Genomic DNA, 89023 nt, shown 5'->3' with positions numbered 1-89023 from the left:
AGGTGTACCCGGAACGATTCGGTCCCTGAGCCTGTCGAAGGGCACTCCGGTTGCGCCACCTCCGTGACCGGGAGAGGTTCACCCGCGACGCTCCGGTCCCTGAGCCTGTCGAAGGGTTCCTCATGGGCACTTCGACAAGCTCAGTGACCGGGACAGGTGTACCCGGAACGATTCGGTCCCTGAGCCTGTCGAAGGGCACTCCGGTTGCGCCACCTCCGTGACCGGGAGAGGTTCACCCGCGACGCTCCGGTCCCTGAGCCTGTCGAAGGGGAGTTCGGGCCGCATCACCTCGGTGACCGGGAGACGTGGGCCCGGAAGCGCTCCGGTCCCAGAGCCCGACGACGTGCCGAACGGCATCCTCGTGGGCACTTCGACAAGCTCAGTGACCGGGACAGGTGTACCCGGAACGATTCGGTCCCTGAGCCTGTCGAAGGGCACTCCGGTTGCGCCACCTCCGTGACCGGGAGAGGAGCACCCGCGACGCTCCGGTCCCTGAGCCTGTCGAAGGGCACTCAGGCCTGCAGTACAGCTAGTCCTTGATGAGCAGGATCGGGTCGCCGTCGAAGGAGTCGTACGGGTTCGGGTCGGTGAAGCCGCCGTCGTACATGAGGCCGGCCGGAGCCTTGCCACCGGCGGGAGCCGCCGCGACGTAGCACTGCGTGATCGGCGCGCCAGCATCGAACTCCTCGGTGAACGACTCGGATCCGCACTCGTCCCACCCGATGAGCGTGGCCTCCTGGACCTTCTCGCCATCGGCGTCGACGGGCGAGAAGGAGGTCGCGTCGCTGTTGAACGCCACCGGGTCGCCCGACACCTTGGTCATCTCGAGCCGGATGAGCGTGATGTCGTAGCCGTCGAGTTCCCCGCCGTCGAACTGCGTCTTGAGGAACGCGACCTGGTCGGCCGTCGCGGGGGTGACCTCGGTCAGCTTCGCGCTGATGAGCGCGGTGACGCCGTCGGTGCCCTGCGACTCGTAGACGATCGGCTCATCGATCCCGACCTGCGCTCCAGGCTCGGTGACCTCACCGTCCGCCGATCCGGTCGAGGTCGGCTTCGACGTCGCAGACGACGAAGCCTTCTCCGTCGGCTTCGCGTCGGGGGCCGACGGCGTGGAGCATCCGGCCAGCACGAGCATGGCTGCGACGGGGAGGGTGATCAGGGCGGTGACGCGGGAGAGCTGCATCGGGATTCCTTTCGGCGGCGGACTCCAGCAGTCTGTCCCGCGCGCCGTTGCCGCGCGATGGGGACAACTCCCCACCGGGGCGGCCGGGCTCCTGCCGTCGGGTCCCGGCAGGATCCCCCGCGGCCTCTCAGGAATCTCTCTGCTGGCGTTCATCCGAGCGGCGGACGATGAGACGACGCGCCAGGTTGTCGCGTCCGAGGGGAACCCATGACTGCGACGATCACCGTCCCGACCGCGCCCTCGCGCCGTCGGTGGGACGCCCTCCACACCCTCCTCGGCGGCCGCGCCGCACCCTGGGTCGTCGGCCTGTTCGCCACCCTCGTCTCGCTCATCGGCATCGGCACGCCGTCGTACTGGGGTGACGAGGCGGCGAGCGTCCTCGCCGCCGAACGCCCCCTCCCCGTCATGTTCGGGATGATCGGCCACATCGACGCCGTCCACGGCCTGTACTACGCGTTCCTGCACGTCTGGACCGGTGCCTTCGGCACCGCCGAGGCCGTCACGCGGTTCCCGAGCGCGATCGGCGTCGGCTTGGCCGCGGCCGGCACGGTCGTGCTCGCGCGGTCCATCTTCACCCCGGCGATCGGCATCACGGCGGGCCTCGTGTTCGCCGTCATCCCCCAGGTCACCAGGATGGGCGCCGAGACGCGCTCCTATGCGCTGGGCATGGCCGCGGTCGTGTGGCTGACGGTCTGGTTCGTGTCGCTCGTTCGCCGCCGGTCCACATCGCGCCGCAGCTGGGCGCTCTTCGCCATCGCGAGCGCCGCCTCGATGTACCTGTTCCTGTACCTCGCGATGCTCCTCCTCGTGCACGCCACGTGGATGGTGCTCCAACGCCCCGGGCGGAGGGTGATGCGAGCGTGGGGCTGGTCCCTGGTCGGCGCACTGGTCCTCGGCGCTCCGATCGTGATCGCGGGCATCGCGCAGCGCGAGCAGATCGCGTTCCTCGGCAGGCGGGACTACGCGACGCCGGAATCGGTGCTCGTCGGCCAGTGGTTCCAGACGCCGGTGTTCGCCGTGCTCGCGTGGCTACTCATCGTGCTCGCTCCCATCGGGGTCCTCGTGGTGCGCCGATCGTCCCGGCAGCGTCGCGCCCTGGCGATGATCGCCGTCTGGGCGCTCGCACCGACCGCGCTGCTCATCATCGGCAACACCCTCGTGACGCCGATGTACAACCTGCGCTACGTCACCTTCTGCGTCCCGGCCGTCGCGATCATGATGGCGCTCGGACTCCGGACGATCGTCGACCTCCTGCCGAAGCGGGTGGACCGCGCGGTGGCGACCGCGGTCGGTGTCGCGCTCGTGCTGGCGCTCGCGATCCCGGTCCTCGCGGAACAGCGCGGCCCGTTCGCGAAGGACGACGGCAGCGACCTCCGGCAGACCGCGGAGATCGTCCAGGCCCATGCCTCGCCGGGCGACGCGGTCGTCTTCGACCAGTCGGTGAAGCCCTCGCGCAAGTCGCGGCTCGCGATCGACCTCTACCCGCAGGCCTTCGCCGGCCTCGACGACGTGGCGCTCGAGACGAGCTACCGCGACCGCCCCGAGCTCTGGGATCTCGCCGCGCCGCTGTCCGAGATCCACGACCGGCTCATCGGCCACGACACCGTCTGGGTCGTCGAGGGCTCGAGCACCTCTCCGAACGTGGCGGACCTCGAGGCGCTCGGCTACCACGTCGAGCAGCGGATCCCCGTCCACCGCAGCATCGTCTTCGAGCTGGTCAGGTCGTGACGCGATGGTGATCCGATCCATTCCCGATGCGCGCGCGCTGCTCCGGCGACCGATCGTCCGCGAGGTCGCCGCCTTCGGCCTCGTCGGCGGCGCCGGCTTCCTCGTCGACGTCGGGGTCTTCAACCTGCTCGCGTACACCGTGTTCCTCCACACCGGCACCTCCGGGCTGCTGGTGGCGAAGGGCATCTCCACGACGCTCGCCATCGTGGCCAACTGGGTGGGCAACCGGCTCCTCACCTTCCGCGCGCATCGGCGCTCGGACGTCGCCCGCGAAGCGCTCGAATTCGGTCTGGTGAGTCTCGCGGGCGGTGCGATCGCCCTGGCCTGCCTCTGGGTCTCCCACGACGCGATGCACTTGACGACGCCGCTGGCGGACAACGTGTCGGCGAACATCGTCGGGCTGGCCCTCGGTTCCGCGTTCCGCTTCGTGCTCTACCGCTTCTGGGTGTACGGGCCGCGGGCGGAGCGGACGGGACCGATCCCGGTGCGCATCGACCCGTGAGGCCGTAGAGTCAGCGACTCGCGTTGTGCTGCGAGACGGCGTCGCTGACCCAGGAGAACTCGTCGACGAACCGCGAGAGCAGCCGGGCGAGTTCCGCTCGATCGCGCTCGCTCCACTTGCCGACGAGGGTGTTGTAGACCTGCTGCGCCGCCTGCCGGTGTCGTTCGAGGGCGGTCCGTCCCTCGTCCGTCGCGCTCACGAGCACCGCGCGGCGATCACTCGGATCCGTCGCCCGGACGACGAGACCGCCCTCCTCGAGGCGACGCACCTCGGCCGTCGCGGTCGACTTGTCGACGTCCATCCAGCCCGCGACCGTGGACATGCGGATCGGCCCGGCGGTGATGACGTATTCGAGGAGCCACGCGTCCGTGGCGGTGAGGGCGGCACCCTCGGCGTCGTGCAGTGAACGCCGGTTGTCGGCCCTGGTGGACCACCGGAGCACCGTCGCGAGGGACGCCTGGATGACGGCTCCCGCCTCGGCGGGGTCGACGTCATCGCTCATAGCTGAATTCTTTCTGAATACGTGCGTTCGGGTGTTGGTTCGACCATACCAACTATATAGTGGGACGGCACCAACTAAACATCACCCGTCCCCCACCTCGAGCGCTGCGGAGAACACAGCCCATGGAAATCCCCGGATACGTCTGGCTGCTGACGATCGTCGGCATTCTGGCCCTCCTCGCCTTCGACTTCATCTTCCACGTGCGCAAGGCCCACGAGCCGACGCTGCCGGAAGCCGCGAAGTGGTCGGCCCTCTACGTCGGTATCGCCATCGTCTTCGGCCTCGGCGTCCTCTTCTTCGGCGGTGGCACACTCGGATCCGAGTACTTCGCCGGCTACATCACGGAGAAGGCCCTGTCGGTCGACAACCTCTTCGTCTTCCTCATCATCATGTCGAGCTTCCGCGTGCCGCGGGCCGACCAGCAGAAGGTGCTCCTCTTCGGCATCGTCTTCGCCCTCATCGCCCGCACCGGCTTCATCTTCCTCGGTGCCGCCGCGGTGAACGCCTGGTCCTGGCTGTTCTACATCTTCGGCGCGTTCCTCATCTTCACGGCGATCAAGCTCCTCCGCCCGGAGGAGGAGAGCGACGACGCGAACAACTTCGTCATCCGTCTCGCCAAGCGTCTCTTCAAGACGACCGACCGCTACGACGGCGACAAGCTCGTCACCATCGAGAACGGCAAGAAGGTCCTCACGCCGATGCTGCTCGTCATGGTCGCCATCGGCGGCACCGACCTGCTCTTCGCGCTCGACTCGATCCCCGCGATCTTCGGCCTCACGCAGAACCCGTACATCGTCTTCACCGCGACGGCGTTCTCGCTGCTCGGCCTCCGTCAGCTCTACTTCCTCATCGACGGCCTGCTCGACCGCCTCATCTTCCTGAGCTACGGCCTGGCGGCGATCCTCGGATTCATCGGTGTGAAGCTCGTCCTGCACGCGCTCCACGAGAACACCCTGCCGTTCCTCAACGGTGGCGAGCACATCCCGGTGTTCGAGATCAGCACTGGCCTGTCGCTCATCGTCATCATCGGCATCCTGACCGTCACGGTCCTCGCCTCGCTCCTCAGCCCGGCCGGTCGTGCACACACGATCATCAGCGACGCCCGCACCCAGGCGAAGAAGATCGTCGACCACGCCGACTCCCCGGAGGACATCCCGGACGGTCACCACGTGGACGAGGTCGAACTCGAGACGAGCTACACCCGCATGGTCGAGCGCCAGAAGTCGTTCGCGAACCTGAAGCCCAAGCACCAGGCGAAGGCGGCCGACGACGAGGAGCTCCAGCGGCTGCTCGCCCGGGCCCACGAGCTGCAGGCGAAGAGCTCCGACTCCCGCGGCCTGCTCTGAACGGGCCGGGAATCCGGGCGCTCGCCCGGCTGAACCGATAACGTGGACGTGCGCTCCCAGCTTCGGCCGGGGGCGCACGTCCCACACCTCACCACCAGCAACACGATGAAGCATCTAGGAGACGGAACCATGGGTCTGAGTCTGGAAAAGGGCCAGTCGCTCTCACTGACGAAGCAGGACGGCGGTTCGCTCACGCGGATCCGCCTCGGTCTCGGCTGGGACGGCGTCGCACCGGTGAAGCGCGGCTTCTTCGGCCGCTCGTCCGCACCCGACATCGACCTGGACGCCTCAGCGATCTTCTTCGACGCCACCGGCAAGGTGCTCGACACCATCTGGTTCCAGCAGCTCGCGAGCAAGGACGGCTCGGCCAGCCACACCGGCGACAACCTCACGGGTGCCGGCGACGGCGACGACGAGACGATCCTCGTCGACCTCTCGAGGGTCGCCCCGTCCGTCCAGCAGATCGTGTTCGTGATCAGCAGCTACAGCCGCCAGACCTTCGACACCGTGCAGAACGCCTTCAGCCGGATCATCGACGACTCGACCCCCGGCTCGCCCGAGGTCGCCCGCTACCAGCTCACCGACTCCGGTCCGCACACCGCGATGATCATGTCGAAGGTCTCGCGCGAGGGCGACGGCTGGACCTTCAAGGCGATCGGCGAGCGCGCCAACGGGCGTTCCGTCATGGACCTCCTCGGCCCGGCCGCCCAGGCCCTCTGAGCACCACCCGCAGCAGTCCCCCGCGCGCCAGCGCAGTTCCGAAGGAGAAGCGATCACCATGGCAGGACTCACCCTCGAAAAGGGCAACAACCTCTCGCTCACCAAGACCAGCCCCGGCCTGACGGTCGCGACGGTCGGTCTCGGGTGGGACCCGCGCACCACGAGCGGTGAGGCCTTCGACCTCGACGCCTCCGCGCTGCTCGTCGGCGCGAACGGCAAGGTGCGCTCCTCCGCCGACTTCATCTTCTACAACCAGCCCGCCTCGGCGGACGGCTCCGTCAAGCACCTCGGCGACAACCGCACCGGCGACGGCGAGGGCGACGACGAGCAGATCTCGGTCGACCTGAACGCGGTCGGGGCAGACGTCGAGCGCGTGATCATCGCCGTGTCGATCGACAAGGCCGACGAGCGTCGCCAGAACTTCGGCCAGGTTCGCGGAGCGTACTGCCGCATCGTCGACCAGGACGGCACCGAGATCGTCCGCTTCGACCTCAGCGAGGACGCCGCCCCCGAGACCGCCATGCTGTTCTCGGAGCTCTACCGCAACGGATCCGAGTGGAAGTTCAAGGCCGTCGGCCAGGGCTACACCACCGGTCTCGCCGGCATCGCCGGCGACTTCGGCGTCCCGCTCGGCTGAGCACCGACGCCTCCACCACGAGCAAGCCACACACGAGAGCAAGGTCGACCGCATGAGCACGCCACTCACTCCGCCAGACGCCAACGAACAGGCAGCAGCCTCCCTCGTGCTGCACGCTCCGGATGCACCGGACGTCGTGCAGGCCGAAGAGGCACCGGGCATGGTTCCGGTCCCGGCCGAGCGCCAGACGGAGATCCAGCAGCAGGCGCGCTCCTTCGTGACGGAGGTCGCGACGCTCGACCCGCGCTCGCCCGAATTCACGCAGAAGATCGAGGGTATCTCCCAGATCGGCGGCAAGGAGATGGTGCAGTCGAGCGGGTACTCCTCCCGCATGCTCGACCGCTCGTCGACCTCGGTCGCCGGTGCGAAGCGTTCGGGTGACAGCGCGCAGATCAAGGTCGCGACCACGCTCGGCGACCTCCGCAGCACGGTCGAGGACCTCACGCCGAACCAGGCGGACCTCGGCGTCGGGCGCAAGATCCTCGGGTTCATCCCGGGCGGCAACAAGCTCGCCAAGTACTTCCAGAAGTACGAGTCCGCGCAGACCCAGCTCGACAAGATCATCAAGTCGCTCATGGCCGGCCAGGACGAGCTCCTCAAGGACAACGCCGCCCTCGCCGGCGAGAAGGTCCAGCTCTGGGAGACGATGCAGGCGCTCAGTGAGTACGCCGTCTTCGCGAAGGCGCTCGACGCCGCCTGCGTCGCCAAGATCGACGAAGCCCGCTCCTCCGGACGCATCGAGGAGGCGCAGAAGCTCGAGGCCGACGTCCTCTTCCCCGTCCGCCAGCGCCACCAGGACATCCTCACGCAGCTCGCCGTCTCGGTGCAGGGCTACCTCGCGATGGACCTCATCCGCAAGAACAACCTCGAGCTCATCAAGGGCGTCGACCGCGCTCGCACCACGACGATCGCCGCCCTGCGGACCGCCGTCGTCGTCGCGCAGGCCCTCGCGAACCAGAAGATGGTCCTCGACCAGATCGACGCGATCAACACCACGACGAACAACATGATCCTGCAGACGAGCGAGATGCTGAAGGATCAGACGACGCGCATCCACCAGCAGGCCTCCACCGCGGGTGTCAGCGTCGAGACCCTGCAGCGCGCGTTCGACAACGTCTTCCAGACCATGGACGCGATCGACACCTTCCGTGCCGAAGCCGCCAAGAACATGGAGGGCACCGTCAACGCGCTCGAGTCGGGACTCGAGAAGGCGAAGCCGTACCTCGAGCGCAGCCGTCAGGCCGAGCAGCGCGAACTGCGGTAGCGTCACGCTCGGGTGACCGGGCGCACGGGTCGCTGAGGACGAAGGGGGACGAGGGATGGCATTCGGACGACTGCTGAACGCACTGCGGACCGGCGGGGCCGAGCCGCTCGGCGTCGTCGACGCCACGCCGGCGCCCGTCGGTGAGACCGAGGACGAGCAGACGGCCCGGCACCTCGACGAACTCCGTGACTCGGTGCGCTCCGTGGGGCGCGACCTCCCCACGCTGCTCACCTCGCAGCTCCGACAGATCGACGACCAGTTGCGCCTCGTCGTCGCGACCATCGCCGACCAGGGTGCGTCGACCGAGCAGCGCGTGCTCCTCGCCGCGATGGTGACGGACTACCTCCCGAGCCCGCTGCGCTCCTTCCTCGCGCTGCCGGCCGCGGACCGCACCGACGACTCCCGCAGCACGATCGTCTTCGCCCGTCAGCTGGAGCTCATCGAGGAGACCATCCGCGACCTCCTCAACCAGATCCGCATCGGCGCGATCGCCGAACTCTCGACGCACGGTCGCTTCCTCTCCGACAAGTTCCAGGAGCCCGACGCCGGTCTCGTGCTGGGGGCGCACTGATGGCGTCGCTGATCGCGGGCGCGAACGCCGCGCTCACCGCCGAGAACCCTGGTCTCGACGCCGTGCTCATCGGGTTCGGCTGGGACGTCATCGCGAGCCGCGGGCCGCAGAGCGAACCCGTGCCGCTGGCGATCATGTGCGGCGACGACGGCAAGGCGCTGTCCGACGACCACCTCGTGTTCTTCAACCAGGTCGAGAGCCAGGACGGCGCGGTCACCTTCTCGTCCGAGGCCGACGACGAGGAGATCGACGTCGAGCTGTCGCGCGTGCCGGACGCCGTGTCGAAGATCGCCTTCCTGCTCTACATCGACCCCGACGTCCGCGGCCCCGGCGACTTCTCGCCTGTGCGCTCGGCGTTCGTCCGCGTCGCCACGCCCGACGGTCGGGAGCTCGTGCGCTTCGACGTGCCGATCGCCGAGGTCCGCAGCAGCCAGGCGCTGCTCCTGGCCGAGCTGTACCGGCACCGCTCGGACTGGAAGTTCCGCGCCCTCGGGCAGGGGTACGCCGGCGGGCTCGCCGGCGTGGCGCGCGACTTCAGAATCGACCTCTGAGCCGTGCCGCTCAACACCTCCCCGGTGCGACGGGACATCGACTACCTCCGTCGTCGGGTGAAGCCGAGGCCTGCGCCGGTTGCGCAGGTCGAGCCCGTCGCGAGCACCCCTGCGGTACCTGCTCCGGCAGCGCCCGCCGCGTCGGCAGCACCGTCGACGGGACTCACGCTCGGCGGGCCGTCGACGCCCGCCGCCGCACCCCCTGCCCCGGCGGCATCGGCAGCGCCGTCGGCAGCGCCTGCACCGTCGGCACCGTCGACGGGACTCTCGCTCGGCGGATCCTCGTCGCCCGCTCCCGCTACGCCGTCGGGACGCCCCGCCACCACACCCGCCGCAGCTCCCACGACCCCGCAGCCCTTCCCAGCCCCGACAGCCGAGGAGGTCCGCGTCCTCGACGACGAGACCCCGCTGGTCCGGCTCGACCCGCGTCAGTCCGCGATCGGCAGCCTCATCGTCGGCGGAGCGACGGCGGTCGTGTGGGAGACCGTCGAACTCGTGACGGGGGTCGCGACCGCCGACGGTATCGACGGCACACCGGTGACGACGCCCGGCAACCGGCCGCTGCTCGGCTTCGACGGCGGCGACGCGATCCTCGCGCTCCGGCACGTGCACCTCATCCGGCGGGCGTTGTTCGTCGGCACAGCCGGCCACCCACTGACGGTGCAGCTCTTCGACGGCGAGAGCTTCGCCGCGGCTGACGACACCGGCGCACCGCCGGTCGTCTCGCTGTTGCGCATCGGGTCGAGACTCGAACTCCGCCTCGAACCCCTTCCCGCCGAGATCCCCCTCGAGACGCTCCTGCAGCAGTTCGGCTTCGAGCCGACGCCGTACGTCGTCGCCCGCGAACCCCGGAGACGATGACCATGCGCCACTTCAGTTACGTCGACGACAAGCGCGCGTCGCGGCTGTTCCACAAGCTCCCGAGCCCCATCAGCATCGACTCCCCGCCGGAACACGTGGCGGCGGCACTCGGCGCCACGCTCTACAGTCCCGGCACGCGCCCGACGCTCGCGAAGGACGTCGTGAAGCAGGCGAAGCACGGCTGCCTGAGCATGGTGCTGTGCCTCGAGGACTCGGTCCCCGACGACGCGGTCGAGTTCGCCGAGACGAACGTCGCGGAGGCGATGCAGCAGCTCGCCGCCAAGAGCTCGGGGTCCAAGCGCCCCGTGCTGCCGCTGCTGTTCATCCGCGTCCGCACGCCCGAGCAGCTCGAGCGGGTCGCCGGGCTCCTCGGTCCGGGACTCGACCTCCTGAGCGGCTTCGTCATCCCCAAGTACGAGAACAGCGACGGGGTGGCGGACCGCTTCTTCGAAGCTCTCGGTCGCGTGCAGCGCGACTACGGGCAGGACGGGTCGAACGGCGCGCGTCGCCTCCGGGTCATGCCGATCCTCGAGTCGCCGCGGATGATCCACCGCGAGACCCGCGACGACACCCTCTCCGGGATCGTCGACGTCACCAAGGCCCACCGCGAGGACGTCCTGGCGGTCCGCATCGGCGCCACCGACCTCTCGAGCGCCTTCTCGCTCCGGCGCTCCCGCGACCTCACCGTGTACGACGTGAAACTCGTCTCCTCGGTCATCGCCGACGTCGTCAACGTCTTCGGTCGGCCGGGCGACGACTTCGTCATCACCGGCACGGTCTGGGAGCACTTCCACAACGCGGAGCGGCTCATGCGCCCGCAGCTGCGCATGACGCCGTTCCAGGACGCGAACGAGGCGCAGCTGCGTCAGAAGCTCCTCCTCAAGGGACTCGACGGCCTCATCCGCGAGATCGCGCTCGACCAGGCGAACGGGTTGCTCGGCAAGACGGTCATCCACCCGAGCCACGTGCCGGTCGTCCACGCGATGTCGGTCGTGAGCCACGAGGAGTACGTCGACGCCCTCTCGGTCGTCGGCGACGTGGGTGGCGGCGCCAACGCCTCCCCGTATCGGAACAAGATGAACGAGATGAAGCCGCACCAGGCGTGGGCGCGCAAGACCCTGCTCCGCGCGGAGGCCTTCGGGGTGGCAGCGGAGGAGACGACGTTCGTCGACCTCCTCGAGACGAGCATGCGGTGACCGTATGGACGGGCCGCTTCGTCAGTGACGCCGTCGGCATCGGCCTGCGCTCGGACGCGTCCCGAAGCCTGATCCCGGTGGAGGACCTCGTCGGTCTCGCACTCCGCGACAACCCCAAACGCGCGCAGTTGCTCGTGTCGACGGTCCTCGCCAAACACGTGCCGACCGTGCCCGGCCTGGCGCTCGCCGCCGGAGAACTGCTCGGACTGCTGGTGCGGAGCGCGCTCGACGGCAGCGATCCGGAGACGGCTCCGTTCGACACCGTGGCGCAGCTCCTGGCCCGTCGGGAACGGCCGGACGCTGACGGTCTCGCCGCCCTCACCGCCGTCCGCGAGCACCTCGCCCAGCTCCGCGATGCGGCCCCAGTGGCCGGGCCGGAGCTCGTCACCGTCGGCTACGCGGAGACGGCGACCGGGCTCGGCCACATCGTCGCCGACGCGCTCGGCTCGCCGTACCTCCACTCCACGAGACACGAGGCGGACGTGCCCTTCACGCCGTTCGAGGAGGAGCACTCGCACGCGAGCGACCACCGCCTGTACCCGAGCGACCCCGTGTGGGCCACGGTCGGCGGCACCACGGTGCTCGTCGACGACGAGTTGAGCACGGGACGCACCGTCCGCAACACGATCACCGCCCTGCACGCCACCACGCCGCAGGCGCACTGGGTGGTCGCGGGCCTCATCGACCTCCGTTCGGATGCGGACCGGCAGCGCTTCGACGACCTCGCCGACCGGCTCGGCACCCGGATCACCGTCGTGGCACTCGGTGTGGGTGCCGTCGACCTTCCGGAGGACGTCCTCGCCCGAGCGCGAGCGGTCATCGACGCTGCACCACCCACGTCGGCCGCTGAATCGACCACAGCCGGCGACGTCGTCGTCGTGGACGCCTCCGACCTGCCGCCCGTGCGGAGCGCGCGCTTCGGTGCGCCAGGACGCCTGGACGACGCGGTGACCGCCGCGATCGCCGACCGAGTCCTTCCGGAGCTGCCGGACGGCGAGGTCGTGGTGCTCGGCTCCGAGGAGTTCATCGCGGTACCGCTGGCCGTCGCCGCCCACCTCGACCGCGCCCGCGGAGCGACGCGCTTCTCGACCACCACGCGATCCCCCATCGCCGTGATCGACCGTGACGACTACGCCATCGCGAGCGCGGTGTCCTTCACCAGCCACGACCGCACGATCGACGGCCTCGGACCCCGCTTCGCCTACAACCTCTCCCGCGGTGGTTCACGGTTCGCGGCGGTGGTGCTGTTCCCGGAGCCGGGCGCCGACCGCGAGCTCCTGCTTCGGCCCGACGGCGTCGTCGAAGCGCTGCGGACCGTCACCGACCACGTCATCGTCGTCCTCCTCACCGAATCCGCCCCGACCCCAGCCGAATGGAACCCCGCACCGTGACCATCGACGCCGCCGCCCTCCCCGAGCCGCTCACCGGACCGGACTTCGGGTCCTACGACGCCTCCGAGGTGCGCTGGCTGCTCACCGACCTCGGCGACACCCGCCTCGAGGCCGACGCCTCCGAACGCGAGGCCGCGATCCAGAGCGGTCGCGCACACTACGCCGAGTCGCTGCCCGTCGAGTACCTGCCCTCCCCCGAGTACGAGGAGCTCTACCGGGACGCCCTCGCGCGGTCGAGCCGACGTCTCGCGGTGGCCGTCGGTGTCGTCACCGACCTCGTCCTGGCGTCCCGCGCGAACCGCCCCGTGCTGGTCTCCCTCGCCCGCGCCGGAACGCCCATCGGGATCCTCATGCGTCGCTGGGCGAAGGAGGTCCGCGGGATCGACGTGCCGCACTACACGATGAGCATCGTGCGCGGTGTCGGCGTCGACGGGACCGCGCTGCGCTACCTCGCGGCGCACCACGACCCGGAGCAGATCGCGTTCGTCGACGGCTGGACCGGCAAGGGCGCCATCGCGCGCGAACTGACGGCGGCGCTGGAACTCTTCGCCGAGACCGACGGCATCCGCTTCTCCGACGAACTGGCGGTCCTCGCGGACCCCGGCCACTGCGTGCCCGTGTACGGCACCCGCGACGACTACCTCATCCCCTCGGCGTGCTTGAACTCCACCGTCTCCGGCCTCGTGTCCCGCACGGTGTACAACCGCGAGCTGCTCTCCGACGACCAGTTCCACGGTGCCAAGTTCTACCGCGAGCTGAGCAGTCACGACGTCTCCGGCGCCTTCCTCGACGCGGTCTCGAGCCGCTTCGCCGAGGTGGTCGACGACGTCGCCGCGGGTGTGGAGGAGGCCTCGGCGGCCGATCGCGAGCCGAGCTGGATCGGCTGGGAGGCCGTCGAGCGGATCCGCGAACAGTACGACATCCCGACCGTGAACCTCGTGAAGCCGGGTGTCGGCGAGACCACCCGCGTCCTGCTCCGCCGGGTGCCGTGGAAGGTGCTCGTGTCGCCGGACGCCCTCGACGACGTCGCGCACGTGCTCCTGCTCGCCGAGCAGCGCGGTGTGCCGGTCGAGGTCGTGCCCGGGTTGCCCTACAGCTGTGTCGGGCTCATCAACCCGTTGAGCGACGCCGCGGCGGGAGACGCCCAGTGAGCGCCCTCGTCGCCTGCGACCTCGACCGCACCCTCATCTACTCGCCGAAGGCGTTCTGGCTCGAGACACCGGACCCCGAAGCGCCGTCGATCGTCGTCTCGGAGCTCTGGAACGGCGTGCCGATCTCGTTCATGACGCGCGAGTCGGAGCGACTGCTGATCGAGCTGCGCTCGCGGGCCGTGTTCATGCCGGTCACGACGCGGACGGTGGCGCAGTATCAGCGGGTGCAGCTGCCGGGCGGCGCGCCCGCGTATGCGATCACGAGCAACGGCGGCGAGATCCTCGTCGACGGCGTCCCGGACGCTGACTGGCGCGACCGGGTGCGAGCGCACCTCACCGACCACACCGCTCCGCTGGACGAGGCGCTCGCGCGCTTCGAGGAGCTGGCGTCGCCCACCTGGATCCTCAAGACGAACGTCGCGGATGCGCTGTTCTTCTACTCGATCGTCGAGCGCGACGCGATCCCGGCGGGCTGGCTCGAACAGGTCGAGCAGGAGTGCGAACGGCTCGGATGGACGGTGTCCCTGCAGGGACGCAAGCTCTACTGCGTACCCCGGACGCTCACGAAGCACGATGCGGTCAGTGAGGTCGCCCGCCGCCTCGGCGGACCACTCGTCCTCGCGGCCGGTGACTCGCTCCTCGACCAGTCGATGCTGGAGACCGCCGACCTCGCGTTCCGGCCGGCGCACGGCGAGCTCGACGACGAGGGCTTCACGATCGACACGTTGACGGTCACCGAGCGGCGCGGCATCCTCGCCGGCGAGGAACTGCTGCAGCTGATGACGGCGGCAGCCGTCCGGGGCCGCTGACCCGAGGCCCGATCACCAGGGCAGGTCGAGACTCGGTACCAGGCCGCCCGCGGCCGCGCCGGAGCCCGGGCACACGAGCACGCCGTCGGCGTCGGCGAGCCCGCGGAGCATGGCTGCCCCGTGCCACGGCGTCGGCTCCGCATGCGGCGTCGCCGAGTCCGCATCGTGCACCGAGCGGTAGGGGCGCAGCACCGTCCTTGAGCGAGCCCCGTCGACGGGCGAGGCGAGCACCGCCGGTCGCAGGGCCGGGAGCTCGAGTCCCTGGAAGCCCGCGAGCACCGGGTGCGCGAGCGTGAGGACGCTGAGCAGTGCGGCGAGCGGGTTGCCGGGCAGCCCGACGAACAGGCGGCCGTCCGGCAGCCGCGCGAGCAGCGCAGGGCCACCCGGGCGGACGTCGACGCCGTCCACGAGGAAGTCCGCTCCGGCGTCGCGGAGCAGCGCTCGGACATGATCGGCGGCGGAGTCTCCGGTACCACCCGTGGTCACGACGAGGTCCCGCTGGTGGCGGGCAGGAGCGCCGACCGCACTCGTCAGCCCGAGGGCGTCGGCCGTGGTGGACGCGTCGTCGCCGACACGGACACTGGACGTGACGACGCCACCGAGCGAGGCGATCACTCCCGGGAGGGATGGGCCGAAGCTGTCGCGCACGAACCCGGGCGCGGGCACGCCGCTCGTGACGACCTCGTCACCCGTGAGGACCAGGCGGACCCGCGGCAGCGGCATGACGGACACGCGGTCGAAGCCTGCACCGGCGGCGACCGCGAGGTGCACGGGCCCCAGGCGCGTGCCGGCGTCGAGGACGGTCGACCCTGCGGGTGACTCGGTTCCGGCGGGCCGGATGTGCCGCCCCGGGCGCGGCTCCTCGCTCGGTGCGGACGGCGCGAGGTGGAGGCGAGCTGATCCCGCGCTCTGCTCGACCACGCCGTGCTCGAGCTGGAGCACGGCCTCGGCGCCCGCCGGGATCAGTCCACCGGTCAGGACGTCGACCGCGACACCGTCGCTGAGTCCGACCGATCGTGCGTGCTCGGCGTCTCCACCGGTCAGCAAGGTCCACGGGCCGACCCCGGCCACCGCCCAGCCGTCCATCGCCGAGGAGGCGTAGTGCGGGATCGCGATGGGCGAGACGAGCGGCGCCGCGAGGACATGTCCGAGAGCCTCGGAGAGCGCCAGGGTGTCGACGACGTCGGACCGCTGCGCGGCACCCGCCGCATGCGCGATGCTGCGGGCGTCCGACCAGGAGGACCTCGTCATGCGGTCGAGTCCGAGGCGACCAACCGTTCGACGGCCGCGGTCGCGGCCTCGGCGGCGGCGACCGGATCCGCCCCGCGCGCGAGCGCCTTCCCGACGGCGATGCCGACGAGGTAGGTGGTGAGCGGGGCGGCCGGACGCCGCACGGCGTGCGCGGCCGTGCCCGCGAGTCCGAGGACGGCGTCGATGTCGACCGCGACGTCGCCGAGCTCCAGCTCGGCGGACACCCGGTCGGTCCAGTCGGCGAGGACGGCATGCAGGTCATCGGTCATCGGAGACGCTCCTCAGGGTCGGCGGTCGGTGTGGTGGACGCGGTCGGCGTCGGCGACTCGACGGCGGTGACGACCCCGAGTTCGGTCGCGTCGGCCCAGGTGTCGACGTCGGCCGAGCCGCCGTCGGGAATGGGCACCTGGCGGAGGACGAGTCCGGCGAGCAGCTGGCGGACGGAGACACCCGCGAGGTCACCGCTCGGCTGCGACGCCCGGAGTGCGGCGACCCGGCGTTCCAGGGCCTCCCGGTGGTAGACGGCGAGCAGCGGCTGCTCACGACCGGAGTCGTCCACCGCGACCCAGCCGTCGGTGTCGGTCCCGGTCGCGGCTGTGGCGGCGTCGAGCACCGCGGCGAGCGCCGATGCGGCATCCGGCATGTCGCAGGCGAGGACGGCGACCTGCGCGGGATCCTCGGCCGCGACGTCATCACGCAGGGCGTCCAAGCCTGCGGCGATGGCCGCGGCAGGGCCACCGAAGACGGGGCGCTCGCGGACGAAGCGGACTGGATCAGTCGTCTCGACCTCGGGGCCGACCACGACGACACGGCCGCCGGCCGCCCGCGCAGCATCGATCGCGAGCTGGAGGAGCGTCCGGCCGTCGCGGAATAACGACGCCTTCGCGACGCCGCCGAGACGGGAGGACCGCCCTCCCGCGAGGATGATCGCGTCGACGGACATGGCACCAGCCTAGGCCGCGATCCAGCCCCCGAGGCGGCTGCGGATCCGGTGAGGCACCTTGCCCTCGTCCGATGGGGGTGATAGCCATGAGCCATGACTCGCATCACGGCGCGCAGACGCGTCACCCGCATCACCGTGGGACAGCCCGCGCGCACCCGCGAGGACGTCCTCGCCGTCGAGGAGCCACTCGAGATCCGTGTCGGTGGTCGTTCGCTCGCCATCACGATGCGGACGCCCGGCCACGACGTCGACCTCGCCATCGGCTTCCTCGTCTCCGAGGGCGTCATCGGCCGGGGTGACGACGTCCGGACCGCGCGCTACTGCGCCGGAGCGACGGACGAGGGCGTCAACACGTACAACGTGCTGGACATCGCCCTGTCGCCCGGCGTCCCCGCCCCGGATCCGAGCTTGGAACGGAACTTCTTCACCACCAGCTCGTGCGGCCTCTGCGGCAAGGCGAGCATCGACACCGTCCGGACGAGCTCGCGCTACTCCGTCGCGGACGACGACTTCCGCCTCGACCCGGCACTCCTCGTGACCTTCCCCGACCGCCTCCGGGCACAGCAGGCGGTCTTCGAACGCACCGGCGGTCTGCACGCGGCCGGCCTGTTCGACGCCCGCACCGGCGAGATGCTCGTGCTCCGCGAGGACGTCGGCCGACACAACGCCGTCGACAAGGTCGTCGGATGGGCGGCGAAGGAGGGGTTGCTCCCGCTCCGCTCCATGGTCCTGATGGTGTCGGGGCGCGCGAGTTTCGAGCTCACGCAGAAGGCCTCGATGGCCGGCATCCCGATGCTCGCCGCCGTCTCCGCTCCGTCCTCGCTCGCCGCCGAACTGGCCACCGAACTCGGGATGACGCTCGTCGGCTTCCTCCGTGGCGACTCGATGGTCGTCTACAGCGGAGCGCACCGGCTCGCCGACCCTGCCGAAGGCTCGGCACCAGCAGCACTCCAGACCGGAGCGAACGCATGAGCGCCGAACCGCCCGTCGAGGACGTCACAGACGCCGACATCGAGGTCACCCACCCGAAGCACGTCGCCGTCGGCTTGCCCGGCATCCTGCACTCGATGGAGCCCGCCCTCCGGCAGCTCGGACCGAAGCGGACCGCGGAGCTCTTCACGTCGATCAACCAGCGCGGCGGCTTCGACTGCATGAGCTGCGCCTGGCCCGACCCGGACGACCGCAAGAAGCTCGAGTTCTGCGAGAACGGCGCGAAGGCCGTCATCTGGGAGGCGACACCGGTCGTCATCCCGAGCGGCTTCTGGGCCGAACACTCGCTCACCGATCTCGCCGACAAGTCGGAGTACTGGCTCGGCATGCAGGGTCGGCTGTCGGAGCCCGTCTACAAGCCGGCCGGTTCGGACCACTATCGGCCGGTGAGCTGGGACGAGGCGTTCGCCATCGTCGGCGAGCAGCTGCGCGGTCAGGAGTCCCCCGACGAAGCCGTCTTCTACACGAGCGGCCGCGCGTCGAACGAGGCGGCCTTCGTCTACCAGCTCTTCGTCCGCGCCTTCGGGACCAACAACCTCCCCGACTGTTCGAACATGTGCCACGAGTCCACCGGCACGGCGCTCGGCGAGGTCATCGGCGTCGGGAAGTCGACCATCCGGTACGAGGACTTCGAGCAGGCCGACCTCATCATCGTCATGGGCCAGAACCCGGGCACGAACCATCCGCGCATGCTCACGGCGCTCGAGGACGCGAAGCAGGCGGGCGCGACGATCGTCTCGGTGAACCCGCTCCCCGAGGCGGCGCTCGAGCGGTACAAGAACCCGCAGACGGTCCGCGGCATGGTCGGGCGCGGCACGGTCATCTCCGACCAGTTCCTGCAGATCCGGCTCGGCGGCGACATGGCGCTGCTGCAAGCGGTCTCGAAGCGGGTCCTGGAGGCCGAGGCGGCGGCTCCGGGGACGATCCTCGACCACGCGTTCCTCGCCGAGCACTGCCTCGGACTCGAGGAGCTCACGGCCCACCTGGCCGACCTCGACGAGGCGGCGGTGCTCGAGGCGACCGGCCTCTCGAGCGAGCAGATCGATGAACTCGCCGAGCGCTACATCGCGTCGAACGCGACGATCGTCACCTGGGCGATGGGCCTGACCCAGCACAAGGCGGCGGTCAACGGGATCAAGGAGATCATCAACCTGCTCCTCCTCCGCGGGAACATCGGCAAGCCGGGCGCCGGTGCGTCGCCGATCCGCGGGCACAGCAACGTGCAGGGCGACCGGACGATGGGTATCTGGGAGCAGATGCCCGAATCCTTCCTCGCTGCCATGGAGCGCGAGTTCGCCGTCCCGATGCCGCGGGAGCACGGGGTCGACGCGGTGAACGCGATCCGAGCGATGCAGCGGGGCGAGGTCCGCACCTGGATCTCGCTCGGCGGCAACTTCGTCGCGGCGATCTCCGACACCGCCGCCGCCGAGGCTGCGATCCGCGGAACGCAGCTGTCCGTGCAGATCTCCACGAAGCTCAACCGCTCGCACGCGGTCACGGGCGAGGCGGCGATCATCCTGCCGACCCTCGGCCGCACCGAGATCGACCTGCAGGCGAGCGGACCGCAGATGGTCAGCGTCGAGGACTCGGTGTGCGCGGTCCACGCCTCGCACGGACGCATCCCGCCGGCAGCGCCCGGTCTGCTCTCCGAGGTCGCCATCATCACGCGCCTCGCGCGAGCGACGCTCGGTGAGGACTCGGGCATCGCCTGGCAGGCGTTCGAGGACGACTACGACACGATCCGCGAACACATCGGACGGGTCGTGCCGGGCTGCGAGGGGTACAACGAGCAGATCCGCCGCGAGGACGGCTTCGTCCTGCCGAACGGACCGCGGGACTCCCGCACGTTCACGAACCCCGAGGGCCGCGCCCTGCTGACGGTCAACGAGCTCGAGCCGATCCACTGCCCGCCCGGTCGGCTGCTCCTGCAGACCCTGCGCTCGCACGACCAGTTCAACACGACGATCTACAGCCTGAACGACCGGTACCGCGGCATCAAGAAGGGCCGGAACGTCGTCTTCGTCAACCCGGACGACCTCCGCGACCTCGGCCTGGAGGACGGCCAGACGGTGGACGTCTTCAGCGAGTGGGCCGGGCAGCCGGATCGGGAGCTCCGCGGTTTCCGCGTCGTCTCCTACCCGACCGCCCGTGGATGCGCCGCGGCGTACTTCCCTGAGGCGAACGTCCTCGTCCCGCTCGACTCGACGGCAGACCGCAGCAACACCCCAGTCTCGAAGGCGATCGTCGTGCGGTTGCAGCCGGCCGCCTGACACCCGGAGCGACGTCGACCCGGGCAACGGTCCGGGTGGTTCATTCGTACGCTCGGAGGAGCTGCCAGCGTCCGCGCGCGGTGTCGAGTCGGATGTCGAAGACGAAGGACCGGCCGTCTGCAGCGGTCGCCTGGAACCGCCAGGCGGGGGTCGCCGCGGGCGGATGGGTGACGAACGAGACGTTCGGCTCGAGCGGGGTCGGGGTGTCGGTGACGAGGTACCGGGCTCCATCCCAGAACAGTCGCTCCGGCACGCCTGCCGGCGTCGTCCAGACCGCGATCTCGGTGCTCGTGATCAACATGCGTGGCCTCCCGTCGTTCGAACATACGTTTGATAGAGAGTGAGCCTAACCCGACATCCGACGACACGCCAGCCCGGATCGGCCGGGGATTCAGTCTCCCGGCGTGTCGGCGAGGAACCGTTTGATGTCCTCGCCCATCACCGCCGCCTCGGTGTGGTGCAGGTAGTGGCCGCCGTCGAGTCGGACGAGTTCACCCCGGTCGACTCCGGCGAGCTGCTCCTCGTGGAGGGGCACCCAGTCGGAGAGTTCCGGGTCGTCGCCGACGACGAACATGAGGATCGGCAGGTCGGCCGGGAACGCTTGGGATCGGGCCGCCTTGAAGTTGCCGGGCGTGTGGGCGATCTCGTCGAGCAGCGTCGGCGACATCGCATTGCGGTTCGTCAGGATCGCGAGTTGGCGCTTCGTGTCGGCGTCGTACGGGAGGCCCTCGTACGGGTCGGGCGCGATGGCGGTGAGGAGGCGGAGGATGCCGAGCGCCTGCAGCGTGTCGACGCCGTCGGTCGGCGTCGGCTCGTCGCTTCCGGGCTGGGTCGGGACGCTCGTGTCGATCCCGATGAACGCCGTCACCTCGGCGCGGAACCGCTCCAGATACTCGAGGGCGTAGATGCCGGCGATCGAGTGTCCGGCGAGGACGTAGCGGCCGATGCCGAGGTGCTGCAGGGCGGCGTGCACCTCACCGGCGATGTTGGCCGAGGTCCGGGGCACGTCCGTCTGATCACTGAGGCCGTAGCCGAACGGCTCGACGACCACCACCCGGTACTGGTCGCGGAGCTCGTCGACGAGCGGCTCGAAGTCGAGGCCGGGTGCCGCGGTGCCCTGCCCGGGCAGCAGGACGATCGTCTCGGCGCCGGAACCACTGATGACGACGTTCATGTCCTTGCCGTCGACGTCGACCAACTGCCCGTAGGGCTGCAGTTCGCTCGCTTCCGACGAACTCGCGACGGCGTTCACGATGCTCGTCGTCGCGAGGCCCGCCGCGACGAGGCCGGCGATCGTGGCGATCGAGATCAGTGGAACCTTCAGGAGCTTGCGCATCGTCACCCATCGTGAGGAGTCGGCGGCGGGCGGTCGCACCGCGCCGATTCCATACTCACGGAGCGAGCGCATCGCCACATCCGCCGCTGGGCGAAGACGTGCCCGACATAGCTACGCAGTTGTACGCAAGCGGAGCCCGGCTTCGAGTGCGACCGACNCGGCGGGCGGCGGGCTCTGCGGCTGCGTCGGCTGCTGCGACTCCGTCGGCTGCTTCGGTTCCTGCGGAGGCTGCTGGTCCTGCTGCGGAGGCGCGGGCGGAACCGGCGACGACGGGACCTGCGGCTGCGGAGGCCCCCACTGCTGCGGCGCGGGCTGTGCCGGAGCAGGCTGCCCGGGCGCGGAGCCCTGCCAGGACGGAGCGGGCCACTGCTGGCCCGGCTGCTGCGGGGCCGGCTGCCCCTGCTGCGGCTGCCCCTGGTAGCCCTGCCCGGGGTGCCCCTGCCCATACTGGCCGGGGTTCGGCTGGCCGGGGTTCGGCTGGCCGCCATACGGCTGCTGCTGCCCCTGGTACGGCTGCTGCTGCCCCTGGTGCGGCTGCTGCGGGTACGGCTGCCCCTGGTAGGGCTGCTGCGCCTGCTGCCCCTGGTACGGCTGCTGCCCCTGGTACGGCTGCTGGCCCGGGTAGCCCTGCTGCCCCGGGTAGCTCTGAACCGGGTAGCCGGGTGCGGCCTGCTGGTACACCTCCGGACGGTACGGCTGCTGCCCGTAGGACACCCGCTCGCCCTCCGGCTTCGGCGAGAACGCCCGGACGATGACGGGGATCACGGCGGAGATCGCCGCAGCGAGTGTCGTGGCCGCGGCGATGCGCCACCACCAGTCAGCCCAGGTGCCCTCGGGGAACGCCATGGGCAGCACGAGCACGAGGACCGTGGCGATGATGAGCGCGATCGTCACGATGCCGGTGGCCCTGACCACGGTGGACGTGGCGCGGGTGACGAAGTGGAGGAAGTACACCTGGATGATGATGAGCGCCAGACGCACGATGATGAGGATGCCGAGGAACAGCATGATCTGCGTGGACCAGACGAACCCGTCGGAGGTGTTCGGCGGCTGGAGCCACCCGTTCCACAGCTTCAGGAGGCCGACGGTGACGAGGAAGATGTTCACCAACGTCGACACCGCGAGGTACCACTTGTTGGGTCCGTGGCCGGCTGCGGCGTCGAGCGACACGGCCCCGACGAAGGCCGCGAGCAGCAGCAGCGTGAGCCAGACCCGCCCAGCGATGTCGGCCTGATCGCCGACGATGATGAAGTATCCGCCGATGATCGCCGCCGCGACGAGCGTTCCGATCGTCAAGGTCAGCGCGAGCACGGCCGACCGTGAGCGGCGCGGTGTGGTCTCGACCATTCGAAATCCCCAATCTGTCGTGAGTGCCAACAGTACCGGGGTGGCATCCGCATGGAAGGGAGGCCTCCCTACCTCTGGGGAGGACCCCGCTTCTCCACAACGGAGAAGCAGGGCCGCGGTCGGGCAGTCGGTCAGGGGCGGTGGTAGTCGGCTTCGGCGACGTGCTCGAGCCAGGTCGTGCTCGTTGCCGGGTCGTCCGCCTGTTCGAACATCGCGAGGTGCTCCATGTAGTCGTCGGGCGTGGCTCCGTGCCAGTGCTCCTCGCCGGGTGGGGTGTAGACCGTCTGGCCCGGCTGGACGACGAGAACGGCACCGTCGCGCGTGCCCATGAGGGCGACCCCCTCGGTGACGTGGAGGGTCTGCCCGTTGGCATGGGAGTGCCATGCGGTGCGGGCGCCGGGGAGGAACCGTACCTTCGCGACCATCATGTGCTGGCCGTCCTGCTGCGGCGCGGCCAGCAGGTCGAGGTAGACGTCGCCGGTGAACTGCTCGGCGGGGTTCTTGATCGTCGCGGGTTTCGGTTGGATCTGCATACGGACGACGCTACGGCCGTGCACGTCGGCGAGGGAGTGTCCAGCAGTACACCCTTCGGCGATCGCGACAGTACTGTGGACTCCGTCCCCGCCGAGCCCGCAGCGGTGTGACCCCGAGCCAAGGAGAAGCACATGTCGGTCGGCCTGCTCGCCGTTGTCGATGACATCCTCAGCGCAGCCCTCAAGGCGAGTGCGAAGACCGCCGGCGTCGTCATCGACGATGCGGCCGTCACCCCGCAGTACGTGCAGGGGCTCACCCCCGCTCGGGAGCTGCCGGTCGTGTGGCGGATCGCCCGCGGCAGCCTCATCAACAAGTTCGTCATCATCATCCCGATCGCCCTGCTGCTCACGGCGTTCGCCCCCTGGGTGCTGCCGTTCCTCCTCATCATCGGAGGCACCTACCTCTGCTTCGAGGGCGCGGAGAAGGTCATGGAGTGGTTCGGCATGCACCACGCCGAGGCGGAGGAGGACGTCCGCGACGAGAAGAAGCTCGTCTCCGGGGCCGTCCGCACCGACCTCATCCTCAGCACGGAGATCATGCTCATCTCCCTCGCCAGCCTCGACTCAGGGCTCGGCATCTGGATGACGCTGGGCGCCCTCCTGGTCATCGGCCTCGTCATGACGGCGGTCGTCTACGGCGCGGTCGCCCTGCTCGTGAAGATCGACGACATCGGACTCCGACTCATGAAGAACCCGTCACGCGGCGTCCGCCGCACCGGTGCACGGATCGTCGCGTCGATGCCCGCGGTCTTCCGCGTCATCAGCATCGTCGGCACGGTCGCGATGCTCTGGGTCGGCGGCCACCTCGTGATCGCGAACCTCGCCGAGACGTTCTGGCACGGCCCGTACGACCTCCTGCACGTCGTCACCCACGCGATCGAGGCCGCCGGACCGGTCGTCGTCTGGATCGCCGACACCGCGATGTCCGCCGTGTTCGGACTCGTCCTCGGTCTGATCGTCGTCGCGATCGTGACCGGGATCTCGCGCCTGCGGTCACGGAACCAGCCCGCGAAGGCTGCTCACTAGCGGCGACAGCCGCGCCGCCGAGCGTCAGCGGAGCGGGCGGGCGTAGCAGAGCGACATCGGGATGACCTCATACGGCGAGTAGATCGGGATGGGTTCGTAGCCGAGCCACTCGTAGAGCCGCACGGCCTCGGGCTGGCGGTCGCCGGTCTGCAGGATGAGTCGGGACGCCCCCTCGGCACGGGCGGTGTCCTCGACGGCGGTGATCAGGCGCTTCGAGACACCCCGGCCGCGGTGAGCCGGGAGGGTGACGACGCGCTTGAGCTCCCATTCGCCGTGCAGTCGGCGCAGGGCGGCGTGGCCGACCGGCTCGCCGTCGATGAGGGCCAGGAAGGTCGCGCTGATGTCGGCAGGATCGACGGTGAACGCGGTCAGCGCTCGCTCGGCGGCCGCCGGGTCCCAGTCCTCCCAGGCCGACGCGTACCGGGCGTCCATCTCCTCGTCCATCGCGGCGCGGAGCCGCACGGCCCGCTCGTCGTCCCAGGCGACTCGCTCGATGACGACGGGGTTCAGCTCGGGCATGCGGTTCCTTCGGGACGGGCTGCGGCGGCGCGATCGGCACGTCGACGCCGTCTGCCAGTGTCCCACGACGAACGGTCGCCCGAGCCGTCAAGGAAGGGTCCGAACCCAGCGACCGGGATCAGTTCGCGGTGTCGGCGACCTGGACCGCCACGTGGTACTTCGTGCCCTCGACGTCGCTGATCGTGACGACGGCGTCGTACTCGGAGCCGCTCGACGGATCGGTCAGCGTGCAGTCGACGGTGGTGTCGTCGATGAGCTTCACGCGCTCGTCGCCGCAGTCGAGGTCGGGACGGGTACCGACCTGCTCCTCCAGCGCGCCGGCGGCCGTGTCCTCGATGTCCGAGGCCGGCACCGTGAGGCTCGCGCTGGCGCTGAAACTGCAGCCGGCGAGCAGGAGCGAAGCGGGGAGCGCCACGAGGGCACCGATGGACAGCAGGCGGTGACGGGTCATGCCGCCAGTATGGCTGCGCGGAGGAGACCGGGCGATGGGGACTCCTGCCCAGCCTGCGCTGCTACCGTGGCGAGACCCAGGAACCCGTCAACCGCGGAGGCACCGTGCTCACCATCCCAGGCGCCGTCGTCGGCCCCGCGCTCCGACTGATCCGCGCGAACCGCGCCTTCGTGAGCGAGGCCGGCGCGCGCCGCCGGATCCGGGAGCGCACCCTCCGGCCGGCGTCCTATGGTCCACCCAGCACCCTCCGCAGCGACGTCCGGGTCGACGTCGAACGTTTGGGAGACTGGCCGGTGTACACCGTGTCCCCCACGGGACGACCGGCGATCGGCGGGGTCGTGTACGCGCACGGCGGCGGCTGGGTCGGCGAGATCGCACCGCAGCACTGGACGCTGGCCGCCACCATCGCCGCGGAGACCGGCGCGGTGGTCACGCTGCCGATCTACCCGCTCGTGCCCTACGGCACCGCGGCCGTGGCGCAGGACGGCGTCGTCGAGCTGGTCCGGCGCAGCATCGAGCGGCACGGGCCGACCGTCCTCGCGGGCGACTCGGCCGGCGGTCAGATCGCCCTGTCGGCTGTGCTCCGACTCCGGGACGAGGGCGTCGTCCTCCCGATGACCACCCTGCTGTCACCAGCACTCGACCTCACTTGGAGCAACCCGCGGATCCCGCTCGTGCAGCCGAGCGACCCCTGGCTGGCGACGCCGGGTGGGCGCGTGTTCGCGGAGCATTGGCGCGGCGACCTGGACATCACCGATCCGACCGTGAGCCCCCTCCTCGGCGACTTCGCCGGGCTCGGACCACTCACGCTCTTGAGTGGGACCCGCGATGTCCTCAACCCCGACGCCGAGTTGCTCGTCGAACGAGCCGAAGCGGCCGGCGTCACGGTCGACTACCACGAGGGCACCGGACAGTTCCACGTCTGGGCACTGCTGCCGACTCGCGCCGGACATGCCGCCACGCAGACGATCGTCCGCAGCGTCACGCGCGGGCTGCGCTGAGTCGCCCGAAACGGCTCGAGATCGCGGCGGAATCGGACATCTTCGGGCGACTCATGGCCGGATCGAGATCGAGCTACGCGGTGCGGCGCTTCCGGACCTCGCGCAGGACCATCTGCTCCGGGCACACGGTGGACAGGAAGTCGCCCACCGACAGCGCGAGGCGCTCACCGACGAGCGAGTAGAGGATGCGGTTCGCATCGCGTCGCTCCGAGACGAGGCCGGCCTGGCGCAGGACGCTCAGGTGCCGCGAGATGGTCGGACCAGTGGCGTCGAAGCGTGCGGCGATCTCGCCCGCGGCGAGCTCGCCGTCCTTGAGGTCCTGCAGGATCTGCCGCCGCGTCGGATGAGCGAGCGCGGCGAAGATGTCCGACGCTGTATCTGCCATGTTTGCAATCTAGCACAATTGCGATATACAGTTTCGCTATATTGCTAACAAGCGAAGGAGACAGTATGCGAGTGGCCATCACCGGTGGGACCGGATTCGTCGGACGACACCTGGCCGAGCGGCTGCAGCACGACGGGCACGAGATCGTCGTCGTCTCCCGACGCACCGGCGTGGAGATCGACGACGTCGAGGCATTGGCCGCCGCGTTCGCCGACTGCGACGCGGTCGCGCACTGCGCCGGGATCAACCGCGAGCTCGGTGATCAGACCTTCCAGCGCGTGCACGTCGACGGCACCCGGGCGGTCGTGGACGCGGCCCGCCGCGCCGGTGTCGGTCGCATCGTGCTGGTGAGCTTCCTCCGCGCGCGCCCCGACTGCGGCTCCGGGTACCACGAGACGAAGTGGGCGGCCGAGGAGATCGTGCGCGGCTCGGGCCTCGCGCACACCGTCCTCAAGTTCGGCATGATCTACGGCGCAGGCGACCACATGGTCGATCACGTCACCAAGGCCGTCCGCACCTTCCCGGTGTTCGCGACCGTCGGCTACCGCGAGCGCCGCGTGCGTCCGGTGCCGGTCGCGGACGCCGTCGACGTCCTCGTCGCAGCACTCGAGGGCCGGGTGTCGGAGCCGACCGTCGCGGTCATGGGCGCCGAGGAACTCGAGCTGGGTGCGGCCGTGCGCCGGATCGCGCACGTGGCCGGACGCCGCCCGCTCTACGTCCCGGTCCCCGTGTGGACGATCCGCCTGCTCGCGCGCGCGACGGAACACCTCATGAAGACGCCACTGGTGGCGAAGGCGCAGGCGCAGATGCTGGCCGAGGGCGTGAGCGAGTCCGCTCCACCCGCACCGGAACTCCCTGCGGACCTCCGTCCGTCACGCCGCTTCGACGAGTCCCGGATCCGTGCCGCGCTCCCCGCGGGCCGGTTCACCCTCGGCGACCTCCGCCTGTCGCGCTCATCCCACTGAGTCGCCCGGAATTGCTCGAAATCCGTGCGGAATCGCGCAGATTCGGGCAGCTCAGGGCATTGAGGTCGGGGCGGGCCCCGTCGACTCGCGTTCGATGAGCATGGTCGCGAGCTCGAGGTGGTGGGAGAACGGCTTCTCCCCGGCATGCAGGCGGAGCAGGGTGTCGACCGCTGCGCGTCCGATGTCGTGCATGGACGTGTGGACCGTGGTGAGGCGGGGGACGGTCAGCATGGCCGAGTAGGTGTCGTCGTAGCCGACGACGCTCACGTCCTCGGGGACGCGAAGCCCGGCCCGCAGGACGGTGCGCACGACCGCGAAGGCGTCGGCGTCGTTGGTCGCGAACACGGCGGTCGGTGAATCCGCGCTGGCCAGCATGCGCGCGACGGCGTCCCCGGCAGTACCCATCCCCTCCTCGGAGACGAGGTCCGGATCGAGCGGGATACCGGCCCCGCGAAGTGCTTCGCGGTAGCCGACGGCGCGCGCCCGCAGGCCTGGATTCGCCGGGTTCCCTCCGACGAAGGCGATCCGCCGGTGGCCGAGATCGAGCAGGTGCTCGACCGCCTGCTGCCCGCCGGCGGCGTGGCTCGAGCCGATACTCGCGACCGAGCGGTCGAGCGGATCAGGCGAGTCGACCGCGACGAGCGCGATGCCCGCGTCGAGGCACGCGTCGACGACGTCGGCGGCGATGGGGGTCGTGACGACGATCATGCCGATCGCCCCTCGCGCCGCGACGCCGTCGACGAAGCCGCGGTCGAGCGCCACCTCGTCTCCGGTCGCATCCGTGGACCCGAAGCCGGAACCGGGCGACAGCACCCGCGTCACGAGATCGATGTCCGACCGCTGTGCCGCGGCGACCATGCCGTCGAGGACACGGAGGGAGTAGACGCTGTGCAGGGTGTCGAACACGACGTGGATGCTTCGTGGAGCACCGGGGATCGACCGGGGTGTCGGGCGGTACCCGAGCTCGCGCACGGCCGTCTCGACCCGGGCACGGGTCGCCTCGGACATGCCCGATCGACCGTTGATCACCTTCGAGACGGTCGCGATCGAGACACCGGCGCGCTCTGCGATCGACGCCAGCGTCGGACCCGTCATCGGTGTTCGTGCCATGGAGTCCCCTCCCTCGTCCCACAGCGGGCGGCCGCCGGTCGCGCCCAGCCTAGCGAAACAGTTTCGAATCGACGCGTTGACGACGTCACGCAGTCTCGCTTACCGTCGGGATCACGGCGCACGATGCCGAAAGACTTTCGTCATCCCGATCTGCACTGGAGCACGTCATGACCACCATCCCGTTCACCGGCGACTGGATCGTCCGCGCACCCCGAGGCCCCTTCGCCGCTGTCCAGGGCGGCGCTGACGACTCGCGAGCCGTGACCCTCCCGCACGACGCCCTGCGCGACGCCGAGCGGTCGCCGGACGCACTCGCCAAGGGCGGGGCCGCCTACTTCCCCGCCGGCGCCTTCAGCCAGGTGAAGACCTTCGAGGTCCCTGCCGAGTGGTCCGGTCGCATCGTCCGGCTCGAGATCCAGGGCGCGTTCAGACACGCGATGGTGTACCTCAACGACGAGTTCGCCGGCAATCGTGCCGACGGCTTCGCGCGCTTCTTCGTCGAGCTCACCCCGTTCCTCCGCTTCGGCGAGACGAACACGCTGCGCATCGAGACCCGCGCAGGGCAGGACTCCCGCTGGTACGCCGGAGCCGGCCTGCACCGCCCGGTCCTCCTGCACGTCGACGAACCCACGCACATCGAGCCCGACGGTGTCCGCATCACGACGATCCGGGTCGAGGACGACCAGGCGGTGCTCGAAGTGGCGACGACCGTCGTCAACCGGGGTCTCACCAGGAGTGCACGCATCCTCGCGACGGAACTCGCCGGCCCTGACGGGAGCGTGGTCGAGGGCGAGCGCACGCCGGTCACCGTCGCGCCAGGCGATAGCGCGCTCATCCGCCAGCGCCTGTACGTGCCGGACCCGGCCCTGTGGAGCGTCGACTCACCGGCGCTGTACTCGGCGCGGACCTCGCTCGAGGTCGACGACCGACCCGCCGACGAGGCAGCCGTCGTCCACACGGTCCACGGCATCCGCACGGTCACCGTCGACCCGCGCAAGGGTCTCCGCATCAACGGTGAGCCGGTACTCCTGCGCGGGGCCTGCATCCACAGCGACAACGGTCCGCTCGGTGCAGCGTCGATCGCGCGCGCCGAGGAACGGCGTATCCAGCTCCTCAAGGACGCCGGCTTCAACGCGATCCGCGCGGCCCACAATCCGGCGTCGCCTGCCATGCTCGACGCCTGCGACCGCATCGGCATGCTCGTCATGGACGAGGCCTTCGACATGTGGGGCCGGGGCAAGACGGACCACGACCACTCCCTCGACTTCGCGCAGTGGTGGCGGGCCGATCTGGAGTCGATGGTGGCGAAGGACATGAACCATCCGAGCGTGATCATGTACTCGATCGGCAACGAGATCGTCGAGGTCGGCACCCCGCACGGCGCGATCCAGGCGCGGGAACTCGCCGAGCACGTGCGGGCATTGGATCCGACACGACTCGTGACGAACGGCGTGAACGCGACCCTGGCCGTGCTCGACGATCTGGACGACATCATGGCGTCGGACCAGGGGTTGAACGAGCTGATGGGCGAAGCGGGCGCGAACATGATGAGCCTCATCGGTTCCTCCGACGCCGTCACGACGAGGACGGAGGAGTCCAGTGCGGCGCTCGACGTCCTGGGTCTCAACTACGCGGACGGCCGCTACGCGAACGATGCCGAGCGGTTCCCGCACCGGGTGATCGTCGGCTCGGAGACGTTCCCGACACAGATCGGCGACCTCTGGCCGCTCGTCGAGGCGAACCCGAACGTGATCGGCGACTTCACCTGGACCGGCTGGGACTACCTCGGCGAGGTCGGCATCGGTGCGACCTCCTACGCTGAGGACCCCGAGGCGAACGGCGCACTCGAGCGCGAGTTCCCGTACCTCACCGCGTGGTGCGGCGACTTCGACATCACCGGCTGGCGGCGGCCGGTGTCGTACTACCGGGAGATCGTCTTCGGTCTGCGGTCCGAGCCGGCCATCGCGGTGCTCCGACCGGAACGGCACGGGCAGACGATCACGATGCAGTCCCCGTGGGCGTGGAGCGACTCGGTCGACTCGTGGACGTGGCCCGGTTTCGAAGGCGCGCCGGTGACGGTCGAGGTCGCCGCCGACGCCGACGAAGTGGCCCTGCTGCTCGACGGTGTCGAGGTGGCGCGGGGGCCGGTGGGTGGACGCCGGCCGAAGCTCGCCGAGTTCGAGACCGTCTACCAGCCGGGCACGCTCGAGGCGGCCGCGTTCCGCTCGGGCGCGGAGGTCGGCCGCACCGCGCTCGTCTCCGCCACCGGCCCGACCAGGCTCGTGGCGACCGCCGACCGGACGACACTCCGCGCCGACGACACCGATCTCGCCTTCATCGCGATCGAGCTGCGTGACGCGGCCGGCGTCCTGGTGACCGGTGCCGACCGTGAGGTCTCGGTCAGCGTCGCGGGCGCGGGTCGGCTCGCGGGCTTCGGAACCGGTACCCCGAAGACGACCGAGCGCTTCGACGCGACCACACGCACCACGTTCGACGGACGGGCGCTGGCGATCGTCCGGCCGAGCGGGGCCGGCGCCATCACCGTGACGGTGAGCGGTGCCGGCCTCGACGACGTCGTCCTGGATCTGGAGGCAGCGGCTCGCTGAGTCGCCCGGATCTGCACGGAATCAGCCTGATTTCGCGCAGATCCGGGCGGATGAGCGCGCCTAGTGCGGGTCGAGGCGGTTGAGCATCGCGACCGTCTGGTCGTACTCGCCGCGGACCTCGGCGTAGCGCAGGAACTTGACGTTCTCGACCTGGATCTCCGTGGCGTCGGGCTGCGACTCGATGAGGCCCATGACCTCGTCGGCGAAGGCGTCGAGGGGCATCGCGAAGTCGCTCTCCTCCTGGCCGGGCATGAGCGAGGTGCGAACGGCCGGCGGGACGAGCTCGACGACGCGGACGCCCGTGTCCGCCAGCTGGAGGCGGATCGACTCGCTCAGCATGTGGATGGCCGCCTTGCTCGCGTTGTAGGTCGGCGTCACCCGCAGCGGGGTGAAGGCGAGGCCGGACGAGACGGTCATGATCGTCGCGTCCGGCCGGCTGCGGAGCTGCTCGATGAACGCGCCGATGAGCCGGATGGGCCCGAGGACGTTCGTCGTGATGATCTCCTCGGCGGTCGCGACGAAGTCGGAACCGGTCCAGTCCTCCCCGCGCATGACGCCGGCCATCGTGATGAGCACGTTCAGCTCCGGGTGCTCCGCGATGACCTGCTTCGCGGCGGCTTCGATGCTCGCAGGATCGGCTGTGTCGATCCGTACGGTGTGGAGGCCGGGCTCGTCGGCGGCGATCGACTCGAGGAGTTCGGTGCGTCGCCCGCCGATGATGACGGTGTTGCCGGCTGCGTGGAGGCGTCGTGCGAGAGCGAGGCCGATGCCGCTCGTCGCGCCGGGGATGAAGACGGTGTTTCCGGTGATCTGCATGCATCGAGTCTCCGTCGGTGACGACGGCCGCACCAGGGTCCGGCGATCCATGGATCCGCGATCCCTGGATCGCCTGGCCGCGGAGGCGGATACTGGCGGGATGGATCGCCCAGCGCTCGCCGACTTCCTCCTCCGACACCGATCGACGTTGCAGCCCGCGGACGTCGGTCTGAGCAGCGGACCTCGGCGACGGACGACAGGGCTCCGACGCGAGGAGGTCGCGCAGCTCGCAGCGATGTCGACCGACTACTACGCGCGGCTCGAGCAGCAGCGGGGTCCGCAGCCGAGCACGCAGATGCTGGGTTCACTCGCGCGGGCGCTCCGGCCGAGTGCCGAGGAACGCGACTACCTGTACCGGATCGCCGGACACAACGCACCGACCCGCCTCGCAGCGACCGACTACGTCGCGCCGGCGCTCCTGCGCGTCCTCGACCGGCTCACCGACGCACCCGCGCTCATCCTGTCGGCGCTCGGCGAGACGCTCGTGCAGAACGACCCTGCCCGGGCGCTGTTCGGTGATGCGAGCCGGTACCGGGGCCTGGAGCGCAGCGCGATCTACCGCTGGTTCCTGCACCCGGAGGAACGCGAGCGATACCCCGCCGAGGACCGGGACCGGCAGAGTCGAGCGCAGGTCGCGTCGCTGCGTGCGGCCTACGGCTCGTTGGGGGCACAGTCGCCGGCGGGCGAGATCGTCGAGGCGCTCTCCGGGCACAGTGAGGAGTTCCGGCGACTGTGGGCGACGCACGAGGTCGGGCGGCGGTTCGAGGACCACAAGGTGCTCATCCACCCCGAGATCGGCCCCATCGAGCTGGACTGTCAGGCCCTGTTCACCGAGGACCAGTCGCAGGCACTCCTCGTCCTCACGGCCGCACCGCACACCGAGGCCGCAGGCAAGCTCAAACTCCTCGCTGTCCTCGGCACCCAGACCTTCGAGGGTGCGCGGTAGCGGAAGCGCCAGCCGAGCGGTTCAGGCCGTCGGTGCTGTCCGCAGCTTCCGACGGCGGACAGCCCCGCCGATCGCGACGCCGACGACCCCGACGATCACCGGGACGACCAGCCCGAGGACGACGACAGCGAGGAGTGCCAAGACGAAGCTCGGCATCAGGCCGCCGCCGATGAGGTCGACCACGAGCAGCGGGATGAACGCCAGCAGGACGAGCCAGGCGAGCCCCGGCTGACGCGACACCGCGAGGATGCCGACCGCGAGCCAGACACCCGCACCCCACAGCAGGAGGCCGAGGATGAAGCGCCAGGAGTCGTACGCCTGGTACGGCAGGAGTTGCGGACCGGGTGCGGCCAGATCCGGGTTGCCGATCACGATCAGCGAGGCGACCACGAGGCCGACGGCGGCGAGCACGAGGGCAAAGACACCGAAGACACGCACGGCTACCTCCTAGAGTCACGAATTCAATCAGGTGTGGCCCAGCCAACCACACCGAGGGGAGATGTCCCCATTCCCTGCCCGTAGCCCACCGCGTACGTTCGAGGGATGAACGACGACGGACGCACCGAGACCGACGAGCAATCACCCGCACCGGAGCAGGACAAGCTGCTGATCGAGTGGCTGGAGATCATGCACCCGCGCCTCGCACGATTCGGGGACTTCCTCACACCGCGCGAGGTCGTCACCGATTACTCGCGGGACTCGCTCGCCTCCCTCGAGCGGCTCATCCTCCACCGTTGGCCGGACCGCCACGCCTTCGCGCAGGAGCAGGACACCGATTTCAACGACGGTGCCACGCGATACATCGGCGAGACCTACCTGCGGATCGGCGGCGGCGGGTGGTTCGTGAACCACGATCCGAAGTTTTTGTACTCGGGTCGGCTCTGCATCCTGCTCGACGTCGAGATGCCCGTCCCGATCTCGCCGCTCAACCTGATCATCACGATGTTGAGCCGGCGCACCGGCAATGTCCTCACAAGGATCTGGGACGGGCAGACGAAGAACGTCACCGAGCGGCGTCTCACCGAACCGGGCTGGGAGCCGACGCGCGAGCCGTTCCCCGGCGCGATCCCGATGTCCCGCTTGAGCTCAGCCCTCACGCCTTCCGTCCGCTGACCCCCAGGGTCTCAGCCACCCACGCGGTCGAACGGCCAGGCGAGATGTGCTGGACTTGCCTGATGACCACACCGCTCGAACGCGCGCTCGTCCTGCAGGCGATGCACGTCCCCGGAAACCCGCTGATCCTGCCGAACGCCTGGGACGTCGCCTCCGCCCGCGCCATCCTGGCGTCCGGCGCCCGCGCGATCGCGACGACGAGTGCCGGGGTCGCCTGGTCGCTCGGGTACCGCGATGGGAACGAGCTGACCCGCGACGTCGCCCTCGATGCCGTGCGGCGGATCGCATCCGCGGTGCCCGTCCCGCTCACCGCGGACATCGAAGGCGGCTACGGCGAGACACCGGACGAGGTCGCCGGCACGATCGCCTCCTGCATCGACGCGGGCGCCTCCGGGGTGAACCTCGAGGACTCCCTCCGCCCGATCGAGGAACAGGAACGACGGATCGCGGCAGCACGGTCTGCCGCTGATGACGCCGGTATCCCCCTCTTCATCAACGCCCGGATCGACACGCATCGACTCGGCGACATCGGAGGCGACCGCTGGTTCGACGAGACGGTGACGCGTGCCGCTGCGTATGCACGGGCCGGCGCGAGCGGGATCTTCGTGCTCGGTGCCCTCCGAGCCGACACGATCGAGCGGCTCGCCGATGCGACGACCCTGCCGCTCAACGTCGCCTTCGGTCCGGGAACGCTGACGGTCAGCGAGCTCGCGAGAGCCGGCGCGAGTCGCATCAGCGCGGGTTCGTCGATCGCGGAGGCCGCCTACAGCCTCGCGCAGCAGTGGGCGACGGCGATGCTCGAGACGCCCGATGCGGCTCCCGCATCACCGCCCACGCTCGGCTGGGCCGCACTCAACCAGCTCATCCGGGACTGAACCCCCGGCGGGACCAGCGGGACGCCGACCACACGTCGCGGATCGCCTCGACCTGTCGGTCGATCGTGAAGCCGGAGACGTCCAGGACGACGTCGACCTCCGGCGGCGACGCGAGCAGGTCGTGCAGCAAATCGAACTCGCCGTCCGTCAGATACGCGGGGCGCGTCGCTGCACGCTCTCGCGCCTCATCCACCGGGAGCGTGAGATGGACCACGAGGCAGTCGGGGAGTTCCGCACGGTAGGCCGCGAGCGCGTCAGCCGGCACGACATCCGCGATGACCACGTCGAAGCCGGCGTCACCGAGATTGCGAGCGAGCGCCGCGGCGTTCCGGACCGCGAGCAGGTGCTGTGCTCGACCCTCCGGACCGCTCCAGAGCGTCGCGTCACCGGCCACGATCAACTGCCGAACGTCGTCGGCATCGATGAACGCCGCTCGTTCACGCTCTCCGGCGAGGCGCCTGCCGCAGGTCGACTTCCCGACCGCAGGACCGCCCGAGAGCACCAGTGGACGCATACTCATCTGCTCGATGCGATCACAGGCCAGCGAGAAGGTCAACTCGCAAGGGTGACGCTGCGATCCCCGAAGTCGGCGACAACCCGGACCTGACCACCCAACGCGGCGACGTACTTCCTGATGGTGTCGAGTTCGAACGACTCGAGCTGCCCGTGTTCGATGGCCGACACACGACGCTGCGATACGCCCATCGTCTTACTGAGCTCCGTCTGCGTCAGATCAGCTTCCTTCCGCAGCGTGACCAGTTGATAAGCGAGCACTTCTGACTCGGCGGCATGGCGAGCGGCGGCGACGCGCTCCGGATCTCGGCCCAACTTCGCGCGCGCGCTCCCCCAACTCACTGGCTTCTCACTCATCGTCATCACCCTTCTGCCATTCACGAAATCGCTGTTCATCTTAGAACCCTTGGGTTCTGTGAGCAACGCGATCGAGCATGCCGATCCGACGCCCTCCGATACCCTGAGGGCAGTGAACCGTTCTTTCGCTCTGTGACCCAGAGGCCTTTCAGCGACACCCGTTCGCTCCTCCCACGAGGGGCGGTGATTTCGTGCGCCCGGAACGGGAGCTCCCTGCGGAGTTCCCCTGCACCCCGGCCCCCACTCGAAACCACTCCGGAAAGAACACCCACGCATGACGTCCATCGACGCTTCCTCCACCCCCTCCGACGACCGCTCGGTGCTTCGCGCGAACTGCGCTGACTGCTTCGCGCTCTGCTGCACCGCCTTCGGGTTCCAACGATCAACCGACTTCCCGATCGACAAACCGGCAGGCACGCCCTGCCTCAATCTGGCAGACGACTTCTCCTGCACCATCCACGAATCCCTGCGCCCACGAGGGTTCAGCGGATGCACCGTCTTCGACTGCTTCGGCGCGGGCCAGCTCGTCTCGCAGGAGCTCTTCAGCGGGACGAGCTGGCGGGAACGCCCCGACACGAGCGCCGAGATGTTCGCCACGTTCTCCGTGGTGCGCCAGCTGCAGGAGATGCGCTGGTACCTCGTCGAAGCCGCCGAGCGGACGGCCGCGTCAGACCTGATGGCGCACATCCGCCGGCTCCGTACCGGGATCCAGCGGACGCTCGACGGTGGGACTTCCGAGATCCTCGCGTACGACGTCGAGTCCCTCCGCGCTGACATCCGAAGTGTGCTGATCGACGTCAGCGAGGAGGCGCGGGGCGGGTACCTGGCCGGCGCCGACACCGAGCCGGACGACGACCTCGACCCTTCCGCGGACCTCGCCGGCCGCGACCTGCGCGCTCGTCGACTGTGCGGAGCAGACCTGCGCGGTGCGGTCCTGATCGGCGCGAACCTCCGTGGGGCGGACCTGGCGGGCGTCGACCTGCTCGGCGCGGATCTCCGCGGTGCACGACTCGACGGAGCCGACCTCTCGGACGCCCTGTTCCTCACCCAGATGCAGCTCAACGCGGCACGAGGTGACGAGGCGACGCTCCTGCCGGCCACCCTCGACCGGCCGGGGCACTGGGCGACGGCGAGTCACACCTCCTCCCCGACAGATGGGGAGTTGTCCCCGTAGGCCTCGGGCGGCCGTCCCCGATACCGTCGATGACATGATCCGCTTGCACCGCACCCTCGCCCTGACCGCCCTCGTCGCAGCGACCGCCGGGATCGCCCTCACCGGGTGCTCGAGCCCGCAGCAGGCACCCGACGACGCTCTGGCGCTCGGCATGGGCGTGACCGTCGAGGTCGGGACGGGCGTCGAGATGTCGTTCGCCATCGACGACGTCCGGGAGGGGAAGCTCAGCGACCTCGCCGAGATGGGCGTGCAGTCGACGCCGTCGGACGAGGGGAAGACCCCGTACTTCGTCACCTACTCGGTCACGCTGACGGACGGCGACATCAAGGACGCCGACCGCTCCGCACTCCCCGTGCCGACGACGGACGAATGGAAGCTCAGCGGCACGGGCACCTACCAGCCCATCAAGGTCCTGGGGCAGTTCGACTGCACTCCGGACGGCAACGCGACGGCCGGGGTATCCCCCGACGCCCCGCTCGTCGCCTGCCAGGCCTTCCTCGGCGACAAGGACGCCCTGCCCACGGTCATCGAGGTCAAGGACCTCGGCACCTGGGCGACGAAGGACTGAGCTCCCGCGACTCGAGCTGCACCTGCACCGGCGAACGGTCTTCCACCGTGCGCCGGTGCAGGGTAGTGTCTGCCGTGCGATAAGCGAACAGTGTGTTCCATTATCGAATTCTTGACGATGAAGTGAGGAATCGATGCAGTTCCACCACCACGGCTACGTCTCCGGTGATCCGCGGGTCCTGCCCGCAGCGGGCGTCGGGGTCGATCGACCCGAGGACCTCCCGGACGAGGTCGACGTCCTCATCGTCGGCAGCGGGCCGGCGGGCATGATCGCGGCCGCCCAGCTGTCCCGCTTCCCGTCCATCACCACGCGCATCGTCGAGCGTCGACCGGGACGCCTCGCGATCGGTCAGGCGGACGGCATCCAGGCCCGCAGTGTCGAGACCTTCGACGCCTTCGGCTTCGCTGAGCGCATCACCGCCGAGGCGTATCGCATCACCGAGATGGCGTTCTGGCAGCCCGACGCGGAGGACCCAGGTCGGATCGTCCGCGGCGCCCGACCACTCGACGACACCACCGGCGTCAGCGAGTACCCGCACCTCATCGTGAACCAGGCCCGAGTGCTCGACTACTTCGCCGAGTACATGGCGAACGCCCCGACCCGGATGCGACCCGACTACGGGTGGGCGTTCCAGGGACTCGAGATCGATGACGACGCGGAGTACCCGGTCGCGGTCACGCTGCTGGACACGAGCGACGAGTCCGCCGGCGAGACCAGGACCGTCCGCGCGAAGTACGTCATCGGAGCCGATGGTGCCCGGAGTGCCGTCCGCCAGGCGATCGGCTGCACCTTGGCCGGCGACCAGGCGAACCACGCGTGGGGCGTCATGGACGCCCTCGCCGTCACCGACTTCCCCGACATCCGCACGAAGTGCGCCATCCAGTCGGGTTCCGGCGGCAGCATCCTGCTCATCCCTCGCGAGGGCGGACACCTCTTCCGGATGTACGTCGATCTCGGCGAGGTGCCGTCGGGCGGCAGCGAGGCCGTGCGGTCGACCTCGATCGAGCAGATCATCGACCACGCGAACACCATCCTGAGCCCCTACCGGCTCGACGTGAAGCATGTCGCCTGGCACAGCGTCTACGAGGTCGGCCATCGCCTGACGGACCGCTTCGACGACGTCCCGATCGACGAACTCGGCTCGCGCACGCCGCGTGTCTTCATCACCGGTGACGCCTGTCACACCCACAGCGCGAAGGCCGGGCAGGGGATGAACGTGTCGATGCAGGACGGCTTCAACCTGGCGTGGAAGCTCGGCCACGTGCTCGAGGGCCGGAGCCCCGAGAGCCTGCTGGCGACGTATTCGGCCGAGCGTCAGGTCGTCGCCCGGGAGCTCATCGACTTCGACCGCGAGTGGTCGAGCCTCATGGCCAAGCGGCCGGAGGAGTTCGACGATCCCTCCGAGCTCGCCGACTTCTACGTACGGACGGCGGAGTTCCCGGCGGGCTTCATGACCGAGTACACCCCGTCGGAAATCGTCGGCGAGGCGACCCACCAGCACCTCGCGAGCGGCTTCCCGATCGGCAAGCGGTTCAAGTCCGCACTCACCTCGCGCGTCGCGGATGCCAACCACATCCATCTCGGACACCACGCCACGGCCGACGGGCGCTGGCGGATCTACGTCTTCGCGGATGACGCCTCGCCGTCGTCGGGCCGATCGACGGAGCTGGCTGCCTGGCTGCAGGACGCACCGGAGTCGCCCCTCCACCTGGTCCCCGACGGCGTGCTGGCCGACGACTGGTTCGACGTGAAGATCGTCTACCAACAGCGCCACACCGACATCGACCTCGGCGCCGTCCCGCCGGTGTTCCTGCCGCGCGTCGGCCCGTTCGACCTCATCGACTACGAGAAGGTCTACGCCCGCCATCCCGACGTCGACATCTTCGCCGAGCGCGGCGTCGACCGAGCGGGTGCCGTCGTCGTCGTGCGTCCGGACCAGTACGTCGCCCACGTGCTCCCGCTCACGGCCACCGCGGAGCTCGCGGCGTTCTTCGACGGCGTGATGGGACGACAGGCGACGAACGCGAACGCCTGATCGTCAGGCGAGCTCGGCGTCGATGTCGGCGAGGTCCAGCACGAAGCGGTACCGGACGTCGTTGCGGGCCAGCCGATCGAGCGCGACGTCCACGTCGGCTGCCGGGACCACCTCGACGTCCGCTGTCACGCCGTGGGTGCCGCAGAAGTCGAGGAGGTCCTGCGTCCACCGGCGACCACCGCTCCCGGCCGACGTCAGACGCTTCCGGCCGAGGAGCAGGTCCATGGCCTGGATGTCGATCGGGCCGAGGTAGCCGAGCGAGCAGAGCGTCCCGTCGAGGTCGAGGACGCGGAGATACGGCACGAGATCGTGCTCCACCGAGACGGTGTCGATGACGAGGTCGAGGCTGCCGGCCGCCGCAGCCATGGCGTCGGCATCGGTCGAGACCACCACTCGGGACGCCCCGAGCCGCAGCGCATCGGTCGCCTTGCCCTCAGACGTGGTGAAGACGGTGACCTCGGCGCCAAGCGCGCGACCGAGGCGGACGGCGAGGTGACCGAGACCCCCGAGGCCGACGACGCCGAGTCGCGTCCCCTCCCCCACGCCGTTGGTGCGAAGTGGCTCCCAGACGGTGATGCCCGCACACATCAGGGGTGCGACACCGGCCGGGTCGAGGGAGGTCGGGCGGTGGTAGACGAAGCTGTCGCGCACGACGTAGCGCCCGGAGTACCCGCCGAGCGTCGTGCTGCCGTCGACGCGGTCGCGGCCGGCGTACGTGAGCGTCGGGAACTCGACGCAGAAGTTCTCCTGATCGCGCAGACACATCGTGCAGGTTCCGCACGAGTCGACGATGTTGCCGACGGCGACGGCGTCGCCGGGCGCGAAGGACGTCACGTCCGAGCCGACGGCGACGACTTCGCCGACGAACTCGTGACCGGGCACGAGCCCCGCACCCGGGCCCACGGAGGCGAGCGCGTGCAGGTCGCTGTGACAGACGCCGCAGTGCGTGACGCGGACATCGACGTCGTCCGGTCGGAGCTCGCGGCGTTCGATGACGGTCTGCTGGAGCGACCGAGGGGCGGCCGTGGACATGAGGGCGGTTGTGCGCATGCGGTCGATACTACCTACTAGTTGGTAGCATCGATACACTCGAGCGATGAACACCGCAGAACAGACTCGTCAGCGCATCCTCGACGCCGCGACCGAGGAGTTCGCCACCCACGGCATCGCCGGCGCACGGGTGGACAGGATCGCCCAGCGCTCAGGCATGAGCAAGCCGATGATCTACGCCTATTACGGCGCCAAGGACCAGCTGTTCGACGCCGTCTTCGACGCGCACGTCATCGCCAACGGCGATCGCGTGCCGTTCACGGCGGCCGAGCTCCCCGAGTACGCGGCCCGGCTGTACGACGACTACCTCGCCGATCCGGCGCTCGCCCGCCTCGTCATGTGGAAGCGGCTCGAACGCGAGAGCACCGGGTACCTCTACAGCGGCCTCGAGGACCACGACCTCCGCCACCTCCGGGACATCGAGGCGGAGCAGCGAGCGGGATCGATCCGTCCCGACCTCGACCCGGCCGACGTCTGGGCGCTGCTCATCTCGACCGCGGCGACGTGGGCGCAGGCGTCCATGACCGTCGTCGCCACGTCCGCCGACGCATCCGAGGTCCACGACCGTCGGCGCACAGCGCTGGCTGCGACGATCCGCGCCGGGCTCTGCACTCAGGAGTAACGCGTCGAGGATCAGCACCACGGCGAGCGCCGCGCTGAGCACCGTCGTACCGATCACGAGGAGCGCCACGATCGCGCCCAGCCCCAGTAGGACGGCGATCGCGAGGCGCCGTCGTGCACCGATCGCGACCGGAGGCGGAACCGCCTCGACACGGGCGAACACCGTCGCGACCAGTGCGGTCAGTGTCAGTGCCACCGCCAGCCAGAGGGGCCGTCCGAACCACCACCCGAGGCTGTCCGGCGCGGGGAGGGCGATGCCGGTCAGAAGCGCGAACACTGCCGACGCACCGGCCATGGCGAGGAGTACCGGCATGTGCCAGAGGTAGATCGTCATGGCGCGACGGGTGACGAAGTCGGTCACGAACGCGACCCGGCGACGCGCGCTCAGCCGAGTGAGTCGCTCGCGGACGAGCGACAGCAGTGCCGTGTGGGCGACCCCGACGAGGAGCAGCGCCGCGGTGGGCGGGTTGATGTTCGCGATGAGGTCGCTCGAGTACACGCCGGCCCACCAGGTGAGCACGAGGACGACGACCGCCCCGACACCGGCGAGCGCCCGGACACGCCGGCTGAGCGCGCCGATCGAGCCGTCCGCCAGGAAGAACCCGAGTTGCTGGAGCGCGGTCCAGACGAGGACGAGGTTGATGAATCCGAGGGCGTCGACACCAGTGGCAGCACGCAGGACGTCGACCAGCACGGCGGCGATGGCGAGTGACGCGATCGACCGGAGCGGTGCGCGCTCGTGGGCGGCGGCGAGCGCAGGCAGCAGTGCCTGGCAGAGCAGGAAGACGCCGAGGAACCAGAGTGGCTGGCCGAACCGGAAGCCGGCCATGGCGACGAGGTCGGCGGGGACACCGGCCACGGTCAGTATCGCGAGGGCGGCTCCCACACAGCCGATGGTGACGACCGCGGGGAGCAACAGGCGATGGAGCCGCGCGGCGACGAACGCCGAGGCCGGCGCACCGTGCGACCGGTGGCGTCGATACGCGAGCAGGCCGGCGAACCCGCCGATGACGAAGAAGAGCGGCATGACCTGCAGGACCCAGCTGAGCGGGGCGATCCAGGCGGTGCCGTCACTCGCGTTCTCGAACACGGGACCGGCGGAGGTCACCGTCACGCCGACCATCATCGCGTGCAGGACGACGACCCCGACGATGCAGCAGGCGCGGACGAGGTCGATGCCCGTGTCGCGCGAACCGGACGGGACGGGCGACGATCCGGTCACGGGTGCGGGTCTGGAGCGGCGGTGCGGGGTGTGGGTGATGGCCATGACGGTCCTCCTCGGTGATGTCCGAGGAGGTTATGAACGCGGTACCGAAGGGCACATCACCCGGCGGTGTCGTCGCGCCCCGTACCCAGGGGTGAGGCGCCGGACGCACGGGGTCCGGGTCAGGACGGGGCGACGAGTCCGGTGTCGTAGGCGAAGATCACGGCCTGCACGCGGTCGCGCGCGCCGACCTTGGCGAGGACCTTGCCGACATGGGTCTTCACGGTCTGCTCCGCGATGAACAGGGTCGCGGCGATCTCGCTGTTCGACCGCCCATGGCCGATGAGGACGAGCACCTCGCGCTCGCGCTCGGTGAGCTCCGCCAGCCGCGCGGTGCCATGCGAGGCACGGGGCTTCTGCGCGGCGAACTGGGCGATCATCCGCCGGGTGACGCTCGGGGCCAGCAGTGCGTCACCGGCCGCCACCACCCGCACGGCGTGCACGAGGTCCTCGGGCAGCGCGTCCTTGAGGAGGAAGCCGCTCGCCCCGGCTTGCAGGGCGTCGTAGACGTAGTCGTCGATGTCGAAGGTGGTGAGCATGATGATGCGAGGGACCTTCGCCGCCGGGTAGCCCGGGCCGAGGATGCGCTTCGCCGCCTCGATGCCGTCGAGCTCGGGCATGCGGACGTCCATGAGGATGACGTCGGGGTCGAGCCGCGCGGACAGCGTGACCGCTTCGGCACCGTTCGCGGCCTGCCCCGTCACCCGGATCCCGTCGTGGGCGTCGAGGAGCGCGGCGAACCCGGCTCGGACCATGGCCTGGTCGTCGGCGATGAGGACGTCGATGGTCACTGGCGGTCCTTCGTGGGGCTGGATCGAGGGTGGGATGGCGTCGGGTTCGGCTCGCCGGCGGGCAGTACGGCCGCCACGAGCCACCCGCCGGCGCCGTCGGGGCCGGCGTCGAGGGTGCCGTCGAGGAGGGCGGCGCGTTCGAGCATGCCGCGGAGGCCGTGCCCGGCGCCGTGCTCCCCCGGGCTCTGCGCATGACCGTTGTGGATGCGCAGCTGCACCGCGGTCGCATCGACCCGCACGGCGACGACAATGGGCGCGCCCGGTGCGTGTCGGACGGCGTTGCTCATCGCCTCCTGCACGATGCGGAACGCCGCGATCTGCACGGTCGGCGGGACGAGGACACCCTCGTCGCCGCGGTGCATCGAGAGGGTGATGTCGGCGCCGACGCGACGCAGACCGTCGGCGAGCGCCGGGAGGTCGTCCAGGCCCTGTTGCGGAGCGAGTTCTGCGACCTGGTCCTCGGTGCGCAGGACGCCGAGCAGACGCCGCATCTCGACGAGCGAGCCGCGCGCGGTGGCGGCGATGTCGTCGAACTCCGCTGCGGCGTCCTCGGCGAGGCCGGGCACGCGGTACTTCGCCGTCGAGGCCTGCACCTGGATGACAGACATGCTGTGCGCGACCACGTCGTGGAGCTCGCGGGCGATCCGGGTGCGCTCCTCGACGAGCACGCGCCGGGACTGCTCGGCGGCGGAGATCTCACGCTCCCGGGTCAGCTCCTCCCCCACCCGCACGCGTCCCGAGACGAGCAACGCCACGAGGTACGCCACCCCCGCGACGGATGACGCGACGATGAGGTCCGCGGCCATGGCGGTCGCGTCGGCGGCGGACGGGACGAGGAGCGCCGCGACGAGCGAGCCCGCGATGCCGACGAGCAACGGGATGAGTCCCAGCAGCCAGCCGTGGAGGAAGGTGACGACGCCGACGAACACGGCGAAGGCGATGAGCGCGGGCACCGACCACGGCCACGGCCAGACCGGGTCGTGGTCGGGCGAGGCGACGAGCGGGAGCACGAAGGCAGCAGCGGAGAACAGCACGATCGCGACGCGCGGGAGCACCACGGACAGCAGCGGCGCGCCGCAGATCGCGGCTCCGAGGAGGAACGACGCCGGGAGCACGGTGCCGTAGAGGAGACTCTGGATCGGAACGAGGACGCTCAGCAGTACGACGCCGACGCCCGCGAGGACGAAGAGTCCGACGGTGCGGCGGGAGGTGCCGCGCGCCGTCCGATCCATGAGGGTCATTGTCCCATCAGCGCCAGGGCCGGCGGGTGCTCCTCGGTGTCTGACTCCGCCGGCGTCCCGTCGCCGGCCGCATCGGACCGCTCACGGCGACGACGACGGATGGCTGCGACCCGGTCGACGACCAGGCCGAGGACGAGCGCGACGCCCACACCGAGCACGGAGCTGAGGAACGGCTGGTCCTCGAAGAGCTTGCCGGCGACCACGCCGATGATCGCGCTGTAGGCGGCCCAGGTCGCGCCCCCGATGACACTGAGCGGCAGGAACCGTCGCCACGGGTATCGGAGGGCACCGGCGGACATGTTGACCACGACGCGGCCGACCGGGATGTACCGCGCCCCGAGGATCAGCGGGGCGCCTCGATGCCCGAGCGTCCGCCCTGCCCGATCGAAAGCCGCCGCGATCCGGGGACGCCGCATCCACGCGAAGCGCGTCGTGCCGACCCCGCGGCCGATGAGGTAGGCGATGTTGTCGCCGATCGCCGCACCCACGGCCGCGACGGCGCAGAGGAGCAGGAGGTTCGATCCGCCGGTCGAGACCGCGACGGCTGCCGCGGCGACGAGCACCGTCTCGCTCGGGATCGGCGGGAAGAACCCGTCGATGACCGCGGTCGCGAACATCACCACGTACAGCCACGGTGAGGTCACTGCGTTGAGGATGAGCTCGTTGATGACGTCCATGCTCCGACGCTACGAAGCGGACGGCGCCGCAGCATCACCCTGGGGTATCGCGGACCCCCTACCCCGGTGGTGTTCTGCGGCGCCGCCGGTGCCGGTCCTCGCCGGTGCCGGTCCTCGCCGGTGCCGGTCCTAGTCGACGACGGCCGGGACCTTCGGTTCGGCGTGCCCACGCGGGGCGAGCGCTTCGTGCGTGCTGACCTCGTAGGCGTTCTCGGCGTGGAGGACGACGTCGAGACCCTGTGCCTCCGTCTCGGCCGAGACTCGGATGCCCATCGTCTTGTCGAGCACCTTCGCGAGCACCCAGGTGATGGAGAAGGTGTAGACGAAGACGGCGACGATCGCGAGCGCCTGCTTGCCCAGGAGCAGGAAGCCGCCACCAGCGAGGAGCCCCTCTCCACCGCTCGGCGCGAGCGGCACGGCGAGGACACCGATGAGGAGGCCACCGACGACGCCGCCGACGAAGTGCAGGGCGGTGACGTCGAGGGCGTCGTCGAAGCCGAGGCGGACCTTGAGGCTGACCGCGAAGTAGCAGACGACCGCTGCGGCGGCACCGATCGCGAGCGAGCCGAGCGGGGTGACCGCACCGCACGACGGCGTGATGGCGACGAGTGCGGCGATCGCGCCCGAGCAGGCACCGAGGGTGGTGGGGTGACCGTCGCGCAGCTTCTCGACGACGAGCCAGACGATGACGCCCGCGCAGGTCGCGGCGACGGTGTTGAAGACGGCGACGGCGGCGTTGTTGTCCGCGGCACCAAGGGCGCTGCCGTCGAAGCCGATCCAGCCGACGAAGAGCAGGCCGGCACCGAGGAGCGTGAGTGGGAGGCTGTGCGCCTTGGGCTGCGACGGGAAGCCGTTGCGCTTGCCCAGGACGATGGCGAGGGCGAGGGCGGCGACCCCGGAGTTGACGTGGATCGCGGTGCTGCCGGCATAGTCGATCGAGCCGATCGTGTTCGCGAGCCACCCGCCCTGCACGCTGCCGTCAGCGGAGTCGAAGGCGAAGACCCAGTGCGCGACCGGGAAGTACACGAGCGTCGACCAGACACCGGCGAAGACCATCCACGCACTGAACTTCATCCGACCTGCGGCCGCTCCGGCGACGATCCCGATCGTGAGACCGGCGAACATCAGGTGGAGTGCGGCGAGCGCCAGCGGCGGCATCGTGCTCCCCTCGGGGGCGACGAGCAACTGGCCGAGGCCGGGGTACTCGGTGGGGTCGCCGACGAGCCCGAGGCCGCCGAGGCTGTCACCGAAGACCATCGAGTAGCCGAAGGCCACCCAGAGGATCCCGACGAGACAGAACGACGCGAAGATCATCATCATCATGTTCATGGTGACGCGACGGCTGACCATCCCGCCGTAGAACATCGCCAGGCCGGGCAGCATGAGTGCCACGGCCACCACCGCCGTCAGGAGCCATGCCGTGTTGCCCGCGATTGCAGCCGTGTCCATCCGGACCTCCAGGGTTCGCGCGGGATCCGAAACGGACGACCGCATTTTCAATAGGTCATCCAATTGTCGTGACGACCGGTTTCAATGCAGTATCGAATCCGTTTCGTGTTCGTTACGGGTTCGCGTGTCAGGTCCGGACGGGTTTCGCCCCTCGGCAGACTTGAAAGATGGACGACGTCGACGTTGAGTGGTTCGATCAGCCGCTCGAGGAAGCGGTCGAGATCCACGACGCATCCGACGATTGGGCCGACATGGGCAGGCACTGGGAAGACCTGCTCAAGGACTCGCTCCACCCCCTCCCCGCCCACGTCGATCACGTCGGCTCGACCGCGGTCCCCGGGCTTGCCGCCAAACCGGTCATCGACATGCAGATCCAAGTGCCGGACATCGCAGATGAACCCGCCTACCTACCCGCCCTGGAAGAGCTAGGGATGGTTCTCCGCGCTCGCGGTGCGAACTTCCGCTTCCTGCGACCGCCCGCGGGACGCCCACGGAATGTGCACATCCACGTCTGCGGAATGGACTCGGTCTGGGCCAAGGAACACCTCGCCTTCCGAGACGCTCTTCGAGGGAATCCTGGCCTGGCACGCGAGTACGAGCGCATCAAACGAGGATTGGCAACGACCGTTTCGGAACGCGCCGACTACAACCGCGGCAAGGAGTCGTTCATCCGAGAGTTCGTCGCGAGGCACACATCTCCCTGACCCGAAACTCGACGCAGGGAGATGTGCGTCACAGAGGCCAGTCGTCGGGGTACCGGAACGGAACGGCGACGATCTGCACGTCGTCCTCATAGGTGAGGCGGCCCGGCGTCATCGTTCGGAGCTCGCCCCAGGGGATGTCGTATCGATCGAGGAGTGCGAGATAGCCGCCGGTGAGAGTGAGGAGATCGATAGCCGTCTCCCTGAACCACGATCGTGCGCCAGGGTGTTCGTAACTGCCCGGCGAGACGAGGGATGGGTTCGCGTATGCGGCATTCAGCCGATCGTTGCTTTGACGCCACCATGCCGCGTCCTTCCCCGACAGCCGCCCGGTGTCATGCAGCCCGTTCGCCATGGCGAACACACCGGGGAAGCGGCCGTTTCGATTCGGAACGGCACTCTGGAAGCGAACGAACATTCCTCGACTGTACGCAGGAAGTCGAGCTCGTCAGCGGGGCGCGTGACAGCCGGCTGTGCTCCGCCCAGTGGGAGCAAGGGCGTCCCCAGGGCGTCCGACATCGGTACGGTGGGCAGATGAATCAGTCGCTGATCGACGGAGCCCGCACTCACGTGCGGGACCACTTCCGTTGGATCGACGGCGACGCGGACATCTGGAGCATGTTGCAGCGTGGCTCCTCCTTGAAGGCGGTCGTCGATGGCCTCGCTGCCATGGCGGCGATCGACCGTCCAGACCTGATCGTCGGCATCGAGTCGCGTGGGTTTGTTCTCGGTCCCGCCGTCGCACTGCAACTTGGCGTGGGTTTTGTCGCGGTCCGCAAGGACGGGGCCATCTTCCCTGGTCCGGTCGTGCGAAGGCAGACCGAGCCGGATTACCGAGGAAACCGACGCACCCTTTCCATCCGTCGCGATCACGTCATGGCTGGCACGCGACTCGTACTCGTCGACGACTGGGTGGAAACCGGCAACCAGGCCACCGCGGTCAGCCGGCTCGTCGACGAGCTCGGCAGCGAAGTCGTGTCCGTCGTGACGATCGTCGACGAAACGAGTGAAGTGGTCCGCCACCACCTTCCTCGTCTACGAAGCCTGCTTCGTGCGGGCGACCTGCGCTGAGGCTGCACCCGCGCGCCGGGCTGCAGGCGTGACCAACGCCGGATCCCAGCGAATCATGCAATGCCGAATCGGGCTGGTTCGGCACTCGCCTGCGTCCAACTCGAACCAACCAGCGGCCTCCAGCCGAACACTGCGGACTCGACGTCTTGTTCCTCCCGCCCGCGCAGGAGCCACTCCACATCCCACTCCCTCATGAGCAGCATGAACGAGCCGGAATCGGGGATGAATCGCTCGTCAGGCACGGTCGCTTCTGGGGGCGTTTCGACAATCACCGTCCACCACGGCTCGACCGTCTCCGGATAGACGAGAATGTGCCGTCCGTTCAAGGCACCCGCTCGTATCAACCCCAGCCGTCCCTGTTCGCCCCAGAACTCGGACTCGGTCTCAGCGACCATCAGTGCTGCCCGCTCTCACGCCTCCCCCGACAGCGAGGTCGAGTTGGAGCGCAGCCCGCTCGACGTCGGCGAGCGCAGCGCGGTCGACAAGGAGGCTGTGGAGGGTGGCGGAGGCGGTGCGCCGCGCGAAGGCCCTGATGCGGTCCGTCTCGCTCGCACCCTCGGCGGCCTCGACCGGCGGGTACTGGGCGGCGATGTCGCCGGAGCCATAGCGGTAGGCCTTCTGCATGCCCTCGTTGGCGTGGAGTGCGGCCGCTGCCGCCCACTCCGGCGTCTCGCTGCCGCCGAGCACGAGGGTCCCCTGCTCGACGCCGTCGCGGATGAGTCCGGCGACGAACGAGAACAGCGTGCGGTAGTCGTCCCAGAACGACGCGAGGTCGTCGGGATGCTCCGCCGCGAGCCGCTCGATCTCGTTGTAGTCGAAGGGCGCCTCGCAGATCGCCACACCGTCCTCGTAGAGGACGCGGTAGAGCTTCGCGGGAACATCAGCCTCGATCGAACCGAGGGCCTCCGCGGCGCCGACCGACTGGCGGTTCGAGGCGGCGGTCGCCCGCAGCACCTCGCGCTTGTTCGCGAACCAGTAGTAAAGCGAGGACTGCTTCATCCCGCACGCCTCGGCCAGCATCGTCATGCTCGTGCGCTCGTACCCGCGCTCCGCGAACAGCCTGGTCGCGACCTGGATGATCTCCTCACGAGGATCCTCGGCGGCGATCCCGCTCGCGCGAGGACGACCGGGCGATGCTCCTGTGCGGCCGGCCATCGATCACCACTCCCTGCTCGCGGACACCTCCGCCAATCCTACGGGCGGGCGGCTCGACGGCCTTGAACACTCACGATCGTCCCATCGGATGGGACGTGGTGACACTCGGCGATGGTCAGGTTGTGGAGGCGCAACACGCTCAGAAGATCTGGGGACTGCAGGTGAAGGACATCGATGTCGATGTTGTCCAGCCTCGCGCTCGTGATGCCATCATCCGCCTGTTCGAAGATGGCCCAGAGCACGATGTCCGCTCCATGGCGGGATCCGAATTGGATGCCGTCGAACGGTCCGCCATCGCTGGCGTCTCGCCCGAGAATGAAACGGCCCACGCGCTGGGTGAGCGCACGAGGCTGGCTGTTCTGCAGCGCTGAGCTGTCGAAGTCGCTCAGGCCGAACTCCTGGATGGCCATTGCAGCGAACGAGTCGCGTAGAGCTGCGATCGTTCGAGAGTTCGCCACGTCGCAGTAGCGACCGGCGAGGTCTGCGCGACCCACCCTGCGGTTACTGAACCAGGAGGCGTCGACCGTTCCTGCATCGACGGTGGGATAGAGCTCGTCGTCGCTGTCACTCACCTCTATTGCGGCCATGGCCGCGACAACTGCTGGGTCCGGCCGAAACCTGGCCAGGATCTCGACGAGGCAGCCATACAGGGAGTCCCCCGCATAGAGCGTTCGATAGGAGCCATCCTCTGAGTCCCATCTCCCCGTGAACCGACCTCCGTTGGCGAGGCTCCAATCGGTCCAAGCCCATGGGTCGGGTCCGTAACCGACTCTGAAAACCGTTCCTGGGCTGTCGCGAGAGACGAATCGAGGTCCTGACTCAGACTCAGCTGGCACTAGCCCACCGCGGTGAATGCTCGTGCGGCAGCAATCACCCGCGGGCCGACCTCTTCGATGTCGCCTTCGCGGATCAGGCGAGCCGGTGACTCGTCATCGAGCTGAGGATTCAGCCCTTGAAACCAAGACTGCGCGATACGCGGGTGGTCACGTTCAATGAGGATGCCGGCGACCTGGAGTGCGGTCCGGAGGCGCAACTCGGTGGCAGCAGACGGAACACGTGTTCCCTCCGCCCACTGCCGAACGGCTCGGGTCTCGCGCACATTGCCAAGGTAGGCGAGCAGCTGGGCTCCGAGGATTCCACGGAGGTCCTCGACGAGTTCAGGCACTTCCGCACGGATCGATCGCTGGAACGCGCCCAGACCAGGAGTCGAGTTCGTGATCGTCATGCTCCGAGTTTAGCGCTTTACCAGCTTGAATCACACCCACAATCACACATCTCGCACCTTATCCGTTCTCGGCGAGAGTGACCACGCAGATCCAGCGGCGGCTCACCTCTCGGCCAGCAGCTCCCGCATGGCCGCCTCGATCACGGCCGTCTCGGCGGCACGCATGCCAGGCCGCCCCGCGACATGACCGAGGTCGGACTCGATGATCCGCACCTCGCTCCGACGCATCATCGCCGACTCCAGGACGTTGTCCTCGACGGTGAAGTAGAGGTCGGTCGACGACGGCATGACGATGCTCCGCGCGCTCACGCCCCCGAGCGCCTCGGCCAAACCGCCCTCGACCCCTCGCCCGGGATCCGCCCGCTGCCAGGTGCGCACCATCGCGAGCAGGTCGTTCGCGTCCCACCGCTCGTGGTCGGCCGCCCAGCCCTCGAGGAGGTCGGCGACGTCGGCGTACCCGAGCTCTCGGTAGGTCCCGTCGCGGAAGAACGCCTGCGAGTAGGCCCACCCCGCATACACCGTCCCGAATGCGCGGAGTCCGGCCCGCGGAGGTGTCGTGTAGCGGCCGCCATCGAAGGCCGGATCTGCCCGGAGCGCCGCCTCGACACCCGCCAGGAAGACGGCGTTGTGGGGGGAACACCGCGCGGCACCGGCGACGGGGAGGAACGCGTCGACGAACTCCGGGTACCGCACCGCCCACTCGTACGCCTGCAGCGCGCCCATCGACCAGCCGGCGATCAGCCGCCAGCGGCGGACACCGAGGTGCTCGGCGAGCTGCCGTTGCGCACGGACGTCGTCGCCGATCGAGACCTCGGGGAACGCGGCACCACGCACCTCCTCAGCCGCGTTCGACGGCGACGTCGAGACGCCGTTGCCGAACAGGTTCACCGAGACGATGAACCAGCGGGCCGGGTCGAGCGCCCGGCCCGGCCCGATCCACGGCTCGTAGCTCGCGTGCGTCCCGGTGTAGTAGCTCGGGAGCAGGACGGCGTTGTCACCGTCGGCGTTCAGCGCGCCCTGCGTCGTGTACGCGAGCCGCGCCTCCGGGAGGTCCGCGCCGGACTCCAGCGCGAACCTCCCGAGGTCGAGGACCTGGTGCATCGGGATCAGAAGAACTTCAGGTAGCGGGCGGTCTCCCAGTCCGACACGTGCGCCTGGTACTCGTTCCACTCCTGGCGCTTGTAGTCGATGAACGCGTCGTACATCGCCTCGCCGAACACGGCACGCGACAGCGAGTCGGTGGCGAACTCGTCGACCGCCTCGCCGAGGCTGCGCGGCAGCATGCCGATGCCGAGCTGCGCGACCTGCGCCTCGGTGTAGTCGTACATGTTCTCGGTGTGCGGCGCTCCCGGGTCGAGGTCCTCACGGATGCCCTCGAGGCCTGCGGCGAGGATGAGCGCCGCCCCGAGGTACGGGTTGCAGCTGATGTCGGCCGCCCGGCACTCCACGCGCCCGCCCTGGAGCGGCACGCGGAGCATGTTCGTCCGGTTGTTGTTGCCGTAGCTCACGAAGACCGGCGCCCAGGTGGAACCCGACATGCTGCCCTGACGCACGAGCCGCTTGTAGCTGTTGACCGTCGGCGCGATGACCGCCGAGAGTGCCGGCGCGTGCTTGAGGACACCGGCGATGAACTTGTAGCCGAGCTCCGAGATGCCGCAACCACGCGGGTCGTCATCGGTCTCGAAGAGGTTCTCGCCGGTCTCGATGTCGGCGAGCGACATGTTGAAGTGCGCACCCGACCCGCTCCGGTCGGCGAACGGCTTCGGCATGAAGGTCGCGAAGTAGCCGTGCTTGCGGACGATCTCGTTGGCCATCAGCCGGAAGAACACGGCGCGGTCGGCCATGGTGAGCGCGTCGGAGTAGTTGAAGTCGATCTCGAACTGCCCCGGGGCGTCCTCGTGGTCGAACGAGTACACGCCCCAGCCCATCTCGGTCATCGCCTCGACCAGCTCGGTGAGCCAATCGAGGTTGTCGAGCGCGGCGGTCGCCGTGTAGCAGGGCTTCGCGAGGTCGTCGCGGTCGCTGACCTCGGTCACGCCCTCCGGGGTGTCCTTCAGGACGAAGAACTCGGTCTCGATCCCGAGGTTGAAGGTGAAGCCCATCTCGGCCGCGGCATCGAGCTGGCGCTTGAGGATGTTGCGCGACGCCGCCTCGAACGGCTCGCCCTTCGTGTAGAGGTCGCTCGCGAAGAAGGCGACGTCCTTCCGCCACGGCAACTGCACGGCGCTGTCGAGGTCGGGACGGGCGGAGAGCTCCTCGTCGCTGATCGCCTGCGGGAGGCCGTCGAGCGCGGCCCCCGTGAAGAGCTCCGATCCCCCGGCCATGCGCTCGAGGTGCGACAGCGGTACGAACTTGGTCTTGATGCTGCCGTGCATGTCCACGAAGCTCGCCATCGCGTACTTGACGCCGGCCTCCTGCAGTCGGGCGCGGACGGACTCCACGGTGGTAACGGTCTCGACGACGGTCATGGGATGCTCCTCCGGTTGCGTCGCTGCCCTCGCCGCGACTCATTTCGATACTGTATTGAAAGTATGCGCGGGTGGAGTTTCGATGCAGTGTCGAAAATGTTTCCGGGGTGTGAACCCTGCGCGGAGGTGCGCTGGAACGCAGAACCGGCGCCCGCCGCGAGTGCGACGGACGCTGGTTCCGCGAGTCGTGGTTACGGAACGATGACCGCGCGACCGCGGATCGTGCCCGCGTGCAGGTCCTCGTAGGCCTTCGGGGCGTCGTCGAGCGAGTACGGCTGCACCTCGACGTCGACCTTGCCCGCCTTCGCGAGCTCGAAGACCTCGATGAGCTCGCTCCGCGAACCCCAGTACGGCACCCGGACGGCGGCGTCGTAGGCGATCGACCCGAAGCCGATGGTCGCCGATCCGCCGCCGATGCCCACGATCGTCACGTCGGCCTCCATGGCGGCGACCGCGGTGGCCGTGGCGATCGTCGGGTTGGCGCCGACGAAGTCGAACACCGCGTCGACCCCGACGCCACCGGTCAGCTCGCGGATCTTGCCCGCGGCCGACTCGTCGCTGATGAGCGTGACGTCGGCGCCGACGTGCTTCGCCAGCTCGAGCTTCTCGTCGCTCACGTCGAGGACGATGACCGTCGCGCCGGAGAGCGCCTTGAGCATCTGGATGCCGACGTGACCGAGGCCACCGGATCCGATGACGACGGCGAAGGTGCCGGCACCGAGCTTCGGCAGGCTGCGCTTGATCGCGTGGTACGGCGTGAGACCGGCGTCGGTGAGCGACACGTTCTTCACGGGGTCGAGGTCGCCGATCGGCACCAGGTGACGCACGTCGTCGACGATCATGTACTCGGCCATCGAGCCCTGGCTGCCGAGTCCGGGAGGACGGATCCCCTCGGCGACGGCGTTCGTGCAGTAGTTCTCCTTGCCCTGCGAACAGTTCAGGCAGTGGCCACAGCCCCACGGTCCGTAGACGGCGACCGCGTCACCGATCTGCAGGCCCGTCTCGACCCCCTCACCGAACGACTCGATGACGCCGGCGCCCTCGTGTCCGAGCGTGAGCGGCAGCGGGTACTGCTGCGCGAGGTAGTCCTCCTCGGGGAGGCTCATGACGTAGTCGTCGGAGTGGCAGACACCGGCGGCGGTGACCTTCAGGAGGATCTCACCCGGCCCCGGTGTCGGCTTCTCGATCTCGACGACCTCGGGGGCCGAGCCGATCTTCGTGTACCGCAGTGCCTTCATGGTGAGACATCCTCCTCGAGCGTCGGAACCGCACGCCGCAGTCGCTCACTAAGCGACGTGTGTCAGATAAGTCTGACCGTTCCAGTATGCGCCTCGATCCGGCGGCCGGCACCCCGTTGACAGCGCCCTGGCACCGACACCCGTCAGCGTGGCTCCCAGGCCAGGACGACCTCGAGGAGCTCAGCTCGCGACAGCCCACTGTCGACCTGGAGGACCGGTTGCGGCAGGGTCACGAGCCAGGCCTCGTGCGACGCCCGACTCCGGCCGTCGAACGCAGGGTCGTCGTAGCCGCTCGCCCATTCACGGAACTCCCGCCACGCACGGTCGTCATGCGGTTCGCCGGCCCGCCGCTCGATCTCTCGGGCCTCCAGACGCCGCAGCCGCTCCGCCGGATCGAGGGTCACGAAGACGATCGCGTCGCATTCGGCGACGATCTCGTCACCCCAGCCGGGCATCGAGCCCGACAGCACCCACGCCTCGCGCGGTACGAACAGCTCGCGCATGAGCCGCACCCGCTCCGCGTCAGAACGCTTGGTGACATAGGGCGGGTCGGTCGGCACCCAGAAGTAGTCGTCGGCGTCGGCGTGCGGGACGGACCAGTGGTCGGCGAGCGCCCGCCCGAGCGTGGTCACGCCACTGCCACTCGCACCCATCACATGCACTCTCGATCGTCGCATCCGTCCATTCTGACCGGTCGGACGCGGACGAGCTCAGGCGCGGTCGTGGAGGGTCAGCTGGTAGCCGTCCGGGTCGGCGAAGGTGAAGGTGCGACCGAACGGGCCGTCGATCGGCGCCGAGACGATCGTGTGGCCGTCGGCGACGAGGGCGTCGTGGATCTCCTGGACGTCCGTGGCGTGCAGCCAGATCGCCGCGCCGATCCCAGGCTGGGGTGCGGAGGCGAGATCGGTTCCGGGGACGATGTCGCGCAGGGCGAAGGCGGTCGGCGACGTCTCGAAGACGACCGCGTGCGGCGGGCCGGCCTGCGAGCGGACGAGGCCGAGGTACTGCTCATAGAAGGCCTGCGAGGCGTCGAGGTCGGCGACCTGGAGGGAGATGAAGTCCGGTCCGGTGACGGGCATGATGTGCGTCCATTTCTGTCGTGTCAGTTATCTGACACACTCAGCCTATGTCAGAATACTGACATGAGTCAAGACGGGATCGAACTGGACACCTCGCTGGGGTACCTCCTGAAGGAGGCGTCGAGCGCACTCCGCTCAGCGATGGAGGCGGTCCTGCGGCCACTCGGCATGACGATCACGCACTACTCCTGCCTCGAACTCCTCGCCCAGCGACCTGGACTGTCGAACTCCGAACTGGCCCGCGGCGCCTTCGTCACCCGTCAGTCGATGAACGTGCTCCTGCAGGCCCTCGAGCGCGACGGATTTGTCACCCGCCCGGAACAGGCCCCCGTCGGCAAGGCACTGCCGACCCGACTCACGCCGCTCGGTCGTGAGCGCCTCGCGCAGGCGACCGCTGCCGTGCGATCGGTCGAGGTCCGGATGCTGAGCGGCCTGACCGCTGATCAGCAGCGGGAGGCACTCGTCGTCCTGCGCAGCATGATCCGATCACTTCGCGACGACGAGCGCTGAGGCGCCCGTCAGTCGGTGATGGGAAGGGTCTCCACGAACGCCTGGATCCGGTCCGCCACAGCGACCGGGACCTGCCAGGCCGTGAAGTGCGCCCCGCGATCCAGTTCCGTCCAGCTCCGGATGTCGCTGTACGCCCTCGCCGCGTAGGAGCGCGGGAGTCCGCGTTCGCCCGTCTGCACGGCGACGGCCACAGGCACCTCGATCAGCGGGAGTTCGGGCTGCTTCGGGTGGTCGCGATACGGCCGGAACGATGATCCGATGCTCTGCGTGAACCAGTACAGCGAGACCGTGGTCAGCAGCTCGTCGTCGGTCCACCAGTCACCCTCTCCCGCCCACGCGAGGAGCTTCTCCGCGATCCATGCGGCGAGGCCTACCGGCGAGTCGTTCAGGGCCGTCGCGAGGATCTCGGGCCTGGTGGCCTGCACCCGCGCATAGGCGAGACCGCGAGCCCACTCCTGGTCGTGTCGATCGAGCCAGTCCTGCTCCTCGGCGGTGAGGTCGCGCGCTCGGGACGCGGACGGGAAGGCGGCGTGCGTCGCGAACTGGCCGATGACCGATTCGGGATACAGGGCCGCGAGCCAGTCGCTCGTCGTCGACCCGACGTCCTCGCCGTAGGTGAGGTAGCTCGCGTGCCCCAGCACCTCCGTCATGAGTGCGTGCATGAGTTCGGCGACCACCGGGCCGGTGAACGGCCGGTCTGCGAGGGGCGCTGAGAACCCGTACCCGGGCTGCGAGGGGACGACGACCTCGAAGCCGAGTGTCCGGCCGTCGCCGAGGTCGACGGTGCGTCCTGCGAGTTCCTTCGCCAGCGGCAGCATCTCGATGAAGGAGTATGGCCAACCATGGAACGCGATCACCGGGACCGTCACCGTGACGCCGTCCGGTGCCGGTAGCCGCGCGACGTGCAGCCGCTGCCCGTCGACCTCCGCCTCGAACTGCGGCACGTCATCGAGCTCGCTTTCGATGCGCCGCCAGTCGAAGCCGTCCCGCCAGTGGTCGACGAGCGCCCGCAACCGGTCGAGCGAGAGGGCGCTCTCCTCGCCGGCGTCACCGATCGCGGCGGGGAGGCGAACCGCGTCGAGTCGCCGCCGCAGGTCCTCGAGGTCGGCATCGGGCACCTGGATCCGGAACGAACGCATGCGCTCGATGCTAGAGCAGACGTCCGACAGGGATGAACGATGCGCAGCGACGGCGTGTGACCCCGACGCCCTGGTATCATTTAGCTATAGCTAATGATCGGGGGAGTCGATGAGTACGCTGATTCGGGACACGATGAGCGCTGCGGGGACGAGCGGGGCCGAACTGGCTCGGCGCCTGCACGTCACGCCTGGGGCGATCTCGCAGCTCTTGAAGTCCGAGGAGGACGCGACGATCAAGCTGGCATCGCTCGAGCGGGCAATGCGCGCCCTGGGGAAGGACATCGTCATCAACGCGGTCGAGTCGTCATCACCCGCCGCTCGGTTCTCGCCCGCCGGGGTCTCCCAGGCGATGAGCGACGCACTCATCGAGGGAGATCGCACCTTCGCCCTCCGCCTGCTGACGCAAGCGGCGCAGAAGGTCGCAGTCGAGCCCGACCTTGCGACTGATCCGCTGTTCGCCAGACCTCCAGAGCAACTCCCGGACACCGGATGGGACACCCTGTTCCGGGCCCATTACGGCCGAGCACTGCCTGATGCGCTCACCGCACGATGGCCCGAGCTGACGCCGCTGCCCGAGCCATGGTTCGTCTTCCAGTTCGACAGCCTGCGGGAGCGTGCGCGCACCCGCTCGCCGGAGCACTTGCGGCGCCTCAACATCTTCATCGACGAGCAGAGCCTGAGCCGCGCGTGAGCCGTGAGCCGCAGTTGGATCCAGGTTTCGTCCGCCAGTTGATGCGGGAGCTCCGGACCTCCTAACGAACCGGAAAGAGCAGATCGCCGTCAGGCGCCGGGTCAGTCGCCAAGCGGGCGTGCAGCTCGACATCGAAGCGATCGTCGCCGTACGCGAGCTTCTGCCGTTCGATGCCCTCGGCGAGGAAGCCGGCCCGTGTCGCGACCCCGCAGGACGCAGGGTTGTTGACCCGATGCCCCAGCTCCAGGCGGAACAGCCCCTCGCGGAATGCGTGATCGGCGACCGTCCTGACCGCTCGCGTCGCGAGACCGCTGCCCCGCGCACCCGCGATCAACCAGTAGGACAGCCAAGCTGTGGAGTGCCGACGGTCGATCGCGGAGACACCAACGTTGCCAACCACCGAACCGTTGCGGACGACCGCCCAGTTGAGCCGGGACTCGGAAGAGGTCAGCGCGCGCTCGATGAACTGGACCGCGTCCTGGACCGTCGACAGGTCTGCATGGCCGAACTGCGGAGCCAGGTCGACGTTCTCGACGAAGGCGGCATGGAGCGACTGCGCATCGTCAGCGTCCCACGGGCGCAAGAACGTATCGACCATGCGCCCAGTCTGGCAGCCGCCGCATCGCCGGGTATTGGCGCGGGTCCACTGATGACACCGCCCGTCGCGACGCGTACCATCTTCGGTACCGGGCTCCCTCGCCCGGTTGTGGCCCAGACCCCGCCGCCGCTCGAATCGGCACCCGAATGTCTGGATCGCAGCGGCGGGGCTGGGTTCCGGTACCCAGGTTCGGATAGCCATCTTGCGAACGGACCGGGCATTCCGCCGAAAGGACCGGATCCAGCGCGTACCATGACCTGTACCGGGCTCCCTCGCCCGGTTGTGGCCCAGACCCCGCCGCCGCTTGAGCCGGCATTCGGGTGTCTGGAACGTTGCGGCGGGTCTGGTTCTGAGTATCAGCGACCGACTGCAGGACACCTGCCCGCTGTCTGATTCAGGCGCGGTAGTGCGCCGCCAGGCGCTCGAGGCCCTCATCGATCGAGACCGCCGGCGTCCAGTGCAAGGCCGCGCGGGTCTGACGCTGGTCGAACCAGTGGGCGGTCGACAGCTGTTCCGCGAGGAAGCGCGTCATCGGCGGCTCATCGGCGCCGGGGCGGATGCTCCACAGGCGCTCGACGAGCCCACCTGCGGCCCGGGCGACGCCGGCGGGGACACTGAAGGCGGGCGGCTTGACACCGGCGGCACGGCAGATGCCCGCGAGCAGCTCGCCGACCGGACGCGGCTCACCGTTCGTCACCACGAACGCACGACCGTGTGCCGTCTTCGCATGCTCGAGTGCCGCCGCGATCGCCGACGCCGCGTTCGCGACATACGTGCTGTCGATGAGGGCGGTTCCGTCGTCGAGCAACGGCAACCGGCCGCGGCGTGCGCGGTCGACGATGCGCTCGACGAGCTGCGGGTCGCCCGGACCCCAGACGAGGTGCGGCCGCACGACGACGACCGCGAACCCGCGACGGTCACGTTCGAGGGCGAGCAGCTCACCCTTCGCCTTCGTCCGCGCGTACTCCCCGCGTGCCGCGTCCGGGTCGGCCGGTTCCGCACCGACACCCACGAGCGCCGAGCCACCGTGCGCGACGGACGGCGAGGAGATGTGGACGAACCGTGAGACACCCGCGGTCTCGGCCGCGTCGAGGACGACCTCGGCCCCGGCGACGTTGACGCGCTCGAACTCCGCCGGATCACCCGCCAACGAGACCTTCGCGGCCAAATGCACGACCGCGTCGACACCGTCCATCGCCGACTCGACGACCGCCGCGTCGGTGATCGACCCGCGCACTTCCTCGACATCGGCGAGCGCCGACGGGCCGCGCTGCAGGACGCGGACGCGGTGGCCGCCGCGGAGCAGCTCCAACGCGACCTCGCGGCCGAGCATGCCGCTCGCACCGGTGACGAGGACCGTCACGGCGTGCTCAGCCGTTCACCGGCCAGGATGCCTTCCGCCCACACCGACAGGCGGGTGCGGTCGATCTTGGAGTTGTGGCGGATGTCCGTCGGCAGCTCGGGTACGACGAACACCGCGACGAGCGGCTGCGTCGAGACGTCCCGCACCTGCGCGGCGAGCTCCGCATCGGCGAGCTGGACCCGCTTCGTACCCGTGGTCGTCTCGACGATCGCGACGCACTGGCGGAGACCCTCCGGGCCGACACCGACGACGGCGGCACGGCGAACGAGCGACACGGTCTCGATCGCCTGCTCCGGTCCGACCGGAGCGATCGGTCCGTCCTGGGTCGCGATCACGTGCGGCAGACGGCCCTCGATCCAGAGGCGGCCGTCGGCGTCGAGATGCCCGACATCGCCGGTGCGGTGCCAGCGTCCGTCATCGGCGACGTCGCGGGCAGCGGCACGGTCGGTCAGCCAGAGGCGGTCGTACTGCGACTTGAGGTGCTCCGCCGAGATGATGACCTCGCCGAGGCCATCCGCGTCCTGCGTCGGCGCACCCGTGGCGCGTCCGGCCTCATCGAGTGGGCTGATGCGCACGTCGACGCCGCCGATGGGCGTCCCGACGCACACACCCGTGTGCTCGGTGTCGTCGTCGGGCAGCGTTTCGAGGGTGATGTCCGCGACGAGCAGGCACTCGGTCATGCCGTACACCGCGTGCGCGGACGCGTTGGGCAGGACACCCACGAGTGCCGTGAGGAGCTGGCGACTGACGGGCGCGCCCGTCGAGAGCACGGTCCTGACGCCCTGGAGCGCCTGGCGGTCCGTACTGTCGAGCGCGTCGGCCGTCGCGACCACGTTCAGGATGGCGGCCGGCGAGAGGAACACGATGTCGGCGTCCGTCTCGGCCACGGCGGCAGCGACCGCTCGAGCGGTGAGTGTCCGCGGCGCCGAGATGTCCATCTCAGGCGTCGAGGAACGGGCCCCGAGCGCCGGGCCGAGCAGCGCGAAGGGCGCGAACCCGGTGACGAGTCCCGAGTCGGCGGTGATCGCGAAGTGCTCGGAGAGGACGTCGCGCAACGACGACAGCTGAGCATGGGTGTACTTCACGCCCTTCGCCGGGCCGGTCGATCCCGAGGTGTACAGGATCGCCGCGAGGTCGGTCGGGCCGGGTTCGCTGGGCAGCTCAGGCGTCGTGCGGGTGTCGAGCAGGTCCTTGAGGCTGTACGAGACGCCGAGCGCTGCTGCTGTCGCGCCGGGGAGGCGTGCGGCTGAGACCTTCACGCCGGGCCAGCCGAGCGCCCGGGCTGCGGCGAGCCCCTTGGTCTCACCGATGACGTACGCGGGCCACGCGCCTCGGACCGCGCGGTGGAGGCCCTTGACGCCGAGACCGGCGTCGGCGACGACGACGACCGCGCCGATGCGCAGGCAGGCGTAGATCACGGCGGTGAGCGTGGCACCGGGCGTGACGAGCAGCGAGACGCGGTCGCCCCGTCGCACGCCGATGCGGTGCAGGCCGGCGGCCAGGCGCGTCACGCGGTCGTCGAGTTGCCGCCAGCTGACGCGACGGGCCGCACCCGAACCGCGCTGTTCGACGATCGCATCGCTGTCGTCGGTACGCCGCTCGTCCAATCGCCGCCAGAGCGGTTCGAAATCGGGCTGCTCGGTCGTCGCGGCGGCGGACTCCATCGGAGCCGCTTCGACCGGCGCGCCCTGCGGCAGGCGGTCGTCGAGCCAGGTGAGCAGCGATTCCGCGACCGGGGCGTCCTCGATGACGAGGTGACCCGCGCCGGCGAAGCGGTGGACCTCCGCGTGCGGGAGGCGGTCGGCGAGGTCGTCGAGGTAGCGGTCGCTGAAGATCGGGTCGCGCGGACCCCACAGCATGACCGCCGGGACGCGGAGCTGGGCGACGTCGTCGGCGAGGCGCTCGAGGCGCGGGAAGCTGACATGCTCCGGGGTCGCCGGGATGTCGGCGACGAACGCGCCGATGCCGCGACGGCGCGCGGGCGCGGAGTACGGGCTGCGGTACGCGTCGCGGACGTCGCGGTCGAGCGGCGGGGACGCGAGCGACAGCGTCGTGTCGAGGAAGGCGGTCGTCTGGACCGAGCCGGCGCCGAGCATGCCGCGAGCGCCGGCGAGCCGCAGGGGTGCGGGGATCGGGGTGCCCTCCGGGTGGTGCACGGCCGTGTTGAGCAGCATCGAACCGACGAGGAGCTCCGGGTGCTCGGTGGCCCAGCCGAGGGAGATGACGCCGCCCCAGTCGTGACCGAGGGTGACGACGGGACCGGTGAGGCCGAGCGCGTCGGAGAAGGCTGCGAGGTCGGCGATCCGCTGTTCGAGCGTGCGGGCGACCTCCGTGCGCTCCGACCAGCCCATCTCGAGCTGGTCGACGGCGACGACGCGCCAGGCGGTCCCGCCGGCGTCGGCCTGCTCGACGGACCGGGTGACGAGCGAGCGCCAGAGGTACGACCAGGTCGGGTTGCCGTGGACGGCGAGGACGGTACCGACCGGTTCGACACCGGCTTCGCTGAGCGCGTCGGCGGTGTCGAGGTAGTGCCAGTTCCTCGTCACACCGTCGTCGGCCAGTCGACCGGGGACGTCGAGGCGGTGCGAGTACCGCGCGGGCAGGCCCGGCAGACCGGCGGCGCGCACGCCCATCGTCCGCAGGCCGACGTTCGCGGCGACCGTGCCCGCTACCACGCGAGTTCCATGAGGCCGGTGTTCAACCCCGAGCCGACGCCCATGAGGAGGACGCGGTCGCCCTTGTTCAGGGTCGACTGCTGGTCGGCGAGGGTGATCGGGATGGAGGCCGGTCCGACGTTGCCGAGGTAGGGATAGGTGACCGGCACGCGACTGCGGTCGAGCGAGGCGGCCTTCACCATGGAGTCCGTGTGGATGGACGACACCTGGTGGGTGATGTAGCGGTCCATCTTCGACCACCGCCACGAGTCGCCGGCGGCTTCCTTCCACGCGGAGACGACGAGGTCAAGCCCGCCCTTGAGGAGCGCTCGGGCATCGGTGAACATGCCGTCGACGCTGCCGACGCAGAGGTGGTTGAACTCCGTCGCAGCGCGGGTGACGCCGCCGAGGATGCGGTGTCCCTCGGGGTGACGGTCGGCCGGCCCGATGACGGCGGCGGCGGCCCCGGAGCCGAGGGTGAGGGAGGCGAACTCGCTCATGAAGTCGTCGCGATCGATGGTGCTGCCGCTGAGGCGCTCGATCGTGTTGGCGTGCACCTCGCTCGCGTCCTCGCCGTTGACGATGAGCGCGTACTCGATCTGGCCGGACTCGATCATCGCGGCCGCCATGGTCATGCCGGTGACGAAGCCGAGACAGGCGTTGGCGATGTCGAAGTTGATGGCCGAGCTCGGCAGGCCGAGGCCGTCGTGGATGCGGACGGCGACGGAGGGCTCGAGGTGCTGCCGCGTCACCGAGGTGTTGATCATGAGCCCGATCTGCGAGGGCGAGATGCCGGCCTCGGCGAGCGCACGGCGACCGGCCGACACCGTGGCGTCGTCCGAGTTCTCGCCGGGCCCCCAGTGTCGTCGCTCGACCACACCGGCGACGCGTCGCAGGATGCCCTTCGGGAGGCGGGCGCGTTTCATCGCGGCCGCGAGGCCCTCTTCGATCTCGACCGAGGTCACCACTGCGGACGGCAGCGTGCTCGCCACCGACAACATGGCCACATTGTCGAATCGGGTAGTTGCGTTTCCGGTCACGATTCCTCCGTGCCTCTGACCAGGCAGTCTTGACCGCCAGCGTCTGACGGTACTCCTCTACCCTGAACGTGGACGAATCGTGTCCCCGTTGTTGACAGCGGGTGCCCAGCGGGACAGCGCGCGGGGCGTCCGCCTAGGCTGGTGGACGCGGCCCATTCCGCCGGTGCCGCCTGATCGGAGGATGTCCCGATGGTGGTCCGCCCCTACTGGTTGAAGCGCGCGAGCATCGAGGAATTCGAGGCGGCCTACGACCCCGGGACGTGGCCCTCGTACACCGATTCGACCGGCCTGCCGCTGGTGGCCGAGGCGATGTCCAACCAGGATCCGGCGACGCGCGCGTTCATCGCCGGGCGGCTCCTTGACGACGGGGCGGATGCGACGGTCGTCCTCGACGAGGGGTACACGCTGCTGCACGTCCTGCTGGCGCAGCGCGCCCGAGACCCCGAGGTCGACCCTCCGCTCGTCCGTCGCCTCATCGCCGCCGGTGCCGACGTGAACCGGCCCGCCGGACGACACCAGCGCCGCCCGGTGGAGGAGGTCGACCACCCGAAGCTGTCCGAAGCGGAGCTCGAACCCTACTACCGTGCGTTCTTCGACCAGCCGGGCCTCGAGCTCCTCGCGCCCGACCCGCACGGGCACTCGGTGCTCGACCGCGCGCGCTCGAGTCGCTTCCGGCGGCCGCAGCTGTTCGACCTGGTGACGGTGTATCTGGATGCGGCCGGACTCGCCCCCGCCGCCGAGGCGGTGACCCGCACGGCGACCTGGCAGAACCTCGACGAGCTCCGAGCCGTCTACACCCCAGGCCTCGCGTCCGCGGTCGACGAGAACGGCGACAGCCTGCTCCACGCCGTTCTGCGCAATCCCGACCTCACCGTCCGCTCCACGTTCGTCCCGCAGCTGCTGGCCGACGGTGCCGACGTCGCCCTGCTCACCGCCGAGGGCGACAGCGTCCTCCACCTCGCGCTCGACCGCTCCGGCGCGCGGGAGGCCGAGCAGGACGCCCGGGTGCTCGGCGCACTCATCAGCGCGGGTGCCGATGTCAACGCGTCGTCACCGGCGAACGGTGTGCCGCTGACCGCGCTCGCCGGGCAGGGCAACTTCCCCGAAAGTCGGCTCGAACCGCTGTACGACGTACTCCTCGCCGCGCCTGGCCTTGACCCGGCCGTCGACCTCGCCGACGGCCGCACCGCGCTGGATGTCGTCCGCACGGCACGGCCTGCTCGTCCGGTGCTCCTCGCCCGCCTCGAGGCCATGGTCGCCTGACACCGGAGCCGACCGCGGGAGCCGCGATCCTGCAATCGGCACTGCCACGCGCGCAGGTCGCCGCAGTAGCCTGTGGGGATGACCACCCGCCGCACCCTCGACCAGTCCTCCAAGCTGAAAAGCGTCCTCTATGAGATCCGGGGGAAGGCCCTCGTCGAGGCCGTGCGTCTCGAGGCCGACGGGCACCGCATCCTCAAACTCAACACCGGCAACCCCGCCATCTTCGACTTCGAGGCACCGCACCAGATCGTGCGCGACATGATCGCCGCGCTCCCCCACTCCCACGGGTACAGCGACAGCCGCGGCATCCTCTCCGCGCGCCAGGCTGTTTCCTACCGCTACGAGGAGATGGAGGGGTTCCCGCGGGTCGACCCTGAGTGGGTGTTCCTCGGCAACGGCGTCTCCGAGCTCATCACGATGACGATGCAGGCCCTGCTCGACGACGGCGACGAGGTCCTCATCCCCGCGCCCGACTACCCGCTGTGGACGGCGATGACGAGCCTCGCGGGCGGCACCCCGGTGCACTATCGCTGCGATGAGGAAGCAGACTGGGCGCCGGACATCGAGGACATCCGCTCCAAGATCACGCCGAACACCAAGGCGATCGTCGTCATCAACCCGAACAACCCCACGGGTGCGGTGTACTCCCGCGAGGTGCTGGAGCAGATCGCCGGGGTCGCACGCGAGCACGGGCTGCTGCTGCTCGCCGACGAGATCTACGACCGCATCCTGTACGACGACGCCGTCCACATCCCGATGGCGACCGTCGCCCCCGACCTCCTCTGCCTCACGTTCAACGGCCTGTCGAAGACCTACCGCGTCGCCGGCTACCGGTCCGGCTGGCTCGTCATCACGGGGCCGCGTGACCACGCGCGCGGCTTCCTCGAGGGCATCAACCTCCTGGCCTCCACACGTCTGTGCCCGAACGTGCCGGCGCAGCACGCCGTGCAGGCGGCGCTCTCCGGCGTGCAGTCGATCGACGCCCTGATCGCACCGAGCGGTCGCCTGCTCGAGCAGCGCGACGCCACCTGGGCCGGCCTCAACTCGATCCCCGGCGTTTCCTGCACGAAGCCGATGGGTGCGCTCTACGCCTTCCCGCGCCTCGACCCGGAGGTCCACGAGATCCACGACGACGAGCTGCTCGTCCACGATCTGCTCGTGGCGGAGCACATCCTGCTCGTCCAGGGCACGGGCTTCAACTGGCCGGACCCCGACCACCTGCGGGTCGTCACCCTGCCGGAGGAGCGCGTCCTCACCGACGCGATCGAGCGGCTCGGCAACTTCCTGTCCTCCTACAAGCAGTAGGCGCCGACAAGCAGGAGGCGCGGCAGCAGGACATCAGCGCGGTAGCAGGACGTTCGCGAGCAGCGCGTCCTGCTGCCGGGCGGATCTCCTGCCCTACACCCCGAGGTAGCGACCCGGCCGGTGGTTGAGCGCGAGGATGAGGTTCAGGAAGACCGCACCGAGCGCCGAGACGAGCACGTTGAGCGGCGGCACGGCGACGAGCGACACGAGCACGACCACGGTGTCGACGGCCATGAGGACGTAGCCGGCACGGATGCCGAAGCGGTCCTGCAGGATGAGCGCGACGATGTTGAACCCGCCGAGGCTCGCCCGGTGTCGGAAGAGGATCAGGATGCCGACGCCGCAGAGCACGTTGCCGACGACGGCCGCGTAGAACGGGTCGATGTGTCCGACCGGCAGGAACAGCGGGTGCACCCCGGACAGGACGGACACGAGCACGATCGCGCCGCCGCTCCGCAGCGTGAACACCCAGCCCTTGCCGCGGATCGCGAGCAGGAAGAACGGCAGGTTGATCGCGATGAACAGCACCGGGAACGGCACGGGCGCGAGGTAGCTGACGAGGAGCGACAGGCCGGCCGTCCCGCCGGTCACCGCCGAACCGGCTTTCAGGATGAAGAGGCCGAACGACACGACCGTGACGCCGACGAGCAGCCCGAGGATGTCCTCGACCGCCCCGTGTCGGACTGGAGACGGCGCCGGGGCAGGTGTGGAGGGAGCCTGCTGCGCGCTCGACGTCGCGGCGCTCGGCTGCTGGGTGCTCATTCCGCCAACGATGCGTCAGCTCGTCGTCTTGCGCAACACGAGTAGAATGCAATGGTCATCGTGCTCGATTCCCAGCCAGAGAGTGAGCAACATGCCTCATCCTGCGACCATCGACCACCTCGACGCGCGCATCCTGACTGCGCTCGACGACGACCCGTCCATGACGGCGCTCGCCCTTGCACGCACCCTCGGCGTCGCGAGGAACACCGTCCACGCCCGTCTGCGTCGACTCGAGACGAGCGGCGCACTCGGCGCCCCGAGTCGCCGGGTGCGACTGTCGGCGCTGGGCTACCCCCTCACCGCCTTCATCGAGATCTCCATCCGTCAGGACCTCGCGACCGAGGCCTATGCGGCCCTCGAGTCGACCCCGGAGATCGTCGAGGTGCACGCGACCACCGGCGACGCCGACCTCTTCGCGAAGGTCGTGGCACACGACACGGAGGACCTGCACCGCATCGCGGGCGTCCTCCTCGCTGCCCCTGGCGTGGTCCGGACGAACACCAAGGTCTCCCTGATCGAGGTCATCCCGTACCGATCGTCGAGCCTCCTCGACCGCCTCGCCGAGGAGCCGTCAGCGCGCTGAGGTCGTCAGCGGGCTCGAACCGTCAGCGCGCTGACCGGGCACGCACCACGGCGGCCGTGCCCGCGGCGATCGCGACGACCGTGCCGTAACCGAGCACCGTGGCGTGGAGCCCGATGGCCGAGGCGAGCAGGCCGGCGATGACGGCCGGCACGCCGAAGGACAGGTACGCGACGATGTACAGCGCGGCGAAGAGCTCAGCGCGTTCGTCTGCCGGCGCGAGCGGGACGAGCGAGGCGATCGTGCCCATGAACGCCGTGCCGAAGCCGGTGCCGGCGATCACGACGGCGACCACCGCGACCGGGAGCGACCCGAGGATCAGGGCGACGAGCAGGAGTACGGTCCCGGCGGACAGCGCGGACGCCCCGTAGACGGCCGCGACGACGGGTCGGCGGCGGTGGAGCGCCGCGGCCGCGACGGCCCCGGCGGCCGGCAGCAGCCCGATGAGGAGTGCCCCTCCGAGCTGGCCGTCCACGCCGAGCTCCGTGTGCATGATGCTCGGCCCGAGGGAGAGGAACAGCCCGCCGGTCGCCCAACCGCCGAGGACGATCGGGATGCTCACGACGAACAACCGTCGGGCGTCGACGGGGACGGCTGCGCGGGGTCGGATGGCGCGCGCCCACCCGGGGGTGCGGGCTGCGGTCTCCGGCACGATCCAGATGGACGCCGCGATGAGCAGATAGGCGATCGCCAGCGGTAGGAACGTCCAGCTCGACGGGTCGGCGACCGTCTGCAGCAGGACGCCCGCGAGGATGGTGCCGGAGGCCAGACCGACCATCGGGGCGATGGCGTTCAGCAGGGTCGCCGCTCGTGGCCGCTCGGGCGGGGCTAGATCAATGATCGTCGCCGACAGCGTGGAGAGCAGTGCCCCGCTGGCGAGGCCTTGGAGCACGCGGGCGAGGTACAGCAGCGCTCCGGAGTCGACGTGCCAGAGGAGCAGCATGCTCGCGGCGAGCACGACGAACCCGGCGGTGATCACCGGGCGGCGTCCGAGGTGGTCCGAGACCGAGCCGATCGTGAGGAGCGCGACCAGCAGGGCGAGCGCGTAGGCCGAGAAGGCGATGGTGACGCCGATCGGGCCGATGCCGAGCCGCTCCTGGAGCTCCGGGTAGAACGGTGACGGAGCGCTGGCACCGGCGAGCATGAGTGTGCTGCCGAGCCCCGCGAGGACGAAACCGAAGCGACGGCGCGGCAGCACGGGCGCGCCGTCAGCCGCGGTGGGCACGGGTCGGGTCGGGGGTGACGGGGTCGTCGTCTGCACGGGGCGGGCATCCTTCGGTTCCAAAAATGTCGAACGATTGGACGATACGCGCTTTCCGCTCATTGTTCAACTATTATCGAACCATGCCCGCACCAGCCGATCTCACGCACCCCGACCGCGAGGCGATCGAGCTGCCGGCCGTGCTCTTCGCACTCAGCGATCCGGACCGACTCGAGATGGTGCGGCAACTCCGGGACGGACCGATGGACGCCGCGAACTGCACTGCCCTCGACCCCACGATCCCGAAGTCGACGAAGTCCCACCTCATGAAGGTGCTCCGCGAGGCCGGCGTCATCCGGAACGAGCCGAACGGTCGCCACCGCACGCTCACTCTGCGGCGTGATGACCTCGACACCCGGTTCCCGGGCCTCCTCGACGCCGTCCTCGACGCCGACTGACGAGCACTCCCGCTCTGGCATTCGCGCCGCATCGACGGGAGCTGCCAGAATTGTCGGCGCGGTGATCGACCGCGCAGACGACGACAGGGGGCTGGGGAACATGGGAACGCTGCGGTACGGGAACGAAGCACTCGAACTCGAGGATCGGACCCTCGCCCATGTGCAGATGGTCGTCGTCTCCAAGCTCCGCAAGGGCGAGGCGTTCCTCCTCTCCTGGACGATCGACCCCGCACACGGCTCGGGCCGCTACGCCATCTGGATCGAGACCGGCGTCCCCATCGTCTTCCGGTTCACCGGCTCACGCCCGGTCGCACTGAACCGCACCTGGTTGCAGGCCATGCTCGACCGCACCTACACGCCGGCGGGGCTCGAGCTCATGCCGGAGACCGACTACCCGGAGCTGTCCGCCGACAACTGAGGCACCGCCACCAGCACGATCCCGAGTAGCACAAGCGATCCGACCGTTCAAGCATCGGTCGTCCGACACGTGCTCGATTACCATCGGATCATCGAAGGTCGGGGACTTCTGAGAGTCGGCTCGAGCGGTGCCTGGAGGGCCCGCAGCGCGCGGTCGAAATCGTCGAAGACATTCGGAGGCGGGTCACACGGATCAGACCGTGCGGCCCGCCTCGTATCTGCGATCGCCGCTTGATGCAACGGCGCTCGACGACGCGTCGAGCAGGATGGTCGCGGACGCACGCGGGCCGAAACGCTCGGCGAAGTCGATCTCATTCGGGAGCCAGACATCGCGCCACAACGATTCGTGGTCGCGGCCGAGTCGTTGATCGCGAGCCATTCCGCGCTCGGCGGCGGTGTTCAGGTCGACATCACACCACACGGTCACGTCGAGACTGGGAAGCGCCTCAGGGTGCAGGAGCCCGATGAGGTCGACCACGAGGATATCCGCCTTCGGGAGCGACTCCGGCGCGCCGAGGGCCCGTGCCGACCAGTCATACCGACGGAACTCGCTCTCTTGACGCGCCCGGAACGGATCCAACACGGTGGTCACGAGGCGTCGACGATCCACCCCGTCCCAGTCGGATGACCGCCTGTGCGAGCGAGCCGGGTCGAGGAAGTCGTCGCCCCTGATGCGCGCCGCCCGTGGGAGTTCCGCGACCAGACTTCGCGCGAGTGTCGACTTCCCTGAGCCGCAGTAGCCCGAGATGCCGACAGTGATGGGATGCGCCGTTTGCTGCGAATGACTCTCGACATGGTCGATGAGGGCGCGATATTCCATATGTTGACCATACAAGTGACCAGTCCACGCTGGGTAGGCCGAAGACTCTCGCTCTGCCGGTGGCGGCCTGCGCCTGTGCCGCTCGCGGCAAGTGCCGGGGCGGCTCAGGGCTGCGGCTGCCCCTCGGGCTCGGTGCGGTCGATCGAGTCGACGGCCTCGCGCATGCGGTCGAGGAAGTCGACGATGCCGGCCGCGATCTCCGGTTCGATCCCGGTGGTCGCCTCCATCATGCGGTGGTGCATGTGGCTCAGGGTCTTGCGGACCTCCGAGTCGGCGAAGTCGGTGGTCGAGACGGTGACGCGGCGACGGTCGGTCTCGCTCGGCCGACGGACGACGTGACCCGCCGCCTCCAGGCGGTCGAGCATGACCGTGACCGATGAGGTCTTGATGCCGAGGTAGGCCCCGAGATCCGTCGGGCTGACCAGGCGGGTTTCCTGCTTGGCGCGCAGCATGAACCGCAGCGCGAGGAGGTCGTTCTCGCCCATGTGCATCTCGTCGCGGGTCCGACGACGCATGGCGGCCTCGGCGGCACGGTACAGACGCATGGCCTCGAGCATGCGGCGGCCGCGCTCGTGCTCATCCTGTTCGTACCAGTAGTGCTGCGCGTCAACGGCTTGGGCGGTCATGAAGTCCAACAGTAGTGGTTCTCGTAACGAGATTGTCTAGCGGAGTCCGGATCGCGATGTCAAGTGGGGTACATGCAGACGCATGAATAGCTAGATTCTCTAACAACACAAACGTTGAGCAAGGAGCAGTCATGAGCACGGTGTTGGAGCGAGGCACGGGGACCACGGTCGCCTGGGCCGAGCCGGACGCGACCCTCTGGGTCGCCTCGGTCGACGGCGAGTACGCCGGCATGGTCGAGTTCCGGGACGGCCGCTTCGTCGCCGCCTCGAGCACCGGCAAGGACCTCGGGGTCTTCGTCTCCCTGCTCCGCGCCAAGGAGGCGGTGGAGAACGGCCCGGCGAAGACGCTCCAGTTTCCGTACGTCGCCGCTGTCGCCGCGTCCGCGATCGTGTCCGCGACCGCCGTCGCCTTCACCGCGTTCGCCGTCCTCTAACCACTCCGTGAAGCGCTCGCTCGAGGTGCTCCCGGACGGCATCCTCGCCGAGCGCGCCGCCGACGGAGACGCCACCGCCTTCGAGGTCCTCGTCTTCCGGCACGGTTCGCTCATGCGCGCCTACGCCGTCCGCGTGCTGGGCAACCAGTCGGAGGCGGAGGACGTCGTGCAGGACGTCCTCATCCAGGCGTGGGGCCAGCTGGACCGACTGAACGACCCGAACGCGGTGAAGTCCTGGCTGATGCGCATGGTCTCGAACCGGGCGATCGACCGCATCAGACGCCGCCGCGAACACAGCGAGATCGAGGATTGGAATGCCCCCGCTCCGTCCCATCAGTCCCCGGAACGGGTCGTCGAGGTGCGCATGCAGATGAGCGCCCTCGCTTCGGTCCTCGACCGACTCCCTGCCATGCAGCGTGAGTGCTGGATGCTCAAGGAGACGGGCGGGCTGTCGTACGTCGAGATCGCCGAGTCGCTCGGGGTCCCGGCCTCGACGGTGCGCGGCCAGCTCGCGCGGGCCAGACAGACCGTCCTGCGGGAGATGGAGGTGTGGCGATGAACGACGACGACCACGAGTCCATGCTCGACGACCTGGCCGGCGCCGACCTCGACGGGCACACCATCGATGAGCTCTCCGACTACCTCGACAGCGGCCGTGAGCCCCTCGACCCCGACATCGAAGCCTCCCCCGGCTGCCAACTCGCCCTCGACGCCCTCCTCCGACTGCGCACCCAGACCTGGGCACTGCTCAAGTCGGAGGCGGCGACGCACTCCGAGCAGGACCGCTCCTGGATGCACGCGGTGCTCCAGAACATCTCGCTCGAGGCGCACGCCGGTCGGGACATCCCGCTCAGGCACCCCGACCCCGAGGTGCACCTGCGCATCACGGAAGGCTCCGTCCGCACTCTGATCCGCGGGGTGGGCGACAGCGTCGGCGGGGTCATCGTCGGTCGGGTCCGCCTCGACGGCGATGTGACGACCCTGGACGCGCCGATCACGGTGGCGATCACCGCCTCGGCCGCGTTCGGCAACAACCTCGAACGGCTGTCGCAGCTCATCCGGGATCGCGTCGTCGCGGAACTGGCCACGCACACCGAGCTCAACGTGGTCGCCGTCGACGTCACGATCATCGACATCCACACGCAGCGCGTCGCCCGGCCGGAGGACTCCTGATGGACACCGATGCCGCGCTCTCGCAGCAGCTCACCGCCGTCGTCGCCGCGACACCGGGGGTCACGACGGTCCACGCGTCCGGGTCGCCGATCCGTGCGGTCCTGCGGACCGTCGCCGACGCGGTCGGGCGTGACGACGACAAGCCGACGAAGGTGGCCGTCGGTCGCGGAGCCGACGGCGCGCTGACGATCGGCGTGACCATCGGCGTGACCGACGGGGCTCCGGTCCCGGCGACCCTCCGTCTCGTCGGCGACGCGATCCGCGGCGTGCTCGCGACGTCGATGGCGGAGACGCCGATCCATGAGATCGACGTCCGCGTGTGCCGGATCGAGGACGCAGCACCGCTGGGAACGCCGCTCACGGGCGCGGCGACCACGCTGTAGACCCCGTCAGACAGGCGCCGGCTCCTGCTGCACCGAGGGTGCCGTGCCGGTCGTCCGCGCGCGGTGGCGGCGTTCGATCGCCTGGCCGACATAGCTCGCCACGATGATCAGCGCCGCACCGAGCGCACCCAGCGGGCCGATCACCTCCCCCGCGATGAGCACGCCGACGAGGAGCGCCCAGACGGGTTCCGTCCCCATGAGGATGCTCGCGCGCGAAGCCGAGGTCCGCCGCACCGCCCACAGCTGGACGACGAATGCGAACACGGAACACAGCAGACCGAGGAACAGCACGTCCAGCCAGCCGTGCAGATCGAGCAGCGTGACAGCCGCAGCGAGACCGTCACCGGCGATGAGGCTGAACGCCCCGGCGCACACGAGCATCTGGACGAACACCACGCCGAGCGTGCTGTCGGTTCGACCTCGCGTCAGGTGCGCACTCGACGTCACGTGCACCGCACGGACGACGGCCGCGGCGATCACGAGCGCGTCGCCCGCGGTGGGTGCGCGGAGACCGCCGTCCGACACGAGCAGCGCGACACCGACCACGGCTGCGACCGCGGCGACGAAGTAGGACCTCGGGAGCCAGGACCGCGACGCGACACCGTCGAGCACCGGCGTCATGACGAGCGCGAGGCTGATGAGCAGCCCGGCGTTCGTCGCCGAGGTCAGGTGCACGCCCCACGTCTCGAGGCCGATGATCGCGGCCTGCGAGCAGCCGAGTGCCGCCGCGATCAGCAGGCCCCGTCGGCGAGGGAGCCGCTCCCGCCGCACGAGGCAGATGAGCCCGATGGCGATCACCGCCACCAGGAACCGCAGGGCGACCGCCGCCGGCACACCGGTGACGGCGGCGAGGTCCTTCGCCGCGAGGAAGCTGGCGCCCCACACCGCCGCGACCCCGACGAGCAGCACATCGACGATGAGTTCGGAGGGTGCGCGGCGGGCCATGCCGCTACTCTCCAGGAGACGGACACGATAGAACAGCAGGCAGTGTCTGGATCGACGATGAAGGAATGACTTATGGATCCCGCTCGCCTCCGCCTCCTCCGCGAACTCGGCGACCGCGGCAGCGTCGCCGCGGTCGCCGCAGCCATGCACGTCAGCGCCTCGGCCGTGTCGCAGCAGCTCGCCGCCTTGCAGGCCACGATGCCGGTCCCGCTCACGGAGAAGCACGGGCGTCGACTCGTCCTGACCGAGGCCGGCGAGGCCCTCGCGATCGCCGCGTCACGCGTGGAGGAGGCACTGGCCGAGGCACGGGACGCCGTGGACTCCTTCCTCCAGCATGAGCAGCGCCCGGTCAGCGTCTCCGCGTTCCACAGCGCCGGCCTGGCGTTCTTCGGACCGCTGCTCACGCAGGTCGGGACGGGAGCGGAGCCGGTCGCGACACCGCGGCTCCTCCTCGCCGACGCCGACGTCGCGCAGGACCGGTTCGCCGGGCTCACGGCGGACTACGACCTCGTCATCGCCCACCGGCTCCCGCACGAGCCGGCGTGGCCGCTCGACCGCCTCGTCGTGACACCGCTGCTCGTCGAACCCCTCGACATCGCGATGCACGAGGCGCATCCGCTCGCGGCGCGGTTGGAGCTGCGACCGGAGGATCTGCGCGACGAACGCTGGATCTCCACGCACGAGGGCTTCCCGCTCGCCGGCGTCCTCCATCATCTGGGCGCGCTGAGCGGCCGGGCGCCGCGGATCGACCACCGTATCAACGAGTTCTCGGTCGCCGCCCAGGTCGTCCGCACGGGGGCGGCGATCGCCGTCATGCCGCGCACCACGGCGGCACCGTTGGCGGTCGACGGCATGGTCCTCCGACCGGTCGCCGGCGCGGTCCTCGTCCGGCATGTCGACGTCCTGGCGAGACCGGAGGCGATGGCGCGATCCGCGGTCCGGTCGGTGCTCGCCAGCCTCCAGCGCGTGGCCGCCGACGCGACACGCTGAGCTCGTATCAGCCCTCCGACGAGACGTCCACCCCCAGTCGCCCGACGTCCAGGAGGCGCAGGGTGGAAGGACAACGACGAAGGAGCATCCATGCGCGCACTCACGTACCAGGGTCGCCGTTCGGTGTCGGTCGAGACCGTCCCGGACCCCGCGATCACCGCCCCCACCGATGCGATCATCCGTGTCACCTCGGCAGCCATCTGCGGCTCCGACCTCCACCTCTACGAACTGTTCGGCCCGTTCCTCGACCGCGGCGACGTCCTCGGCCACGAGACGATGGGTGTCGTCGAAGCCGTCGGCTCGGAGGTCACCCGCGTCGCGGTCGGCGACCGGGTCGTCATCCCGTTCACGATCGCGTGCGGCGAGTGTTTCATGTGTCGCAACGGGCTGCAGTCGCAGTGCGAGACGACCCAGGTGAAGGAGCACGGCAGCGGCGCCTCCCTGTACGGCTACACGAAGCTCTACGGCCAGGTGCCGGGCGGACAGGCCGAGTTCCTGCAGGTCCGACTCGCCGACGCGAACTGCATCGTCGTCGGTCGCGACCTGCCCGACGAGTCCTACCTCTACCTGAGCGACATCCTCCCGACCGCCTGGCAGGGCGTCGAGTACGCCGGGGTGCCGGACGGCGGCTCGATCACCGTGCTCGGCCTGGGCCCGGTCGGCCAGCTCGCGGCTCGCATCGCCAAGCACCGCGGTCTCGAGGTCTTCGCCGTGGACCCGGTGCCGGAGCGCCGTGCCCTCGCCGAGCGCTACGGCATCCGTGCCCTCGACCTCTCGGACGACGTGGTCGCTGAGCTCCGCGACGCCACCGGCGGACGCGGCCCGGACGGGGTCGTCGACGCCGTCGGCATGGAGGCCCACGGCTCACCGATCGCGGCTGCGGCACAGACGGCCGTCGGCGTGCTGCCCGACGCGATCGCGCGACCGGCCATGGAGCACGCCGGCATCGACCGGCTCGCCGCGCTGCACACCGCGCTCGAGCTCGTCCGCCGTGGCGGCGTCGTGTCCCTGAGCGGCGTCTACGCCGGTGAGGCGGACATCATGCCGATGAAGTCGATGTTCGACAAGCAGGTGTCGCTCCGGATGGGTCAGTGCAACGTCGCCCGCTGGATCCCGACGCTGCTCCCCCTCGTCGAGGACAGCACCGACCCGCTCGGCGTCCTCGACCTCGCCACCCACCGGGTGCCGCTCGCCGAAGCTCCGGCGATGTACGAGACGTTCCAGAAGAAGGAGGACGGCTGCATCAAGGTCGTCCTGAAGCCGTCGGCGTAACCGCCCACAGCACGAAACGACCCGCGCCGATCATTCGGCGCGGGTCGTTTCGTGTCAGGCGCTCAGCAGTGCGTCAGGGCCCGGTCACCAGTCCGTCGGACCGGCACTCCCCGCCTCGTACTCCTCGAGCGGCGTCTCGCCAGCGGCCCAGGCGGTGACGACCGGGGTGACGATGCGCCAGCACTGCTCGGCGATGTCGCCGCGCACCGACAGCAGCGTGTTCTCCTGCAGGAGGCCGGCGAGCACCTGCGCGTAGGCGCTCAGGGTCGCGGCTCCAGGGTCCGCCTCGAGCTCGACCCGGCGCAGGCCGTCGACGTCATCGGCTCCGGTCACGATGAGGTCGAGGTGCACCGCACCGCCCTTGAGCGACATGCGGAGGACGGTGTCGGAGTGTCCGTCGGGAGCGTCCAGTCCGGTCGGCGCAGTCGAGCGGCGGAAGTGCACGGCGACCTCGCGGCGCGGGTCACCGATGCCCTTGCCGGAGCGCAGGACGAACGGCACGCCCTGCCAACGCGGGGTGTCGACCTGGAGCAGGAGCTGTGCGAGCGTCTCCGTCTCGCGGGAGGCGTCGACGTCGGGCTCGTCCACATAGGAGGGGAAGAGCCGGTCGCCGACCCGGCCCTCGGTGTAGCGGGCGCGACGGGCCGTCGACGGATCGTCCTTCCACAGCCGGACGGCGCCGAGGACCTCGGCGATGCGGTCGTGGACGTCGGTCGGCGTCACCGCGTCCGGCCGCTCCATCGCGGTGAGGGCGAGGACCATCAACAGGTGGCTCTGCAGCATGTCGCGCAGAGCGCCGGTCTGGTCGTAGAACGCCGCACGACCCTCGAGCCCCAGCTCCTCGTCGTAGAGGATCTCCACCTTCTCGATCTGTTCCGCGTTCCAGCCCGCCTCGAGGAGTCGGTTGCCGAAGCGGAGGCCGAGCATCCCGAGCACGGTCGCGTTGCCGAGGAAGTGGTCGATGCGCCACAGACGCTCCTCCGGCACGACCTCGGCGAGCGCCGCGTTGAGCGCCTGGGCGTCAGCGAGGTCGTCGCCGAAGGGCTTCTCGATGGCGATGAGGAGGTCGTCGGGCAGGTCGATCTGCGCGAGCGCCTCGGCGACCTTGCGCCCGGCGGACGGTGGGAGCGCGATGTAGAGGATCGGCGAGCCGGTGCAGGCGTCGAGCAGTGCACGCAGTTCGTCGGGGTCGGAGGCGTCGGTCGGGATGAACTCCGTCGTCGACACCAGCACGTCGACGGTCCGGGCCCCGATGCCGGCATCCTCGAGACTGGCGCGGACGGTCGCACGCCACTCCTCGTTCGGCTGCGGCGTGCGGGCGGCACCGATGATCTGCAGCGAGATGTCGCGTGCGGCGTCGACGACCTCGCCGAGGCCGGGGATCAGGAGCCGCTTGGCCAGGTCGCCGTTGGCGCCGAGGATCGCGATGGTGCGCTTCGTCGGTTCCAGCGACTCCGCGTCCGGGATGCCGGGTACGGTGTCGGGATCGGGCTGGGTGGTGGTGTCGGACTGGTCGCTCATGATTCCATCCTGACCGAGAGCCGGATGATCGTCGTGGGGTTGCGCACGCCCGCGCCCCGGTCACTGAGCAGCACTCGGTCACTGAGCCTGTCGAAGTGCCCCCGAGCACACGTCCACGGCCACAGAACGACTCCCCGTAGGCCCTTCGACAGGCTCAGGGAACGGGCGCCCCGCTCACCGAGCCGACCTCGGTCACTGAGCCGACCTCGGTGACTGAGCCAACTTCGGTCACTGAGCTTGTCGAAGTGCCCCCGAGCACACGTCCACGGCCACAGAACGACTCCCCGTGGGCCCTTCGACACCTCGACAGGCTCAGTGCGGCGCAGCTCGGGGAACGGGCGCCCCGCTCACCGAGCCTGTCGAGGTGCGCGCCTACTTGTCGTTCTCGGCGAGCCAGGCGTAGGACTCGGCGACGCCGCCGAAGATCTCCTTGCTGTAGCCGTCGAACTCCACGACGCGGGTCGCGTGCGGTGCGGCAGCGAGGATCGCCGGGATGTCGACCTGGCCCTGACCCGCGGGCTGCTGGTTCGCGAACGCCTGAGCGAGCGCGTCGGGCACGACGAGCGCACTCTCGCTGCTCGGCAGTGCGGTGGCGATGTCACCGGAGATGATGCCGTCCTTGATGTGCAGGAACTGCACGCGGTCACCGAGCGAACGGAGGAACGCCGGGGTGTCGGCACCGCCGACCGTCGACCAGAAGGTGTCGATCTCGAGGACGACCTCGGGCGACAGCTGCTCGACGAACAGCTCGAAGATCGGGCGCCCGTCGACGTGGGTCGAGAACTCCCAGTTGTGGTTGTGGTAACCGAACTTCAGGCCGGACGCCGCTGCTTGGACGGCGAGCTCGTTGACGCGCTCGGCGAGACGTGCCGCGTCGTCGGCGGTCTGCCAGCGATCGGTGGGGATGAAGGGGTCGATGACCGTCCCGATCCCGAGCCGCGATGCCGCGTCGAACGCGACCGCCGGGTCGGCGGCGTCGATGACGGGCGCGTGGCCGGACGGGGCCGTGACACCAGCGGCGGCGAAAGCGGTCTCGAACTCGGCAGCGCGCTCGACGAACGCGTATGGCTCGACCTTCGTGAAGCCGATCTCGGCGATGCGGGCGACGGCGCCCTGCAGGTCCTCGGCGATGGCGTCGCGGACGGTGTACAGCTGCACGGACGGTGCGCTCATGGGTACTCCTTCGTAGCTTCGGGCGGGCACCGACGGGCGCTTCCGCGCGTGTCTCCCACAGCGCGGAACCGCTTCTGTCGACTCGTCGACAAAAGTACCCGAGGTGAGTCTAGCGACAGAGACTGGACGTGCGGGGCGCCGAGGCACTCATAGGCTGGAGAATCGACCGACCATCAGCGAGGGTGCACCATGTCAGAACCGAACCGGACGAAGCGGAGATCACCACTGCGCGCGATCGTCATCATCGGCGCCCTCACCCTGATCGCCGTGGTCGTCTACGCGCTGACCCTGAACCCGAACGTGTTCACCGTGCTCGTCATCTGCATCGTGATCGTGGTCTCGATCGAGGCGCTGACGAGCAGACCCGACCGGCCGTAGTCCGACCGGTGGCGGGACCGTTACTTCTCGGAGCGCTTGAGGGACTTCTTGACCGCGCGCTCGGCGAGGACGGTCACGTAATCCTGGACAGGACGCTCGGCGAGCGCGCTGACCTCTTCGCGCACGAGCTCGCCGATCCGAGCGGAATCGACCCCCGAGTACTTCTCGCTCAGCTTCGCAGTGAGCTGACGGATGATCTCTTCGTGGTCGATCTCAGTTGCCATGGACTCAGTATCAACCCACAGTTGTTGCCTGGGCTGTGAATCGCGACTTCCGTCCGCCGCTGTTCTCCCGCCGGACACCTGGCCGCCGCGATCCGTTCACCCTCCCCATCGGGCACCCGCCGAGGATATTCTGACCGCGATGTCGATTTCCGTGTTCGCCGTTCGACGTCAGAGTGAGGCGGGCGATCAGCGCCCCTGACGACAGGAGAAGACGATGTCGAAATACATGCTCATCATGCGCAACAGCGGGTCCGTCGAGAAGCTCGAGGACATGGACTTCGAAGCGGTCATCAACGCGATGGGCGCCTACAACGAGTCGATGATTAACGCCGGCGTGATGGTCGGCGGTGACGGCCTCACCGACGCCGCACAGGGAGCCGTGGTCGAGTTCACGACCGAGGCCCCGATCGTCACCGACGGCCCTTACGGCGAACTCCACGAACTCTTCAACGGGTTCTGGACCATCGAGGTGGCCACCCGCGAGGAGGCCATCGAATGGGCCGGCCGTGCGCCGCTCGGCCCCGGCAACAAGATCGAGGTGCGCCGCGTGACCGACGAGACGGACTTCGCCGACCACGCCGACAACGAGTACCTCCAGAAGGAGAAGGAGTGGCGGGCGCAGGAAGGCGTGGCGAAGCCCGCGGCCGACCCGGCCTGAGCACGACCGACGCGAGACGGACATGACCGACGCCGACCTGACCGACACCGGCGCGGCGGACGGCGATGAGGCCGCCCGCCGCGTGGTCGACAGCGTCTGGCGGATCGAGAGCGCGCAGATCGTCGCCACCCTCACGAAGCTGACCGGCGACCTCGGTCTGGCGGAGGATCTCGCCCAGGAGGCGCTGCTGGAGGCCCTCGAGCAGTGGCCGCGCGACGGCGTGCCGCGCAACCCGGGTGCGTGGCTGACGATGGTGGCGAAACGTCGCGCGATCGACGGTTGGCGACGCCGGGCGGCATTGGACGAGCGGTACCGGTCGCTCGCCCGGGATCTTGAGCAGGCGAGCGACCTCGACTGGGAGCCGATCGGGGACGACGTCCTGCGTCTCGTCTTCACCGCCTGCCACCCGGTGCTGTCGCGGGAGTCGCAGGTGGCGCTGACGCTGCGGGTCGTCAGCGGGCTCACCACCCAGGAGATCGCCCGGATGCTCCTCGTCCCGGTGCCGACGGTGCAGGCGAGGATCACCCGCGCCAAGAAGACGCTCGCCGCGGCCAACGTCCACTTCGAGGCGCCGGACCCGGCCGAGTGGCCGCGGCGCCTGTCGGCCGTCCTCGGCGTCGTCTACCTGCTCTTCACCGAGGGGTACGCGGCGACGAGCGGACCGACCTGGATCCGCGCCGAGCTCGCGAACGAGGCGCTGCGGCTGGGCCGACGGTTGGTCGCGCTCGTCCCCCGCGAGCCGGAGGCGCACGCGCTCGTCGCGCTCATGGAGTTCCAGGCCTCACGCTTCGCCGCCCGCGTCGCACCCGACGGCTCCGCGACCCTGCTCGCCGACCAACACCGCGAGCGCTGGGACCGGGCGCAGATCGGCCGCGGAACGGCGGCGCTGGCCCGCGCCGACGCGCTCGGCCGGGGACGCGGCGCCTACGCACTGCAGGCGACCATCGCGCAGTGCCACTCGGTCGCCCCCAGCGTGGACGCGACGGACTGGGAGCAGATCGTGATCCTCTACGAGGCGCTCGAACGGATCGCCCCCAATCCGGTCGTCGAACTCAACCGCGCGATCGCGGTGTCGATGGCGACCGGCCCGGCGACGGCGCTCCGCATCGTCGACGGCCTCGCCGACGATGCGTCGCTGCGGGGGTCGCATCTCATCCCGAGCGTCCGCGGCGAACTGCTCGCACGGCTGGGGCGCACCGAGGAGGCCCGCTCGGAACTCCTGACCGCCGCGCACCTCGCAGCGAACGACCGTGAGCGCGACGTCCTGCTGCGGAAGGCCGCCGGACTGCCGCAGTGAACCGCGTCTCCTGCGACCTCAGCGTCCGGACGACACCTGCGAGGGGCGATCGAAGCGCTGCCCCTCGGGCTTCGACGGCAGCAGCATGAGGACGAGGACGATGATGCTCCCGACAGACGGCACGAGGGTGAGGAAATAGTACGGGCCGGGGAACCCTGCATCGTGCAGGCGCCGCCAGGCGATCGCCAGGCTCGGCACGATGAGCGCCACCCAGGCGACGAGCAACAGTACGACGCCGACGATGAGCAGGACGCGCACGCCGAACCCCATGGGTCCAGGGTCCGCGAGGTCGTATCCGCTCCCGGACAGCCCCTGCTCCTGCGCGGCAGCCGTCGCCGCGGAGACTGCGGTCATGATGGCGCCGATGGTGATCAGCAGCGTCGGGATGAGCATCAGGAGCGTCGTGAGCAGCGCACTCCACCAGTACTCGCTGAGCGACGCGCGACCCGAGAAGTTCGCGTACTGCTTGAAGAACCGCTTGGTCGCCTGGCGGAACGTCGCCCCGTAGAGCGGCAGGGTCAGGTCGTCCGGCGAGCTGGCGCCCCGGGGCGGGGGTGCAGCCCACTGTGGCTGGCCGTACGGCGCCTGGCCATACGGCGGCTGGCCATACGGCAGCTGGGACTGCGGACCTGGAGGGTTCGGAGGATACGTCATGACTGCTTCCGGATCGCTGGTCGAGGTGCCTCCAGTATGCCCGGCATGGCGACCGGGGCATCGGGGCGGATCACTCCGACGCGGCCTCCCAGCGCAAGAGGTCGCCCGGCTGGCAGTCGAGTGCGACGCACAGCGCTTCGAGCGTCGTGAATCGGACCGCCTTCGCACGGCCGTTCTTCAGTACCGCGAGGTTGGCCGGTGTCACCCCCACGAGCTCCGACAGGGTACCGACCGACATCTTGCGGCGAGCCAACATGACGTCGATGTCCACGATGATCGGCATCAGATCACGTCGTCCAACTCGGAACGGAGCCCCTGCGCCTCGATCTCGCGGTCGACGGCCTGACGCAGCAGGGACCGCATGACCACGACCACGAGGGCGACACCGGCGGTCACGAGCGCGGCGCCGCAGAGGAGACCGATGACCCCCGGCGCGATCCCGCCCGGAGCGAGGAGGACGGCGAGCCCGAACGTGAGCAGCGCGGACACGGCGATCGCACCGATGATGACGTCGACGAACCGGAACGAGCGAGCCGAGAAGACCCGCCCCCGACGGACCAGGTCGAGGAGCGCCCAGACACACACGGCGCAGAGCTGGAAGGTGATGATCTCGGCGATCACGATGATCGCGAACAGGGTCCGCGGCACCTCGTCCACGCCGTCGAGGTCCGCCCAGAGCAACGGGACCATCACCACCTGCACCACCAGCGAACCCACCAGAGCGACCGCGAGGATCACCCGCAGCACCAGGACCGTCACTCCGCGCATCGCGCACCTCCATCGAAGAACAATGGAAAGCTATCGTTATTCGATAGATTGCGCAAGCCGACGCCATCCCGCTCCCTGAGCCATTCCGGTCCCTGAGCCCATCCGGTCCCAGAGCCCTTCCAGTCCCCGAGTCCGTCGGGTCCCAGGACCATCCCGGTCCCAGAGCAATTCCGGTCCCTGAGCCTGTCGAAGGGCGCACTCAACCTCGGAACGCCTCCTGACGACGCCTCGCGACGAGCAGCACACCGGAGAGGAGGGCGAGTGCGGCGATGAGCAGCGCCGCGGACGGCGCGGCGCCGGTCCTGGCGAGGTCGTCGCCACCACCGCCCCCGCCGGCTCCGGGCGCCAAGGCACCGGGGCTTCCGACAGACGTGCCCGGGAGGGCTCCACCGCCCGTCACCTGCAGCGAGGCCGTCGCCGCGCGATCGGTGGTGACACCTCGGAGCTCGACCGTGTGCACCCCGTTCGGCGTCGAGACCGGCACGGCGACGACACCCGAGACGGCACCCGAGCCGTCGGCGGTGAAGGTGGCGAGCCGCACCGGGTCGGAGAAGAGCGTGACCGTCACCTGCTCACCGGCGCCGAAACCCGAACCGGCGACCGCGAGGGAACCGCCCGCCGTCACCGATGAGGCACCGAGGACCACCCGGGCGCCGTCCCCCGGCTCCGGGTCGACGGGCGTCTCGACGACCGTGACGGTCACCGAACGCTCGGCGCCGACATTGCCGGCGACGTCGGTGGCGCGGTACCGCACGAGGTGCTCGCCCGGTTCGTCGAGCACGAGCCCGGCATCGGAGACCGGCGACCAGCCGGCATCGTCCTGGCCGGCACCACCCGAACCCGCGTCGCCCGACCTCACTGCCGCTTCGACCATGGCGACCCCGGAACCCTTGTCCGTCGCGTCGAACCGCACGGTGACCGGTCCGGTCGCGGGGGCCTCCGGTGTGGTGACCGCCTCGACCTCCGGCGCGGTCGTGTCGATGTCCACGGACAGGGCCACCGGTTCGGAGACGTTCCCAGCAGCGTCGGTCGCGCGGGCCGCGACCACGTACCCGCCATCGGCGCCGAGCATCAGCACCCGCGTCTCCGGGTCGAACGCCTCGACCTCCTCCGCCGGCGTCCACGCGCCGTCGCCGAGCCGGAGTTCGACCATCGGGGCGTCGTCGACGTCGTCGTCAGCGTCGACCGCGACCGACACGCCCTCGCGATACCAACCGGCCTCGCCCGTCGGCTCGGCCGGACTCGACGCGAGCGTCACGGTGGGCGCCGTCGTGTCCGGCTCCCCCGCCGGAGCGACCGCGTTCGCCGTGATCTCCAGGATCCCGACGGATCCGCCCTGTTCCGCCGCACCCCAAGCCTGCATGCGCACCCGGAGGGCCGACGTCGCGACCGGTGTGAAGCCCACGGCGTTGGCGACGTCGCGGTCCCGGGTGTACGGGTCCGTGGTGTCGACCGGCACCCAGGAGCCGTCCGCGGCGAGCGTCTCGACCACCCAGCTGCGCGGCGGGATCACCCCCACGTTCGCCTCGTCTGCGGCGTCGGCGAAGAAGTGCACCGACGCGGCGTCGAGCGTGACCTCGCGGTCCCAGCTCAGCTGCACCCACTGCTCACCGACCATCGGCCAGGTGCCCCAGGACGCACCCGAGGCACTGCCGTCGTTGACGGCGTCGACCGTGGTCCACGGCGAGGAGTAGGAGGCGGTCGCCGTGGCGAACGACGCGATGTCGCCCTCGAGCGGGGCGTCCGCCGAGCGCTGCACGGTGATGGCGGTGACCGCCGACACGTTGCCGGCGGTGTCGCTCGCACGCAGGTAGACGTCGTGCGCCTCGAGGTCGAGCATGACCGGCGCGGTGTACGGCTCCCAGGCGTCCTGTCCGTCGACGGCGACCTCGAGGCCCGCGAGACCGGACGCGGTCTCCGGCGCGCCAGGATCGGCGGCCGACGCCGTGACCGCGTGGCTCTCCGCATCGAACGCCGCGTCGACGGTCGGTACACCGGAGTCGATCCGGAACGACGCGTTCCAGACCTCGGAGGTGTTCCCGGCGGCGTCCGTCGCCCGGATGGCCACGCTGTGCGGTCCGTCACCGGTGATCGTCTGCACGGCCGTCCGCTGCCCGGCGACGGCGGTCCAGTCGCCGCCGTCCCGCTGGAACTCGATGAGCGGCGTGGGGTCCGCCGCGTCGAGCGCCGTCGCCCGCAGCGTGACGTCACCGAGGAACCAGTCCCCCGCGCCGTCGACGCCGATCGTCTCGACGTCGAGCGTCGGCGCTTGGGTGTCCTCGGTGACCGTGCCGTCGATGACCGTCACGGTCGCCTCGACGCGGCCGGCCGCATAGCCCTCGGCGGTGCCGAGCACGGTGAAGGATCCGGGCGCGGCGAGCTGGTCCGCGGGGACGGGGTCCCAGTGCACGGTCGCGCGGACGGAGCCGCCCGTCGCGTCGTCGAGGAGCACGGTCTCCGGGAGGAGGGGCTGCGTCCCGGTGATCGTCGACACGACGACCGGCTGATACCCCGTCGTCTCGGCGGCCAGCACGCGCCACTCCTCGACGGCGAGCGCCGAATACGCCGGCGGGTTCGCCCCGTTGGACGAGGCGTTGAGCACCGCCCGGAGCCGGGTGGTGGTGACCGGTTCGAAGGTCACGGTGTGCTCCGCGGTCGTGGAGGTCGGGTAGCCGCTCGGGTTCACGACGTCGACCCAGGCTCCGGACTTCCAGGACTGCAGCCTCCAGCTCGACGGGTCGGACACCCCGTTGCCGGTCCCCGGTGCGACGTCGCGGAAGAACTTGATCGATGCGCTGTCGATGCGCACGGGGCGGTCCCAGTCGTACTGGATCCACTGCTGGGCGGGACGCTCCGCCGACCAGCTGCCCCACATGTCGGGCGGCAGCGGGTTCGGTCGGATCGTCTCGTCGTTGAGGGCGTCGATCCAGTACTGCGTCGGGACGGGCTCGTTCGAGGCCGAGGCGGTCGCCCAGGGTGCGACGTTGCGCCGTGGGCTGAGGTCGGGGCCGCGCTCCGGGGTCGTGACGACCTCGCGCATGGTCGGCGGCACGGTCGTGTCGTCCCACTCCACGCTGTCGATGGCGACCGAGCGACGGAAGTGGTTCCCGCCGACGGCGTCGGCCGTGTGGTACGCGATGTACCACTCGCCCTGGAACTCGGTGATGGCCGGGTGCGAGGTCGTGGACGACACGGGGGCGAGGACGCGGCCGCGCTGGGTCCACGGCCCGAAGGGCGAATCGGCCGAGGAGTACGCGATGCACGCGTGGTAGGTCGCCGGGGTGCAGGTGGAGTCGGGTCCGGCGTTGTTCGCCGCGTAGGCGAGGTAGTAGGTGGCGCCGCGCTTGAACAGCCACGCCGCTTCGAAGAAGCCGTCGACACCGGAGGAGATCGTGCGCACGTCACCCGTGAGCGTCACCATGTCGGCTTCGAGCTCGACCGCGCGGAGCTGACTGAAGCTGCCCCAGTAGAGGTAGACACGACCGTCGTCGTCGACGAAGACCGTGGGGTCGATGTTGTGGATCGTGTTGCCGAGGATGGCCTGGGAGATGATCGGGCCGCCGACCGCGTCCGTCCACGGGCCGAGCGGGTCGTCGGCGACCGCGACGCCGATGCCGAACTGGTCCTCCGACGTGCTCGCCGCCTCGTGGACCGGGACGTACCAGTAGAAGCGGCCGTCGGCACCCTCCACGACCTGCCCCGCGTAGGCGCGGCCGGAGGTCGCCCAGTCGAAGACGGTCTCAGGACGCATGAGCGACGGGTGGTGCTCCCAGGTGCCGGAGTCGGGATCGCCGGTGGAGAACGACTGCCACTCGTTCATGATGAAGTCGTTCGTGGTTGGGCCGGCCTCGTCCCGCCCCGCGTAGATGTAGAGCTCGTCGTCGACGACCAGGGTGGCGGGGTCCGCCGAGTACACGGAGCCGTCGCCGATGATGGGGTTCTGCGTGGCCGCCTCAGCCGGTGGTGAACCGACGACGACCGTGAGCAGTGAGGCGAGGACGGCGGTCGCGGCTCCGAGAGCGGCGAGGCGGAGGGGACGAGACACGAGGATCTCCAGTGATCGGTGTGGTGGTGCGGGTGGCCCTTCGACAAGCTCAGGGACCGGGGTAGGGGACCGGGGTAGGGGCTCACGGACCGGGGTGAACGGGCCCAGGGACCGGCGCAGGGGGCAGGGGCGGCAGCCGGGGCAGGCCCGGGGAGCGGGATGCGCTCCCCGGGCCTGCCGAGGCGATCAGACGAGCGGTCCGGTCGGTCCGCGCTCGAGCTGCGTGCGTCCGGCCCGCTGGCGGGCGATCAGCACGGCGGCGGCTCCGAGGAGCACCGCGAGGGCGGCGAGGCGACCGAACGTGGCGGCCTCCTCGGGCACACCGGTCGACGCGATGGCGTCCGGCGTGCTGGCACCCGGCGTGATGACGGTCACCTGGGCCGTCACCTCGCCGCCCGGAAGGACCAGGGCGAGCGTGTGGACGCCGGCCGTGGTCGTGTACGGGACGGTGAACACCGCGTTCGCCGTGCCGTCGGCACCCACCGTGAGCGTCCCGAGCGTCACCGGCGTCGACCGCAGCTCAACGCGGAACACCGCGCCCGGCCGGGCTCCCGTCAGCGACACCGGCAGCGCTCCGCCGGGGGCCACGCTCGTGACGCCGAGTCGCAGCACCTCGTCACCCGTCAGCGAACCGCTCGGTTCGCTCGGGCCGGGCGTCGGCGTCGGGTCGACCGGGGTCGGCGTCGGCTCCGGCGTGACCGGCTTCGCGGGGACGTCGACGGAGACGGACTCCGAGACGTTGCCCGCGACGTCGGTGGCGCGGACGGCCACCGTGGTCGCCGCTTCACCTGTGGCGACGGGTGCGGTGTACGTGGACCACACCCCGTCCCCGACCCGGACCTCCGTGAAGGCGACACCGGAGTGCTCGTCCTCGGCGGTCACGGTGACGGTGCGCGCGGTGCCGTCGAACGTCCCCGCGGCTGTCGGGACGGTCGCATCGCGCCGCACCTCCACGACCGACGGCTCCGACACGTTGCCGGCGGCGTCCGTTCCACGGAAGGACACCGTGGCGACCCCGTCATCGGTCACGACGACCGGGCCGGTGTACACCGCCCACTCGCCGGTCCCGACCCGCGCCTCGAGGGTCGCGACGAGGTCGCGGTCGTCGACGGCGGTCGCCGAGACGCTCACGTCCTCGCGGAACCATCCGGAGGCGGGCCGCTCGGGGGTGACCGTGGTGGTCACGACGGGAGCGGTGACGTCCGGGACCGGCTGGTCGGCCGCCTCGAACACCTGCCACTCCTTGATCCCGAGGCTGCCCTTGCCGCTCTCGGTGCCCGAGGCCTCGAGGAGCAGACGCAGCTTCGTCGTCGTCACCGGGGTGAAGGCGACCGGGTTGAACGCGTCGACCTCGGTCCCGTACGCACCGAGCGCCTCGACGTCGACCCATGCGCCGGCGCCGTCTCCGGCCTCGGCGTCCCAGTACTGCGCCTTCCAGGACGCCGGGACCTCGATGCCGAGGCCCGCGTCGTCGAGGTTCGAGACGAAGTACGCCCCGGTCTCGCCGACGGTGACCGCCTCCGCCCAGTCGTACTGGACCCACTGCTGACCGATCTCCGGCCACGCGCCCCAGACGGTCGCGTTGTCGTTCGGCGTGACATCACCCGATGAGGTCGGAGCGACGTCGTCGTTGAGGCCGTTCACCGTGTTCCAGGCGGCCGTGAACGAGGCCGTGGGGACGGCGCCGATCGCGACGTTCCGGCGGAGCTGACCGTCGCTCTTCTGCACGACGACCGTGGTGTCCGCAGACACGTTGCCCGCGGTGTCGGTGGCACGGAAGTGGACCGTGGTCTCCTCCAGGCCCACGAGGACCGCCTTGGTGTAGGGCATCCACTCCGCCGCGTCACCGATGCGGACCTCGATGGAGGCGAGGCCGGAACCGGCGTCCGTCGCGGTCGCCTTGACCGTGCGGGCCGCGGCGTCGGCGACCGGGGTCACCGACGGCGCTGTCGCGTCGATCCGGACGGTGACGTCGGAGGAGGCGGAGCGGTTGCCGGCGGAGTCCGTCGCGCGGGCGGCGACGGTGTGGACACCGTCCCCGCTCACGGCGACCGGACCGGTGTACGGAGCCCAGGCGGCGTCGTCGACCGACACCTCGACGACGGGCGC

At 69.8% G+C, this 89023-nt stretch carries 93 protein-coding genes and 1 pseudogene; 44 read left to right on the top strand and 50 right to left on the bottom strand.

What is annotated here, in order from left to right; genetic code table 11:
• Nucleotides 1-529 precede the first annotated feature (529 nt).
• Nucleotides 530-1183 carry a hypothetical protein gene (locus IFU11_RS16620; RefSeq protein WP_079704617.1) on the bottom strand — a complete coding sequence of 218 codons (654 nt, stop codon included), beginning with the start codon at nt 1181-1183 and terminating at the stop codon, nt 530-532.
• Nucleotides 1184-1390: 207 nt separating this feature from the next.
• Here IFU11_RS16620 and IFU11_RS16615 point away from each other — a divergent pair, with 207 nt between their 5' ends.
• Together IFU11_RS16615 and IFU11_RS16610 are read left to right on the top strand one after the other, a co-directional pair.
• Complete coding sequence (locus tag IFU11_RS16615) at nt 1391-2911, top strand: glycosyltransferase family 39 protein (protein ID WP_192019655.1); 1521 nt, start codon at nt 1391-1393, stop codon at nt 2909-2911.
• A gap of 7 nt (nt 2912-2918) precedes the next feature.
• Nucleotides 2919-3413, top strand: coding sequence for a GtrA family protein (locus IFU11_RS16610; protein ID WP_371742810.1), 495 nt, complete (start codon nt 2919-2921; stop codon nt 3411-3413).
• A gap of 10 nt (nt 3414-3423) precedes the next feature.
• On the opposite strand, the gene IFU11_RS20590 is transcribed toward IFU11_RS16610, so the two are convergent.
• Complete coding sequence (locus IFU11_RS20590; RefSeq protein WP_079704614.1) at nt 3424-3915, bottom strand: MarR family winged helix-turn-helix transcriptional regulator; 492 nt, start codon at nt 3913-3915, stop codon at nt 3424-3426.
• A 122-nt stretch (nt 3916-4037) separates the two neighbouring features.
• On the opposite strand from IFU11_RS20590, the gene IFU11_RS16600 reads away from it, so the two are divergent.
• From IFU11_RS16600 to IFU11_RS16550, 11 genes are all read left to right on the top strand, one after another.
• Nucleotides 4038-5261 carry a TerC family protein gene (locus IFU11_RS16600; RefSeq protein ID WP_079704613.1) on the top strand — a complete coding sequence of 408 codons (1224 nt, stop codon included), beginning with the start codon at nt 4038-4040 and terminating at the stop codon, nt 5259-5261.
• A 129-nt stretch (nt 5262-5390) separates the two neighbouring features.
• Complete coding sequence (locus IFU11_RS16595) at nt 5391-5981, top strand: TerD family protein (RefSeq protein WP_192019654.1); 591 nt, start codon at nt 5391-5393, stop codon at nt 5979-5981.
• Nucleotides 5982-6039: 58 nt separating this feature from the next.
• Nucleotides 6040-6618: a TerD family protein gene (locus IFU11_RS16590; protein ID WP_079704611.1), complete on the top strand. Its 579-nt coding sequence runs from the start codon at nt 6040-6042 to the stop codon at nt 6616-6618.
• A 52-nt stretch (nt 6619-6670) separates the two neighbouring features.
• Nucleotides 6671-7882 carry a toxic anion resistance protein gene (locus IFU11_RS16585; RefSeq protein WP_079704610.1) on the top strand — a complete coding sequence of 404 codons (1212 nt, stop codon included), beginning with the start codon at nt 6671-6673 and terminating at the stop codon, nt 7880-7882.
• Between the two features lie 55 nt (nt 7883-7937).
• Complete coding sequence (locus tag IFU11_RS16580; protein ID WP_079704609.1) at nt 7938-8453, top strand: hypothetical protein; 516 nt, start codon at nt 7938-7940, stop codon at nt 8451-8453.
• Entirely contained in the window at nt 8453-9004 is a 552-nt protein-coding gene (locus tag IFU11_RS16575; RefSeq protein WP_064295863.1) for a TerD family protein, read from the top strand. Before IFU11_RS16580 ends, IFU11_RS16575 begins: the two co-directional genes overlap by 1 nt.
• Nucleotides 9005-9007: 3 nt before the next feature.
• Nucleotides 9008-9865, top strand: coding sequence for a hypothetical protein (locus tag IFU11_RS16570; protein WP_124768207.1), 858 nt, complete (start codon nt 9008-9010; stop codon nt 9863-9865).
• Nucleotides 9866-9867: 2 nt separating this feature from the next.
• Nucleotides 9868-11061, top strand: a complete 1194-nt coding sequence (locus tag IFU11_RS16565; protein WP_071261351.1) for an HpcH/HpaI aldolase/citrate lyase family protein — start codon at nt 9868-9870, stop codon at nt 11059-11061.
• Nucleotides 11058-12452, top strand: coding sequence for a phosphoribosyltransferase domain-containing protein (locus IFU11_RS16560; protein WP_192019653.1), 1395 nt, complete (start codon nt 11058-11060; stop codon nt 12450-12452). Before IFU11_RS16565 ends, IFU11_RS16560 begins: the two co-directional genes overlap by 4 nt.
• Nucleotides 12434-13603 carry a cysteine protease StiP family protein gene (locus IFU11_RS16555; protein WP_192019652.1) on the top strand — a complete coding sequence of 390 codons (1170 nt, stop codon included), beginning with the start codon at nt 12434-12436 and terminating at the stop codon, nt 13601-13603. Before IFU11_RS16560 ends, IFU11_RS16555 begins: the two co-directional genes overlap by 19 nt.
• Nucleotides 13600-14412: an HAD family hydrolase gene (locus IFU11_RS16550; protein ID WP_191940142.1), complete on the top strand. Its 813-nt coding sequence runs from the start codon at nt 13600-13602 to the stop codon at nt 14410-14412. The genes IFU11_RS16555 and IFU11_RS16550 overlap by 4 nt, the downstream gene beginning before the upstream one ends.
• Before the next feature lie 12 nt (nt 14413-14424).
• Here the strand turns inward: IFU11_RS16550 and IFU11_RS16545 are convergent, their stop codons facing one another.
• Genes IFU11_RS16545 through mobA form a run of 3 tightly spaced genes read right to left on the bottom strand, consistent with a single transcriptional unit; the run spans nt 14425 to nt 16606 of the window.
• Nucleotides 14425-15663, bottom strand: a complete 1239-nt coding sequence (locus IFU11_RS16545) for a molybdopterin molybdotransferase MoeA (RefSeq protein WP_192019651.1) — start codon at nt 15661-15663, stop codon at nt 14425-14427.
• Nucleotides 15660-15932 carry a DUF6457 domain-containing protein gene (locus IFU11_RS16540; protein ID WP_192019650.1) on the bottom strand — a complete coding sequence of 91 codons (273 nt, stop codon included), beginning with the start codon at nt 15930-15932 and terminating at the stop codon, nt 15660-15662. Before IFU11_RS16540 ends, IFU11_RS16545 begins: the two co-directional genes overlap by 4 nt.
• Complete coding sequence (gene mobA, locus IFU11_RS16535) at nt 15929-16606, bottom strand: molybdenum cofactor guanylyltransferase (RefSeq protein ID WP_192019649.1); 678 nt, start codon at nt 16604-16606, stop codon at nt 15929-15931. Before mobA ends, IFU11_RS16540 begins: the two co-directional genes overlap by 4 nt.
• A 93-nt stretch (nt 16607-16699) precedes the next feature.
• Between mobA and fdhD the strand changes: the two genes are divergently transcribed.
• Entirely contained in the window at nt 16700-17578 is an 879-nt protein-coding gene (fdhD, locus tag IFU11_RS16530; RefSeq protein WP_192019648.1) for a formate dehydrogenase accessory sulfurtransferase FdhD, read from the top strand.
• On the top strand, nt 17575-19866 hold the full coding sequence (locus IFU11_RS16525) for an FdhF/YdeP family oxidoreductase (RefSeq protein WP_192019647.1): 2292 nt from the start codon (nt 17575-17577) through the stop codon (nt 19864-19866). The genes fdhD and IFU11_RS16525 overlap by 4 nt, the downstream gene beginning before the upstream one ends.
• A gap of 40 nt (nt 19867-19906) precedes the next feature.
• Here the strand turns inward: IFU11_RS16525 and IFU11_RS16520 are convergent, their stop codons facing one another.
• The 3 genes from IFU11_RS16520 to IFU11_RS16505 all read right to left on the bottom strand — a co-directional run bounded on the left by IFU11_RS16520 (nt 19907) and on the right by IFU11_RS16505 (nt 23082).
• Nucleotides 19907-20167, bottom strand: a complete 261-nt coding sequence (locus IFU11_RS16520) for a hypothetical protein (protein WP_079704601.1) — start codon at nt 20165-20167, stop codon at nt 19907-19909.
• A gap of 90 nt (nt 20168-20257) precedes the next feature.
• Entirely contained in the window at nt 20258-21202 is a 945-nt protein-coding gene (locus IFU11_RS16515) for an alpha/beta fold hydrolase (RefSeq protein WP_192019646.1), read from the bottom strand.
• A 1478-nt stretch (nt 21203-22680) separates the two neighbouring features.
• A complete protein-coding gene (locus IFU11_RS16505; RefSeq protein WP_137242684.1) occupies nt 22681-23082 on the bottom strand; it encodes a (R)-mandelonitrile lyase in 402 nt (133 codons plus the stop codon).
• A 132-nt stretch (nt 23083-23214) separates the two neighbouring features.
• Between IFU11_RS16505 and IFU11_RS16500 the strand changes: the two genes are divergently transcribed.
• Entirely contained in the window at nt 23215-24108 is an 894-nt protein-coding gene (locus IFU11_RS16500) for a DUF808 domain-containing protein (protein ID WP_137242685.1), read from the top strand.
• A gap of 24 nt (nt 24109-24132) precedes the next feature.
• Here IFU11_RS16500 and IFU11_RS16495 read toward each other — a convergent pair whose 3' ends face one another.
• Entirely contained in the window at nt 24133-24627 is a 495-nt protein-coding gene (locus IFU11_RS16495; RefSeq protein ID WP_079000799.1) for a GNAT family N-acetyltransferase, read from the bottom strand.
• Between the two features lie 118 nt (nt 24628-24745).
• Nucleotides 24746-25078: a DUF4333 domain-containing protein gene (locus tag IFU11_RS16490; RefSeq protein WP_137242687.1), complete on the bottom strand. Its 333-nt coding sequence runs from the start codon at nt 25076-25078 to the stop codon at nt 24746-24748.
• A 104-nt stretch (nt 25079-25182) separates the two neighbouring features.
• Between IFU11_RS16490 and IFU11_RS16485 the strand changes: the two genes are divergently transcribed.
• Nucleotides 25183-26079: an alpha/beta hydrolase fold domain-containing protein gene (locus IFU11_RS16485; protein ID WP_192019644.1), complete on the top strand. Its 897-nt coding sequence runs from the start codon at nt 25183-25185 to the stop codon at nt 26077-26079.
• Between the two features lie 73 nt (nt 26080-26152).
• On the opposite strand, the gene IFU11_RS16480 is transcribed toward IFU11_RS16485, so the two are convergent.
• Nucleotides 26153-26464: a metalloregulator ArsR/SmtB family transcription factor gene (locus tag IFU11_RS16480; RefSeq protein ID WP_064295846.1), complete on the bottom strand. Its 312-nt coding sequence runs from the start codon at nt 26462-26464 to the stop codon at nt 26153-26155.
• A gap of 65 nt (nt 26465-26529) precedes the next feature.
• On the opposite strand from IFU11_RS16480, the gene IFU11_RS16475 reads away from it, so the two are divergent.
• The gene (locus tag IFU11_RS16475; protein ID WP_137242689.1) at nt 26530-27429 is read left to right on the top strand and encodes an NAD-dependent epimerase/dehydratase family protein; all 900 of its coding nucleotides are present in this window, start codon (nt 26530-26532) and stop codon (nt 27427-27429) included.
• 51 nt (nt 27430-27480) lie between these two features.
• Here IFU11_RS16475 and IFU11_RS16470 read toward each other — a convergent pair whose 3' ends face one another.
• Nucleotides 27481-28539 carry a LacI family DNA-binding transcriptional regulator gene (locus IFU11_RS16470; protein WP_199862347.1) on the bottom strand — a complete coding sequence of 353 codons (1059 nt, stop codon included), beginning with the start codon at nt 28537-28539 and terminating at the stop codon, nt 27481-27483.
• Between the two features lie 167 nt (nt 28540-28706).
• Here IFU11_RS16470 and IFU11_RS16465 point away from each other — a divergent pair, with 167 nt between their 5' ends.
• The gene (locus IFU11_RS16465) at nt 28707-31145 is read left to right on the top strand and encodes a glycoside hydrolase family 2 TIM barrel-domain containing protein (RefSeq protein ID WP_192019643.1); all 2439 of its coding nucleotides are present in this window, start codon (nt 28707-28709) and stop codon (nt 31143-31145) included.
• 60 nt (nt 31146-31205) lie between these two features.
• On the opposite strand, the gene IFU11_RS16460 is transcribed toward IFU11_RS16465, so the two are convergent.
• Nucleotides 31206-31961 carry an SDR family oxidoreductase gene (locus IFU11_RS16460; protein ID WP_079704592.1) on the bottom strand — a complete coding sequence of 252 codons (756 nt, stop codon included), beginning with the start codon at nt 31959-31961 and terminating at the stop codon, nt 31206-31208.
• A 100-nt stretch (nt 31962-32061) separates the two neighbouring features.
• Between IFU11_RS16460 and IFU11_RS16455 the strand changes: the two genes are divergently transcribed.
• A complete protein-coding gene (locus IFU11_RS16455; protein ID WP_192019642.1) occupies nt 32062-32907 on the top strand; it encodes a helix-turn-helix transcriptional regulator in 846 nt (281 codons plus the stop codon).
• Between the two features lie 21 nt (nt 32908-32928).
• On the opposite strand, the gene IFU11_RS16450 is transcribed toward IFU11_RS16455, so the two are convergent.
• On the bottom strand, nt 32929-33345 hold the full coding sequence (locus tag IFU11_RS16450; RefSeq protein WP_192019641.1) for a hypothetical protein: 417 nt from the start codon (nt 33343-33345) through the stop codon (nt 32929-32931).
• Nucleotides 33346-33450: 105 nt separating this feature from the next.
• Here IFU11_RS16450 and IFU11_RS16445 point away from each other — a divergent pair, with 105 nt between their 5' ends.
• Together IFU11_RS16445 and IFU11_RS16440 are read left to right on the top strand one after the other, a co-directional pair.
• Nucleotides 33451-34020 (top strand): hypothetical protein, encoded by a 570-nt coding sequence (locus tag IFU11_RS16445; protein ID WP_192019640.1) that lies wholly within the window; start codon nt 33451-33453, stop codon nt 34018-34020.
• Between the two features lie 62 nt (nt 34021-34082).
• Nucleotides 34083-34895 (top strand): isocitrate lyase/PEP mutase family protein, encoded by an 813-nt coding sequence (locus tag IFU11_RS16440; protein WP_192019639.1) that lies wholly within the window; start codon nt 34083-34085, stop codon nt 34893-34895.
• On the opposite strand, the gene IFU11_RS16435 is transcribed toward IFU11_RS16440, so the two are convergent.
• Together IFU11_RS16435 and IFU11_RS16430 are read right to left on the bottom strand one after the other, a co-directional pair.
• Nucleotides 34882-35415, bottom strand: coding sequence for a hypothetical protein (locus IFU11_RS16435; RefSeq protein ID WP_192019638.1), 534 nt, complete (start codon nt 35413-35415; stop codon nt 34882-34884). The two genes, IFU11_RS16440 and IFU11_RS16435, sit on opposite strands and share 14 nt — an antisense overlap.
• A 32-nt stretch (nt 35416-35447) precedes the next feature.
• Complete coding sequence (locus tag IFU11_RS16430; RefSeq protein WP_192019637.1) at nt 35448-35804, bottom strand: helix-turn-helix domain-containing protein; 357 nt, start codon at nt 35802-35804, stop codon at nt 35448-35450.
• Between the two features lie 235 nt (nt 35805-36039).
• Here IFU11_RS16430 and IFU11_RS16425 point away from each other — a divergent pair, with 235 nt between their 5' ends.
• From IFU11_RS16425 to IFU11_RS16415, 3 genes are all read left to right on the top strand, one after another.
• Nucleotides 36040-36939 carry a pentapeptide repeat-containing protein gene (locus tag IFU11_RS16425; protein ID WP_192019636.1) on the top strand — a complete coding sequence of 300 codons (900 nt, stop codon included), beginning with the start codon at nt 36040-36042 and terminating at the stop codon, nt 36937-36939.
• Between the two features lie 34 nt (nt 36940-36973).
• Complete coding sequence (locus IFU11_RS16420) at nt 36974-37507, top strand: hypothetical protein (RefSeq protein WP_192019635.1); 534 nt, start codon at nt 36974-36976, stop codon at nt 37505-37507.
• Between the two features lie 133 nt (nt 37508-37640).
• Nucleotides 37641-39542: an FAD-binding monooxygenase gene (locus IFU11_RS16415; RefSeq protein ID WP_192019634.1), complete on the top strand. Its 1902-nt coding sequence runs from the start codon at nt 37641-37643 to the stop codon at nt 39540-39542.
• Between the two features lie 3 nt (nt 39543-39545).
• Here IFU11_RS16415 and IFU11_RS16410 read toward each other — a convergent pair whose 3' ends face one another.
• Complete coding sequence (locus IFU11_RS16410; protein ID WP_192019633.1) at nt 39546-40592, bottom strand: NAD(P)-dependent alcohol dehydrogenase; 1047 nt, start codon at nt 40590-40592, stop codon at nt 39546-39548.
• Nucleotides 40593-40722: 130 nt separating this feature from the next.
• Between IFU11_RS16410 and IFU11_RS20365 the strand changes: the two genes are divergently transcribed.
• Nucleotides 40723-41214 carry a TetR family transcriptional regulator gene (locus tag IFU11_RS20365; RefSeq protein ID WP_370582637.1) on the top strand — a complete coding sequence of 164 codons (492 nt, stop codon included), beginning with the start codon at nt 40723-40725 and terminating at the stop codon, nt 41212-41214.
• Nucleotides 41215-41379: 165 nt separating this feature from the next.
• Here the strand turns inward: IFU11_RS20365 and IFU11_RS20360 are convergent.
• The 5 genes and pseudogenes from IFU11_RS20360 to IFU11_RS16380 all read right to left on the bottom strand — a co-directional run.
• Nucleotides 41380-42480 (bottom strand): annotated as a pseudogene (locus IFU11_RS20360) (acyltransferase family protein); the annotation flags it as partial.
• A 119-nt stretch (nt 42481-42599) separates the two neighbouring features.
• Nucleotides 42600-43268, bottom strand: a complete 669-nt coding sequence (locus IFU11_RS16395) for a response regulator (RefSeq protein ID WP_192019631.1) — start codon at nt 43266-43268, stop codon at nt 42600-42602.
• The gene (locus IFU11_RS16390; RefSeq protein WP_244631852.1) at nt 43265-44500 is read right to left on the bottom strand and encodes an ATP-binding protein; all 1236 of its coding nucleotides are present in this window, start codon (nt 44498-44500) and stop codon (nt 43265-43267) included. Before IFU11_RS16390 ends, IFU11_RS16395 begins: the two co-directional genes overlap by 4 nt.
• A gap of 5 nt (nt 44501-44505) precedes the next feature.
• Entirely contained in the window at nt 44506-45186 is a 681-nt protein-coding gene (locus tag IFU11_RS16385; RefSeq protein ID WP_191940116.1) for a DedA family protein, read from the bottom strand.
• Nucleotides 45187-45315: 129 nt separating this feature from the next.
• Entirely contained in the window at nt 45316-46635 is a 1320-nt protein-coding gene (locus tag IFU11_RS16380) for an ammonium transporter (RefSeq protein WP_192019629.1), read from the bottom strand.
• Nucleotides 46636-46802: 167 nt separating this feature from the next.
• Here IFU11_RS16380 and IFU11_RS16375 point away from each other — a divergent pair, with 167 nt between their 5' ends.
• Nucleotides 46803-47339, top strand: coding sequence for a GrpB family protein (locus tag IFU11_RS16375; RefSeq protein ID WP_191940114.1), 537 nt, complete (start codon nt 46803-46805; stop codon nt 47337-47339).
• A gap of 28 nt (nt 47340-47367) precedes the next feature.
• Here IFU11_RS16375 and IFU11_RS16370 read toward each other — a convergent pair whose 3' ends face one another.
• Entirely contained in the window at nt 47368-47754 is a 387-nt protein-coding gene (locus IFU11_RS16370) for a hypothetical protein (RefSeq protein ID WP_191940113.1), read from the bottom strand.
• A gap of 116 nt (nt 47755-47870) precedes the next feature.
• On the opposite strand from IFU11_RS16370, the gene IFU11_RS16365 reads away from it, so the two are divergent.
• Complete coding sequence (locus tag IFU11_RS16365) at nt 47871-48407, top strand: phosphoribosyltransferase family protein (RefSeq protein WP_191940112.1); 537 nt, start codon at nt 47871-47873, stop codon at nt 48405-48407.
• A gap of 53 nt (nt 48408-48460) precedes the next feature.
• Here IFU11_RS16365 and IFU11_RS16360 read toward each other — a convergent pair whose 3' ends face one another.
• From IFU11_RS16360 to IFU11_RS16320, 9 genes are all read right to left on the bottom strand, one after another.
• Nucleotides 48461-48802, bottom strand: coding sequence for a hypothetical protein (locus IFU11_RS16360; protein ID WP_191940111.1), 342 nt, complete (start codon nt 48800-48802; stop codon nt 48461-48463).
• Entirely contained in the window at nt 48792-49562 is a 771-nt protein-coding gene (locus IFU11_RS16355; RefSeq protein WP_192019628.1) for a TetR/AcrR family transcriptional regulator, read from the bottom strand. The genes IFU11_RS16360 and IFU11_RS16355 overlap by 11 nt, the downstream gene beginning before the upstream one ends.
• A gap of 38 nt (nt 49563-49600) precedes the next feature.
• The gene (locus IFU11_RS16350) at nt 49601-50398 is read right to left on the bottom strand and encodes an RES domain-containing protein (protein ID WP_192019627.1); all 798 of its coding nucleotides are present in this window, start codon (nt 50396-50398) and stop codon (nt 49601-49603) included.
• Complete coding sequence (locus IFU11_RS16345; protein WP_085511227.1) at nt 50398-50787, bottom strand: hypothetical protein; 390 nt, start codon at nt 50785-50787, stop codon at nt 50398-50400. The genes IFU11_RS16350 and IFU11_RS16345 overlap by 1 nt, the downstream gene beginning before the upstream one ends.
• A gap of 102 nt (nt 50788-50889) precedes the next feature.
• A complete protein-coding gene (locus IFU11_RS16340; protein WP_192019626.1) occupies nt 50890-51888 on the bottom strand; it encodes an alpha/beta fold hydrolase in 999 nt (332 codons plus the stop codon).
• Between the two features lie 5 nt (nt 51889-51893).
• Nucleotides 51894-53255, bottom strand: a complete 1362-nt coding sequence (gene glnT, locus IFU11_RS16335) for a type III glutamate--ammonia ligase (RefSeq protein ID WP_064295821.1) — start codon at nt 53253-53255, stop codon at nt 51894-51896.
• Nucleotides 53256-53446: 191 nt separating this feature from the next.
• Nucleotides 53447-54493, bottom strand: a complete 1047-nt coding sequence (locus tag IFU11_RS16330) for an NAD(P)-dependent alcohol dehydrogenase (protein ID WP_192019625.1) — start codon at nt 54491-54493, stop codon at nt 53447-53449.
• 143 nt (nt 54494-54636) lie between these two features.
• Nucleotides 54637-55170, bottom strand: coding sequence for a hypothetical protein (locus tag IFU11_RS16325; RefSeq protein ID WP_192019624.1), 534 nt, complete (start codon nt 55168-55170; stop codon nt 54637-54639).
• Nucleotides 55171-55203: 33 nt separating this feature from the next.
• Entirely contained in the window at nt 55204-55572 is a 369-nt protein-coding gene (locus IFU11_RS16320; protein WP_192019623.1) for a VOC family protein, read from the bottom strand.
• Between the two features lie 63 nt (nt 55573-55635).
• Here IFU11_RS16320 and IFU11_RS16315 point away from each other — a divergent pair, with 63 nt between their 5' ends.
• Nucleotides 55636-56082 (top strand): MarR family winged helix-turn-helix transcriptional regulator, encoded by a 447-nt coding sequence (locus IFU11_RS16315; protein WP_191940103.1) that lies wholly within the window; start codon nt 55636-55638, stop codon nt 56080-56082.
• A gap of 8 nt (nt 56083-56090) precedes the next feature.
• Here the strand turns inward: IFU11_RS16315 and IFU11_RS16310 are convergent, their stop codons facing one another.
• The gene (locus IFU11_RS16310; RefSeq protein WP_191940102.1) at nt 56091-57221 is read right to left on the bottom strand and encodes an epoxide hydrolase family protein; all 1131 of its coding nucleotides are present in this window, start codon (nt 57219-57221) and stop codon (nt 56091-56093) included.
• A gap of 109 nt (nt 57222-57330) precedes the next feature.
• Here IFU11_RS16310 and IFU11_RS16305 point away from each other — a divergent pair, with 109 nt between their 5' ends.
• Nucleotides 57331-57912: a hypothetical protein gene (locus IFU11_RS16305; RefSeq protein ID WP_192019622.1), complete on the top strand. Its 582-nt coding sequence runs from the start codon at nt 57331-57333 to the stop codon at nt 57910-57912.
• A 61-nt stretch (nt 57913-57973) separates the two neighbouring features.
• On the opposite strand, the gene IFU11_RS16300 is transcribed toward IFU11_RS16305, so the two are convergent.
• The 4 genes from IFU11_RS16300 to IFU11_RS16285 all read right to left on the bottom strand — a co-directional run bounded on the left by IFU11_RS16300 (nt 57974) and on the right by IFU11_RS16285 (nt 63528).
• Complete coding sequence (locus tag IFU11_RS16300; protein ID WP_191940100.1) at nt 57974-58510, bottom strand: GNAT family N-acetyltransferase; 537 nt, start codon at nt 58508-58510, stop codon at nt 57974-57976.
• Nucleotides 58511-58904: 394 nt separating this feature from the next.
• Nucleotides 58905-59873 (bottom strand): NAD-dependent epimerase/dehydratase family protein, encoded by a 969-nt coding sequence (locus IFU11_RS16295; protein ID WP_192019621.1) that lies wholly within the window; start codon nt 59871-59873, stop codon nt 58905-58907.
• Nucleotides 59870-62548, bottom strand: coding sequence for an alpha/beta fold hydrolase (locus tag IFU11_RS16290; RefSeq protein ID WP_371742808.1), 2679 nt, complete (start codon nt 62546-62548; stop codon nt 59870-59872). Before IFU11_RS16290 ends, IFU11_RS16295 begins: the two co-directional genes overlap by 4 nt.
• Complete coding sequence (locus tag IFU11_RS16285; protein ID WP_194718740.1) at nt 62542-63528, bottom strand: 3-oxoacyl-ACP synthase III; 987 nt, start codon at nt 63526-63528, stop codon at nt 62542-62544. Before IFU11_RS16285 ends, IFU11_RS16290 begins: the two co-directional genes overlap by 7 nt.
• A 228-nt stretch (nt 63529-63756) precedes the next feature.
• On the opposite strand from IFU11_RS16285, the gene IFU11_RS16280 reads away from it, so the two are divergent.
• Nucleotides 63757-64830 (top strand): hypothetical protein, encoded by a 1074-nt coding sequence (locus IFU11_RS16280; protein WP_137242714.1) that lies wholly within the window; start codon nt 63757-63759, stop codon nt 64828-64830.
• Between the two features lie 78 nt (nt 64831-64908).
• Nucleotides 64909-66135, top strand: a complete 1227-nt coding sequence (locus IFU11_RS16275) for a pyridoxal phosphate-dependent aminotransferase (protein WP_138945938.1) — start codon at nt 64909-64911, stop codon at nt 66133-66135.
• 93 nt (nt 66136-66228) lie between these two features.
• On the opposite strand, the gene IFU11_RS16270 is transcribed toward IFU11_RS16275, so the two are convergent.
• A complete protein-coding gene (locus IFU11_RS16270) occupies nt 66229-66897 on the bottom strand; it encodes a YitT family protein (RefSeq protein WP_192019620.1) in 669 nt (222 codons plus the stop codon).
• 91 nt (nt 66898-66988) lie between these two features.
• Here IFU11_RS16270 and IFU11_RS16265 point away from each other — a divergent pair, with 91 nt between their 5' ends.
• Entirely contained in the window at nt 66989-67480 is a 492-nt protein-coding gene (locus tag IFU11_RS16265) for an Lrp/AsnC family transcriptional regulator (RefSeq protein WP_192019619.1), read from the top strand.
• Between the two features lie 22 nt (nt 67481-67502).
• Here IFU11_RS16265 and IFU11_RS16260 read toward each other — a convergent pair whose 3' ends face one another.
• Nucleotides 67503-68738, bottom strand: a complete 1236-nt coding sequence (locus tag IFU11_RS16260) for an MFS transporter (RefSeq protein WP_199862346.1) — start codon at nt 68736-68738, stop codon at nt 67503-67505.
• Nucleotides 68739-68821: 83 nt separating this feature from the next.
• On the opposite strand from IFU11_RS16260, the gene IFU11_RS16255 reads away from it, so the two are divergent.
• Nucleotides 68822-69136, top strand: a complete 315-nt coding sequence (locus IFU11_RS16255) for an ArsR/SmtB family transcription factor (protein ID WP_064295809.1) — start codon at nt 68822-68824, stop codon at nt 69134-69136.
• A 61-nt stretch (nt 69137-69197) separates the two neighbouring features.
• Nucleotides 69198-69554: a DUF7882 family protein gene (locus IFU11_RS16250; protein WP_137242720.1), complete on the top strand. Its 357-nt coding sequence runs from the start codon at nt 69198-69200 to the stop codon at nt 69552-69554.
• 192 nt (nt 69555-69746) lie between these two features.
• Here IFU11_RS16250 and IFU11_RS20355 read toward each other — a convergent pair whose 3' ends face one another.
• A complete protein-coding gene (locus tag IFU11_RS20355; protein WP_244631851.1) occupies nt 69747-70145 on the bottom strand; it encodes a hypothetical protein in 399 nt (132 codons plus the stop codon).
• 332 nt (nt 70146-70477) lie between these two features.
• Nucleotides 70478-70999 carry a MarR family winged helix-turn-helix transcriptional regulator gene (locus tag IFU11_RS16240; protein ID WP_192019617.1) on the bottom strand — a complete coding sequence of 174 codons (522 nt, stop codon included), beginning with the start codon at nt 70997-70999 and terminating at the stop codon, nt 70478-70480.
• A 131-nt stretch (nt 71000-71130) separates the two neighbouring features.
• Between IFU11_RS16240 and IFU11_RS16235 the strand changes: the two genes are divergently transcribed.
• Genes IFU11_RS16235 through IFU11_RS16220 form a run of 4 tightly spaced genes read left to right on the top strand, consistent with a single transcriptional unit; the run spans nt 71131 to nt 72989 of the window.
• Nucleotides 71131-71433 carry a hypothetical protein gene (locus IFU11_RS16235; RefSeq protein ID WP_124768103.1) on the top strand — a complete coding sequence of 101 codons (303 nt, stop codon included), beginning with the start codon at nt 71131-71133 and terminating at the stop codon, nt 71431-71433.
• A gap of 7 nt (nt 71434-71440) precedes the next feature.
• Complete coding sequence (locus IFU11_RS16230) at nt 71441-71992, top strand: RNA polymerase sigma factor (protein WP_085511244.1); 552 nt, start codon at nt 71441-71443, stop codon at nt 71990-71992.
• The gene (locus IFU11_RS16225; RefSeq protein WP_240043982.1) at nt 71989-72606 is read left to right on the top strand and encodes a hypothetical protein; all 618 of its coding nucleotides are present in this window, start codon (nt 71989-71991) and stop codon (nt 72604-72606) included. Before IFU11_RS16230 ends, IFU11_RS16225 begins: the two co-directional genes overlap by 4 nt.
• Nucleotides 72606-72989 (top strand): hypothetical protein, encoded by a 384-nt coding sequence (locus IFU11_RS16220; protein ID WP_192019616.1) that lies wholly within the window; start codon nt 72606-72608, stop codon nt 72987-72989. The genes IFU11_RS16225 and IFU11_RS16220 overlap by 1 nt, the downstream gene beginning before the upstream one ends.
• Before the next feature lie 6 nt (nt 72990-72995).
• Here IFU11_RS16220 and IFU11_RS16215 read toward each other — a convergent pair whose 3' ends face one another.
• The gene (locus IFU11_RS16215) at nt 72996-73934 is read right to left on the bottom strand and encodes a DMT family transporter (protein WP_192019615.1); all 939 of its coding nucleotides are present in this window, start codon (nt 73932-73934) and stop codon (nt 72996-72998) included.
• A gap of 72 nt (nt 73935-74006) precedes the next feature.
• On the opposite strand from IFU11_RS16215, the gene IFU11_RS16210 reads away from it, so the two are divergent.
• A complete protein-coding gene (locus tag IFU11_RS16210) occupies nt 74007-74924 on the top strand; it encodes a LysR family transcriptional regulator (RefSeq protein ID WP_192019614.1) in 918 nt (305 codons plus the stop codon).
• Nucleotides 74925-75014: 90 nt separating this feature from the next.
• Nucleotides 75015-76196, top strand: a complete 1182-nt coding sequence (locus IFU11_RS16205) for an alcohol dehydrogenase catalytic domain-containing protein (protein WP_192019613.1) — start codon at nt 75015-75017, stop codon at nt 76194-76196.
• Nucleotides 76197-76280: 84 nt separating this feature from the next.
• Here IFU11_RS16205 and IFU11_RS16200 read toward each other — a convergent pair whose 3' ends face one another.
• Nucleotides 76281-77717, bottom strand: a complete 1437-nt coding sequence (locus IFU11_RS16200) for a glucose-6-phosphate dehydrogenase (RefSeq protein ID WP_192019612.1) — start codon at nt 77715-77717, stop codon at nt 76281-76283.
• 372 nt (nt 77718-78089) lie between these two features.
• Complete coding sequence (locus IFU11_RS16195) at nt 78090-78890, bottom strand: sugar phosphate isomerase/epimerase family protein (protein ID WP_079704551.1); 801 nt, start codon at nt 78888-78890, stop codon at nt 78090-78092.
• 189 nt (nt 78891-79079) lie between these two features.
• Here IFU11_RS16195 and IFU11_RS16190 point away from each other — a divergent pair, with 189 nt between their 5' ends.
• Nucleotides 79080-79268 carry a hypothetical protein gene (locus tag IFU11_RS16190; protein ID WP_137242728.1) on the top strand — a complete coding sequence of 63 codons (189 nt, stop codon included), beginning with the start codon at nt 79080-79082 and terminating at the stop codon, nt 79266-79268.
• 20 nt (nt 79269-79288) lie between these two features.
• Here the strand turns inward: IFU11_RS16190 and IFU11_RS16185 are convergent, their stop codons facing one another.
• On the bottom strand, nt 79289-79492 hold the full coding sequence (locus IFU11_RS16185; protein ID WP_064295795.1) for a three-helix bundle dimerization domain-containing protein: 204 nt from the start codon (nt 79490-79492) through the stop codon (nt 79289-79291).
• 214 nt (nt 79493-79706) lie between these two features.
• Between IFU11_RS16185 and IFU11_RS16180 the strand changes: the two genes are divergently transcribed.
• Nucleotides 79707-80150, top strand: coding sequence for a YciI family protein (locus IFU11_RS16180; RefSeq protein ID WP_137242729.1), 444 nt, complete (start codon nt 79707-79709; stop codon nt 80148-80150).
• Between the two features lie 22 nt (nt 80151-80172).
• Nucleotides 80173-81447: an RNA polymerase sigma factor gene (locus tag IFU11_RS16175; RefSeq protein WP_192019611.1), complete on the top strand. Its 1275-nt coding sequence runs from the start codon at nt 80173-80175 to the stop codon at nt 81445-81447.
• Nucleotides 81448-81465: 18 nt separating this feature from the next.
• Here IFU11_RS16175 and IFU11_RS16170 read toward each other — a convergent pair whose 3' ends face one another.
• The 5 genes from IFU11_RS16170 to IFU11_RS16150 form a co-directional block, all read right to left on the bottom strand.
• Nucleotides 81466-82101, bottom strand: coding sequence for a DUF805 domain-containing protein (locus tag IFU11_RS16170; protein WP_137242731.1), 636 nt, complete (start codon nt 82099-82101; stop codon nt 81466-81468).
• A 70-nt stretch (nt 82102-82171) separates the two neighbouring features.
• Nucleotides 82172-82384: a helix-turn-helix domain-containing protein gene (locus IFU11_RS16165; RefSeq protein WP_137242732.1), complete on the bottom strand. Its 213-nt coding sequence runs from the start codon at nt 82382-82384 to the stop codon at nt 82172-82174.
• A complete protein-coding gene (locus tag IFU11_RS16160) occupies nt 82384-82869 on the bottom strand; it encodes a DUF2975 domain-containing protein (protein ID WP_137242733.1) in 486 nt (161 codons plus the stop codon). Before IFU11_RS16160 ends, IFU11_RS16165 begins: the two co-directional genes overlap by 1 nt.
• Nucleotides 82870-83068: 199 nt before the next feature.
• The gene (locus tag IFU11_RS16155) at nt 83069-86914 is read right to left on the bottom strand and encodes an OmpL47-type beta-barrel domain-containing protein (protein WP_192019610.1); all 3846 of its coding nucleotides are present in this window, start codon (nt 86912-86914) and stop codon (nt 83069-83071) included.
• A 186-nt stretch (nt 86915-87100) separates the two neighbouring features.
• The coding region (locus IFU11_RS16150; protein WP_192019609.1) for an OmpL47-type beta-barrel domain-containing protein at nt 87101-89023 on the bottom strand (1923 nt) is incomplete at its 5' end.

Source organism: Plantibacter sp. CFBP 8804 (assembly GCF_014841225.1).
Taxonomy (GTDB): domain Bacteria; phylum Actinomycetota; class Actinomycetes; order Actinomycetales; family Microbacteriaceae; genus Plantibacter; species Plantibacter auratus.
Note: the sequence above shows the minus strand (reverse complement) of the source record. Positions and strands in the feature narration are given on the sequence as shown.

Coding starts and splice junctions, on each gene's coding strand:
- IFU11_RS16410 (WP_192019633.1), bottom strand. CDS start 40,592: ATGCGCACAACCGCCCTCATGTCCACGGCCGCCCCTCGGTCGCTCCAG.
- IFU11_RS16475 (WP_137242689.1), top strand. CDS start 26,530: ATGCGAGTGGCCATCACCGGTGGGACCGGATTCGTCGGACGACACCTG.
- IFU11_RS16320 (WP_192019623.1), bottom strand. CDS start 55,572: ATGCCCGTCACCGGACCGGACTTCATCTCCCTCCAGGTCGCCGACCTC.
- IFU11_RS16215 (WP_192019615.1), bottom strand. CDS start 73,934: ATGGCCCGCCGCGCACCCTCCGAACTCATCGTCGATGTGCTGCTCGTC.
- IFU11_RS16500 (WP_137242685.1), top strand. CDS start 23,215: ATGTCGGTCGGCCTGCTCGCCGTTGTCGATGACATCCTCAGCGCAGCC.
- IFU11_RS16480 (WP_064295846.1), bottom strand. CDS start 26,464: ATGGCAGATACAGCGTCGGACATCTTCGCCGCGCTCGCTCATCCGACG.
- IFU11_RS16380 (WP_192019629.1), bottom strand. CDS start 46,635: ATGGACACGGCTGCAATCGCGGGCAACACGGCATGGCTCCTGACGGCG.
- IFU11_RS16595 (WP_192019654.1), top strand. CDS start 5,391: ATGGGTCTGAGTCTGGAAAAGGGCCAGTCGCTCTCACTGACGAAGCAG.
- IFU11_RS16505 (WP_137242684.1), bottom strand. CDS start 23,082: ATGCAGATCCAACCGAAACCCGCGACGATCAAGAACCCCGCCGAGCAG.
- IFU11_RS16240 (WP_192019617.1), bottom strand. CDS start 70,999: ATGACCGCCCAAGCCGTTGACGCGCAGCACTACTGGTACGAACAGGAT.
- IFU11_RS16445 (WP_192019640.1), top strand. CDS start 33,451: ATGAACGACGACGGACGCACCGAGACCGACGAGCAATCACCCGCACCG.
- IFU11_RS16590 (WP_079704611.1), top strand. CDS start 6,040: ATGGCAGGACTCACCCTCGAAAAGGGCAACAACCTCTCGCTCACCAAG.
- IFU11_RS16455 (WP_192019642.1), top strand. CDS start 32,062: ATGGATCGCCCAGCGCTCGCCGACTTCCTCCTCCGACACCGATCGACG.
- IFU11_RS16340 (WP_192019626.1), bottom strand. CDS start 51,888: ATGCACCAGGTCCTCGACCTCGGGAGGTTCGCGCTGGAGTCCGGCGCG.
- IFU11_RS16440 (WP_192019639.1), top strand. CDS start 34,083: ATGACCACACCGCTCGAACGCGCGCTCGTCCTGCAGGCGATGCACGTC.
- IFU11_RS16620 (WP_079704617.1), bottom strand. CDS start 1,183: ATGCAGCTCTCCCGCGTCACCGCCCTGATCACCCTCCCCGTCGCAGCC.
- IFU11_RS16420 (WP_192019635.1), top strand. CDS start 36,974: ATGATCCGCTTGCACCGCACCCTCGCCCTGACCGCCCTCGTCGCAGCG.
- IFU11_RS16255 (WP_064295809.1), top strand. CDS start 68,822: ATGCCCGCACCAGCCGATCTCACGCACCCCGACCGCGAGGCGATCGAG.
- IFU11_RS16235 (WP_124768103.1), top strand. CDS start 71,131: ATGAGCACGGTGTTGGAGCGAGGCACGGGGACCACGGTCGCCTGGGCC.
- IFU11_RS16325 (WP_192019624.1), bottom strand. CDS start 55,170: ATGCGACGATCGAGAGTGCATGTGATGGGTGCGAGTGGCAGTGGCGTG.
- IFU11_RS16265 (WP_192019619.1), top strand. CDS start 66,989: ATGCCTCATCCTGCGACCATCGACCACCTCGACGCGCGCATCCTGACT.
- glnT (WP_064295821.1), bottom strand. CDS start 53,255: ATGACCGTCGTCGAGACCGTTACCACCGTGGAGTCCGTCCGCGCCCGA.
- IFU11_RS16525 (WP_192019647.1), top strand. CDS start 17,575: ATGAGCGCCGAACCGCCCGTCGAGGACGTCACAGACGCCGACATCGAG.
- IFU11_RS16540 (WP_192019650.1), bottom strand. CDS start 15,932: ATGACCGATGACCTGCATGCCGTCCTCGCCGACTGGACCGACCGGGTG.
- IFU11_RS16545 (WP_192019651.1), bottom strand. CDS start 15,663: ATGACGAGGTCCTCCTGGTCGGACGCCCGCAGCATCGCGCATGCGGCG.
- IFU11_RS16185 (WP_064295795.1), bottom strand. CDS start 79,492: ATGGCAACTGAGATCGACCACGAAGAGATCATCCGTCAGCTCACTGCG.
- fdhD (WP_192019648.1), top strand. CDS start 16,700: ATGACTCGCATCACGGCGCGCAGACGCGTCACCCGCATCACCGTGGGA.
- IFU11_RS16375 (WP_191940114.1), top strand. CDS start 46,803: ATGGACGACGTCGACGTTGAGTGGTTCGATCAGCCGCTCGAGGAAGCG.
- IFU11_RS16495 (WP_079000799.1), bottom strand. CDS start 24,627: ATGCCCGAGCTGAACCCCGTCGTCATCGAGCGAGTCGCCTGGGACGAC.
- IFU11_RS16190 (WP_137242728.1), top strand. CDS start 79,080: ATGTCAGAACCGAACCGGACGAAGCGGAGATCACCACTGCGCGCGATC.
- IFU11_RS16210 (WP_192019614.1), top strand. CDS start 74,007: ATGGATCCCGCTCGCCTCCGCCTCCTCCGCGAACTCGGCGACCGCGGC.
- IFU11_RS16520 (WP_079704601.1), bottom strand. CDS start 20,167: ATGTTGATCACGAGCACCGAGATCGCGGTCTGGACGACGCCGGCAGGC.
- IFU11_RS16170 (WP_137242731.1), bottom strand. CDS start 82,101: ATGACGTATCCTCCGAACCCTCCAGGTCCGCAGTCCCAGCTGCCGTAT.
- IFU11_RS16415 (WP_192019634.1), top strand. CDS start 37,641: ATGCAGTTCCACCACCACGGCTACGTCTCCGGTGATCCGCGGGTCCTG.
- IFU11_RS16330 (WP_192019625.1), bottom strand. CDS start 54,493: ATGAAGGCACTGCGGTACACGAAGATCGGCTCGGCCCCCGAGGTCGTC.
- IFU11_RS16270 (WP_192019620.1), bottom strand. CDS start 66,897: ATGAGCACCCAGCAGCCGAGCGCCGCGACGTCGAGCGCGCAGCAGGCT.
- IFU11_RS16490 (WP_137242687.1), bottom strand. CDS start 25,078: ATGACCCGTCACCGCCTGCTGTCCATCGGTGCCCTCGTGGCGCTCCCC.
- IFU11_RS16360 (WP_191940111.1), bottom strand. CDS start 48,802: ATGGTCGCTGAGACCGAGTCCGAGTTCTGGGGCGAACAGGGACGGCTG.
- IFU11_RS16275 (WP_138945938.1), top strand. CDS start 64,909: ATGACCACCCGCCGCACCCTCGACCAGTCCTCCAAGCTGAAAAGCGTC.
- IFU11_RS16465 (WP_192019643.1), top strand. CDS start 28,707: ATGACCACCATCCCGTTCACCGGCGACTGGATCGTCCGCGCACCCCGA.
- IFU11_RS16315 (WP_191940103.1), top strand. CDS start 55,636: ATGAGTCAAGACGGGATCGAACTGGACACCTCGCTGGGGTACCTCCTG.
- IFU11_RS16180 (WP_137242729.1), top strand. CDS start 79,707: ATGTCGAAATACATGCTCATCATGCGCAACAGCGGGTCCGTCGAGAAG.
- IFU11_RS16285 (WP_194718740.1), bottom strand. CDS start 63,528: ATGTTGTCGGTGGCGAGCACGCTGCCGTCCGCAGTGGTGACCTCGGTC.
- IFU11_RS16580 (WP_079704609.1), top strand. CDS start 7,938: ATGGCATTCGGACGACTGCTGAACGCACTGCGGACCGGCGGGGCCGAG.
- IFU11_RS16200 (WP_192019612.1), bottom strand. CDS start 77,717: ATGAGCGACCAGTCCGACACCACCACCCAGCCCGATCCCGACACCGTA.
- IFU11_RS16365 (WP_191940112.1), top strand. CDS start 47,871: ATGAATCAGTCGCTGATCGACGGAGCCCGCACTCACGTGCGGGACCAC.
- IFU11_RS16225 (WP_240043982.1), top strand. CDS start 71,989: ATGAACGACGACGACCACGAGTCCATGCTCGACGACCTGGCCGGCGCC.
- IFU11_RS16515 (WP_192019646.1), bottom strand. CDS start 21,202: ATGCGCAAGCTCCTGAAGGTTCCACTGATCTCGATCGCCACGATCGCC.
- IFU11_RS16160 (WP_137242733.1), bottom strand. CDS start 82,869: ATGCGCGGAGTGACGGTCCTGGTGCTGCGGGTGATCCTCGCGGTCGCT.
- IFU11_RS16600 (WP_079704613.1), top strand. CDS start 4,038: ATGGAAATCCCCGGATACGTCTGGCTGCTGACGATCGTCGGCATTCTG.
- IFU11_RS16425 (WP_192019636.1), top strand. CDS start 36,040: ATGACGTCCATCGACGCTTCCTCCACCCCCTCCGACGACCGCTCGGTG.
- IFU11_RS16305 (WP_192019622.1), top strand. CDS start 57,331: ATGAGTACGCTGATTCGGGACACGATGAGCGCTGCGGGGACGAGCGGG.
- IFU11_RS16195 (WP_079704551.1), bottom strand. CDS start 78,890: ATGAGCGCACCGTCCGTGCAGCTGTACACCGTCCGCGACGCCATCGCC.
- IFU11_RS16575 (WP_064295863.1), top strand. CDS start 8,453: ATGGCGTCGCTGATCGCGGGCGCGAACGCCGCGCTCACCGCCGAGAAC.
- IFU11_RS16355 (WP_192019628.1), bottom strand. CDS start 49,562: ATGGCCGGCCGCACAGGAGCATCGCCCGGTCGTCCTCGCGCGAGCGGG.
- IFU11_RS20590 (WP_079704614.1), bottom strand. CDS start 3,915: ATGAGCGATGACGTCGACCCCGCCGAGGCGGGAGCCGTCATCCAGGCG.
- IFU11_RS16205 (WP_192019613.1), top strand. CDS start 75,015: ATGCGCGCACTCACGTACCAGGGTCGCCGTTCGGTGTCGGTCGAGACC.
- mobA (WP_192019649.1), bottom strand. CDS start 16,606: ATGTCCGTCGACGCGATCATCCTCGCGGGAGGGCGGTCCTCCCGTCTC.
- IFU11_RS16565 (WP_071261351.1), top strand. CDS start 9,868: ATGCGCCACTTCAGTTACGTCGACGACAAGCGCGCGTCGCGGCTGTTC.
- IFU11_RS16460 (WP_079704592.1), bottom strand. CDS start 31,961: ATGCAGATCACCGGAAACACCGTCTTCATCCCCGGCGCGACGAGCGGC.
- IFU11_RS16585 (WP_079704610.1), top strand. CDS start 6,671: ATGAGCACGCCACTCACTCCGCCAGACGCCAACGAACAGGCAGCAGCC.
- IFU11_RS16165 (WP_137242732.1), bottom strand. CDS start 82,384: ATGCCGATCATCGTGGACATCGACGTCATGTTGGCTCGCCGCAAGATG.
- IFU11_RS16280 (WP_137242714.1), top strand. CDS start 63,757: ATGGTGGTCCGCCCCTACTGGTTGAAGCGCGCGAGCATCGAGGAATTC.
- IFU11_RS16385 (WP_191940116.1), bottom strand. CDS start 45,186: ATGGACGTCATCAACGAGCTCATCCTCAACGCAGTGACCTCACCGTGG.
- IFU11_RS16430 (WP_192019637.1), bottom strand. CDS start 35,804: ATGAACAGCGATTTCGTGAATGGCAGAAGGGTGATGACGATGAGTGAG.
- IFU11_RS16175 (WP_192019611.1), top strand. CDS start 80,173: ATGACCGACGCCGACCTGACCGACACCGGCGCGGCGGACGGCGATGAG.
- IFU11_RS16345 (WP_085511227.1), bottom strand. CDS start 50,787: ATGACGATCACGAACTCGACTCCTGGTCTGGGCGCGTTCCAGCGATCG.
- IFU11_RS16390 (WP_244631852.1), bottom strand. CDS start 44,500: ATGGATCGGACGGCGCGCGGCACCTCCCGCCGCACCGTCGGACTCTTC.
- IFU11_RS16300 (WP_191940100.1), bottom strand. CDS start 58,510: ATGGTCGATACGTTCTTGCGCCCGTGGGACGCTGACGATGCGCAGTCG.
- IFU11_RS16220 (WP_192019616.1), top strand. CDS start 72,606: ATGGACACCGATGCCGCGCTCTCGCAGCAGCTCACCGCCGTCGTCGCC.
- IFU11_RS16435 (WP_192019638.1), bottom strand. CDS start 35,415: ATGAGTATGCGTCCACTGGTGCTCTCGGGCGGTCCTGCGGTCGGGAAG.
- IFU11_RS16310 (WP_191940102.1), bottom strand. CDS start 57,221: ATGCGTTCGTTCCGGATCCAGGTGCCCGATGCCGACCTCGAGGACCTG.
- IFU11_RS16555 (WP_192019652.1), top strand. CDS start 12,434: ATGGAACCCCGCACCGTGACCATCGACGCCGCCGCCCTCCCCGAGCCG.
- IFU11_RS16470 (WP_199862347.1), bottom strand. CDS start 28,539: ATGGCACGAACACCGATGACGGGTCCGACGCTGGCGTCGATCGCAGAG.
- IFU11_RS16615 (WP_192019655.1), top strand. CDS start 1,391: ATGACTGCGACGATCACCGTCCCGACCGCGCCCTCGCGCCGTCGGTGG.
- IFU11_RS16370 (WP_191940113.1), bottom strand. CDS start 47,754: ATGTTCGTTCGCTTCCAGAGTGCCGTTCCGAATCGAAACGGCCGCTTC.